The following is a 112,607-nucleotide window of genomic DNA, read 5'->3' on the forward strand; positions in this document are numbered from 1 at the left end:
ACGCTGCGTACATCGGGGGATGACCCCCGAACCCCCAGCCGGTCCGGGTACCGTCGGCTGCATGCCGATCACAGCCGTCGTCTGGGACGTGGACGACACCCTCTTCGACTACACGACCGCCGATCGCGAGGGCATGCGCAGCTATCTCATGGCGGAAGGCCTCCTCGACCGGTACGGCACCGCCGAGCGGGCGTTGGAGCGCTGGCGGGAGGCCACCGAACAGCAGTGGGCGCGCTTCTCCGCCGGCGGTCTGACCTTCGAGGAGCAGCGCCGCGACCGGGTCCGGGCCTTCCTGGAGCGGGAGATGACCGACGCCGAGGCAGAGGCCTGGTTCCAGCGCTACCTCGTGCACTACGAGACCGCCTGGGCCCTCTTCCCCGACGTGCTGCCCGTCCTGGACGCCCTCGCCGCCAGCCATCGGCACTCGGTGCTCTCCAACTCCAGCATCCACGTCCAGGACCACAAGCTCCGCGTCCTCGGCGTCCACGACCGCTTCGAGTCCATCCTGTGCGCGGCCGAGCTGGGCGTCTCCAAGCCCGAGGCCGGGGCCTTCCTCGCGGCCTGCGAGGCCCTCGGCCTGCCCCCGCACGAGGTGGCGTACGTCGGCGACCATCCGGAGATCGACGGCCGGGGCGCGGCGGAGGCCGGACTGCTCTCGGTGTGGATCGACCGCCACGGCGGCACGGCCACCGTCGATCTCCCGTCCGGACGGCACCGGATCGTCACCCTGGCCGAACTGCCCGCGCTCCTCGGCGCCGATACCCGTTTTGGAGCGCAGTCCACCTTCGGGTAATGTTCTTCCTGCGCCGCCGGGGAGCGGGCCGAAAGGCCGGGCCCCGGGGGAGCGAACTAGAACAAGATCCCCTCAGGGGCTTGCGTTCCAGTGGCCTATGGTGTAATTGGCAGCACGACTGATTCTGGTTCAGTTAGTCTTGGTTCGAGTCCAGGTAGGCCAGCTCGCAGATGCTTTGAGATCCAGCACAGTATCTGCGCCGCGGATGTCATCCGCAAAGCCCCCGTTGTGTAGCGGCCTAGCACGCTGCCCTCTCAAGGCAGTAGCGCCGGTTCGAATCCGGTCGGGGGTACAGATCCTTCCCGCGGGAACAGTCCGGGTCGCACCCGTTGTTGTCGATGCAGGATCGCTAGGGCCCCCGTTGTGTAGCGGCCTAGCACGCCGCCCTCTCAAGGCGGTAGCGCCGGTTCGAATCCGGTCGGGGGTACGAATTGGTCTAAACCATATTGGTCTATGGTGTAATTGGCAACACTACGGTTTCTGGTACCGTCATTCTTGGTTCGAGTCCAGGTAGACCAGCTCTGACCTGCGGAAACGCAGAGTCCAGGCCCCCGTTGTGTAGCGGCCTAGCACGCCGCCCTCTCAAGGCGGTAGCGCCGGTTCGAATCCGGTCGGGGGTACGCATCAGGGAAGGCCCTCCACTTCGGTGGAGGGCCTTCGCCGTTTCCCGACGCCGACGCGCATACGGCTCACTCGAAGCCGTACCGCCGTGCCGACTCCTCCTCCTGGGCCAGCCGGTGCAGTGCCTGGAGCATCGGCTCGACCAGGATCGTGCCCAGCACCGCCGTCTCGACCCGCTCCGCCTCCGTCTCCCGCGTCTCCACGAAGTCCAGGTCGAGGACGGCCGCGCGGTGCATCAACCGGGCGTAGGAAACGAGGAGTTCGGCGTCCCAGTCGTAGTCGAGCCGGCGCATCGCGGCCACCGCCACCACCAGCGAGCGGTAGGCGGGCGAGATGCTGGTGAGCAGTTCGGCGTTCCGCCAGCCCAGGGTCCGCAGGAGTTCGCTCGCCTCGCGCTGGGCGGCCCGGAGGTACTCGTCGTCCGTGTCCGGCTCGGGAACGTGCGGCAGGGCCCAGAGGGCCGCGCCGAGGCGGACCGTGCGGCCCAGGGAGTCGTCGTCGACGTGCCCGAGGACCTCCCGGACCGTGGCCACCGGCACCCTGCCCACCTGGATCATCGCCCGTACCAGCCGCAGCCGGCGCAGATGCTCCTCGTCGTACTCGGCGGTCGTCGCGTTGACCTGGCGACCGGGCCGCAGGAGTCCCTCGCGCAGGTAGTACTTGATCGTCGCGGTGGACACCCCGCTGCGTTTGCTCAGTTCGGCCAGTCGCATCCCTTGCGGCCCTCCTTGGTCAGCGGGACTATCCAAGCATGAGCGACTTGGAGAGCGCCGCTGACCGACCGGAGACCGACGAGGGGGAGAACATGTCCGGCAAGCCCGCCGCCAGCCGCACCACCGCCGACGCCCACGGTGACGTGGTCGTCCTGCTCATCGGGATGCGCGTCAACCACTTCTGGGCCGTGCACCAGTGGATGCCGGTCATGCTCGCGATGCTCCGCATGCTGGCCGAGCTGAAGAAGGACCCGAGCCGTGGGCTGCTCTCCCGCGTGCTGCTGACGGCCTCGCCGCGGACGTACTACGTCGTCCAGTACTGGGAGTCCGCGGACAAGCTGTACGCGTACGCGAGCGCGCCGGACGCCTTCCACCACGCCGTGTGGGCACGGGTGAACCGCATGGAGCGGGGCGGCAAGGTGCGGGGGCATGTGGGCATCTGGCACGAGGCGTACGTCGTGCCGGAGGGGCGCTACGAGGCGATCTACGGCGACATGCCGGCGTTCGGACTCGCGGCGGCGCACGGTCAGGTGCCGTTGGGAGAGCGGGGGCGGTCCGCGAAGGACCGGCTGGCCTGGCGCGCCCCGGCGTCGTAGGGACCGGATCCGGGGGGGGGGGGCAGAGCGTGCCGCGGCGTTGAGGCCCGCCCTGTTCCCTGGTTCCCGTCTCCTGCAGACGTCAGCCGGTGCGGCGCAAGGCCTCCGACAGGCGGCCCGCGGCGTCGATGACCGCCTGGGCGTGCATGCGGCCGGGGTGGCGGGTGAGGCGCTCGATGGGGCCGGAGACCGAGACGGCGGCCACCACCCGGTTCGACGGGCCGCGCACCGGTGCGGAGACGGACGCGACGCCCGGCTCCCGCTCGCCGATCGACTGGGCCCAGCCCCGGCGCCGTACGCCCGACAGGGCCGTCGCCGTGAAACGGGCGCCCTGGAGGCCGCGGTGGAGGCGCTCGGGCTCCTCCCAGGCCATCAGGATCTGCGCCGAGGAGCCCGCCTTCATCGTGAGCGTCGAGCCGACCGGGACCGTGTCCCGCAGACCCGACAGGCGCTCCGCCGCGGCGACGCAGATGCGCATGTCGCCCTGGCGGCGGTAGAGCTGGGCGCTCTCGCCCGTGATGTCACGGAGGTGGGTGAGCACCGGGCCGGCGGTCGCGAGGAGGCGGTCCTCGCCGGCCGCCGCGGCCAGTTCGGCCAGGCGCGGGCCGAGAATGAAACGGCCCTGCATGTCCCGCGCCACCATACGGTGGTGTTCCAGAGCCACGGCCAGACGGTGGGCCGTGGGTCGTGCGAGTCCGGTGGCAGCGACCAAGCCTGCGAGGGTGGCCGGACCGGACTCCAGGGCGCTCAGGACAAGGGCTGCCTTGTCCAGAACGCCTACGCCGCTACTGTTGTCCATGAAACGATATTCCCGTCTCACTCTGTGAAACGCAAGTTCAATTTTCCGTGAGACGCGCAACCCTTGGATGCACAGCGGCCCGAGGACCAACGGGCCTGGCGGCGGGTGCCCGGGAAGCAGGGGCGGCCGGTGAGCCGGAGGGGCGCGTTGCCGCCTCCACAAGATCTCTAGTTGGGCCGGCGCAGCTTGCCGGTCGGAGGGAAAGCGATGGGTAGGACACTCGCGGAGAAGGTCTGGGACGACCACGTCGTCCGGCGCGCCGAGGGCGAGCCCGATCTCCTCTTCATCGATCTGCACCTGCTGCACGAGGTGACCAGCCCGCAGGCCTTCGACGGCCTCCGCAAGGGCGGCCGACAGGTGCGCCGCCTCGACCTCACCATCGCGACCGAGGACCACAACACCCCGACCATCGACATCGACAAGCCGATCGCCGACCCGGTCTCGCGCATCCAGCTGGAGACGCTGCGCAAGAACTGCGCCGAGTTCGGCGTACGGCTGCACCCGCTGGGCGACGTCGAGCAGGGCGTCGTGCACGTCGTCGGCCCGCAGCTCGGACTGACCCAGCCCGGCATGACCGTCGTCTGCGGCGACTCCCACACCTCCACGCACGGCGCCTTCGGCGGCCTGGCCTTCGGCATCGGCACCTCGCAGGTCGAGCATGTGCTGGCCACCCAGACGCTGCCGATGGCCCGCCCGAAGACCATGGCGATCACCGTCGACGGCGAACTGCCCGACGGCGTCACCGCCAAGGACCTGATCCTGGCGATCATCGCGAGGATCGGCACCGGCGGCGGCCAGGGCTACGTCCTGGAGTACCGCGGCTCCGCCATCGAGAAGCTCTCGATGGAGGCCCGGATGACCATCTGCAACATGTCGATCGAGGCCGGCGCCCGCGCGGGCATGATCGCCCCCGACGAGACCACCTTCGAGTACCTCAAGGGCCGCCCGCACGCGCCCAAGGGCGAGGACTGGGACGCCGCGGTCGCGTACTGGAAGACGCTGAAGACGGACGCGGACGCCGAGTTCGACGCCGAGGTCGTCATCAAGGCCGGTGAACTGTCGCCGTTCGTCACCTGGGGCACCAACCCGGGCCAGGGCGCACCGCTTTCGGCAACCGTCCCCGACCCCGCTTCGTACGAAGACGCTTCGGAGCGCAACGCCGCCGAAAAGGCCCTGGAATACATGGGGTTGGAGGCCGGACAGCCGCTGCGCTCCATCAAGGTGGACACCGTCTTCGTAGGTTCCTGCACCAACGGGCGGATCGAGGACCTGCGCGCCGCCGCCGAGCTGGTGAAGGGCCGCAAAGTCGCCGACGGCGTACGGATGCTGGTCGTCCCCGGCTCCGCGCGGGTAGGTCTCCAGGCCGTCTCCGAGGGTCTGGACGTCGTCTTCAAGGAGGCCGGCGCCGAGTGGCGGCACGCGGGCTGCTCGATGTGTCTGGGCATGAACCCCGACCAGCTGGCGCCGGGTGAGCGCTCCGCGTCCACCTCCAACCGCAACTTCGAGGGCCGGCAGGGCAAGGGCGGTCGTACGCACCTGGTGTCCCCGCAGGTCGCGGCCGCCACGGCCGTCCTGGGCCACCTGGCCTCCCCGGCCGACCTGTCCGACGCCGAGACCCGTACGCCCGCTGGAGTCTGATCAGTCATGGAAGCATTCACCACGCACACCGGCCGGGCCGTCCCGCTGCGCCGCTCCAACGTCGACACCGACCAGATCATCCCTGCTCACTGGCTCAAGAAGGTCACGCGGGACGGGTTCGAGGACGGGCTGTTCGAGGCCTGGCGCAAGGACGGTTCGTTCATCCTCAACCAGCCCGAGCGCAAGGGTGCGACCGTCCTGGTGGCCGGCCCCGACTTCGGCACCGGGTCCTCCCGCGAGCACGCCGTCTGGGCACTCCAGAACTTCGGCTTCAAGGCCGTGATCTCGTCCCGTTTCGCCGACATCTTCCGCGGCAACTCGCTGAAGAACGGCCTGCTCACGGTGCTTCTGGAGCAGAAGATCGTGGACACGCTGTGGGAGCTGACCGAGCAGGATCCCACCGCCGAGATCACGGTCGACCTCGAGCGGCGCGAGGTGCGCGCCGAGGGCATCACCGCCGCCTTCGAACTCGACGAGAACGCCCGCTGGCGGCTGCTGAACGGGCTGGACGACATCTCCATCACGCTCCAGAACGAGCCCGACATCGCCGCGTACGAGGCCAAGCGGCCGTCGTACAAGCCGAGGACGCTCCAGAACTGATCCACAGCCGTTCCCGGCCTGACCCCGGCCTGACCCCGGCCTGATCCCGGTCTGATCCTGGTCTGACACCCGGCCTCACGCCTGGCCGAAGACGACCGGCTCTGGTCGAGTTTCGGCCACCGCGAATCCCCTCCGTACCCCCGATCGGCCCGATCGGGGGTACGGCCATGTCTGCACCCGTTCGGCCCCGCCGATCTTCGCCGTATCTCCCAACTTCCCACGTTACGACGGTGGTTGCCGGGGTACGCGCCCACCGAGGCGGCGTCCTCCCGAGGTCCCGGGGACCCCGCTCACGGCGCCAGTTGCCCCCTGGGCGGGCGACAACTCGCCCCAGATGGCACAATCTGTGCATGGAACACGACGGCCAACTCGAGCTCTATACGGCGGTCGCGAACCAACTCAAGGAAGCGCACGCAAGAGTGCGCGCACTGCAAGTCCCGGAGGGCGTACGGATGGCGCTGACCCGGAAGCTGCTGGTCATTACGGCCGCGGCCAAGCACGATCTCGCCGACGCGACAAGGCGGCTGGAGCGGTTCATGGCGGACCTCGACGCGGGACGCATCCCCGAAGAGGGGCGTTGATCGCCTCCGGAACAGCCGAGTTCGTTGCGGCACAAGGGTGATTAGCCCGTTTCGTGTTTGATTTGCGGTATATATCTGCCTAACGTGCGAAAACGCTTGAACACTTTCGTTCTGGCAATGTCTCCGAAGGGGAAGACGTGAACAAGGCGCAGCTCGTAGAAGCGATTGCCGACAAGGTGGGCGGCCGACAGCAGGCCGCCGACGCGGTCGACGCGGTCCTGGACGCCATCGTCCGCGCGACCGTCGCCGGGGACAGGGTCTCGGTCACCGGCTTCGGATCGTTCGAGAAGGTCGACCGTCCGGCCCGCTACGCCCGCAACCCCCAGACGGGCGAGCGGGTTCGGGTCAAGAAGACGTCCGTGCCGCGCTTCCGCGCGGGCCAGGGCTTCAAGGACCTGGTGAGCGGCTCGAAGAAGCTCCCGCGCGGCGGCGAGGTCGCCGTCAAGAAGGCCCCCAAGGGCAGCCTCTCCGGCCCGCCCCCCACCATCGCGAAGGCTGCCGGCAAGAAGGCCGCCGCCAAGAAGACCGCGACCGCTTCGAAGACGGCGGCGGCGAGGAAGACGGCGGCCAAGAAGACCACCGCGACGGCGAAGAAGACCGCCGCGAAGTCCACCGCCACGAAGTCCACCGCCACGAAGTCCACGGCCACGAAGTCCGCCGCCAAGAAGACGACGGGCGCCGCCGCGAAGAAGACCACGGCCCAGAAGGCCCCGGCGAAGAAGACGACGTCCAAGTCCGCCCCCGCCGCGAAGTCGACAGCGCGCAAGACCACCGCCAAGAAGACCACCGCCCGCAAGAAGTAGGGGCTCAGGTTCACTCACGCGCCGGGCCGGACTCCCTCTCGGAGTCCGGCCCGCGGCGTTTTCCGGACACCTGCCAGGTCAGAACGTCTGGAGGGTGACCAGCGTGATGCGCCGGGAGTCGCCCTCGCCCTCGGTCTCGATCCGCACCCGCTGTCCGGGGCGCAGCAGCCTCAGCCCGCCCGCGTCGAACGCCGGGGCGTCGAAGGGCACCGGGGTGCCGTCGTCCAACAGCACCTGCCCGCTGCGGGTGCCGGCGTCGTACGTGTATGCGGTGGCCTGCATGACCGGAAGCCTACTGCCCCGGAATCAGCAGGCGCGCGGCCGCGGCGGCCGTTCGTGGACCCACCCCGAGCGCCAGGGCCGCCCGCAGATCCTCGCCGGTGTCCACGTCCTGGCGTACGGAATCCACGGCCGTCGGCCGGAGTTCCACGGCTCCGGAGGCGCGGTGCCGGGCGCGGGAATCGGTGCCGAAAGCGGGAAGCAATTCACGGCCGGGGGCCACCGCGAGAAGAGTTGTACCGATTGCGGCCGCATCGGCGAGAAAAGAGCGGGGGAATTCCGCGGCGGCATCCAGGACGCGGGCCAATTCCGGCGGACGCAGTGCGGGAAGATCGGCGTTGAGTGCGGCCACCGCACCGTCGGGAAGTGTGGCGCGCACCGCGGTCGCCGCATGTGCCAGGGCGGCGTTCAGCCCAGCGCGCGGCTCGTCGGGGACGATGCGCGCGCCGAGCGCCGCGAGTTCGCGCCCGGCCAGCTCGTCGTTCGTGACCACGGCCACATCGCGCACCGCGGCACAGGCCAGCGCGGCCGTCACGGTGTCCACGGCGAAGGCCAGGGCGAGGCCCGGACGCAGCGCGTCGGCGGCGGTGTCCGCGAGCCTGCTCTTGGCCAGCGCCAAAGGCTTCAGGGGGATGACCAAGCTCCACTGCACCGGCGTACCGTCTCTCTCTCGTCGCGGACATTGTCCCCCGGTCCCTCCGGCGCGACCTCGGCCGGGGCGTACGGTGTTCTCGACAGACCGGCGGCCCGGGGCGACACTTGTCCGGCCCCAGGCTCGGAGGAAGTCAGGGAAGTCCTAGAGGAAGGTGTCCGCGTGCCCCGCCGCAGAATCGGCTTCTGGTACCGCTTCGCAGCGGTGCTCTGCAAACCGCCGCTGGTGATTCTGATCAAGCGGGACTGGCGCGGCACGGAGCACATTCCGGCCGAGGGCGGGTTTATCACCGCGGTCAACCACAATTCGCACCTCGACCCCTTCGCATACGCGCACTACCAGTACAACAGCGGACGGGTTCCGCGATTCCTGGCGAAGAGCGGGCTTTTCAGGAAGGGATTCGTCGGCGCCGCGATGCGCGGCACCGGACAGATCCCCGTCTACCGCGAGTCCACGGACGCGCTCAGCGCCTTCCGGGCCGCGATCGACGCGGTGGAGCGCGGCGAATGCGTCGCCTTCTATCCCGAGGGCACCCTGACCCGTGACCCCGACGGCTGGCCGATGACCGCCAAGACCGGGGCCGCGCGCGTCGCCCTCCAGACCAGGTGCCCGGTGATCCCGGTCGCGCAGTGGGGCGTCAACGAACTGCTGCCGCCCTACGCCAAGAAGCCCGACCTGCTTCCGCGCAAGACCCACCACGTCCTGGCGGGCCCGCCCGTGGATCTCTCCCGGTTCTACGACCGGGAGATGACTCCCGAACTGCTGAAGGAGGCGACGGAGGTCATCATGGCCGCCGTCACCCGCCAGCTGGAGGAGATCCGCGGCGAGAAGGCGCCCGACAGACCCTACGACCCGCGCCGTGAGCGGATCGAGCAGCGGCGCCGGACCCAGGCGCAGACCAGCCACGGCAGGTCCCAGGCGCGGACCGGCCACAAGGGGGAGAACAGCAAGTGAGCAAGCCCGTCAAGGCCGCCGTCTTCGGCACCGGTTCCTGGGGTACGGCCTTCGGCACGGTCCTCGCCGACGCGGGCTGCGAGGTGACGCTGTGGGCGCGCCGCGCCCGGCTCGCCGACACGGTCAACTCCACGCGGAGCAACCCGGACTACCTCCCCGGCGTCGAACTCCCGGAGAACCTCCGTGCCACCGCGGACCCCGCCGAGGCCGCCCGCGACGCCGACTTCACCGTCCTCGCCATCCCCTCGCAGACCCTGCGCGACAACCTCGCCGCCTGGCGCCCGCTGCTCGCCCCGGGCACCGTCCTCGTCTCGCTGATGAAGGGCGTCGAACTCGGTACGACCATGCGGATGAGCGAGGTGATCGAGGACGTCGCCGAGGTGGGCCGGGACCGGATCGCCGTGGTCACCGGGCCCAACCTCGCCAAGGAGATCGCCTCGCGCAGGCCGGCCGCGGCCGTGGTCGCCTGCACCGACGAGAGCGTCGCCCAGCGGCTCCAGGCGGCCTGCCACACGCCGTACTTCCGCCCGTACACCAACACCGACGTCGTCGGCTGCGAACTCGGCGGCGCGGTGAAGAACGTCATCGGGCTCGCCGTCGGCATCGCGGACGGCATGGGCCTCGGCGACAACGCCAAGGGCTCGCTGATCACGCGCGGACTCGCCGAGACCACCCGGCTGGGCCTGGCGATGGGCGCCGACCCGCTGACCTTCTCCGGACTCGCGGGCCTCGGCGACCTGGTGGCGACCTGCTCCTCGCCGCTCTCCCGCAACCACACATTCGGCACCAACCTCGGCAGGGGCATGACCCTCCAGGAGACCATCGCGGTCACCAAGCAGACCGCCGAGGGCGTCAAGTCCTGTGAGTCCGTGCTGGATCTGGCCCGCCGGCACGGCGTCGACATGCCCATCACGGAAACCGTCGTCGGGATCGTCCACGAGGGGAAGCCGCCGATGGTCGCCCTCAAGGAGCTGATGTCGCGCAGCGCGAAGCCCGAACGACGCTGAGCGACCCCCCTGAGTCGACGCTGTATCCGCGCCCTACCACCGGGTACTCTCATGCCGATATGAGCACCGAGAACCTTCCCCAGAGCCCTGAGCAGCCGTCTCGTAAGCCGCGTGTGGCCGTCGTGTTCGGCGGACGCAGCTCCGAGCACGGGATCTCCATGGTCACCGCCGGCGCAGTCCTCAAGGCCATCGACCGGACCAAGTACGAGGTCCTGCCGATCGGCATCACCCGGGAAGGCCGGTGGGTGCTCACCGCCGACGAGCCGGAGCGGATGGCGATCACCGAGCGCCGTACTCCGAGCGTCGAGGAACTCGCCGACTCGCAGGAGGGCGCCGTGGTGCTCTCCGTCGACCCCGCGAACCGCGAAGTCGTCTACAGCGAGCCCGGATCGGTGCCCAAGGCCCTCGGTGACGTCGACGTCGTCTTCCCGGTCCTGCACGGCCCCTACGGCGAGGACGGCACCCTCCAGGGACTGCTGGAGCTGTCCGGTGTGCCGTACGTGGGCTCGGGTGTGCTCGCCTCGGCCGTCGGCCAGGACAAGGAGTACATGAAGCGGGTGTTCACCTCCTTCGGGCTGAAGGTCGGCCCGTACGTGGTGATCCGGCCGCGCGAGTGGGAGCGGGACGAGTCTGCCGCCCGCAAGAGGATCGTCGACTTCGCCGGTGAGCACGGCTGGCCCCTGTTCGTGAAGCCCGCGCGCGCGGGTTCCTCGATCGGCATCACCAAGGTCGACGATCTGTCGGGGCTGGACGAGGCCGTCGCCGAGGCACAGCGCCACGACCCGAAGATCCTCGTCGAGGCGGCGCTGCGCGGCCGCGAGATCGAGTGCGGCGTCCTGGAGTTCGAGGACGGGCCGCGTGCCTCCGCGCCGGCCGAGATCCCGCCGCCGGACGCGCACGCGTACTACGACTTCGAGGCCAAGTACATCGACTCGACCCCCGGTCTCGTGCCGGCCCCGCTGACGCCGGAGGAGACCGCGGAGGTCCAGCGGCTCGCGGTGGACGCCTTCGATGCCGCCTCCTGCGAGGGGCTGGTCCGGGCGGACTTCTTCCTCACGGAGGACGGCGAGTTCGTCATCAACGAGATCAACACAATGCCGGGCTTCACGCCGATCTCGATGTACCCGCAGATGTGGCAGGCGAGCGGGATCAGCTATCCGGAACTGGTGGACAGGCTGGTGCAGGCGGCGCTGCGGCGGTCGACGGGCCTGCGCTGAGCCGGACAGTCCTAGTCGGCGATCCCTTCGGGGATCGCCTTCTTGACGGCAGGGGCGAGGTCGACCAGCACTCCGGTGCTGTCCTGTCCCTCAGGCACCGTCACCTCGACGTACGCGCTGCGATTGGCGGTGGTGAAGCGGTACGCTCCGTCGTCCTGCTTCTCCATCAGCCAGTCGACGCCGTTCACACCGCCGGCGACCGCGTCCGGGTCGCCGCCTTCGGCCACCTTGGGGTCGATCATCCTGGGCGGCCGTACGACACCGCAGCGCAGTATGATCGCCGGGCTTCCCCAGCCCGCCGTCAGTGCGGACGCGGGCTCGGGATCCTCGCGGTCCAGACCGTCCAGTTTCGTCGGCAGCGCCTTGTCCAGGTTCCGGCACAGCTTCGTGACCTTCGTACTCGGACCGGGAACCGCCGTCGACGCACTGTCGTCTGCTGAGGAGCAGCCCGCGACCGTGATCAGCACGGCAAGCGCGGGCGGCCCGACGAGGATGCGGTACCGGTGACGGAAGAAGTTCACCGGCCAAGGGTAGACGGGGGCTACAGATGCACCACCGGGCAGGTCAGGGTGCGGGTGATCCCGTCCACCTGCTGGACCTTGGCGACCACCATGCGACCGAGGTCGTCGACCGTGTCGGCCTGGGCCCGCACGATCACGTCGTAGGGACCTGTGACGTCCTCGGCCTGGACGATCCCAGGGATCTTGCTGATCGTCTCGGCGACGGTCGACGCTTTGCCGACCTCCGTCTGGATCAGGATGTACGCCTGTACCACGGAACCTCCAGGGCGGCCACGAGGATCATGTGGGGAAAAGGAACGCCACGGTATCGCGTCGCCGCTCGCCGCGGGGAGACCTGCGGGGACCGCGGCTCGCGCGCCGGGGTGCAGGCACGACCGAAGTTGACGGTTGTCTCGACCGTATCGAGGACACTGGTGACGCGCGACCGGGCACGGACAGGGACAGAAGGGGAGCTGGGGCGATGAAGGGCACTGTTGGTGAGCTCGGGGAGTTCGGGCTCATCAGGGAGCTCACCTCCCGTCTCACCACCACATCGGCGGTCCGGGTCGGACCCGGTGACGACGCCGCGGTGGTGGCCGCGCCCGACCGCCGGGTCGTGGCGAGCACCGACATCCTGCTGGAGGGCCGGCACTTCCGCCGGGACTGGTCCACCGCCTACGACGTCGGCCGCAAGGCCGCCGCCCAGAACCTCGCCGACATCGCCGCGATGGGCGCCGTGCCGACCGCACTGCTCCTCGGCCTCGTCGTGCCCGGCGAGCTGCCGGTCACCTGGCCCACCGAGCTGATGGACGGCCTGCGCGACGAGTGCCAGGTGGCCGGCGCCTCGGTGGTCGGCGGCGATGTCGTACGCGGCGACACGATCATGGTGTCGATCACCGCGCTCGGTGATCTGCGCAACCAGGAGCCGATCACCCGTTCCGGCGCCCAGCCGGGGGACATCGTCGCGGTGACCGGCTGGCTGGGCTGGTCCGCCGCCGGGTACGCGGTCCTCTCCCGCGGATTCCGCTCGCCCCGCGCCTTCGTCGAGGCCCACCGCCGCCCCGAGCCGCCGTACCACGCCGGTCCCGCGGCCGCCGCGTTGGGCGCGACCTCGATGTGCGACGTGAGCGACGGGCTGATCGCCGACCTGGGGCACATCGCCGAGGCCAGCAAGGTCCGCATCGACATCCGCTCCGGCGCGATCGACGTGCCCACCCAGATGTACGACATCGGGCAGGCCGTCGGCGTCGATCCCATCCAGTGGGTGCTGACCGGCGGAGAGGACCACGCGATCGTGGCGACCTTCCCGCCGGACGTGAAGCTCCCGGCCCGCTGGAAGGTGATCGGCGAGGTCCTCAACCCGTCCGCCCTGCCCCAGGTGACGGTCGACGGGGCGCCCTGGACCAGCAAGGGCGGCTGGGACCACTTCGGGGACGTGGAGTCGTGATACCCCCGAGGGTGCTGACGGTGGCCGGCTCCGACTCCGGCGGCGGCGCGGGTATCCAGGCCGACCTCAAGACGATGCTCGCGCTCGGCACGCACGGCATGAGCGTGATCACCGCCGTCACCGCGCAGAACTCCGTGGGCGTACAAGGCGCTTGGGAGCTGCCCGTGGAGGCGGTGCGCGCCCAGTACCGCAGCGTCGTCGACGACATCGGCGTCCAGGCCGTGAAGACCGGGATGCTGTCCTCCGCCGAACTCGTCGAAGCGGTCGCCGAGTTGATCGCCGACACGGACGCGCCGGTGGTCGTCGACCCGGTCGGCGTCTCCAAGCACGGCGACCCGCTGCTGGCCGCCTCGGCCCTCGACTCCGTCCGCACCAAGCTGCTGCCGGCCGCCACCGTCGCCACGCCCAACCTCGACGAGGTGGCCCAACTGACCGGCGTACGCGTCGAGTCGGAGCGCGAACTGGGGCGGGCCGCGGCGGCCGTCCTGGCGTACGGGCCGCGCTGGGTGCTGATCAAGGGCGGTCATCTGCCCGGCGACGCCGTCGATCTGCTCACCGACGGCTCCGAGGAGTACTGGCTGCGCGCGCCCCGGCACGACAACCGGCACACGCACGGCACGGGCTGCACCCTCGCGTCGGCGATCGCGGCACAGCTTGCGAAGGGGGAGACGGTGCCGGAGGCGGTGGCGGCGGCCAAGGAGTACGTCACCGGGGCGATCGCCGCCGGCTTCGCACTCGGCGGTGGGATCGGGCCCGTGGACCACGGCTGGAGGCTCGGGCGGGCGCGGGACCTCACGCCGCCGGGTACTCCCGGAGCCTGATGTCCGTCGCCGCCCGCTCCGTGAGCTTCTTGCAGAAGTCCGCCAGCAGGCGGGAGCTGAGCAGCCGGTACGTCCGGTCGTGGGTGCGGACGCGCCGCTCGGCCGGCGGGGTCGAACGGGTCCGCGTTGCCCGAGATCTGCTGGCAGTCCTGGCGAAGTCCCGGATCCGCGTCTCGTACTCGGCCAACGCCGTACGGTCGCCGCCCGCCGGCGCCGGCTCACCGGCCAGGGACGTACGCGCCCACGCCCCTCTCGCCGTGCCGCCCATCGTCGCGCCGTACCCGGTGTCCCCGAGGAGGGCCACCCGGCCCTTCGTGAGGCGTTCGACGTGGATCTGGGCGACCGCGTCGAAGTACCGGTCGTCCACGTCCCCAAGAGCCCTGTGGACGTTCGGCCTACCCGCCGGCCCTCGGTCGGACGGTCGGCGGAGACGCTGTGCCCGGCGGCGAGGGGGGTGCCGTCGTCCGTGCGGAGAGCGAGGGAGCCCAGGACGCCGACGCGCATGGGCCGGGTTCTGGCGGGTCGGGGCGGTCGTTCTGCGGGCATGGCAGAAAGCCGGCCCACCACAGGTGGACCGGCTTTGTGCAGCAACCAGCAGTGGCCGCGCGCGATGGAGGTCCCCCCGTCTCGAGCGAAGCCGAGAGGTGGGGGATATGCGTCAGCGCGAGACCTTGCCGGCCTTGATGCACGAGGTGCAAGCGTTCACGCGCTTCGGCGTCCCACCGACCACGGTACGCACGCGCTGGATGTTCGGGTTCCAGCGACGGGGCGTACGACGGTGGGAGTGCGAGATGCTATTGCCGAAGCCCGGCCCCTTGCCGCAGACGTCGCAGTTGGCAGCCACCGGTCACTCCAAAGACTTCAGATGCACTTACGGTTGATCCCGGCATGCCGGGATCAAGATCGTGGGATCGAAATCTGAGTGGCGCTGCCGGGGGGATGGCCCGATGGGATCGGGCAACCGGAGCAGCATACAACGGCTGCGCCAGTACAACGAAACTACCATGGCTGGTCAGGGCCCGGCCCCGGCCCTCTACCGGTGGAACCCCGCCCACGGTCTACGCTGCGTCCCAGTCCAGCAGCTCAGGGAGGCGCAGGTGCCGCAGGTGCCGCAGACATTCTTCGATGCTCTCGCGGTGCGCACCTGGTGTGGTCTCGCGCTCCGGGCGCTGGGACGCGCGCGTGAGGAGATCGACGCGATCAACGTGTATCCGGTCGCCGACGGGGACACCGGAACCAACCTCTACCTGACCGTGGAGTCCGCCGCTACCGCCGTCGAGGCGGTGTTCGCCGGCCACGCGGCAGGCTCCGGGCCCGACGGCACCCCTTCCCTCGCCGATGCCGCGCGCGCGATGGCGCACGGAGCGCTCATAGGCGCGCGCGGGAACTCCGGGACGATCCTGGCGCAGTTGCTGCGCGGCATGGCCCAGGTGCTCGCCGCCGAGGGGGAGAGCCCTCGCACCGACGCGGAGGGGCTGCGCCTGGCGCTGCGGCAAGCCGCCGACTCCGCCCGCCGGGCCGTGGCCCACCCGGTCGAGGGCACGGTCCTGTCGGTCGCCTCGGCCGCCGCCGACGCGGCGGGAGGGGCTGAGGGGGACTGCGGGACGGTCGCGAAGGCCGCCTACCGGGGCGCTTGCACGGCACTCGCCGCGACGCCGGGCCAGCTGGCCGTCCTGGCGCGTGCCGGGGTGGTGGACGCGGGCGGGCGGGGGCTGGTGGCGGTGCTCGCGGCGCTGGTGGAGACGTTCACGGGGGAGATGCCGGCCTCCGAGCAGGGTGGCCGTGCTTCCGTGGGCGGCTCGGTGGGCGCCTCCGTGGACGTCCACGCGGCCGGGCTCCCCGCGAGCGAGGAGGAGTGTGCCGACGACGGCCCCGGGAGCGGCGGGCCCGCCTTCGAGGTGATCTACCTGCTGGAGGCCGAGGACGCGGCCGTCGACCGGCTGCGGCAGCGGCTCGACGCGCTGGGGGACTCCCTCGTCGTGGTGGGCGGCGACGGGCTGTGGAACGTGCATGTGCACGTGGACGACGCCGGCGCCGCCGTGGAGGCGGGCGTCGAGGCCGGCCGGCCGTACCGGATCCGCGTCACGCACTTCGGAGCCGACGACGTGCACGCACGCGGGGGCGAGCGTCCGCCCCGCGAGCGCGTCCAGCGGGCGGTCGTCGCCGTCGTACCCGGCGAGGGACTGGCCGGTCTGTACACCGAGGCCGGCGCGACCACCGTGCTCGCGCGCCCCGGGGAGCCGCCCGCCAGCGGGGAGCTGGTCCAGGCCGTGCGGCGGGCCCACGCGCGCGAGGTCGTACTGCTGCCCAACGACGCCGACCTGCGTCACACCGCGGCCGCGGCGGCCGAGCAGGCCCGCGCGGAGGGCATCCGGGTGGCCCTGATCCCGACCCGTTCCGCGGTCCAGGGGATCGCCGCGCTCGCCGTGTACGAACCGGCCCGCCGCTTCGACGAGGACGTCGTCTCGATGACCTCGGCGGCCGGCGCCACCCGCTACGCCGAGGTCACCGTCGCCGAACGGCAGTCCTGGACCATGGCCGGCATCTGTCAGGCCGGCGACGTCCTCGGCCTCATCGACGGCGACGTGGCCGTCATCGGCGCCGACGTCACCGCCACCGCCGAGACCGTCCTGGACCGCATGCTGGCGGCCGGCGGCGAACTCGTCACCCTCGTACTCGGCGACGAGGCTCCCGAAGGCGTCGCCGAGCGCCTGGAGGCGCGGGTGCGGGAGGCGTACCTCGCCGTCGACACGGTGGTCTACCACGGGGGACGGCAAGGCGCGCTGCTGCTCATCGGGGTGGAGTGACGGTCGACCCCGGACGCGGTGATCGCCGCCCGGCACCTCCACCCCGGCCCCGCTACCCCAGTTCCGCCGTCGCCTCATCCGCCGCCTGAAGCAGCTGCTCCGCCTCCGCCCGCCGCGCCCGTACGGTCTCCTCGTCCCCGCCCTCGAAGTCGGGGTCGGTCTCCGCTTCCGCGTACGCCCTGAGCACCGCACGCGCGCGTGCCGCTGCCTGCGAGGGACGCCCCAGGTCGGCCTCCAGCCAGCCCGCGGCCAGCTCCGCGCCGGTGCGCGGCGGAAGGGCGGCGTCCTCGAGGGAGACGAACACCGCGACCGCCTCCGACATCTGGGACAGCGCCCCCTCCATGGCGGCACGGATCGAGTCGTCGTCGGCGTCCTCGGCGGCCGAGCGGGCCAGGAGATCGCCGAACTGTCGGTGCGTGTGGCCGAGTTCGAGGACCAGCCGCTGGCGCGTCTCCTCGTCGTCCGCCACCTCCAGCGCGTCCGCGCACTCCCCGACGGCGCCCGCCATCAGCTTGCGCGCCGGGTCCGCGCCGTCCTGCGTGCGCAACGCCAGCCACGCGCGGGCCCGCAAGGACCGCACCAGCCCGTGCACGTTGCCCAGGGAGCGCCACAGGTCGCCCGCGCGCGCGTACGCCCGGTCCGCTTCGGCGTGCAGCCCCGCCTGGCCGAGTGACTCGGCGGCGAGGTGCGCCAGCGTCGCGTGGTCGTGCTGCTCGGGCCAGTGCCGGGCGGTCTCGGCGGCCTGCAACCGGCGTTCGGCGGCGGCCCGGTGCTCGCCCAGCTCGCTCAGACAGTCGCCGAGCCACCACTGCGTCTGCACGACCGCCCCGTCGCCGTGCGCCTCGGCGGTCAGGTCGGCCAGCGCCGACTCCAGCACCTCCGCGGCCTCGGCCCACCGGCCCTGCCGCACCAGGAACCCGCCCAGCTGGTGCCGCGCCCACGCGCCGAACGTCGGGCCCTCGCCGGCCTCGTCGGCCCAGTGCGCCGCCTCCAGGGCGTGCTCGGCGGCCTCGTCCGCCGCCCCCCGGCCCCCGACGACCTCGGCGAGCTGGAGGTGCAGCTGCGCCCGGCCGACCGGCTCCAGGAACCGGCCACCGTGCTCCAGGGCCGCCCGCAGCGCCCGCTCCGTCTCCACCATGTCGCCCAGGTGGTGCGCGAGCCCCGCCAGCTTGGCCTCGTACTCCACGGCGAACCAGGGCAGCCCCGCCCCGACGAACTCCGCGGCGGCCCGCGCGAACAGCTCGGCGCCCGCCTCCGCGTCGCCCGTGCGCGCGGTCAGCTCGGCCAGCATCGCGTGCCCCTCGGCGACCCGCGCGACGAGCCGTACGTCGTCCCCTGCCCGCCCCTCGACGAGCGCGAGCAGCTCCCGTACGGCCGCCTCGGCCTCCGTCAGGGCCCGCTCGGCGACGGGGCCCTCGGCCTCGTGGACGCGCCGCATCAGGATCCGCGCCCGGCCCATGAGGACCCCCGCCGCCTGCCGCACCTCCGTGCCGCCCTCGGCGTACAGGGCGAGCACCCGGTCGTACGGCCCGGCGACCGCGGCGAGCGCCTCGTCGATCTCTCCGGCGAGCGCGCGGACGTAGGCCCCGCGCGCGCGTGCCGCCAGAGCCTCACCGGGGTCGCCCGCCTCCGCGTACAGCCCGGCGGCCTGCTCGAACGTTTCGGCGCCCTCCGGGCCCAGCTCCATCGCCTGATGGTCGGCGATCTCCGCGCGGTCACGCGCGTCCAGCTCGGCCCCCTGATCCCCCTCCGCGGCCAACGCCACCGCCGCCCACGCCTCCACGGCGTGCGGCTGCAACGTGTCCGACAGCCGCCGCGCCTCGGCGAGCAGCGCGGGCAGATCCGGCGCACCCGCATCCTCCGCCGCGGGCGGAGCCGGGGGAACGACCGCAGGAGCCGACGGACGTACCGCGCGCACGCCCAGCGGCAGCCGCTCCACCAGCGGCTCCTGCGCCATACGCGCGCGTGCCCGCTCACTGATGTGCGACGTGCCGTTGCGCTCGTCGAACCGCGCGGCCAGCGCGAGCGCCTCCCCGCGCGCGTGGACGGCCAGATCGGCCGCCGTCCACACCCGCCCGGCCGGCCCGGGGACCTGCTGTCCGCCCAGGCCCAGCGCGGACAGCCGCTCCATGAGCAGCACGACCACACTCAGGAAGTCCAGCCTGCTGCGCGGCTGCCCGTCGTCCGTGAAGTACGCCGGGCGCTCCGCGAGCAGCTCCAGGCCCCGCGCCTCGTTGCCGGTCAGCGCGCAGAACTCCACATGGTCGGCGTACGCGCCCCGCATGCTCTCCATCGCCCGCACCAGCCGGAAGCCGCGCAGGTGATGCGCGCGCGCCTCCTCCAGGCGGCCCAGCCGCAACAGTGGCACCAGGGACGACGCGAGCGCGTTGTGCGGCTCGTGCGCGCACGTGTACGCGCCCTCCAGCACGGGTGCCCACAGCTCCAGGGCCTCGGCGTCCCGGCCCTGCTCAGCCCGCCACCAGCCCTGCCCCTGCAACTCGCACGCGTGGCAGTCGGCCATGCTGTCGCGGTCCGCGGCCAGCCAGGCCGCGAACGCGCGCTCGGCCCGCTCCTCGTCCCCGACATGCGCGGCCACACTGAACTCGGCGCTGCGCACGGCCCGCTCGGAGTGCCCGGCGAGCCGGTAGCGGTGTTCCATCTCGCCGAGCCACTTCTCCACCGACGCCAGCGGAACGTGCGGCTGGTCGAGCATGCCGGCCGACATCCACTTGAAGACCCAGTGCAGTGAGTGTGTCTCGTGCGCGTCGAAGTCCTCGGGCCGTTCGTCCCACATGCGCAGCAGGCGCGCGAACGGGACGAACATCCTGTCCTTCTCGGAGCTGTAGTTGTAGACCTTCAGCTGGTGTCCGAGCGCCTCGATCACGGCGAGCGGGATGTTCAGCTTCTCGGCCTCCGCCAGCAGCAGTTCCGCGCGCGCGTTGCGGGCCGGGCCCTCCGGCTGCTCGCCGTTCTCCGCCATCGCCCGGCGCAGGGAGTCGAAGTCCGTGATCGCGGTCATCGCCGGCCGTCCTCCTCAGGTGTGGCTTCCCCGTGCGTGGCCCACTCCAGCAGGCCGATGAACGCCCGGTTCAGGAGCGCGGAGTCCGCCGGCCGCAGCGGCCGCTGCGCCATCAGCAGCGCCTGCCCGTACAGCGACTCCGTGGCGGTGCCGATCAGCTCGGCGTCCCGCAGGGAACTGATCCGCCGGATCAGTGGGTTGAGATGGTTGAGCACCAGACGCGCGCGCGGGGCGCTGCCGCGCAGCGAGCCCAGGATGCCCGCCCACAGGTCGTCGGCCTGCGACTCGGCGTCGGCCCGCGCCTGCTCGTGCCGGGCCGCCCGGTCGTCCAGGTGCAGCGCGGGCACCGACAGCGGGTGGAAGGCGCGCAGGACGACGTCACAGCCCAGCGGGTCGAGCCTCGCCCGCGCGGCCGCCAGGAAACCCGACAGCGCCAGCTCCTCCGCCGCGTCCACGGCGTCCAGGTGCGCGGTCACGGTGTCCGCGTCCAGCTCGGTGACCACCGTCCCCGGCCGCACCGACGGCAGCGCCTCGACCAGCTCGCTGTCGTACGTGTAACCGCCGTTGATCACGCCGACACCCTGGGCGGACGCGATCGGCGCGACCTGCCGGTACTCCTCCACGGTCCGGGTGAAGTGCACCACCGGATGCCGCTGCGCGAACTCCTCCAGCGACAGCCGCCCGTCGGTCGTCTCGAACGGCAGCCACGGCAGCATCGTCCGCAGCATCTCCCTGTCGTGCCGCGCCAGGGACTTCACCCCCAGGTGGTGCACGGCCAGGAACGCCCCCAGCCGCTCCGGATCCCCGGCCGCCAGCCCCGTCAGCCATGCCCGGATCCGCTCGCCCAGCGCCTCCCGTACGGCCGCCAGCGTCTCGTCCTCGTACAGCGACTCGCGCGAGGCCGTGGGCCGCAGGCTGTCGGTGTCCAGGACGCAGCGCACGAAGAACGCCCAGTCGGGCAGCAGCTGTTCGGCCCGGTCGGTCAGCAACATGCCCTTCAGATGCACCCGGTGACCCGCCCGCTGGGCGGGACTGACCGCGGCCGGCAGCACGTACGCCACCCCGCGGATCCCCGCCAGCGGAACGTTCAGCTCGACCGAGTCCAACGGCGTGAACCCGAACAGCTCATGACAGTGCCGGGCCAGCGCCACCCGCCGGTTCGCGGGAGAGGCGTACGGCCGGTCCCACGGCGCCGGCAGATCGGTGACCGCCTCCTCGCCGACCTTGACGTCGTACGGAAGCAGTGAGCCGAAGTCGCGCGCCAGTTGCAGGACCCGCTGCCCGGTGAGCCACTCCGCGGCACCGGCCCGCGCCACCAGATGCACGGTCGTGCCCGGCTCGGGGCGCTCGTCGTGGGGCAGCGTCCGCACGGTGTACGAACCGTCGTCGCGGGCCGTCCACTCCACCGGCGGCGCGCCGGGCGTACGGGAACTGCGGCTGACCACGCGGATGCGCTCGGCGACCACGAAGCAGGCCAGCAACCCGATGCCGAACTGCCCGAGGAAGTCGGAGCGGGCCTCCTGAAGCCCGTCCGCCCGCTTGGAACTGCGTCCGATGGTGGCCAGCAGGCTGTGCACGTCGGACTCGGTGAGCCCGACGCCGGAATCCTCCACCCGCAGCTCCCCGTCCGAGGCGAACAGCCGCACCCGCGCCGGGGCGCCGGGCTCCTCCGCCCGCCGGGCGGTGATGGCGTCCACGGCGTTCTGGAGCAGTTCGCGCAGATAGACCCTGGGACTGGAGTAGAGGTGATGGGACAGGAGGTCCACCAGGCCACGCAGGTCGACCTGGAACGTATGAGGTGACGGTGATGCCTGGGATGACGGTGAGGTCTGGGAGTCCATCGCTGCTGCGCCGCGGCTTGGGGAGATCGACGGCGCGGGGTCGGGCGGTCCCGGTGGGGCGGTGACCGCGGGGGATGGCCGGAGCGCGCCATCCTAGAGCCGGAACGAGCCGCCTGACCAGGGGTTTCGGGATATGTATACGGCAATGTCAGTGGGGTGGTGTGCAATGGATCTCGTGCCCGCGCTCGAAGAACCGCTCAAAAAGGTGCTTGGCCCACCGACCGCGAAGGTGATGGCCGAGCACCTCGGCCTGCACACCGTCGGCGACCTGCTGCACCACTACCCGCGCAGATACGAGGAGCGTGGCCAGCTCACGCACCTCGCCGACCTCCCGATGGACGAGCACGTCACCGTGGTCGCCCAGGTCGCCGACGCCCGCCTGCACACCTTCGCCTCGTCCAAAGCCCCCCGCGGCAAGGGCCAGCGCCTGGAGGTCACCATCACCGACGGCAGCGGCCGCCTCCAGCTGGTCTTCTTCGGCAACGGCGTGCACAAGCCCCACAAAGAACTCCTGCCGGGCACCCGCGCGATGTTCTCCGGCAAGGTGTCCCTCTTCAACCGCCGCCTCCAGCTGGCCCATCCGGCGTACGAGCTGCTGCGCAGCGACACCGACGAGACCGTCGAGACCTGGGCCGGCGCCCTCATCCCGATCTACCCGGCGACCGCCAAACTCGAGTCCTGGAAGATCGGCAAGGCGATCCAGACGGTCCTGCCCAGCGCCCAGGAAGCCGTCGACCCGCTTCCGGACTCCCTGCGCGAGGGCCGCGGCCTGCTCCCGCTGCCCGAGGCCCTCCTCAAGATCCACCGCCCGCAGACCAAGGCCGACATCGAGGACGCCCGCGCCCGCCTGAAGTGGGACGAGGCCTTCGTCCTCCAGGTCGCCCTGGCCCGCCGCCGCCACGCCGACGCCCAACTCCCGGCCGTCCCCCGCGAACCCGCCCCCGACGGCCTGCTCTCCGCCTTCGACGACCGGCTCCCCTTCACCCTCACCGAGGGCCAGCAGAAGGTCTCGAAGGAGATCTTCGACGACCTGGCGACGAACCACCCGATGCACCGGCTGCTCCAGGGCGAGGTCGGTTCGGGCAAGGCCCAGCCACTCGACTCCCTCGTGCTCACCCCTGCCGGTTTTCGCCGTATGGGGGATATGAAGGTGGGCGACGAGATCGTCGTGCCGGATGGCGAGATCGCGGTGATCGACGGCGTCTTCCCACAAGGGGAGCGCGATGTCTGGCGCCTCGTTCTGTCCGACGGCAGCTCCGTCGAATGCGACGACGAACATCTGTGGATCGTTGGCACGAGCTGCGGTTGGCACCGCGGACAGGCTCCCAAGGTCATGACGACCCGCGACATCCGGCTGGACACGCTCAAGGCCGACGGATCGTCCAAGTGGTACATCCCGGCGGCGACACCGGTCGATATCGGCGGCGACTCGGGACCGCCACTGGATCCCTACCTGTTCGGCCTGCTTCTGGGGGACGGCTCGTTCCGGCACAACCTGCGGCTGTCCACAGTCGACTCCGAGATTCGCGATGCCGTGACGGCGGCCGTGGCCCCCGAGTGCCGACTGGTACCCGTGATCGGCTCTGGCTGCGACTACACGATCCAACTGACGACGCGAGCGGGAGGCGTGCGGAATCCCGTGATCCAGACCTTGCGCGAGCTGAATCTGTGGGGCCTGACATCGCACGGAAAGTTCGTCCCGGACGAGTTCAAGAACACCTCGGTCAAGAACCGTCTCGCCCTGCTGCAAGGGCTCATGGACACTGACGGCACCGTCCACGCGGACGGCATGAGTGTCTCGCTCCGCTCGGCGTCACGAAGGCTCGCGGACGACGTCGCGTGGATCGCGCGCTCACTGGGCGGCCGAGCGAGGGTCCTGCCGAAGCGAGCCGCCTTCAACGTCCATGTGTCCCTGCCCGAGCAGTACCCACCGTTCCGGTTGACCCGCAAGGCGAACCGCGTAGGCCCCCGCCCGAAGTACGACACCTTCCGACGGGGAATCCGCGCTGTCGAGTACGTCGGACGCAAGCCGGTCCAGTGCATCAGCGTCGCCCACCCGAGCCGGGCCTACGTCACCGACAACTTCACGGTGACGCACAACACGATGGTGGCCCTGCGCGCCATGCTCGCCGTCGTCGACGCGGGCGGGCAGGCCGCCATGCTCGCGCCCACCGAGGTGCTCGCCCAGCAGCATCACCGCTCCGTCGTGGAGATGATGGGGAACCTGGCCGAGGGCGGGATGCTCGGCGGGGTCGAGGACGCCACCAAGGTCGTGCTGCTCACCGGGTCGATGGGAGCCGCCGGGCGGCGGCAGGCGCTGCTGGACCTCGTCACCGGCGAGGCCGGCATCGTCATCGGCACGCACGCGCTGATCGAGGACAAGGTGCAGTTCCACGACCTGGGGCTGGTCGTGGTCGACGAGCAGCACCGGTTCGGCGTCGAGCAGCGGGACGCCCTGCGCGGCAAGGGCAAGCAGCCTCCGCATCTCCTCGTCATGACCGCCACGCCCATTCCGCGCACGGTCGCCATGACGGTCTTCGGCGACCTGGAGACCTCCGTGCTGGACCAGCTCCCGGCCGGACGTTCCCCCATCGCCAGCCATGTCGTCCCCGCCGCCGACAAACCGCACTTCCTGGCCCGAGCCTGGGAGCGGGTCCGCGAGGAGGTCGAGGGCGGCCATCAGGCGTACGTGGTCTGCCCCCGCATCGGCGACGAGGAGGACGACCCCAGGAAGGCCAAGAAGAAGGCGCCGGAGGACGAGGCGGAGAAGCGCCCGCCGCTCGCGGTCCTGGAGGTGGCCGACCAGCTCGCCCGGGGCCCGCTCCAGGGGCTCAGGGTCGAGGTGCTGCACGGCCGTATGCCCCCCGACGACAAGGACGCCGTGATGCGGCGCTTCGCCGCGGGGGACACCGACGTCCTGGTCGCCACGACCGTCATCGAGGTCGGGGTCAACGTGCCGAACGCCACCGCGATGGTCATCATGGACGCCGACCGCTTCGGCGTCTCCCAGCTGCACCAGCTGCGTGGCCGGGTCGGCCGCGGCTCGGCCCCCGGACTCTGCCTCCTCGTCTCCGAGATGCCCGAGGCCAGCCCCGCCCGCCAGCGCCTCGACGCGGTCGCCGCCACCCTCGACGGCTTCGAGCTGTCCCGCATCGACCTCGAACAGCGCCGCGAGGGCGACGTCCTGGGCCAGGCCCAGTCCGGCGCCCGCTCCAGCCTGCGGGTACTCGCCGTCATCGAGGACGAGGAGATCATCGCGGAGGCGCGGGAAGAGGCGGCGGCGATCGTCGCCTCGGACCCGGAACTGACCGGACTTCCCGGCCTCCGGACGGCGCTGGACGCCCTGCTGGACGAGGAGAGGGAGCAGTATCTGGAGAAGGGGTGAGCCGGACGGCCTCGGGAGCGCGGGGCGGTAATCCTTATGCGGCTATCGCCGGGTGTGCGCGACCAGCCACAATGAACCCAAAGACGCCCACGACCAAGGACCGAAGATGACCCGCGTGATCGCCGGCAGCGCCGGCGGACGTCGCCTGGCCGTCCCGCCAGGGACCGGTACCCGCCCCACCTCCGACCGCGCACGCGAGGCCCTCTTCTCCACCTGGCAGTCCCTGCTGGGCGGCGCCCCCCTCGACGGCGAACGCGTCCTGGACCTGTACGCCGGCTCCGGCGCCGTGGGGCTGGAGGCCCTCTCCCGGGGGGCGAGCCACACCCTGCTCGTCGAGGCCGACGCGCGGGCGGCCCGCACGATCCGGGAGAACGTGAGGAGCCTCGGCCTGCCCGGCGCCGAGGTCCGGGCCGGCAAGGCCCGGCAGATCATCCAGACCCCGCCGGCGGAGCCGTACCACCTCGTCTTCCTCGATCCCCCGTACGCCGTCAGCGACGACGATCTTCGCGAGATCCTGCTCACACTCCGCTCGCAGGGGTGGCTCGCGGCGGAAGCCCTCGTCACCGTGGAGCGCAGCACCAGAGGCGGCATCTTCGACTGGCCGGACGGGTTCGAAGCGATCCGGTCCCGTCGTTACGGCGAGGGAACGTTTTGGTACGGTCGCGCCGCCTCTACGTGCGAAGACGCACGATGACCGGACCGGAGAGCGAGGGATCACAAGTGCGCCGCGCCGTCTGTCCCGGGTCGTTCGACCCGATCACCAACGGACATCTCGACATCATTTCCCGCGCCTCCCGTCTGTACGACGAGGTCTATGTCGCGGTGATGATCAACAAGTCCAAGAAGGGCCTGTTCGAGATCGAGGAGCGGATCGACCTGATCCGCGAGGTGACCGCCGAGTACGGAAACGTCCGCGTCGAGGCCTTCCACGGCCTCCTCGTCGACTTCTGCAAACAGCGCGACATCCCGGCCATCGTCAAGGGCCTGCGCGCGGTCAGCGACTTCGACTACGAGCTGCAGATGGCCCAGATGAACAACGGCCTCTCCGGTGTCGAGACGCTGTTCGTCCCCACCAACCCCACCTACAGCTTCCTGTCGTCCTCCCTGGTCAAAGAGGTCGCGACCTGGGGCGGCGACGTGTCCCACCTCGTCCCGCCGCTGGTCCTCGAAGCACTCGCCGAACGGCTGCGCAAGGACTGACCGCCTGACGGCCCGTCATCCGGTGTCCGCCGGACACCTCATGGCCGTACAGTCGTTCCGTCCGTCTCCAACACAGCTGTAGAGAGTGGCGAGCAACCGGTGGACGTGCAGAAGAAGCTCGACGAGATCGTCACGGCGGTCTCCAGTGCCCGGTCGATGCCGATGTCGGCTTCGTGCGTGGTCAACCGCGCCGAACTGCTCGCCCTGCTCGAAGAGGTGCGGGAGGCCCTGCCCGACTCCCTCGCCCAGGCGCGGGAGCTGATCGGCGGCCGCGAGCAGATGGTCGAGCAGGCCCGCCAGGAGGCCGACCGGATCATCTCGACCGCGCATGCCGAGCGTGGCTCCCTGATCTCCGACACCGAGATCGCCCGCCGCTCCCAGGCCGAGGCCGACCGCATCCTGGCCGAGGCCCGCAAGGAGGCCGAGGACATCCGCGCCGAGGCCGACGACTACGTCGACTCCAAGCTCGCCAACTTCGAGGTCGTCCTCACCAAGACCCTCGGCTCCGTCGGCCGCGGCCGCGAGAAGCTCCTCGGCACCGGTCCCGGCGTCGACGAGCAGGGCTACGCGGACGAGGACGCCCCCGAGCGCAGCCACGACCCCGAGACCCTGCGCCGCGACGCCGACGCCTACGTCGACGTCAAGCTCGGCGCCTTCGAGGCGGTCCTGGCCAAGACCCTGGACGCCGTCGGCCGCGGCCGGCAGAAGCTGCACGGCCGGATCGCCAGCGACGACCTCAGCTCCCTCGCCGACGACCACACGACGTTCCAGCACTCCTCCGACGCCGACTACCTCGCCGACCTCGCCACCCTCACGGAGCAGGAGACCCCGGCCGAGCAGCCCGCCCCGCGGTCGTACGAGCAGCCGCAGGAGGCGTATTCCCCCAGTCTCGACTTCGCTCGACCGGGAGGGGCCCCCTTCCAGCAGCAACAGCAGCAGCCGGACCCCTACGGCGGCGGCTACCAGCAGCAGGGCTACGGCCAGCAGCAGGACGCCTACGGCTACCAGCAGGCCGACCCGTACGCGTACCAGGGCTACGACACCCAGCAGCCGCCGTACGACCCGCAGCAGGCCGGGCAGCAGCAGCCCCATGCACCTCAGATGCCCCAGCAGGAGCAGCCGGGGTACGCCCTCGACGAGACCAGCCTGTTCGACACCGGCATGATCAGCGCCGAGCAGCTGCGCGCGTACGAACAGGGCCGAGGCCTGTAGGAGCCGGCCCCCAGAGGTGTCCGGAACGGGGTCCGGGGCGGGGTCCCGGACCCGGATTGGGCTGTGGGCGAATGCTCCAGTATCCTGGCCCTTCGGTCGTGTGTAGGTCCGCGATCGCCGCTGCCCGCAACACCTGAGGGCGGCGGCCCCCATAGCACGGAAGATCGAAAGCAGGAATGGCTCTGAACGCCCGCCTTGACCACCGCAACCCTCTCGTGTTCGACACGCACGAGCTGGGGCGGCGTCCTGGCGCGCTCCAGCGTCTGTCCCGTGAGATCGAAGCCCCCGCGGATCTCGGGATCCAAGGGGTCATCGGAGTGCCGGAAGGCGCCCCGGTGAAGCTGGAACTCCGACTCGAGTCGGTCATGGACGGAGTGCTTGTCACAGGCACCGCCCGTGCACAGGCCGAGGGGGAGTGCGTAAGGTGTCTGGAGCCGGTCGAGCTGGAGCTCGAAGCGGACTTCCAGGAGATGTTTTCGTACCCTGACGCCGACGACCGGGGCCGCGTGAAGGCGGAACCGGCCGACGACGCCGAGGAAGACGAGGACAGGCTCTTTCTCGAGGACGGCTTGTTCGACCTCGAGCCTGTGCTGCGTGATGCGGTGGTGCTCGCACTGCCGATGCAGCCGGTGTGCCAGGACGACTGTCCCGGTCTGTGCTCCGAATGCGGAGCGCGGCTGGCGGACGACCCGGACCACCACCATGACGCCGTCGACATCCGTTGGGCGGCACTGCAGGGACTCGCCGGTTCACCTGAAGACGGCGAGAAGGACGAGATGAGCGGCGACGCGCCTCGATCAGCACGCGCCGCCGAGAAGCAGGAGAAGTAGCCGTGGCTGTTCCGAAGCGGAAGATGTCGCGCAGCAACACGCGCCACCGCCGGTCGCAGTGGAAGGCTGCGGTCCCCAACCTGGTTGCGTGCGAGCGCTGCCACGAGCCCAAGCTGCAGCACATTGCGTGCCCGTCTTGCGGCACCTATAACAAGCGCCAGGTCCTCGAGGTCTGAGCGGCTGGTGAGAGGCTTCATGTCTGACGCCAAGGCGGATTCAGTCGCCAAGAAAAAGGCGGAGAACACGGCCTCGTCCCACACGCTTCTGGAAGGGCGGCTCGGCTATCAGCTCGAGTCCGCCCTTCTGGTGCGTGCGCTGACCCACCGTTCCTACGCATACGAGAACGGCGGTCTGCCGACGAACGAGCGGCTGGAGTTCCTCGGGGACTCCGTGCTCGGCCTCGTCGTCACGGACACGCTGTATCGCACCCACCCCGACCTGCCCGAAGGCCAACTGGCCAAGTTGCGGGCCGCGGTGGTCAACTCGCGTGCGCTGGCGGAGGTCGGTCGTGGACTCGACCTGGGCTCCTTCATCCGGCTCGGCCGGGGCGAAGAGGGCACGGGCGGCCGGGACAAGGCATCCATCCTCGCCGACACCCTGGAAGCGGTGATCGGTGCGGTCTATCTCGACCAGGGCCTCGAAGCGGCCTCCGAACTGGTGCACCGCCTGTTCGACCCGCTGATCGAGAAGTCCTCGAACCTCGGTGCCGGCCTGGACTGGAAGACCAGTCTCCAGGAACTCACCGCGACCGAAGGACTCGGCGTGCCCGAGTACCTGGTCACGGAGACCGGTCCCGATCACGAGAAGACCTTCACTGCTGCCGCCCGCGTCGGAGGCGTCTCGTACGGCACCGGCACCGGCCGCAGCAAGAAGGAGGCGGAGCAGCAGGCCGCCGAGTCCGCCTGGAGGTCCATCCGGGCCGAGGCGGACGAGCGTGCCAAGGCGGCTCAGGCCGTAGTGGCCGCTGACGGCCCCGCGGAGCAGGAGTCCGCCTCCGCCTGACAACAGCACTGCCGGTACCGACAGCGGCATCGCCGGTTCCGACAGCACTGACGTGCACCGAGCGCCCGCCCCGCAGCAGGGGCGGGCGCTCTGTCCGTACATGAGGGAGTGACGGGTTCCTATGCCCGAGTTGCCTGAGGTCGAGGTCGTCCGGCGCGGTCTGGAGCGGTGGGTCGCCCATCGCACGGTCGCCGAGGCCGAGGTCCTGCACCCGCGTGCCGTACGCCGTCATGTGGCCGGCGCCGACGACTTCACGCACCGCCTCAAGGGGCACCGGGTCGGTGTCCCGAGCCGACGCGGCAAATATCTGTGGCTGCCGCTGGAGGACACGGGGCAAGCGATTCTGGCGCACCTCGGCATGAGCGGTCAGCTCCTGGTGCAGCCGCAGGGGTCTCCGGACGAGAAGCACCTGCGCATCCGGGTCCGCTTCGCCGACGCGCTGACATCAGCCGCTGCCGCAGCGGGGGCCACCGAGCTGCGCTTCGTCGACCAGCGCACCTTCGGCGGTCTGTCGCTGCACGACACCACCCCCGACGGGCTGCCCGACGTCATCGCGCACATCGCCCGCGACCCCCTCGACCCGCTGTTCGACGACGAGGCCTTCCACCAGGCACTCCGCCGCAGGCGCACCACCATCAAGCGGGCCCTGCTCGACCAGTCGCTGATCAGCGGCGTCGGCAACATCTACGCCGACGAGGCGTTGTGGCGCTCCCGCCTCCACTACGACCGTCCCACGGCCGGCTTCACCCGCCCGCGCACCCTCGAACTGCTCGGCCATGTCCGGGACGTGATGCGCGAGGCCCTCGCCGTCGGCGGCACCAGCTTCGACAGCCTGTACGTCAACGTCAACGGGGAGTCGGGCTACTTCGACCGGTCGCTGGACGCCTACGGACGCGAGGGACTGCCCTGCAAGCGCTGCGGCACGCCGATGCGCCGACGGCCCTGGATGAACCGGTCCAGTTACTTCTGCCCGAAGTGTCAGAGGCCGCCGCGCGTCTCGTCGTAACGCCCGCGGGACGCCAGGACCTCGTCCATCCGCCCCTCCACCAGGTGGATCAGGCTCAGGAGCCGCTCGGCGACCTCGTGGCCCAGGGGGGTCAGTTCGTAGTCCACGCGGGGCGGGTTGGTCGACTGTGCCTCGCGGTGCACCAGGCCGTCGCGCTCCAGCGCGTGCAGCGTCTGGGACAGCATCTTCTCGCTGACGCCGTCGACGCGTCGGCGCAGCTCGTTGAAGCGCAGCGAACCCTCGTGCAGGGCTCCCAGGGTGAGAGCGCCCCAGCGTCCCGTGACGTGTTCCAGCGTGCCGCGCGAAGGGCAGGCCTTGGCGAACACGTCGTACGGGAGGTCCTGCGCCGGGGTGCGCTCCTGAATGCCGGTCATCCCACAAGCGTACTCGAACGCAGCGCTAACCGGCGGGTTGCACTAACTATAAGTTAGTGCTTTCCTTTCGTCATTGGTGGTGAGCTGCTGTCCCGCTCAGCCGACTCCCTTTCCCTGCCCCGAGGAGTACGCACGTGACCTCCCCCGTTGTCTCCATCGCCCACCACTCCGGCTACGGCCACACCGCCGTTCTCGCGGAGGCCGTCCGCTCCGGTGCCGTCCAGGCCGGTGCCGAGGCGCACCTGATCAAGGTCGACGAGATCACCGAGGAGCAGTGGGCGGTGCTCGACCGCTCGGACGCGATCGTGTTCGGCTCGCCCACCTACATGGGCACGGCATCGGCCGCCTTCCACGCGTTCGCCGAGGCGACCTCCGCCCGCTGGGCCACCCAGGACTGGAAGGACAAGCTGGCCGCCGGCTTCACCAACTCCGGTTCCAAGAGCGGCGACAAGCTGCACACCCTCCAGTACTTCCAGATCCTCGCCGCACAGCTCGGCATGCACTGGGTCAACCTGGGCCTGCTCCCCGGCTGGAACAGCAGCACGGGCTCCGACACCGACCTCAACCGCCTCGGCGTCTTCCTCGGAGCGGCCGCCCAGACCAACGTCGACGAGGGCCCCGACGCCGTCCACAAGGCGGACCTCGCCACGGCGGAACACCTGGGCCGCCGGGTCACGGAGACGGCGAAGGCCTTCGGCGCGGGCCGGACGGCCCCGGCCGCCTAGGGGCCGTCTTCGGGGCTGCGGGCCGGAATCCGGCCCGGGAGCGCTGCCTAGTAGCCGAAGTCCTGCGTCCACCAAGGGCCACCGGAGCCGAGGTGCACGCCGACGCCCAGGGTCTTGAAGTCGCAGTTCAGGATGTTGGCGCGGTGGCCGGGGCTGTTCATCCAGGCCTCCATGACGGCTGCCGCGTCGGCCTGGCCGCGGGCTATGTTCTCGCCGCCGAGGTCGGTTATGCCGGCCTTCTCGGCGCGGTCCCACGGGGTCGCGCCGTCCGGGTCGGTGTGGTCGAAGAAGCCCCTTGCCGCCATGTCCTCGCTGAAGTCCTGCGCGAGGTCGGCCAGCGAACTGTTCGCGGAGACGGCACTGCACCCGACCTTGGCGCGCTCCTCGTTGACGAGGTTCAGCACCTCGGCCGCGGCCTGGACCTCGGCCGAGACCGTCACCGGCGTCCTGGCCTTCTCCGGGGCCTTCTCGGGGGCCTTCGTCGGCGCCTTGGACGGGGTCTTCCTCGGCTCCTTCGTCGGCGTGGCCTTCGGCTTCTCGGTGGTCGCCGACGCGCTCGGCGACGCCGTGGAGGCCGACGGGGAGGGCGAGGCAGGGGTCGAGGCCGGAGCGGAGGCCGAGGGTGAGGTGGAACGGCCGGCGTCGCGGCTGGTCGGCGTACCGGCGCGGTCGGTCTCGGCCGAGCCGGAGGTGCCGCCCTGCTCGGAGGCCGAGTTGGTGGGCGAGTCGGCGGCCTGGACCCGGTCGCCCGCGCCGCCGCCCCCGCCCAGCCGGTAGTTGTCGAGGCCGGGCACCACGCCCGTGGCCACCGCGACCGTGCCGAGGGCGACCGCCGCGGACATCCCGAGCAGACCGGTCTTGACCGGCGTCACGGCCTTCCGCTTGCGGCGACGGCCCGCGCCGCCCCGGCCCCCGGCCGGAGTGAAGCCGTCGGACCCGAAGCCGTTCGACGCGAACTCGTCCGAGGCGAAGGCCGCGCTGTCCTCGGCGGTCCGTGCGCGCTCGTCGTCCGGGGCGAACAGGTACGCCTGGCTCCGGGCGACCGTGTCGGCGTACGCCTCAGGGTTCAGGTAGGGCGCGATGCCCATGGTGGGGTGGTCGCCGCCGTACCCGTCCCGCACGGCGCGGCCTTCCGGGTACGAGCCGTCGGTGTGGCCGGCCGCCGTGGCGCGGCCGGCGGCGGAGCGTCGGTGGCGTCCCATGTTCTGGCCTTCCTCGTCCAACTGGTCCGGGCGGAGTCCCCGTCGACTGATGTGTGTGGGGCCCCGTGGTCGACCGGCGCCGCTGCGGCGCATGACTCCTCATGGTCAACCTGACTCACTCGATCGAGTGAGTTTCATATGAGATTCACTGGGTCGGGACGGTACCGCATGCCGCTGGGGGAGGAAGTGGCCCGAGTGACATTGCCTGGTTAGGTTGCACCCATGAGCGAGGATGTACGGCTGGTCGCCTGGGTCCGCGGACACGTGCAGGGCGTGGGTTTCCGCTGGTTCACGCGGGCGAAGGCGCTGGAGATCGGCGGGCTGAGTGGCTTTGCTCTCAATCTGGCCGACGGCCGGGTCCAGGTGGTCGCCGAGGGCCCCCGAAAAGGCTGCGAGGGACTGCTCGAGTGGCTCGAGAGTGACGACACGCCCGGCCGCGTGGACGGAGTCACAGAGATATGGGACACACCCCGCGGCGGCTACGACGGCTTCGCGATCCGCTGACGATCGCGAGCGGAGCCGCCCCGCGGAAGCGCAAGGTCGTGCCGGCAGCACCCGTCTCCAGCAGAAAAGGGGCAGGTGGTTGCCGAGAATCGCTTGCGTCGGCAGGCTCCGCACGCAAGGATGATCGCCACGCCCCGAGGGTCCCGAAGGAGTCGCAGCGCCGCCGTTTGAGGCCGCGCGCACCAGGGTTGCCCGCCAATACGGGGCGTGATCGTGTTGACCGTCAAACTTTTTGGTGAGACGCTAAAAGCACCCCGCGCACCTAGCTGTTTGGCATGGATGAACGGCAAGAAGTACAAGATCCAGTCAACACCGCGGGTGCGAAATCCCTCACGACCCACACCGCTTCGGTCGGTCACTCAGTGTGGAGGACCATCCATCATGGCAAAGGCGCTTCTCGGTTACGTCGGCGGCTCCGACCCGCGACTCCTCTCCGAGATGCGACGGCTCCAGCAGCGCGTCCAGGACCTGGAAAACGAGCTCGGACGAATCCAGGCCGAGAACGACGCTCTGACGGCTGCCGCTTCTCACGACAGGTTCATGGAGAGCATCGACGCACACCAGGCGGAGCCTGCGCTCACCTGATCGCTGCACTGCTCCACAACAGCACACGCAGTGGTCGGGCGGCTCATGAAACCGCGTCGGACCGCTAAGTCTGCAGAGTTTGCAAGGGACGCTTCGGCGTCCCTTCTTTCTTTCCCCGTGCATCCTTTCACTGCCTTTAACGTCTGGTCTGCCCTGCGCGTTCGGGGGTGAAACCGCGGGTTCATGAAGTGAGACATCGACGCGCGGTAAAGTCCAGCGGCGTGCACCTCAAGGCCCTGACCCTCCGAGGGTTCAAGTCGTTCGCTTCCGCGACCACACTCCGGTTCGAGCCGGGCATCACGTGTGTCGTCGGACCCAACGGCTCGGGCAAGTCCAACGTCGTGGACGCCCTCAGCTGGGTCATGGGCGAGCAGGGCGCCAAGTCGCTGCGCGGCGGCAAGATGGAGGACGTCATCTTCGCCGGCACCACCGGCCGCCCCCCGCTGGGCCGCGCCGAGGTGTCCCTCACCATCGACAACTCCGACGGGGCCCTGCCCATCGAGTACGCCGAGGTCACCATCACGCGGATCATGTTCCGCAACGGCGGCAGCGAGTACCAGATCAACGGCGACACCTGCCGGCTCCTCGACATCCAGGACCTGCTGTCCGACTCCGGCATCGGCCGCGAGATGCACGTCATCGTCGGCCAGGGCCAGCTCGACTCCGTGCTGCACGCCGACCCCATGGGCCGCCGCGCGTTCATCGAGGAGGCCGCGGGCGTCCTCAAGCACCGCAAGCGCAAGGAGAAGGCGCTCAGGAAACTCGACGCGATGCAGGCCAACCTCGCGCGGGTGCAGGACCTGACGGACGAACTGCGCAGACAGCTGAAGCCGCTGGGCCGACAGGCAGCCGTCGCCCGCCGCGCCGCCGTCATCCAGGCCGACCTGCGCGACGCCCGCCTGCGCCTCCTCGCCGACGACCTCGTACGGCTGCGCGAGGCGCTCACCTCGGAGATCGCCGACGAGGCCGCCCTCAAGGAACGCAAGGAAGCCGCCGAGCAGGAGCTGCGCAAGGCACTCCAGCGCGAGGCCCTCCTGGAGGACGAGGTCCGCAGGCTCGCGCCCCGGCTCCAACGGGCCCAGCAGACCTGGTACGAGTTGTCCCAGCTCGCCGAACGCGTCCGCGGCACGGTCTCGCTGGCCGACGCCCGCGTGAAGAGCGCAACCTCCGCGCCTCCCGAGGAGCGGCGCGGCCGCGACCCCGAGGACCTGGAGCGCGAGGCCGCCCGCATCCGTGAGCAGGAGGCAGAACTGGAGGCCGCCCTCGAAGCGGCCCGGCACGCCCTCGACGACACCGTCTCCCACCGCGCCGACCTGGAGCGGGAACTGGCAGTCGAGGAGCGGCGGCTGAAGGACGTCGCCCGCGCGATCGCCGACCGGCGCGAGGGCCTCGCCCGGCTGCACGGCCAGGTCAACGCGGCCCGCTCACGCGCCGCCTCCGCCCAGGCCGAGATCGACCGGCTGGCCGCCGCCCGCGACGAGGCGCGGGAACGGGCGGTCACGGCCCAGGAGGAGTACGAGGCACTGAAGGCGGAGGTCGACGGGCTCGACGCCCACGATCAGGAGCTAGGCGAGCGGCACGACGAGGCCAAGCGGCGCCTCGCCGAGGCCGAGACCACCCTGACCGCCGCCCGCGAGGCGGTCACCGCGGCCGAACGCACACGCGCCGCCACCCAGGCCCGCCACGAGGCCCTCGCCCTGGGGCTACGCCGCAAGGACGGCACGGGCGCGCTCCTCGACGCGAAGGACCGCCTCACCGGCCTGCTCGGCCCGGCCGCGGAACTCCTCACCGTCACCCCCGGCCACGAGGTCCCGCTCGCCGCGGCCTTCGGGGCCGCCGCCGACGCCCTCGCCGTCACCACCCCGTCCGCCGCCGCCGAAGCCATCCGCCTCCTGCGCAAACAGGACGCGGGCCGGGCGGCACTCCTGCTGGCGGGAGCGCCGGAGGAGCCCGCGTCCGACAGCACCCCGGCCCTGGCGGGAGCCACGGGCGGCGATGCCGGAAACGGCGCGTCCGGAGCCGTAGGGCCGACCTTCGCCGCCGATCTGGTCCGTGCGCCTTCCGAGCTGATGCCCGCCGTGCGGCGGCTGCTGCGGGGCGTTGTCGTCGTCGGGACGCTGGAGGACGCCGAGGATCTGGTCTACGCGCGGCCCGAGCTGACCGCCGTCACCGCCGAAGGCGACCTGCTCGGGGCGCACTTCGCGCAGGGCGGATCCGCCGGGGCGCCCAGTCTGCTGGAGGTGCAGGCCTCCGTCGACCAGGCCGCCGCCGAGCTGGACGAGCTGGCCGTGCGGTGCGCCGAGCTGACCGAGGGGCAGCGTGCGGCGGGGGAGCGGCGCCGGGAGTGTGCCGCGTCGGTCGAGGAGCTGGGGGAGCGGCGGCGGGCCGCCGACCGGGAGAAGTCGGCCGTCGCCCAGCAGCTCGGGCGGCTCGCCGGGCAGGCGCGCGGTGCCGCCGGGGAGGCCGAGCGGTCCGCCGCCGCGGCCGCCCGTGCGCAGGAGGCGCTCGACAGGGCCGTCGAGGAGGCCGAGGAGCTGGCCGAGCGGTTGGCCGTCGTCGAGGAGATGCCGCTGGAGGAGGAGCCCGACACCTCCGTGCGGGACCGGCTGTCCGCCGACGGGGCGAACGCACGGCAGACCGAGATGGAGGCGCGGCTCCAGGTCCGTACGCACGAGGAGCGGGTCAGGGGGCTCGCCGGGCGGGCCGATGCGCTGGACCGGGCCGCGCGGACGGAACGTGAGGCACGCGCGCGTGCCGAGCAGCGCCGGGCGCGGCTGCGGCACGAGGCCGCTGTCGCGGAGGCCGTCGCCGCCGGTGCGCGGCAGTTGCTCGCGCACGTCGACGTGTCGCTCGGCCGGGCCGAGCGGGGGCGGGTCGCCGCCGATGCCGCCAAGGCGCGGCGGGAGCAGGAGCTGGCCGCCGCCCGGACCGCCGGGCGCGACCTCAAGGCGGAACTCGACAAGCTGACGGACTCGGTCCACCGGGGAGAGGTGCTCGGCGCCGAGAAGCGGCTGCGGATCGAGCAGCTGGAGACGAAGGCGCTGGAGGAACTGGGCGTCGAACCGGCGGGGCTGGTGTCCGAGTACGGTCCGCGCCAGTTGGTGCCACCGTCGCCCGCCGCCGAGGGCGAGGAGCTGCCGGAGGATCCCGAGGACCCGCGCAACCAGCCCCGGCCGTTCGTGCGGGCGGAGCAGGAGAAGCGGCTGAGGGCGGCGGAGCGGGCGTACCAGCAGCTCGGCAAGGTCAATCCGCTCGCCCTGGAGGAGTTCTCCGCGCTGGAGGAGCGCCACCAGTTCCTCAGCGAGCAGCTGGAGGACCTGAAGAAGACGCGCGCCGACCTGCTTCAGGTGGTGAAGGAGGTCGACGAGCGCGTCGAACAGGTCTTCACCGAGGCGTTCCGCGACACCGCCCGTGAGTTCGAGGGCGTGTTCGGCCGGCTGTTCCCGGGGGGCGAGGGGCGGCTGATCCTGACCGATCCCGACAACATGCTCACCACGGGGGTGGACGTCGAGGCCCGGCCGCCCGGCAAGAAGGTCAAGCGGCTCAGCCTGCTCTCGGGCGGCGAGCGCTCACTGACCGCCGTCGCGATGCTGGTGTCGATCTTCAAGGCCCGGCCGAGTCCGTTCTACGTCATGGACGAGGTCGAGGCCGCCCTCGACGACACCAACCTCCAGCGGCTGATCCGGATCATGGAGGAGCTTCAGGAGTCCTCGCAGCTGATCGTGATCACGCACCAGAAGCGCACGATGGAGGTCGCCGACGCGCTCTACGGTGTCTCGATGCAGGGCGACGGTGTGTCGAAGGTCATCTCGCAGCGTCTTCGCTGAATCCCCGTGCGCTCTACATCTAGTGTGACCAGCATCTTTTCAATCCTTCAAGAAGTGAACACGATCCCCTCACTGCTGGGCAGAAAGCTCACAGCTGTCGACCTATTGACTTCGTAACTTGAAGGCATAGTCTCTGCAACGTTGCTTTTACCTTCAGGTGTGAGCGGCGTTGATCAGTGCGCCACTTGAACCCTCACCTGACAGGGCTCGCCCCCCACCCCCGGCAGCGCTGCCGGGGGGCCCGAGGAGAACACGTGACCAGCACAGCGCAGGCACCTCAGTCAGGAGCCAGGACGGCTCATCCCGATCATCTCGGGCACGTCATCTTCATCGCGGCGGCGGCCGCGATGGGCGGCTTCCTCTTCGGCTACGACAGTTCCGTGATCAACGGCGCCGTCGAAGCCATCCGAGGCCGCTACGACGTCGGCTCGGCGGCCCTGGCCCAGGTCATCGCCATCGCCCTGATCGGCTGCGCCATCGGCGCCGCGACCGCCGGCCGCATGGCCGACCGCATCGGCCGCATCCGGTGCATGCAGATCTCCGCCGTGCTGTTCACAGTCAGCGCCGTCGGCTCGGCGCTGCCCTTCTCGCTGTGGGACCTCGCCTTCTGGCGGGTCGTCGGCGGCTTCGCCATCGGCATGGCCTCGGTCATCGGCCCGGCCTACATCGCGGAGGTCGCCCCGCCCGCCTACCGCGGCCGCCTCGGTTCCTTCCAGCAGGCCGCCATCGTCATCGGCATCGCCGTGTCGCAGCTGGTCAACTGGGGTCTGCTCAACGCCGCCGGCGGCGACCAGCGCGGCGAGATCATGGGCGTCGAGGCCTGGCAGGTCATGCTCGGCGTCATGGTCGTCCCGGCCGTCCTCTACGGTCTGCTCTCCTTCGCGATCCCCGAGTCGCCGCGCTTCCTGATCTCCGTCGGCAAGCACGAGCGCGCCCGCGAGATCCTCATGGAGGTCGAGGGCAAGGATGTCGACTTCGACGCCCGCATCGCCGAGATCGAGCACGCCATGAACAGCGAGCACAAGTCCGGCTTCAAGGACCTGCTCGGCGGCTCCTTCTTCTTCAAGCCGATCGTCTGGATCGGCATCGGCCTGTCGGTCTTCCAGCAGTTCGTCGGCATCAACGTCGCGTTCTACTACTCCTCGACGCTGTGGCAGTCGGTCGGCGTCGACCCGACGGACTCGTTCTTCTACTCGTTCACGACGTCGATCATCAACATCCTCGGCACCGTGATCGCGATGATCTTCGTGGACCGCGTCGGCCGCAAGCCGCTCGCCCTCATCGGCTCCGTCGGCATGGTGATCGGCCTGGCGCTGGAGGCCTGGGCGTTCTCCTTCGACCTGGTCGACGGCAAGCTGCCCGCCACCCAGGGCTGGGTCGCCCTGATCGCCGCCCACATCTTCGTCCTCTTCTTCGCCCTGTCCTGGGGTGTGGTCGTCTGGGTCTTCCTCGGCGAGATGTTCCCGAACAAGATCCGCGCCGCCGCCCTGGGCGTGGCCGCCTCCGCACAGTGGATCGCCAACTGGGCCATCACCGCGAGCTTCCCGTCGCTGGCCGACTGGAACCTCTCCGTGACCTACGTGATCTACACCGCCTTCGCCGCGCTCTCCGTCCCGTTCGTCCTCAAGTACGTCAAGGAGACGAAGGGCAAGACGCTGGAGGAGATGGGCTGAGCCTCCTGCCGAGGCCCCTGAACTCGAGGAGACGGGCCAAGTCCCCGCTGCCCTTCTCCTCGATACCCGTGAGGCGTGCCGCCCCGGTTCACACGGTGAGCCGGGGCAGCACGTTCTCGCAGAACAACCGCAGACTGCGCCACCCCTCCTCCACCGGCATCCCGCCCGCCAGCGGATGCAGGACGAGGCTGTCCAGCCCCTGCGCCACGCACTCGTCCGGCGTCAGGATCCGGTAGACCCCCTCGTCGCGCAGCTCCCGTACGTCCGTTGCCGCCGAGCGCACCGCCGAGCGGATCTCCGCCGACTGCCAGGAGGCGTAGGTGCGGGCCTCGTGCAGGAAGTGTTCGCCGTACGTCGCCCATGCGCGGTCCGGGTCCTCGGCGAGGTGCAGCAGCGCGGTCTCGGCGGCGGGCATCATCACCCAGCCCTCGGTGCCGTACTCCACCAGCCGTTCCTTGTAGTAGGCCTCCAGCTCCGGCAGGTGGGCGCTGGGGAAGAACGGCAGGCCCAGCCGCGCGGCCCGGCGGGCGGCGGCCGGGGAGGAGCCGCCGACCAGCAGCAGGGGGTGCGGCTCGGTGCACGGGCGCGGGGTGACCCGTACCGTACGGCCGCGGTAGGTGAAGTCCTCGCCGGTCCAGGCCTTCAGCAGGGTCTCCAGCAGCTCGTCCTGGAGCCGGCCGCGCCGCTTCCAGTCCACGCCCGCACGGGTGTACTCCTGCGGCCGGTACCCGATGCCGGCGACGGTCACCAGACGGCCGCCGCTCAGCAGGTCCAGCACCGCGATGTCCTCCGCCAGCCGCAGCGGGTCGTGCAGCGGGCCGATGACCGCCGAGACCGTGACCGCGAGCCGCCGGGTCGCCCCGAGGACGGCGCCCGCGAAGGCGAACGGCGAGGGCAGCCAGTTGTTCTCGGCGCCGTGGTGCTCCTCCGTCTGCACGGTGGTGATCCCGTGCGCGTCGGCGTGCACGGCCATCTCCAGGGCCGCCCGGTAGCGGGCGCCGAGCGCCGTGGGGGAGGCGCCGGGGGCGACGAGGTTGAAGCGGACGACGGTGACGGGCACGGTGGGCCCCCCTTCGGGTCTGGAGGGCGGACGCTAGCTGACGGGCCGTCAGATGGCTAGGGTGCGGCGTCCCCGTCTCCACGCTCGGACCATGGCCGAACCCGTCGTACCCACCGAACCGCGGGCGGAGGCCGCAGCGGGGCGGATCGCCCTCTGGCTCGCCCCCGACGACCCGCGCCGGCTCGCCGAGCACTGCTGCTGTCCCGAGAACGCGCCCGCCGAGGTCGCCGAGCGCTGCCCGCGCCTGCGCTTGCGGCCGTGAGCCGCGCTGCACAAGAGCGGGCGGATCGGCTGAGGAACGGGCGGGCCGTCACCCGCCCAGGCCGAGGGGGTCACGCATACTGGCGGTGTTATGGAAACCGTCATCCTTGCTGTAGTCATCGCCGTGGTCGTGCTCGCGGTGCTCGGCGGGCTCGTCGTCGGCAGCCGGCGGAAGAAGCCGCTGCCGCCGCCGCCCCCGGCCGCGCCCGACATCACCGCGCCTCCCGCCGAGCCGCACGTCGGCGACGAGGCCGAGACGCCGCGCGAAGAACCGCGCCGCACGATCGAGGAGGTGGACCTTCCGGGCGGCGGCGCACCCACCGCCGTCGAGGAGCCTCCCGTTGTCGAGGCTCCCGGGATCGAGATCCCGGAGCCCACCGCGGGGCGGCTGATCCGCCTCCGCGCCCGCCTCTCCCGCTCCCAGAACGCCCTCGGGCAGGGACTGCTCACCCTGCTCTCGCGCGAGCACCTCGACGAGGACACCTGGGAGGAGATCGAGGACACCCTCCTCACCGCCGACGTCGGCGTCATGCCCACCCAGGAACTTGTCGAACGCCTGCGCGAGCGTGTGAAGGTGCTCGGTACCCGCACGCCCGACGAACTGCGCTCCCTGCTGCGCGAGGAATTGCTCAAGCTGGTCGGCACCGAGGTCGACCGCGCCGTGAAGACCGAGCCCGAGGGCCGCAAGCCCGGCATCGTGATGGTCGTCGGCGTCAACGGCACCGGCAAGACCACCACCACCGGGAAGCTCGCGCGCGTGCTCGTGGCCGACGGCCGTACGGTCGTCCTGGGCGCCGCCGACACCTTCCGGGCCGCCGCCGCCGACCAGCTCCAGACCTGGGGCGAGCGCGTCGGCGCGCACACCGTGCGCGGGCCCGAGGCCGGTGATCCCGCCTCCGTCGCCTTCGACGCGGTCAAGGAGGGCAAGGAGATGGGGGTCGACGTGGTCCTCATCGACACCGCCGGCCGGCTGCACACCAAGACCGGGCTCATGGACGAGCTGGGCAAGGTCAAGCGGGTCGTGGAGAAGCACGCCCCGCTCGACGAGGTGCTGCTGGTCCTCGACGCCACCACCGGGCAGAACGGCCTCGTGCAGGCCCGGGTGTTCGCCGAGGTCGTCGACATCACCGGCATCGTGCTGACCAAGCTCGACGGCACGGCCAAGGGCGGCATCGTGGTCGCCGTCCAGCGCGAGCTGGGCGTACCGGTCAAGCTCATCGGGCTCGGTGAGGGCGCGGACGATCTCGCGCCGTTCGAGCCGGAGGCCTTCGTCGACGCCCTCATCGGAGAGTGACCGGGTACGGAATCCGGTAGCCGGCGACGAAGAAGCGCCCGCCCCCGAGGTGCAGTCGGGGGACGGGCGCTTCGCCGTGTACGACGTCAGCCGTGCCGCCCGGTCGGCGGGGCGTGGCTATGCACGTGACCGGTGCGCCACGTACGCCAGCGTGCCCAGCAGCAGCCGGGCCGCCGGAGGCTTGGTCGCCGAGTCCAGGGCCGGCGGGCGCAGCCAGCGCACCGGGCCGAGGCCGCCGCGGTCGGAGGGCGGCGCGGTGATGTACGTACCGGGGCCGAGGCCGTACAGGTCGAGGGAGACGGGGTCGTCCCAGCCCATGCGGTAGAGCAGGTCCGGGAGGTCGGCGGCGGCGCCGGGGGCGACCAGGAACTGGGCGCGGCCGTCGGGGGTGGCGGTCACCGGGCCGAGCGGGAGGCCCATGCGCTCCAGGCGCACCAGCGCGCGGCGCCCGGCCGGTTCTGCCACCTCGATCACGTCGAAGGCGCGGCCGACCGGGAGCATCACGGAGGCGCCGGGGAAGTCCGCCCAGGTTCTCGTCACGTCGTCGAGGGTGGCGCCGGCCCGGACCTGGGGCGCGAACTCCAGGGGATGCGCGCCGGGCCTGCGGCAGTCGGAGCGGCCGCAGGAGCAGGCGCCGGCCACGGCGCGCGCGCCCGGCACCGCGTCCCAGCCCCACAGTCCGGTGAACTCGGCGACCGCGGTGCACTCGGACGAGCGACCGCGCCTGCGCGTGCCGGAGCGGATCTCGCGGATGCCGCCGATCGTGAAGCCCATGCCCCCTCCAACGGGTCCGACGCGCGGATGGTTACGTAGCGGACGCATATGGTGACTGTGTGTTCTGACCCCTTCCCGCCACCGCCCGTTCCAGACGGCGCCCGGAAGCGTCCCGGGTCGTGTGGCGGATGGCGCGCGCCCCTGAGTGCACCGTTCCGCCCATCCCGGCCGTCCTATGTCAAGTGAATCGCCTGTGCGCCACCGTGAGTTCATTCGATGGGGTGGCGAATGGTGGCGTTTCCAGGATCGCCATGGCTGGACGGGTGATCGTAGGATTACTCTGAGTGTGCGAGGCCCGGGGGCACATGCCTCCCCGGGTATGCCGGGGGCAAGTCGGCTTTCCGTTCGAAGGGTGAGAACCGCCGGACGGCGGGCCGTATTTACCGGCATTCTGATAAGGCTTGGCGCATTAGAGCGACAAGTGGTCTCAGGGATGGGGGCGTTCCAGTGAGCGGCAACGGCGGAGGCGGGACGGGCGCTGGGAGCGCCGCGCACGCGGACAAGCGCCCGAACGACCTGCTCACCTCCTGGTTCGTGCGCAGCGGCTGGTCGAAGGGCGAACTCGCCCGTCAAGTCAACCGTAGGGCCCGTCAGTTGGGCGCCAACCACATCTCCACGGATACTTCACGTGTGCGCCGCTGGCTCGACGGCGAGAACCCCCGCGAGCCGATCCCCCGCATCCTGTCCGACCTGTTCTCCGAGCGGTTCGGCTGTGTCGTCTCCGTCGAGGACCTCGGTCTGCGCACCGCGCGCCAGGTACCCTCCGCGACCGGCGTGGACCTGCCCTGGACGGGCCCGCAGACGGTGGCCCTGCTCAGCGAGTTCTCGCGCAGCGACCTGATGCTGGCGCGGCGCGGCTTCCTCGGGACCTCGCTGGCCCTGGCCGCGGGCCCCACCCTCATCGAGCCCATGCAGCGCTGGCTCGTGCCCTCCCCGCCCGCCCCGCACGAGGACACGGACGCCCTTCCGACCAGCCGCGCCCGCGGCCGGCTCTCCAGGCCCGAACTGGAGCTGCTGGAGGCCACCACCGTCATGTTCCGCCAGTGGGACGCCCAGTGCGGCGGCGGACTGCGCCGCAAGGCGGTCGTGGGCCAGTTGCACGAAGTGACGGACCTCCTCCAGGAACCCCAGCCCGAGGCCACCGGCAGGAAGCTGTTCAAGGTCGCCGCCGAGCTGGCCGAACTGGCGGGCTGGATGTCGTACGACGTGGGGCTCCAGCCCACCGCGCAGAAGTACTTCGTCCTCGCGCTGCACGCCGCCAAAGAGGCCGGTGACCGGCCGCTCGGCTCGTACGTGCTGTCCAGCATGAGCCGTCAGATGATCCACCTCGGACGGCCAGAGGACGCCCTGGAGCTGATCCACCTCGCGCAGTACGGCAGCCGGGACTGCGCGAGCCCGCGCACCCAGTCGATGCTGTATGCGATGGAGGCCCGCGCCTACGCCAACATGGGCCAGCCCGGCCGGTGCAAGCGGGCCGTCAGGATGGCCGAGGACATCTTCGCCGACGCGGACGACTGGGACGAGCCCGACCCCGACTGGATCCGCTTCTTCTCCGAGGCCGAGCTGTACGGCGAGAACTCGCACTCCTTCCGCGATCTGGCCTATGTGGCCGGCCGCAGCCCCACGTACGCCTCGCTGGCCGAGCCGCTCATGCAGAAGGCGGTGGACCTGTTCGCGAAGGACGCCGAGCACCAGCGGTCCTACGCGCTGAACCTCATCGGCATGGCCACCGTGCACCTGCTGCGCCAGGAGCCCGAGCAGAGCGCCGTGCTGGCCGCGCAGGCCATGAAGGCGGCGAAGAAGATCCGCTCGGAGCGTGTCAACACTCGTATCCGAAAGACCGTCGACACGGCCGTACGCGACTTCGGGGACCTCGCCGAGGTCGTCGATCTCACCGACCGCCTCGCCGTGGAGCTGCCGGAGACCGCGGAGGCGGTCTGAGACCCGGCGAAACCCCAGAACCCCGGCCGCGGCCGGCCCTCCCGAACTGCCCGACTCGGCTCCCCCATGCCAGGTCATCGGAAGGCCGACCGCGGCCGGTTTGCGTTACTCCGACGAAGGTTGCGCCACGATAACGATCCACTCGCGGAACATCAGCCAGTTCATCGAGGCGTAACGCACAAGGTGCCTTCGTCACCGCGGCGAAACAACGAGGGGCGTCGACCGAAACGGCGCTGCGCCAATCTCATGGCGCATAACCGGCCCACCCCTCAAACCCGCTCTGGCTTCGCCCGCACGGGGCCGTACCAACGACGAGGAGACGCCGATGGCACCAGCCATCACGCTTGCGGCGGACGCACCCACGCTGTCGTCCGCGAACACAGGCTTCATGCTCATCTGTTCCGCCCTGGTGATGCTCATGACCCCGGGCCTGGCCTTCTTCTACGGAGGCATGGTCCGGGTCAAGAGCACCCTGAACATGCTGATGATGAGCTTCATCAGCCTGGGGATCGTCACGATCCTCTGGGTGCTCTACGGTTTCTCCCTCGCCTTCGGCACCGACTCCGGCTCGATCATCGGCTGGAACTCCGACTGGGTCGGCCTCAGCAACATCGGCCTGACGGAGCTGTGGGACGGGTACACGATCCCCGTCTTCGTCTTCCTGGTCTTCCAGCTGATGTTCGCCATCATCACGCCCGCCCTGATCAGCGGTGCGCTCGCGGACCGCGTGAAGTTCTCCGCCTGGGCACTGTTCATCACCCTGTGGGCCACGATCGTGTACTTCCCCGTCGCCCACTGGGTATGGGGCGCCGGCGGCTGGGCCTTCGAGCTCGGCGTGATCGACTTCGCCGGTGGTACGGCGGTGCACATCAACGCCGGTGCCGCGGCCCTCGGCGTGATCCTGGTAATCGGCAAGCGCGTCGGGTTCAAGAAGGACCCGATGCGCCCGCACAGCCTCCCGCTGGTCATGCTCGGCGCCGGTCTGCTGTGGTTCGGCTGGTTCGGCTTCAACGCCGGCTCGTGGCTCGGCAACGACGACGGCGTCGGCGCGCTGATGTTCGTCAACACGCAGGTCGCCACAGCCGCCGCCATGCTGTCCTGGCTGATCTACGAGAAGATCCGCCACGGCGCGTTCACCACGCTGGGCGCCGCCTCCGGCGCGGTCGCCGGTCTGGTCGCCATCACCCCCGCGGGCGGTGCGGTCTCCCCGCTCGGCGCGATCGCCGTCGGCGTCATCGCCGGTGTCCTGTGCGCCATGGCCGTCGGCCTGAAGTACAGGTTCGGCTACGACGACTCGCTCGACGTGGTCGGCGTTCACCTGGTCGGCGGAGTCGTCGGCTCCCTGCTGATCGGCTTCTTCGCCAGCGGCAAGGGCCAGTCCGACGTCCAGGGCCTCTTCTACGGCGGCGGCCTCGACCAGTTCTGGAAGCAGTGCGCCGGTGTCTTCGCGGTCCTCGGCTACTCGCTGGTGGTCTCCGCGATCCTCGCCTTCCTGCTCGACAAGACGATCGGCATGCGCGTCCCCGAGGACGACGAGGTGGCCGGCATCGACCAGGCCGAGCACGCCGAGACCGCATACGACTTCAGCGGTGCGGGTGGCGGTGCCGCCCGGACCAACGTCACGGGCCCGGTGGCCGACACTGCGAGCAAGAAGGTGGACGCATGAAGCTCATCACCGCCGTCGTGAAGCCCCACCGGCTCGACGAGATCAAGGAAGCCCTCCAGGCCTTCGGGGTCCACGGCCTCACGGTCACCGAGGCCAGCGGTTACGGTCGTCAGAGGGGACACACCGAGGTCTACCGCGGTGCCGAGTACACCGTCGACCTGGTCCCCAAGATCCGCATCGAGGTGCTGGCCGAGGACGACGACGCCGAGCAGTTGATCGACGTCATCGTCAAGGCGGCCCGCACCGGCAAGATCGGTGACGGCAAGGTCTGGTCCCTCCCGGTCGAGACCGCCGTACGGGTCCGCACCGGCGAGCGCGGCCCGGACGCGCTCTGACAGAAGAACAGAACAGGAGTCACTGGGTGACGAGTACGGACGTGCGCAAGGATGCAGAGGACTCGGGACCCAGCGGCTACGCGGCGGCCCGGCTGCGCCTCCTCACCGAGGGGGCGCGGTCCGGGCCGCCGCGCCGTTCCGCCCTCTCCGAACTGACCGACGACTGGCTGGCGGGCCTGTTCACCGCGGGCAGCGAGGAACTGAGGGGCGTCTCCCTGGTCGCCGTCGGCGGATACGGCCGCGGCGAGCTGTCCCCGCGCAGCGACCTCGACCTCCTGCTGCTGCACGACGGCAGCGACACCCAGGCCGTCGCCGCCCTCGCCGACCGCCTCTGGTACCCGGTCTGGGACCTCGGCCTCGCCCTCGACCACTCCGTCCGCACACCGGCGGAGGCCCGCAAGACCGCCGGCGAGGACCTGAAGGTCCAGCTCGGTCTGCTCGACGCCCGCCACCTCGCGGGCGACCTGGGGCTGACGGCGGGACTGCGGACGGCCGTACTGGCCGACTGGCGCAACCAGGCGCCCAAGCGGCTGCCCGAACTCCAGGAGCTGTGCGCCGAGCGCGCCGAACGCCAGGGCGAACTCCAGTACCTGCTGGAACCCGACCTCAAGGAGGCCCGCGGCGGACTGCGTGACGCCACCGCCCTGCGCGCCGTCGCCGCCTCCTGGCTGGCCGACGCCCCGCGCGAGGGCCTCGACGACGCCCGCCGCCGGCTCCTCGACGTCCGCGACGCCCTGCACCTGACGACCGGCCGTGCCACCGACCGGCTGGCCCTCCAGGAGCAGGACCAGGTCGCCGCCGAACTGGGCCTCCTCGACGCCGACACACTCCTGCGCCAGGTGTACGAGGCGGCCCGCGTCATCTCGTACGCCAGCGACGTCACCTGGCGTGAAGTGGGGCGCGTGCTCAGATCGCGCTCGGTGCGGCCCCGGCTGCGCGCCATGCTCGGGGGCGGCAAGCCCGTCGCCGAGCGCTCACCGCTGGCCGAGGGCGTCGTGGAGCAGGACGGCGAGGTGGTGCTCGCCCGCGCCGCGCGCCCCGAACGCGACCCCGTGCTGCCCCTGCGGGCCGCGGCCGCCGCCGCCCAGGCCGGCCTCCCCCTCTCCCTGCACGCCGTACGGCGTCTCGCCGCCACCGTGCGTCCCCTGCCCACGCCCTGGCCCGCCGAGGCCCGCGAGCAGCTCGTGACGCTGCTCGGCTCGGGGCAGCCCACCATCGAGGTCTGGGAGGCGCTGGAGGCCGAGGGGCTGATCACCCGGCTGCTGCCCGACTGGGAGCGGGTGCGCTGCCGGCCCCAGCGCAACGCCGTGCACATCTGGACCGTCGACCGGCACCTCATCGAGACCGCCGTGCGCGCCTCCGAGTTCACCCGCCGCGTCAGCCGCCCCGACCTGCTGCTGGTCGCCGCCCTGCTGCACGACATCGGCAAGGGCTGGCCGGGCGACCACTCCGTGGCGGGCGAGATCATCGCCAAGGACGTGGCCACCCGCATCGGCTTCGACCGCACCGAAGTGGCCGTCCTCTCCACTCTCGTACGGCATCACCTGCTGCTCATCGAGACGGCCACCCGGCGTGACCTGGAGGACCCGGCCACCGTCCGCTCGGTCGCCGAGGCGGTCGGCTCCCAGGGCACCCTGGAGCTGCTGCACGCGCTGACCGAGGCGGACGCGCTGGCCACCGGCCCGGCCGCCTGGTCGTCCTGGCGGGGTTCGCTCGTGGCGGACCTGGTCAAGCGTGTCTCGGCGGTGCTCGCCGGGGACGTTCCGGAGGAGCCCGAGGCCGCCGCGGCCACCGCCGAGCAGGAACGGCTCGCCATCGAGGCCGTCGCCACCGGCAGCCCCGTCCTGTCGCTGCGCGCCCAGACCGAACCCCCGGCCGACCCCGCGGACCAGCCCGCCGGCGATCCGGAGCCGCTCGGCGTGGAGCTGCTCATCGCCGTACCCGACCAGCCGCGCGTGCTGCCCGCCGTGGCCGGCGTGCTCGCCATGCACCGGCTGACCGTGCGCACGGCGGAGCTGCGGGCCCTGGAGCTGCCGTCCGGCGTCGAGGGCTCGGTGCTGCTGCTGAACTGGCGCGTCGCCGCGGAGTACGGCTCGCTGCCCCAGGCCGCCCGGCTCCGCGCCGACCTGGTGCGTGCCCTGGACGGTTCCCTGGACATCGCGGGCCGGCTCGCGGAACGCGACGCGGCCTACCCCCGGCGCCGGGGCCAGGTCGCGCCCCCGCCGCGGGTGACCGTCGCCTCGGCGGCCTCCCACCTGGCCACCGTGATCGAGGTACGCGCGCAGGACGCGCCGGGCCTGCTGTTCCGGATCGGGCGGGCGCTGGAGGACGCGGGCGTGCGGATGCGCAGCGCGCACGTGAGCACGCTGGGCGCGAACGCGGTGGACGCGTTCTATGTCACGGGGCGCTCGGGCAGCCCGTTGCCGGGCGACGAGGCGGCCGCGGTGGCGCGGAAGCTGGAGGAGATGCTGCGGGGGTGACCTGGGCGTCCCGGGCGCTGGACAGGGTGCCCCCGCCGACGCGGGGGTGGTCCGGGACGCATGTGCGAGGCAGGTATGGACGCCACGCCGTCCCCCGAGGCGCGTCGGGTGGTCCCCGTCCGCTGAATGCAGCGGGTGGGGACGACTGTCTTGCGCGGCCGGATACCCTGGAAGACGCTCACACTGCCCCCGACTCCGAGGACCGACGCCGCCGTGTTCGATACTCTCTCCGATCGCCTCTCAGCGACCTTCAAGAATCTGCGCGGCAAGGGGCGTCTGAGCGAGGCGGACATCGACGCCACCGCACGCGAGATCCGCATCGCACTCCTCGAGGCCGACGTGGCGCTGCCGGTCGTGCGGACGTTCATCAAGAACGTCAAGGAGCGTGCCCTCGGCGTCGAGGTCTCCAAGGCCCTGAACCCGGCCCAGCAGGTCTTGAAGATCGTCAACGACGAACTCGTCACGATCCTGGGCGGCGAGACCCGGCGCCTGCGCTTCGCCAAGAACCCGCCCACCGTGATCATGCTGGCCGGTCTCCAGGGCGCCGGTAAGACCACCCTGGCGGGCAAGCTCGGCCGCTGGCTGAAGGAGCAGGGCCACTCGCCGCTGCTCGTCGCCGCCGACCTTCAGCGCCCCAACGCCGTGAACCAGCTCAGCGTCGTCGCCGAGCGGGCCGGCGTGGCCGTCTACGCCCCGCAGCCGGGCAACGGCGTCGGTGACCCGGTCCAGGTCGCCAAGGACTCCATCGACTACGCGAAGTCCAAGGTCCACGACATCGTGATCGTGGACACCGCCGGCCGGCTCGGCATCGACGCCGAGCTGATGCAGCAGGCCGCGGACATTCGCGACGCCGTCTCGCCCGACGAGATCCTCTTCGTCGTCGACGCGATGATCGGCCAGGACGCCGTCAACACCGCCGAGTCCTTCCGGGACGGCGTCGGCTTCGACGGCGTGGTGCTCTCCAAGCTCGACGGTGACGCCCGCGGTGGTGCCGCACTGTCGATCCGGCAGATCACCGGCAAGCCGATCATGTTCGCGTCGAACGGCGAGAAGCTCGACGACTTCGACGCCTTCCACCCTGACCGGATGGCCTCCCGCATCCTCGACATGGGTGACCTGCTCACCCTGATCGAGCAGGCGGAGAAGACGTTCAGCCAGGAAGAGGCCGAGAAAATGGCCTCCAAGCTGGCGTCGAAGAAGGGCCAGGACTTCACCCTGGACGACTTCCTGTCCCAGATGGAACAGGTCAGGAAGATGGGGTCGATCTCCAAGCTGCTCGGCATGCTGCCGGGCATGGGCCAGATCAAGGACCAGATCCAGAACATCGACGAGCGCGACATCGACCGCATGGCCGCGATCATCAAGTCGATGACCCCGGCCGAGCGCCAGGACCCGACGATCATCAACGGCTCGCGCCGCGCCCGTGTCGCCAAGGGTTCCGGTGTCGAGGTCAGCGCGGTGAAGGGCCTGGTCGAGCGGTTCTTCGAGGCCCGCAAGATGATGTCCCGCATGGCCCAGGGCGGCGGCATGCCGGGCATGCCCGGGATGCCGGGCATGGGCGGCGGCCCCGGCCGCGCCAAGAAGCAGCCCAAGAAGGCCAAGGGCAAGCAGCGCTCCGGAAACCCGATGAAGCGCAGGCAGCAGGAGCAGGAGGAGGCCGAGCGCAGGGCCGCCGGGGCCCAGGGCGGCGCCCTCGGCCTGCCGGGCCAGCAGAGCGGCCAGGACTTCGAGCTTCCCGACGAGTTCAAGAAGTTCATGGGCTGATCACGGCCGTACGGTGTCGGGGGCGCCCCTCCTCAAAGGGGTGCCCCCGTTGCGTTCCCGCAGGTGCTCACGGCTGCGGTGTGTCGTAACGTCCCGATATGACCAATGCTGCGCCGCCACGGAAGTCGCCCGACCAGCCCTGGCGCACCGAGGGTGCCCCGGAGGAGCCGCCCAAGCCGCCGCCGGGCGGGCGGCGGGTGCGTGGCGGCTGGTGGAGCCTGATCCTCGCCTCGCTGGTCGTGTTCCTGATCGCGCTGCTGGTGCTGTCCTTCTTCAACGAGGGCGACGAGCCGACGATCTCGTACACCGAGTTCAGCAAGCAGGTCGACGAGGGCAACGTCAGCAAGATCTACGCCAAGGGCGACGCGATCCAGGGGCAGCTGAGGAAGGAGCGGGACAACCCCCAGGGGGACGGGACGTACACCAAGTTCCGCACCGAGCGGCCGACCTTCGCGGACGACCGGCTCTGGGACGAACTGACCGAGCACGACGTCACCGTCACCGCCGAGCCGGTCGTCCGGCAGCGCAGCTTTCTCGCCAATCTGCTGATCTCCCTGGCACCGATGGTGCTGCTCGTCGCCGTGTGGGTGTTCATCGCCCGGCGGATGCGCTCGGGGGGTCTGGGCGGGGCGGGCGGCATGCTCGGCCGCAAGGCGCCGCCCAAGCCGGTCGAGCTGGAGCCGGGGCAGGAGCGGACGACGTTCGAGGACGTGGCCGGCATCGACGAGGTCGAGGGCGAGCTGAGTGATGTCGTCGACTTCCTGAAGAACCCCGACGCCTACCGCAGGATGGGCGCCAAGATGCCCCGCGGAGTGCTGCTCTCCGGCCCGCCCGGCACCGGCAAGACGCTGCTCGCGCGGGCGGTGGCCGGGGAGGCGGGGGTGCCGTTCTTCTCCGCGTCGGCGTCCGAGTTCATCGAGATGATCGTGGGCGTCGGCGCCTCCCGGGTGCGGGAGCTGTTCGCGGAGGCCCGCAAGGTGGCCCCGTCGATCATCTTCATCGACGAGATCGACACCATCGGGCGGGCCCGCGGCGGCGGCTCGGCCATGGGCGGTCACGACGAGCGCGAGCAGACCCTCAACCAGATCCTGACCGAGATGGACGGCTTCTCCGGCTCCGAGGGCGTGATCGTCCTCGCCGCCACCAACCGCGCGGACATCCTGGACCCGGCCCTGACCCGGCCGGGCCGCTTCGACCGGATCGTCAGCGTCTCGCCCCCGGACCGCGGCGGCCGCGAGGCGATCCTCGCGATCCACACCCGCGAGATCCCGCTCGCCCCGGACGTCGACCTCGCCCAGGTGGCCCGTACGACCCCGGGCATGACCGGCGCCGAGCTGGCCAACCTCGCCAACGAGGCGGCCCTGCTCGCCGTCAAGCGGGGCAAGGAGCAGGTGACCCGGGGCGACCTGTCCGAGGCCCTGGAGAAGGTGCAGCTCGGTGCGGAACGTTCCCTGGTGATGCCCGAGGAGGAGCGGCGCAGGACGGCGTACCACGAGAGCGGGCACGCGCTGCTGGGGATGCTCCAGCCGGGCGCCGACCCGGTCCGCAAGATCACCATCGTGCCGCGCGGCCGGGCACTCGGCGTGACGCTGTCGACGCCGGACGCGGACCGGTACGCGTACACGGAGGAGTACCTGCGCGGCCGGATCATCGGCGCGCTCGGCGGCATGGCGGCCGAGCACGTCGTCTACGACATGATCACGACCGGCTCCGAGAACGACCTGGAGCAGGTCACCACCATCGTGCGCGGCATGGTCGCCCGCTGGGGCATGAGCGAACGCGTGGGCCGCATGTCGGCCCTGCCCGGCGACGCCCAGCAGGCCTACGGGCTCTCCGCCGCCCCGCAGACCCTCGACGCCATCGACCACGAGATGCGGCGCGTCGTCGACGAGTGCTACGAGGAGGCCTGCCGCAAACTCCGCGACCACCGCGGCCAGTTGGACGCCCTCGCCCAGGCACTCCTGGAGAACGAGACACTGGACGAGGCGGACGCGTACCGCATCGCGGGGGTCACCAGGCTGACCAAGGACGCCGAGAGCTAGGTGCTCTCAGGGGCACGAGGTGTCAGGGGACCCTGGCGATCAGGTACCGGAAGACGTTCGGCATCCACACCGTGCCGTCCGCGCGCCGGTACGGGTGGAGCGCCTCGGTCACCTCCTTGTCCACCTGTGCCTGGTCCGTCGCGGAGATCGCCGCGTCGAACAGGCCCGTGGACACCAGGCCCTTGAGGGCGCTGTCCACCCCCGCGTACCCGAACGGGCAGGCCACCCGCCCGGAGCCGTCGGGCCTGAGCCCGGCTCGCTGGGCCACTTCCTCCAGGTCGTCGCGCAGCGCGGGGCGCCAACTGCCCGCGGACCGCAGCGGATCGGCCAGCCTGGTGGCGACCCGCAGCACGGACGAGGTCGCGCAGCGCTCCGGCGGGCCCCAGCCCACGAGCACCACGGGCGTCCCGCGCTCGGCCAGCGGCGTGGCGGCCGCGAGCAGTTCGCCGAGCCCGTCCGAGTCGCCGGCCAGGCAGCCGATCGGCTCGAAGGCCGTCACCAGGTTGTACGCGGGCGTCTCCGCGTCGGCCGCGTCCCTGGGTGAGCCGTCGACGAGGCGCGTGCCGCCCGGCGCGCGCGTGCCCCAGGCCTCCGGGGCCAGTCGCTGCCTGGCGAGGGCCAGCCGCTCCGGGGCCAGTGCCTCGACACCGGTGAGGGCCGCGCCTCTGGAGGCCGCCATCAGCAGGGCCAGCCCGGAGCCGCAGCCGAGGCCCAGGAGCCGGGTGCCGGACCCCACTTCCAGTCGCTCGTAGACGGCCTCGTAGAGCGGGACCAGCATCCGCTCCTGGATCTCGGACCAGTCACGCGCGCGTGCACCGAGGTCCACGCGGAGCGCCGGCCCCGCATGAGGAAGGTGCTCCCGCACGAGCGTAGGTGTCATGGATAAGCGCCCCAATCCGCCGAGAGTTTGCCGCAGTACCCGTTCAGGTGGCCCCCGTCAGTGCGCCCGCACTCCCTCCCGTATGCCAGGTAACTCCCCACTCGACCCCGCGTCCAGGGGTTGCGGAGGCCTGCTTGCGCGCCGCCCGCGCGTGTGGCGAGATTTCACATCCCGGCAACCTGGACCCGTACCATCGCGCCATGGCAAAGGCACCCGTGCTCACCCCGCGGTCGGAGGACTTCCCCCGCTGGTACCAGGATCTGATCGCCAAGGCGGAACTGGCCGACAACGGACCGGTGCGCGGCACCATGGTGATCCGACCGTACGGGTACGGACTGTGGGAGCGGATGCAGGCGGAGATGGACGCCCGCATCAAGGAGACGGGCACCCAGAACGCGTACTTCCCGCTGCTGATCCCGCAGTCCTACCTCGCGCGCGAGGCGGACCACGTGGAGGGCTTCGCGCCCGAGCTGGCCGTGGTGACCCACGGCGGCGGCAAGGAGCTGGAGGAGCCCGCGGTCGTCCGGCCCACCTCCGAGATGATCGTCAACGAGTACTTCGCGAAGTGGGTGCAGAGCTACCGCGACCTGCCGCTGCTCATCAACCAGTGGGCCAACGTGGTCCGTTGGGAACTGCGGCCCCGCCTGTTCCTGCGCACCACGGAGTTCCTGTGGCAGGAGGGCCACACCGCGCACGCCACCTACGAGGACGCCCGCGACTTCGCCGCGCGCATCCACCGCCGGGTCTACGAGGACTTCATGGTGAACGTCCTCGCCATGGACGTCGTGCCCGGCCGCAAGACCGTCAAGGAGCGGTTCGCCGGTGCCGTCAACACCCTCACGCTCGAAGGCATGATGGGCGACGGCAAGGCCCTCCAGATGGCCACCAGCCATGAACTGGGCCAGAACTTCGCGAGGGCCTTCAACACCTCGTACCTGTCGAAGGACGGCACGCAGGAACTGGTCTGGCAGACCTCCTGGGGCTCGACGACCCGCATGATCGGCGCCCTGGTGATGATGCACGGCGACGACAGCGGGCTGCGCGTCCCGCCCCGGCTGGCGCAGATCCAGGCCGTCGTCCTCGCGATCAAGGGCGACGAGGCGGTTCTGGCCAAGGTCCACGAGGTCGGCGACCGGCTGAGGAAGGCCGGCATCCGTGTCCATGTCGACGACCGGACCGACACCCCGTTCGGCCGGCGCGCGGTCGACTGGGAGCTGAAGGGCGTCCCGGTCCGCGTCGAGATCGGCCCGCGCGATCTGGAGAACGGCACGGGGATGCTCGCCCGGCGCATCCCCGGGGGCAAGGAGCCGGTCGCCCTGGACGCGCTGGCCGCCCTGCTGCCCGCGATCCTCGAGGAGGACCAGGCGCTGCTGCTCAGGCAGGCCCGTGAGCGCCGCGAGTCCCGGACGGCGGACGTGTCCACGCTCGGCGAGGCCGTCGAGGTGGCCACCGCCGGCGGCTGGGCCCGGATCCCCTGGGCCGCCCTCGGCCCGGACGGCGAGAACGCGCTCGCCGAGCACGCGGCGACCGTACGGTGTCTGGTCGCCGAGGACGGGGCGGTGCCCGAGGACGAGGACGCGCCCGGTAACGTCGCGGTCGTCGCGCGCGCCTACTGAGTCGACGGCCTCCGCGCGCAGAGCGACCGAAACGCCCCTTGCGCCTCAGCGGAACATTCCTCCCCCCGGCGCGTGGACATGCTCTACGCGCCGGGACGTATGTGGGGCTACGCACCGGCTTGGTATGAGCTGTGAGACTTCTCCGCAGATCAGCGCACCCGCCCTCGTCAGGACGCATCAGCGGCAACTGACGGGTACGTGCAAATTATTTGGGATGCCCCGGAATAGGAACACAGCGGTACCCCCGCTCGTTGTCATTACGTGAGCACGACACAGACACCACCTGTTCTCGCCGCAGAGCTGGCACAGGCGTGGGCCGACATTCAGCGGTACCACCCCGAGCTGCCGGACCTTGCCGCGCCAGAGTCACTGATCGGGGAGTCGTCGTCCGCCTGCGGTCACGAGCTCTCCTTCGAGCGACTGCTCCACGAGGCAGTCCACGGCATCGCCGCCGCCCGCGGTGTCCGCGACACCTCCCGCGCCGGCCGCTACCACAACCGCAGATTCCTCGCGATCGCCGAGGAGCTGGGTCTGGACCACCCCGAGGAGCCGCATCCCAGCAGCGGCTTCTCGCTGGTCACGCTCAACCCCGAGGCCAAGCGCCGCTACCGCCCGACGATCGAGCGCCTCCAGCGGGCCCTCAAGGCCCATGTGGCCGCCACCACCGCCGAGACGACCCGTGCCTTCCGCGGCCCGGCCGCCCGGCACGGCTCCTCCGGTGGCGGCGTCCGGGTCAAGGCCGTCTGCGACTGCGGGCGCAACGTCCGGGTCGTTCCGTCGGTCCTGGCCCAGGCTCCGATCGTGTGCGGCGGCTGCGGCAAGCCGTTCCGCATCCCGGAGGTCATGGGCGCGGCGTAACCCGCGGACGCGGACGCACCGGCATCTCGTGGCTGCCGGTTCGACAGCCGGCGCGGGGAGCCGTCACCGACGGCACCCCGCGACCCGGCGAGCGCGCACCCGACGTACGGCCGCCGTGGGGCGATCGTGGTGCCGGGTGCCGCTGCCGCATGCCCCGCAAACCCCACGGCTCAATGGGACCCGCGGGGTGTGGCAGAATGGTCAGCTGTACTCGACAGCCGCATAGGACCCCTCTCTCCTCCGGCTGACGCGTCCATCGGGCACTCGGGTACCGCAACCCCACGCGGCAATCTCGCCGTGCCCAAACACGTCAATTCAGGAGAACTCACTCCAGTGGCAGTCAAGATCAAGCTGAAGCGTCTGGGCAAGATCCGTGCGCCTCACTACCGCATCGTCGTCGCCGACTCCCGCACCCGTCGTGACGGTCGTGCGATCGAGGAGATCGGCAAGTACCACCCGACGTACAACCCGTCGGTCATGGAGGTCGACGCCGACCGCGTGGCCTACTGGCTGGGTGTCGGCGCGCAGCCGACCGAGCCCGTCCTCGCCATCCTGAAGAAGACCGGCGACTGGCAGAAGTTCAAGGGCGAGCCCGCCCCGGCTCCGCTGCTCGTCGCCGAGCCGAAGAAGGCGCGCCCGCTGTTCGAGGCCCTCGGTGGCGACGACGCGGGCAAGGGTGAGGCCATCACCCAGAAGAAGAAGGCTGAGAAGAAGGACGAGGCCCCGGCTGAGTCCGAGTCGACCGAGGCCTGAGCAGCATGCTCGAAGAGGCGCTTGAGCACCTCGTGAAGGGCATCGTCGACAACCCTGACGACGTACAGGTCGCCTCGCGCGACCTGCGCCGTGGTCGCGTGCTCGAGGTCCGGGTCCACCCGGACGACCTCGGCAAGGTGATCGGCCGCAACGGCCGCACCGCACGCGCTCTGCGCACCGTCGTGGGCGCCATCGGCGGCCGCGGTGTCCGTGTCGACCTCGTCGACGTGGACCACGTCCGCTGACGCATGTGCAGCACCGGCTCGGGCCGGGGAGGGCCACTGGGCCGTCCCCGGCCCGCAGTCGTTACGGCAACACGTACGACAGGCATGACAGGTACGACAGGAGATCTTCGACAGTGCAGCTCGTAGTCGCACGGATCGGCCGCGCCCACGGCATCAAGGGCGAGGTCACCGTGGAGGTCCGCACCGACGAGCCGGAACTGCGGCTCGCCCCCGGTGCCGTACTGGCCACGGACCCCGCCGCCAAGGGTCCGCTCACGATCGAGACCGGCCGGGTGCACAGTGGCCGTCTCCTCCTGCGCTTCGAGGGGGTCACCGACCGCACGGGGGCCGAGGCCCTGCGCAACATCCTCCTGATCGCCGACGTGGACCCGGAGGAGCTCCCCGAGGAGGAGGACGAGTACTACGACCACCAGCTCATGGACCTGGACGTGGTGACGAAGGACGGCGTCGAGGTCGGCCGGATCACGGAGATCTCGCACCTGCCCTCGCAGGACCTCTTCATCGTCGAGCGGGCCGACGGGAGCGAGGTGATGATCCCCTTCGTCGAGGCGATCGTCACGGAGATCGACCTGGAGGAGCAGCGGGCGGTCATCGACCCGCCGCCCGGCCTGATCGACGACCGCGCCGAGATCGCCTCCGCACGGGACGAGGCGGCGGCGGAGCAGGCGGACGAGAAGGCGGACGACGAGACCGGGGACGGCTCCTGATGCGCCTCGACGTCGTCACGATCTTCCCCGAGTACCTCGACCCGCTGAACGTCTCCCTGGTCGGCAAGGCACGCGCGCGTGGGCAGCTGAACGTCCAGGTGCACGACCTGCGGCAGTGGACGTACGACCGGCACAACACCGTCGACGACACCCCGTACGGCGGCGGGCCCGGCATGGTCATGAAGACCGACCCGTGGGGCGACGCCCTCGACACCGTCCTCGCCGACGGCTACGAGAGCGGCGCGCACGCCCCCGCGCTCGTCGTCCCCACCCCCAGCGGCAGGCCCTTCACCCAGGAACTCGCCGTCGAACTCTCCGAGCGGCCCTGGCTGATCTTCACCCCGGCCCGCTACGAGGGCATCGACCGGCGCGTCATCGACGAGTACGCCACCCGGATCCCCGTCTACGAGGTCTCCATCGGCGACTACGTCCTGGCCGGCGGCGAGGCGGCCGTCCTGGTCGTCACGGAGGCCGTGGCGCGCCTGCTTCCCGGCGTGCTCGGCAACGCGGAGTCGCACCGCGACGACTCCTTCGCGCCCGGTGCCATGGCCAGCCTCCTCGAAGGCCCCGTCTACACCAAGCCGCCCGCCTGGCGCGGCCGGGAGATCCCCGAGGTGCTGCTCAGCGGCCACCACGGGAAGATCGCCCGCTGGCGCCGCGACGAGGCCCTGCGCCGTACGACGGCCAACCGGCCCGACCTGATCGAGCGCTGCGACCCCAAGGCCTTCGACAAGAAGGACCGCGAGATGCTCTCCATCCTCGGCTGGTCCCCGGATCCCGAGGGTGAGCCGTACGGCCGATTTTGGCGCAGGACCGACGGCGTGGAACAATAGGCCGCTGTTGTGCGCCGTCCGGCGTGCGCCCCTGCCACGGGGGGACACGACGCCCGCCCCGACAGCACGACTCTCCTTCAGAACTCCTAGTTTCCGTTGATGACCTGTGGCATCAGCGAGGAAAGCAGACGAAATGTCTCACCTGCTCGACACAGTCGACTCCGCGTCGCTGCGCACCGACGTCCCGGCCTTCCGCCCGGGTGACACCGTCAACGTCCACGTCCGCGTCATCGAGGGCAACCGCTCCCGTGTGCAGCAGTTCAAGGGCGTAGTCATCCGCCGCCAGGGCGCCGGTGTCCGCGAGACCTTCACGGTCCGCAAGGTCTCCTTCTCCGTCGGCGTCGAGCGCACCTTCCCGGTGCACACCCCGATCGTCGAGAAGATCGAGCTGGTCACCCGCGGTGACGTGCGTCGCGCCAAGCTCTACTACCTCCGTGAGCTGCGCGGCAAGGCCGCGAAGATCAAGGAGAAGCGCGACAACTGAGCGCCCTTCAGGAGTTCATGGCGGGGCCGGATAGCATCTGGCCCCGATGGACACCGAAGCTCAGCCGACGGAGCGCGACCGCTCCTCCAGCCCTTCCGATCCCGGAGCGATCCCGGACCCGGAGGGACCGGAGGACCGGTCGCGTTTCGCGTTGGTGGCGCGGATCACGCAGTGGCTGCCGGGCGGCCGGATCAGTCTCACACTGTTGATCGGCCTGCTCTTTTCGCTGCTCCTCAACCTCTTCGTGGTGAAACCGTTCCAGATTCCCAGCGGATCCATGGAGAACGGATTGAGGATCGGCGACCGCGTTCTCGTAAATAGGTTGGCGTACCGTTTCGGTGCCGAGCCGCGGCGCGGCGATGTCGTCGTGTTCGACGGCACCGGGTATTTCGGGAACGCCGACTACATCAAGCGCGTCGTGGGTGTGGGGGGAGACCACGTGGTCTGCTGCGACAAGGACGGGAGGATCCAGGTGAACGGCCGGCCGGTCGACGAGTCGACGTTCCTGTATCCGGGCGACAGTCCGTCCACGGTGCCCTTCGACGTGGCCGTGCCCGACGGCACCCTGTTCGTCCTCGGCGACCACCGCAGCGACTCCAGCGACTCCCGCGACCACCTCGGCTCGCCGGGCGGCGGCATGATCCCCGTCGACACCGTGATCGGCCGCGCCGACTGGATCGCCTGGCCCTTCGCCCACCTCACCCGCCTGCACCGCCCGAGCGGCTACGCGCGCGTGCCGGAGGCGAGCACCGCCTCGGACCCGGCGGGCGCCCATGGGTAATCGCGGAAAGCCCCGCGGCGTGTCCGACAGCGCCGCGGACAACCTCCTGCCCACCGGCGTCCGGCGCGCCGCCGGCTCGTCCGGTGGCCGCACGCGCGCGGAGCGACGCAAACTCCAGCGCAAGGTCAAGCGCAAGCGCAGGCGCAGCGCCGTCCGGGAGATCCCCCTCCTCGTCGGGGTCGCCGTCCTGATAGCGCTCGTCCTGAAGACCTTCCTGGTGCAGGCCTTCGTGATCCCGTCCGGCTCCATGGAGCAGACGATCCAGATCGGCGACCGGGTCCTGGTGGACAAGTTCACCCCGTGGTTCGGCTCCAAGCCGCAACGCGGGGACGTCGTCGTCTTCAAGGACCCCGGCGGCTGGCTCCAGGACGAGCAGCCCACCACGAAGAAGGACGACCCCATCGTCGTCAAGCAGATCAAGGAAGGGCTCACCTTCATCGGTCTGCTGCCGTCCGACAACGAGAAGGACCTCATCAAGCGGGTCGTCGGCGTGGGCGGCGACCACGTCCAGTGCTGTGACACGCAGGGGCGAGTCACCGTCAACGGCGTTCCCCTGAACGAGGCGGACTATCTGTACCCCGCCAACGCCCCCTCGCTCACGCCCTTCGACATCACCGTTCCCCAGGGGCGCCTGTGGGTGATGGGCGACCACCGGGAGAACTCCGCGGACTCCCGAGCCCACCAGGACACGGACTACGGCGGCACGGTGTCCGAGGACGGGGTGGTGGGGCGCGCCATGGTCATCGCGTGGCCGCTGGGCCACTGGAACTCCCTCAAGGAACCGCAAACCTTTTCCTCAGTGACCGACTCGGTGTCCGGGGCGACCGCGCGATCCGACGGGTCGCATAGGGTTGCCCCCGACGATCCGAACGGAACGATCCGACTCCCGAGCCCTGCGGAACTCCCGCTCGTTATGGGAGTGGTGGGCCTGCGCCGTATGTGGGGCAGGCAGCGGCACAGAGTAAGGAGTTGGCGTGGGGGATGTGGCGGTTGGCGCACGGTCCGGGCACGACGGCGAGGAGCACCGCGGACACCCCGTGGACGAGGCCGGCCCGGCCCAGGACAGCGCTGTGACCTCCGGGAATGATTCCCCGGCGGCAGGAGACGACGGGCCCGGCGACGGGCAGCCCCCCGTGACGGGACAGGGCTCCGGTGACGGGGCCCCCAAGGCCAAGAAGCCGCGCTCCTTCTGGAAGGAGCTGCCGATCCTGATCGGCATCGCGCTCGTTCTCGCGCTGCTCATCAAGACGTTCCTGGTGCAGGCGTTCTCGATCCCCTCCGACTCGATGCAGAACACCCTCCAGGAGGGTGACCGGGTCCTGGTGGACAAGCTCACCCCGTGGTTCGGCTCCGAGCCCGAGCGCGGCGAGGTCGTCGTCTTCCACGATCCGGACGCCTGGCTCGCGGGCGAGCCCACCGCCGAGCCGAACGCGATCCAGACCTTCCTCAGCTGGATCGGCCTGATGCCGTCGGTCGAGGAGAAAGACCTGATCAAGCGGGTGATCGGGGTCGGCGGCGACACCGTCTCCTGCAACAAGACCGGCCCGCTCAGGGTCAACGGCAAGGCGCTGAACGAGCCGTATGTGTACCCGGGCAACACCCCGTGCAGCATGGACGACCAGGGTGGCCAGTTCACGGTGAAGGTGCCCAAGGGCTTCATCTGGGTGATGGGCGACCACCGCCAGAACTCGCGCGACTCCCGCTACAACCAGTCCGACAAGAACCACGGCATGGTCCCGGTCGACGAGGTCGTCGGCCGAGCCATCGTCAAGGCCTGGCCGATCAACCGCTGGGGCACGCTGCCGGTGCCGGACACCTTCGACCAGGACGGTCTCAAGGCCCAGTCGGCGGCTTCGGCCGCCCTCACGGTCGCACCGCAGGGCGCCGCCCTCGTCGGTGTCGTCCCGGTGGTCCTGTGGCGCCGTCGGCGCGCGCAGGCGGCCGAGACTCGCTGATCCGCTGGGTAAACGCTTGCTCAAGCTTGCGGGCCCGGCCGGGGAAGAGGGGCTGCCCCGGCTCGGTACCGCCGGGTAGGGTGCGGATCCATGGGTGGCGAGAGCACGACACGTACGGCCCCGCACGGCGGCGGTGGCACCAGTGGTGGCCCGGTGGGCAGCCGGACCGGACACGTTCTGTCCGGTGTGGCCGTCGCGCTGGGCCTCGCGCTGTTTCTCGGCGGATTCGGCTGGGCGGCGCTCATCTACCGGCCGTACACCGTGCCCACCAGCTCGATGACCCCGACGATCGACGCCGGTGACCGGGTCCTCGCCCAGGTCGTGGACGGTGGCGAGGTGCGCCGCGGGGACGTCGTCGTCTTCACCGACAAGACCTGGGCGAGCAATGCGCCGGTGGTCAAGCGGGTGGTCGCGGTCGGCGGCGACACCGTCGCCTGCTGCACCGACGGGAAGCTGACCGTCAACGGCAAGCAGATCGAGGAGCCGTATCTGCCCGAGGGCAGCCTCGCCGAGATCACGGACTTCCCGACCGTGAAGGTCCCCGACGGCCGCCTCTTCCTGCTCGGCGACGAACGCGAGGGCTCCCTCGACTCCACCGCCCACCTCACCGACGCCGCCAGCGGCACGGTCGCGCGCAGCTCGGTCAAGGCCCGTGTCGACGCCGTCGTATGGCCCATGAACGGCATGCTCAAGCGCCCCACCGGCTTCGAGTCGCTGGGCACGCTCTCCGAACCGGGTCCGCTGCGCACGATCGGCTGGCTGATCGTGGCCGGTGCGGGGCTCGTCCTCGGCGGCGGCGCGTACAGCCCCATCGCCAAATTCGCCGCCCGCGGCCGCGCCGGCACCCGCCCGGAGCGATCCGGTGCCCGCTGAGACGACGGACGCGGGCGTCGACTCGTACGAGGGCGGGTTGCGCAGGGTCGCCCGGGTGGTACTGCTCGACCCCGAGGACCGCATCCTGCTGCTGCACGGCCATGAGCCGGACGACCCGGCCGACGACTGGTGGTTCACGCCCGGCGGCGGTGTGGAGGGCGACGAGACCCGTGAACAGGCCGCGAGGCGGGAACTCGCCGAGGAGACCGGCATCACCGACGTCGATCTGGGGCCGGTGCTGTGGCGGCGGAGGTGCTCCTTCCCGTTCGCCGGCCGCCGCTGGGACCAGGACGAGTGGTACTACCTGGCCCGGACGGCCGATACGTCCGGGGTGGATCCCCGGGCGACGGCCCTGACCGAGCTGGAGCGGCGCAGCGTCTCCGGAGCGCGCTGGTGGACGTGTCGGGAACTGACCCAGGCACATGAGACGGTGTATCCGACCAGACTCGCCGGGCTGCTGCGCAGGCTGCTCGACGAAGGTCCTCCGGCCCGGCCCGTAACCCTTGACACGGAAATCGTCTAGCGGCTCACGGGACTGGCGCACAATGGGGGGATCGCACGGCTGAAGGGGAACATGCCATGAGCGCCGAGGACCTCGAGAAGTACGAGACCGAGATGGAGCTGAAGCTCTACCGGGAGTACCGCGACGTCGTCGGTCTGTTCAAATACGTGATCGAGACCGAGCGGCGTTTCTACCTGACCAACGACTACGAGATGCAGGTGCACTCGGTCCAGGGTGAGGTGTTCTTCGAGGTGTCGATGGCGGATGCCTGGGTGTGGGACATGTACCGGCCGGCCCGGTTCGTGAAGCAGGTGCGGGTGCTCACGTTTAAGGACGTGAACATCGAGGAGCTGAACAAGAGCGACCTGGAGCTGCCGGGCGGATGACCGTCCTTCCTGTGGGTGACGAAGTTGTCCACAGCCGCTGAGTTGTGCACCAAGATCCTTTTTGGTGCGGCGGATGCGTGAACGTTGGCGCCGGAGGTGGTGCCGACATGAACACGGATCTGGCCCGAGGAGCACTGGGCAGGTACGGCGAGGAGCTGGCCGCACGGCGGCTGGCCGACGCCGGGATGACGGTCCTGGAGCGCAACTGGCGCTCCGGCAGGACCGGAGAGATCGACATCGTCGCGCGGGACGGTGACGTGCTGGTCGTCTGCGAGGTCAAGACCCGCAGGGACGGCGGCTTCCAGCACCCGATGGCGGGCGTGAGGCCCGAGAAGGCCGAGCGGCTGCGCGACCTCGCCCAGCGGTGGATCCAGGCCCACGGGGGAGCACCGCCGGGCGGTGTCCGCATCGACCTGGTCGGCGTCCTCCTGCCCCGGCGCGGGGCCGCCCTCGTCGAGCATGTGCGGGGGGTGGCCTGAGATGGGGTTCGCACGCACCTGCTCGGTGGCGCTGGTCGGCGTCGAAGGCGTGGTGGTCGAGGTCCAGGCCGACCTGGAGCCCGGAGTGGCGGCGTTCACGCTGGTGGGGCTGCCCGACAAGAGCCTGAGCGAGAGCCGGGACCGGGTGCGGGCCGCGGTGGTGAACTCCGGCGGTGAATGGCCGCAGAAGAAACTCACCGTCGGCCTCAGCCCCGCCTCCGTGCCCAAGGCCGGCAGTGGCTTCGACCTCGCCATCGCCAGCGCCGTGCTCGGCGCGGCCGAGCGGATCGACCCGCGAGTGCTCGCCGACATCGTGATGATCGGGGAGCTGGGCCTCGACGGACGGGTCCGCCCCGTCCGCGGGATCCTCCCCGCGGTGCTGGCCGCGGCGGACGCCGGCTACGAACAGGTCGTCGTGCCGGAGTGCGCCGCGGCCGAGGCCTCGCTGGTCCCGGGCATCTCCGTGCTCGGGGTGCGCAGCCTGCGGCAGCTGATCGCCGTACTCGCCGACGAGCCGGTGCCCCATGAGGAACCGGACGAGCCGGGCCGGCCCGACCCGCTCATGGCCGGCCTGCGGATGCCCGGCACCGGCGCCGCCACCGGCGTGCACGGTCTCGGCACCGCCCCGCACGACCAGGGGCACGACCTGGCGGACGTCGTGGGGCAGCGGTCGGCACGTACGGCGGTCGAGGTGTCCGCGGCGGGCGGACATCACCTGTTCCTGGAAGGCCCACCGGGCGCCGGCAAGACCATGCTCGCGGAGCGCATGCCGGCCGTCCTGCCTCGGCTCAGCCGGGAGGAGTCCCTGGAGGTCACGGCCGTCCACTCGGTCGCGGGGCTGCTGCCGCCGGGCAGGCCGCTGATCGACGTTCCCCCGTACTGCGCCCCGCACCACTCGGCCACGATGCAGGCGCTCGTCGGCGGCGGGCCCCACATCGCGCGGCCCGGGGCCGTTTCGATGGCTCACCGCGGAATCCTCTTTCTCGACGAAACCCCCGAGTTCAGCACCCATGCCCTCGACGCTCTCCGGCAGCCCCTGGAGGCCGGGCACGTGGTGATCGCGCGCAGTGCCGGGGTGGTGCGGTTTCCCGCGCGGTTCCTCATGGTGCTGGCGGCGAATCCCTGCCCGTGCGGCAGGTTCTCGCAGCGCGACACCCTGTGCGAGTGCCCGCCCTCGGCGATCCGCCGCTACCAGGCCCGGCTCTCCGGGCCGCTGCTCGACCGGGTGGACCTGCGGGTCGAGATCGATCCGGTCAGCCGGGCCGAGCTGACCCACCGCGGTCCCGGTGGCGACTCCACGGCCACGGTCGCCGACCGGGTCCGCGCCGCGAGGGAGCGTGCCGGGGCCCGGCTGACGGGCACTCCCTGGCGGACCAACAGCGAGGTACCGGGACGGGAGCTGCGCAGTCGCTGGCATCCCGTGACCGGCGCGATGGAGGAGGCCGAGCGGAGTTTGGAGCGCGGGGTGCTCACCGCCCGCGGGCTGGACCGCGTCCTGCGGGTCGCCTGGACCGTCGCCGACCTCGTCGGACACGACCGGCCCGACGCGGGGGACGTCGCCCTGGCCCTGCAACTGCGTACGGGGGTCCCACGCGGTGTGCCAATGGCGCTCGGAGCCCTGACATGACCGGCACCGTCGAGCCGGACGGGGAGCGGCTCGCGCGGGCCTTCCTCACCCGGGTCCTCGAACCCGGCGACGAGGTCGGCGGCGTCTGGGTGCGCGAGCGCGGTGCCGAGGAGGTGGTCCGGCGGCTGCGCGGCGGCGGGGAAGCCCTGCCCGGGGCGACCGAACAGCGGTGGGGCGGGCTCCTGGCACGGGCAGCGCGGGCCGAGCCGGAGCGGGACCTCGCCGTCGCCCGGGAGGCCGGAGTGCGGTTCGTCTGCCCGGGGGACGTCGAGTGGCCGGGTCCGCTGGACGATCTCGGGGACGCCCGGCCGCTGGGCCTGTGGGTCCGGGGCCGGCCCAGCCTGCGGATGTGGGCGCTCAGGTCGGTCGCGCTGGTCGGTGCCCGCGCCTGCACCGAGTACGGCGCGCACATGGCGGCCACCCTCGCCGCCGGCCTCGCCGAGCGCGGCTGGGTGGTGGTCTCCGGCGGCGCCTACGGCGTCGACGGCGCCGCTCACCGGGGCGCGCTCGCCGCGGGCGGCGCCACCGTCGCCGTGCTCGCCTGCGGGGTCGACCGGCCCTACCCACGCGGACACACGGGGTTGATCAACAGAATCGCGGACCAGGGCCTGGTGGTGGGGGAGCTACCGCCGGGGGACCATCCCACGCCGAGCAGGTTCATCCTGCGCAACCGGGTCATCGCCGCGCTCACCGGCGGCACCGTGGTCGTCGAGGCGGCCTACCGCAGCGGCTCCCTCGTCACCGCGCGGGCGGCGCAGCGGCTGGGCCGGCACACCATGGGTGTCCCCGGACCCGCCACCAGCGGACTCTCGGCGGGGGTGCACGAACTCCTGCGCGGGGAGGCCGTGCTCGTCACCGACGCCGCGGAGGTCGTCGAACTCGTCGGCGGCATCGGAGAGCTGGCCCCGGAGCGGCGTGGCCCGGTCCTGCCCCGCGATCTGCTGGAGCCGGACGCCCGGCGCGTCCTGGCCGCGCTTCCCGGCCGTCGGGCGGCGACGGTCGACGAGATCGCCCGCGAGGGCGGCACCACCAAGGACGACGCGATCGCGAGACTGTACGAACTCAGGGCACTTGGTTACGTCGAACGACACGGCGACGACTGGAAGTTGACACGCCAGGCGATGGTCTCCCTCCGAGCCGGGCGAGGCCCGTGTTGACCGAGGGGGTTCGGCCGTCCGGGGGAACGTCGAACCCCTTGAGAATTCCCGCAGTTGACGCGCCCCGCCGGTAACCCAGGGCGACCGGCGTGCCCCGCCGGGGCGCCCAGCGGAACGTATCTGCGTACAGCTCCGGGCAAGGAGTTCGCACACCGCGACACTCCAGTCACGCTACGCTCACGTGGATTCCGGCACAGACCGGCCACTCGGCACCACCCGACACCAGACCGACAGCTCACTCCAGGCACCCCCATCGCACGCACATCACGGCAGAACGACACAAGGCGACGAATGCCCCAGCACACCTCCGGGTCCGACCGGGCGGCGATCCCCCCAGCCGCCCGGGACGGTGGCAGCGTGCGGCCGCCCGCTCCCTCGACGCTCGACGAGCTGTGGCGGTCGTACAAGGCGACGGGGGACGAGCGGCTGCGGGAGCAGCTGATCCTGCACTACTCGCCGCTCGTGAAATACGTGGCGGGACGGGTGAGCGTGGGGCTCCCGCCCAATGTGGAGCAGGCGGACTTCGTGTCCTCGGGGGTGTTCGGGCTGATCGACGCGATCGAGAAGTTCGACATCGAGCGGGAGATCAAGTTCGAGACGTACGCGATCACCCGGATCCGCGGCGCGATGATCGACGAGCTGCGGGCGCTGGACTGGATCCCCCGGTCCGTACGGCAGAAGGCACGCAACGTCGAGCGGGCCTACGCCACGCTGGAGGCGCGGCTCAGGCGGACTCCCTCGGAGGTCGAGGTGGCCGCCGAGCTGGGCATCGCGGTGGACGACCTGCACTCCGTGTTCAGTCAGTTGTCGCTGGCCAACGTGGTGGCCCTGGAGGAGCTGCTGCATGTCGGCGGCGAGGGCGGCCTCAGCGTCATGGACACGCTGGAGGACACCGCCGCGGACAACCCCGTGGAGGTGGCCGAGGACCGGGAGCTGCGGCGGTTCCTGGCGCGGGCCATCAACACGCTGCCCGAGCGCGAGAAGACGGTCGTGACGCTGTACTACTACGAGGGGCTGACCCTCGCCGAGATCGGCAACGTGCTGGGGGTCACCGAGAGCCGGGTCAGTCAGATCCACACCAAATCCGTGCTGCAATTGCGCGCGAAACTGGCGAGCTTCGGCCGTTGAGCCCGTCGGAGGACGGTCGTGAGGCCGGAGCCACTCCCCATGCGGGTGCGGCGTCCGTAGAGTGGTTGACGTGCCAAGGATTCGAGCGGCCTCCGTGGCCGAGCACCGGTCGATGCAGCGAGCCGCCCTGCTGGACGCGGCTCGTTCGCTGCTGTCCGAGGGCGGCACGGAGGCGCTGACCTTCCCCGCCCTCGCCGAGCGGACGGGGCTCGCGCGCTCCTCCGTGTACGAGTACTTCCGGTCGCGGGCGGCCGTGGTCGAGGAGCTGTGCGAGGTCGACTTCCCCGTCTGGGCTGCGGAGGTCGAGGCGGCGATGGCCGCGGCGGAGGGACCGGAGGCCAAGGTCGAGGCATATGTGCGGCGGCAGCTGACGCTGGTCGGGGACCGGCGGCACCGGGCCGTGGTGGCGATCTCGGCGAGCGAGCTGGACGCGGGGGCGCGGGAGAAGATCCGGGCCGCGCACGGAGGGCTCGTGGCGATGATCGTCGAGGCGGTGGGGGAGTTGGGGCACGCGGAGCCGCGGCTGGCGGCGATGCTGGTGCAGGGGGTGGTGGACGCGGCTGTGCGGAGGATCGAGCTGGGGGTGGAGGAGCCGTCCGTGGTGACGGAAGCGGCGGTGGGGATGGTCGTGCGGGGGGTTCGGGGATAGGCGGGTGGAGGGCGCAGCCCTGGCGGCGCGGCGTGCGGCTCCGGCCACCGCCGGTCACGTGATCACGGCAGCGGTACCCCCAATACCGGTAGCAGCCGCGATGGGGCCCTTCTGCCGAGCCATGCGGGGAGCAGGGACAAAGGGTTCAGGTAGGTCTCGTCTCTGCGCAGACCCCAGTGGAGGCAGGTGGTGGGGCAGTGGGAGGCCGTGGGGGAGAGGGTGCCGATCGGCTGGGCCGGGGTGATCTCGTCGCCCTTGGTGACCGAGGGGTCCACCGGCTCGTAGGTCGTGCGCAGGGACGGGGTGCCTGTTCCGGTCAGTTCGAGTGAGACCACGCCCCGTCCCGCCACCTGGCCCGCGAACAGGACCCGGCCCGCCGCGACGGCCCGGACCGGGGTGCCGGCGGGCGCCGCCAGGTCGACACCGCGGTGGCCGCGGGCGTACGGGGTGGCCGGGGGTTCCCAGCCGCGCACCACCGCGGGGCGGGTGCCCACCGGCCAGGACCGGGCGATCGCCGGAACCGGGGGCGGAACCAGGGACGGAACCGGGGACGGAACCAGGGACGGGGACGGAACCGGGGACGGGGACGGAACCGGGGACGGGGCAGCGGCGGAGGGCGGGGACGGCGAGGGCGTCGCGCCGGACGCCGAGGCCGTCGCCGTGAGCAGGAGGCCCAGCGGCAGGGCCAGGAATCGGTTGACGTGCATGGGAGAACCGTCCCGCCCGCGGACCCGGCGCCGCCCGGACCTGTGGACTACTCCCCGGTTGTGGACAGCGGCGTCACCCGGTACCCCGCGGGTCCCGTACACTTCTTCTGGCGATCCGGGTCACCGGGTCGACTTCGCACGCCCCGGTATCAGGGCCCCGACCTCGGTCGGATCCCCGGTATCTGCGCCCCTCGGTCCTTCGTGGCTCGGCGCACAGCGGGCGTCAGGAGCGGGAGCCGTCCGGTTCCCGCGGCACAACCGAGAAAATCAAGGAGAGCGGCCATGGCCGTCGTCACGATGCGGGAGCTGCTGGAGAGCGGCGTCCACTTCGGTCACCAGACCCGTCGTTGGAACCCGAAGATGAAGCGCTTCATCTTCACGGAGCGCAACGGCATCTACATCATCGACCTGCTCCAGTCGCTGTCGTACATCGACCGCGCCTACGAGTTCGTCAAGGAGACCGTCGCCCACGGCGGCACGGTCATGTTCGTCGGCACGAAGAAGCAGGCGCAGGAGGCCATCGCCGAGCAGGCCACCCGCGTCGGCATGCCCTACGTCAACCAGCGCTGGCTGGGCGGCATGCTCACCAACTTCTCGACCGTCTACAAGCGTCTGCAGCGCCTCAAGGAGCTCGAGCAGATCGACTTCGAGGACGTCGCCGCGTCGGGTCTGACGAAGAAGGAGCTCCTGGTCCTCTCGCGCGAGAAGATCAAGCTCGAGAAGACCCTCGGTGGTATCCGCGAGATGTCCAAGGTCCCCAGCGCCGTCTGGATCGTGGACACCAAGAAGGAGCACATCGCGGTCGGTGAGGCCCGGAAGCTCAACATTCCGGTGGTCGCCATCCTCGACACCAACTGCGACCCCGACGAGGTCGACTACAAGATCCCGGGCAACGACGACGCGATCCGCTCCGTCACGCTGCTCACCCGCGTGATCGCCGACGCCGTGGCCGAGGGCCTCATCTCCCGCTCCGGTGTCGCCACCGAGGGCAAGGGCGACAAGGCCGCCGGCGAGCCGCTGGCCGCGTGGGAGCGCGACCTGCTCGAGGGCGAGAAGAAGGCGGACGCCGAGAACGCGGACGACGCCGCCGAGAAGCCGGCCGAGGCCGCTGCCGAGGCGCCCGCCGCCGAGGCCGCCGCCGAGGCGCCGGCTGCCGAGGAGGCCCCGGCTGCGGAGGCTCCGGCCGCCGAGGCCGAGGCTCCGGCCGCCGAGGCCGAGCAGGCCTGACCCGTCGGGACGTGCGACGGCGGGAGCGGTGACATCGAGTCCGCTCCCGCCGTTCACCCGTAGGTCAGCGGTGGGTCACAGGCCTACAGCTCCATGTAGGCCGCAGACCCCGTAGATCTTCGATCTTCCAGACTTCGAGAAAGACTCACAGACTCATGGCGAACTACACCGCCGCCGACGTCAAGAAGCTCCGCGAGCTCACCGGCGCCGGCATGATGGACTGCAAGAAGGCGCTGGACGAGGCCGAGGGCAACGTCGACAAGGCCGTCGAGGCGCTCCGTATCAAGGGCCAGAAGGGCGTCGCCAAGCGCGAGGGCCGCTCCGCCGAGAACGGCGCCGTGGTCTCGGTCATCGCCGACGACAACTCGGCCGGCACCATCGTCGAGCTGAAGTGCGAGACGGACTTCGTCGCCAAGGGCGAGAAGTTCCAGGCCGTCGCCAACGCGATCGTCGAGCACGTCGCCAAGACCTCCCCGGCCGACCTCGAGGCGCTCCTCGCCTCCGAGATCGAGCCCGGCAAGACCGTCCAGGCGTACGTGGACGAGGCCAACGCCAACCTGGGCGAGAAGATCGTCCTGGACCGCTTCGCGCAGTTCGCGGACGGCTACGTCTCCGCGTACATGCACCGCACGATGCCCGACCTGCCCCCGCAGATCGGTGTCCTCGTCGAGCTGGACAAGCCCAACGCCGACGTCGCCAAGGGCATCGCCCAGCACATCGCCGCCTTCGCGCCGAAGTACCTCTCCAAGGAGGACGTGCCGGCCGAGGTCGTCGAGTCGGAGCGTCGTATCGCCGAGGAGACCACCCGCGCCGAGGGCAAGCCCGAGGCCGCGATCGCCAAGATCGTCGAGGGTCGTCTCAACGGCTTCTTCAAGGACGCCACGGTCCTCGGTCAGCCCTACGCCCTGGACAACAAGAAGTCCGTGCAGAAGGTCCTGGACGAGGCCGGTGTCAGCCTGAAGCGCTTCGCGCGCATCAAGGTCGGCATCTGAGTCCGTACCGCGACGGACGCCCGGCCCCGATAGGGTCGGCAGCAGTCGTCCGTGGACGCCGTCACCTGGCGTGTGACGGACGACAGCAGATCTGACGAGGAGGCCATTGCCGCGCACGGGTTGCGAACACCCCACCGGCAGTGGCCTTCTTCGTATGTGCACCACGTGAAAGAGGCGGGATCTCCCATGACCACCACCAAGGCCCAGAAGAGCGACGACGGCAAAGTGAGCGGCCGGTTTCTGCTGAAGCTGTCCGGAGAGGCTTTCGCCGGTGGCGGCAGCCTGGGTGTCGATCCCGACGTGGTGCACAAGATCGCCCGGGAGATCGCGGCCGTCGTGCGTGACGGGGCGGAGATCGCGGTGGTCATCGGCGGCGGCAACTTCTTCCGCGGCGCCGAACTCCAGGTACGAGGCATGGACCGGGCCCGCTCGGACTACATGGGCATGCTCGGCACCGTCATGAACTGCCTCGCCCTCCAGGACTTCCTGGAGAAGGAAGGCATCGACAGCCGGGTCCAGACCGCCATCACCATGGGCCAGGTCGCCGAGCCGTACATCCCGCTGCGCGCCGTGCGCCACCTGGAGAAGGGCCGCGTCGTCATCTTCGGCGCCGGTATGGGCATGCCGTACTTCTCCACCGACACCACCGCCGCCCAGCGCGCCCTGGAGATCGACGCCGAGGCGCTCCTGATGGGCAAGAACGGCGTGGACGGCGTCTACGACTCCGACCCGAAGACCAACCCGGAGGCCGTCAAGTTCGACGCCCTCGGCTACGGCGAGGTCATCACGCGCGAGCTGAAGGTCGCCGACGCCACCGCCATCACGCTGTGCCGCGACAACAAGCTCCCGATCCTCGTCTTCGAGCTTCTGGTGGAGGGCAATATCGCTCGGGCCGTCAAGGGTGAGAAGATCGGCACGCTGGTGAGTGAGCAGGGCAGCCGGGCCTGACCGGCGGAACTCCCCGGTCCGGTCCGTGGGAACCCCGGTTCCCACGACAACACCTGACCGGGCGACGGACCCTGGTCGGGGGATGGACAATGTCCTGCCGGTCGGGAACCGTGCAGGAAGAAGACGCGACGCAGCCGGCCGCCGCCTCCGCAAGGAACCGGAGCCGGGCCTACTCAAGACACGCAGGAGCAAGTGGTGATCGAAGAGACCCTCCTCGAGGCCGAGGAGAAGATGGAGAAGGCCGTCCTGGTCGCCAAGGAGGACTTCGCCGCGATCCGCACCGGCCGTGCGCACCCGGCGATGTTCAACAAGATCGTGGCCGACTACTACGGCGCGCCGACGCCGATCAACCAGCTGGCTTCGTTCTCCGTGCCGGAGCCGCGCATGGCGGTCGTGACCCCGTTCGACAAGAGCGCGCTGCGCAACATCGAGCAGGCGATCCGTGACTCGGACCTGGGCGTCAACCCGAGCAACGACGGCAACATCATCCGGGTGGTGTTCCCCGAGCTGACGGAGGAGCGCCGCCGCGACTACATCAAGGTCGCCAAGAGCAAGGGCGAGGACGCCAAGGTGTCCATCCGCGCCGTGCGCCGCAAGGCCAAGGACGCGATCGACAAGCTCATCAAGGACGGCGAGGTCGGCGAGGACGAGGGCCGCCGTGCCGAGAAGGAACTCGACGACACCACCGCGAAGTACGTCGCCCAGGTGGACGAGCTCCTCAAGCACAAGGAAGCGGAGCTGCTCGAGGTCTGATGAACGACTCTTCCTGGGGCGCTCCGCCACGAGCCGGTTCACAGGCCGGGTACTGGGGGCCCAACGATCACGGGGCCGTCCCGCACGGACCTGTCCAGGGGGCTGCCCCGGCGGGTCCCGCGTACGATGCGCCTGAGGCGCAGCAGACTCGCCCCATGCCCATCGTCCCCGACGTACCCGCTCATGGCGGAAACCAGGATGACGACCGGGGGGCCGCTCGGCTGGGCGGCCCCTTGTTCCGAGACGAGACGTTCCGCGACGGGACGTCCCACGGCGGGACGTTCCGAAACGAGACGTCCCCCGCGGGGACGTTCCGTGACGAGACCCCGTCGGCACAGCCCCCTGCGGCGGTGCCGCAGAATCCGGAGCCCATGCCCGACGCACCACAGCCGGCATCCGCCCCGCAGAAGAAGAGCGCGGGCCGTGACCTGACTGCGGCCATAGGGGTCGGTGTCGGACTCGGTGCGGTGATCATCGCGTCGCTGTTCGTCGTCAAGGCCGTCTTCGTCGGCGTGATCGCGGTCGCCGTCGTCGTCGGCCTGTGGGAGCTGACCAGTCGGCTCCAGGAGCGCAAGGGCATCAAGGCTCCGCTGGTGCCGCTCGCGGTCGGCGGCGCGGCCATGGTCGTCGCCGGATACGTCCGGGGTGCCGAGGGCGCCTGGGTTGCCATGGCCCTGACCGCGCTCGCGGTCCTGGTCTGGCGGATGACGGAACCGCCGGAAGGTTACCTCAAGGACGTCACTGCCGGAGTCTTCGCGGCCTTCTACGTCCCGTTCCTGGCCACGTTCGTCGCGATGATGCTCACCGCGGACGACGGGGCGCTCCGCGTCATGACGTTCCTGCTGCTGACGGTCGTCAGCGACACCGGGGCGTACGCCGTCGGCTGGCGCTTCGGCAAGCACAAGCTCGCTCCGCGGATCAGCCCCGGCAAGACCCGCGAGGGCCTGCTCGGCGCGGTGTCGTTCGCGATGGTCGTCGGTGCACTGTGCATGGAGTTCGTGATCGAGGACGGCACCTGGTGGCAGGGTCTGCTGCTCGGCCTGGCGGTCGCGGCCAGCGCCACCCTCGGTGACCTCGGCGAGTCCATGATCAAGCGGGACCTCGGCATCAAGGACATGGGCACCCTGCTCCCCGGTCACGGCGGCATCATGGACCGCCTGGACTCGCTCCTGCCCACCGCGCCGGTGGTGTGGCTGTTGCTGGTGCTGTTCGTGGGGTCCGGCTGATCGGTACTCAGCCCGGTCGAAACGAGCCCCCGTCCCCCGCGGACGGGGGCTCGTCCCGTGATCAACCGCTCCGACAGGGTCCCGCGCATGGGGACGGCGAGACGGGGCGAGGACGGCCGGTACCACGGTGATCTGCCGTGCCGATGGTGCGAGGCGCTCCTCGCGCAGAACGGACGGCGCAGGCCGAAGCTCTACTGCGGCGGATGGCACCGGACGACGACGTACGCCGCCCGGTGCGTCACACCGCGACCGGCGGGCTGTTCTGAGCCGACCGGGGCACCCGAATGGATCTGCGACACTGGTAGAGCCATGCCTAAGCCCGGAGAACTCACTTTCGTCGCCCCCCGCGGAGCCAAGAAGCCGCCGCGGCACCTCGCCGACCTCTCGCCCGCCGAGCGGAAGGAGGTGGTGGCGGAGATCGGTGAGAAGCCGTTCCGTGCGAAACAGCTGTCGCAGCACTACTTCGCGCGGTTCGCGCACGACCCGGCCGAGTGGACCGACATCCCCGCCGGTGCCCGTGAGAAGCTGCGCGAGGCGCTGCTGCCCGATCTGATGACGGTCGTACGGCATCTGTCGACGGACCAGGGGACCACCCGCAAGACGCTCTGGCGGCTGTTCGACGGCACGCTCGTGGAGTCGGTGCTGATGCGGTACCCGGACCGGGTGACCATGTGCATCAGTTCGCAGGCCGGCTGCGGGATGAACTGCCCGTTCTGCGCGACCGGGCAGGCGGGGCTCGACCGGAACCTGTCCACCGCCGAGATCGTCCACCAGATCGTGGACGGGATGCGGGCGCTGCGCGACGGAGAGGTTCCCGGCGGACCGGCCCGGCTGTCCAACATCGTGTTCATGGGCATGGGTGAGCCGCTCGCCAACTACAAGCGGGTCGTCGGCTCCATCCGCGCGCTCACCGACCCCGCGCCCGACGGGCTGGGGCTCTCGCAGCGCGGGATCACCGTGTCGACCGTGGGGCTGGTGCCGGCCATCAACCGGTTCTCCGACGAAGGCTTCAAGTGCCGGCTGGCCATCTCGCTGCACGCCCCCGACGACGAGCTGCGCGACACCCTCGTCCCCGTGAACACGCGGTGGAAGGTGCGCGAGGTGCTCGACGCCGGATTCGAGTACGCCGAGAGGTCCGGGCGCCGGCTGTCCATCGAGTACGCGCTGATCCGCGACATCAACGACCAGGCCTGGCGTGGTGACCGTCTCGGGCGCATGCTCAAGGGCCGGCCCGTACATGTGAACCTGATCCCGCTCAACCCGACGCCGGGTTCCAAGTGGACCGCCTCCCGGCCCGAGGACGAGAAGGCGTTCGTCGAGGCCATCGCGGCGCACGGGGTGCCCGTCACCGTCCGGGACACGCGTGGTCAGGAGATCGACGGGGCGTGTGGTCAGCTCGCCGCCACCGAGCGGTAGTCTGACCGACGTAAGTACTGTCCTGTTTTCAGACAGTGCGGTAAATCAGACATCTTCATATTCCGACAGGGGAGCGCCACAGCGCTGAGAGTGCGGCACCGGGCCGCAGACCCTCTGAACCTCGCCCAGGTCATTCTGGGTAGGAAGTTCGGTCATCACTCGAGCTGTTGCGCCCTGCCCGGACACCCTCGCGGGTTCCGGGCGGGGCCGCGTCTCTTCCTGGTCACCTCCAGGAGGAATTCCAGTGCACACCAGGACGTTCGTGGCCGCGGCCGTAGGCCTCGGTCTCGGTCTCGTCACGCTGTCCGCCTGCGGATCGTCGGACGACGGCGGTTCCTCGCAGAGCGAGAGCAAGACCGTCACCCTCGTCAGCCATGACTCGTGGGCCGTCTCCGAGAACGTGCTCGCCGACTTCGAGAAGAAGTCCGGCTACCAGGTGAAGGTCCTCAAGGACGGCGACGCCGGGCAGGCCGTCAACAAGGCGATCCTCACCAAGGACAACCCGCAGGGCGACGTCTTCTTCGGCGTCGACAACACCCTGCTCTCCCGCGCGCTCGACAACGGCGTCTTCCAGCCGTACGAGGCGCAGGGGCTGGACCAGGTCGACGGGCAGTACCAGCTGGACGCCGGAAAGCACCGGGTCACGCCCGTCGACTACGGCGACATCTGCGTCAACTACGACAAGAAGTACTTCACCGATCACAAGCTGGCCCCGCCGGCCACCTTCGACGACCTGGCGAAGCCGGCGTACAAGAACCTGCTCGTCACCGAGAACGCCTCCACCTCCTCGCCCGGCCTCGGCTTCCTGCTCGGCACGGCCGCCAAGTACGGGGACGGGGGAGGCTGGGAGGGTTACTGGAAGAAGCTCAAGGCCAACGGTGTGAAGGTCGTCGACGGCTGGGAGCAGGCCTACAACGAGGAGTTCTCCGGCTCGGCCGGCGGCAGGAAGGCCGGCGGGGACCGGCCGCTCGTCGTCTCCTACGCCTCCTCGCCGCCCGCCGAGGTGATCTACGGCGACCCGAAGCCGACGACCGCGCCGACCGGTGTCGCGACCGGCACCTGCTTCCGGCAGGTCGAGTTCGCCGGACTGCTGAGCAACGCCGAGAACAGCGAGGGCGGCAAGGCGCTGATCGACTTCCTGATCTCGAAGACGTTCCAGGAGGACATGCCGCTCAACATGTTCGTCTACCCGGTGGCCAAGGGCGCGGCCGTGCCCGCCGAGTTCACCGAGTACGGCCCGGCCGCCGAGGATCCCGAGACGATGGACCCGGCGAAGATCGCCGCGGACCGCGACCAGTGGGTCAAGTCGTGGACCTCGCTCGTACTGAAGTAGACCGGCGGGCGGCCCCGCGCCGCGGGCGTACCGGGAGCGCGGCGCGGCTGGGGCTCATGGCCCTGCCCGTCGCGTTCTTCGGGATGTTCTTCGCCTACCCGGTCGCCGCGATCCTCTCGCGCGGACTGTACTCCGGCGGCGGCTGGCACTTCGGGCGCCTGTTCGACGTGCTCGGGCAGTCCGACATCCGGCACGTCCTGTGGTTCACCACCTGGCAGGCACTCGCCTCCACCGCGCTCACCCTGCTGATCGCCCTGCCCGCCGCCTACGTCTTCGCCCGGTTCTCCTTCCCCGGCAAGCAGGTCCTGCGGGCCGTCGTGACCGTCCCGTTCGTGCTGCCGACCGTCGTCGTCGGTACGGCGTTCCTCGCGCTGGTCGGCCGCGGTGGTCTCCTCGACGAGCTGTGGGGCGTACGGCTGGACACCACCGTGTGGGCGATCCTGCTCGCCCACGTCTTCTTCAACTACGCCGTCGTCGTGCGGACGGTCGGCGGACTGTGGGCGCAGCTCGACCCGCGGCAGGAGGAGGCCGCGCGGATGCTCGGCGCCTCGCCCTTCCGGGCCTGGCGGCAGGTGACCCTCCCGGCCCTCGCGCCGGCCGTGGCCGCCGCCGCGCTCATGGTGTTCCTCTTCACCTTCACCTCCTTCGGCGTGGTGCAGATCCTCGGCGGCCCGACCTTCTCCACGCTGGAGGTCGAGATCTACCGGCAGACCTCCGAGATCTTCGACCTGTCGACGGCCGCCGTCCTCACGATCGTCCAGTTCCTCGCCGTCGGCGCGATCCTCGCCGTGCACGCCTGGACCGTACGGCGGCGGGAGAGCGCGCTGCGGCTGGTGGACGCGGCCGGGACGGCACGGCGGCCGCGTGGGGCGGGGCAGTGGGCGCTGCTCGCCGGAGTGCTCGGCACGGTAGCGCTGCTGCTCGTGCTGCCGTTGGCGGTGCTGGTGCAACGCTCCCTCGACGCCCCCGACTTCGCCTACTACCGGGCGCTGACCAGCGACGACGGCAATGTGTTCCTGGTCCCGCCGATCGAGGCCATCGGCAACTCGCTGGAGTACGCCCTCGTCGCCACCGTGATCGCGGTGACGGTCGGCGGGCTGGCGGCGGCGGCCCTGACCCGACGGGACGCCGGGCGGCTGGTCCGCGGGTTCGACGCGCTGCTGATGCTGCCGCTGGGCGTCTCCGCGGTGACCGTCGGCTTCGGCTTCCTGATCGCGCTCGACGAACCTCCGCTGGACCTGCGGGCCACCTGGATCCTGGTGCCGCTCGCGCAGGCGCTGGTCGGCGTGCCCTTCGTCGTACGGACCATGCTGCCGGTGCTGCGCGCGGTGGACGAGCGGCTGCGGGAGGCGGCGGCCGTGCTCGGGGCGTCGCCGTGGCGGGTGTGGCGGGAGGTGGACCTGCCGATGGTGCGGCGGGCGCTGCTGGTCGCCGCCGGGTTCGCCTTCGCCGTGTCGCTGGGCGAGTTCGGGGCGACGGTGTTCATCGCACGGCCCGACAACCCGACCCTGCCGGTCGCCGTGGCGCGGCTGCTGGGGCGTGCCGGGGAGCTGAACTACGGGCAGGCGATGGCCCTTTCGACGATTCTGATGCTGGTGTGCGCGATCGCCCTGCTGGTGCTGGAGCGGCTGCGCACCGACCGTACGGGGGAGTTCTGATGCTGCGGCTCGAAGGCGCGACCGTGCGGTTCGCAGGGCGGGCGGTGCTGGACGCCGTCGATCTCGACGTCGTCGAGCACGAGGTGGTGTGTGTGCTCGGGCCCAGCGGCAGCGGCAAGTCGACGCTGCTGCGGGTGGTGGCCGGGCTGCAACCCCTGGACGCCGGGCGGGTGGTGCTCGACGGACGTGACCAGGCGGGAGTGCCCGCGCACCGGCGGGGGCTGGGGCTGATGTTCCAGGACCATCAGCTGTTCCCGCAGCGGGACGTGGGCGGCAACGTCGCCTTCGGTCTGCGCATGCGCGGCACCGACCGGCGACGACGACAGGAACGGGTGGGGGAGCTGCTCGATCTGGTCGGGCTGCCGGATGCCGGCCGCCGGTCCGTCGCCGCGCTGTCCGGCGGTGAGCAGCAGCGGGTGGCGCTGGCCCGTGCGCTCGCGCCGAGCCCACGGCTGCTGATGCTGGACGAGCCGCTCGGGCAGCTCGACCGGTCGCTGCGGGAGCGGCTGGTCGTGGAACTGCGGGAGCTGTTCGGGCGGTTGGGCACCACGGTGCTCGCGGTCACGCACGACCAGGGCGAGGCGTTCGCGCTGGCCGACCGGGTCGTGGTGATGCGGGACGGGCGGATCGCCCAGTCCGGTACGCCGCTGGAGGTGTGGCAGCGGCCGGCGGACGCGTTCGTGGCCCGCTTCCTCGGCTTCGACAACGTGGTGGAGGCCGGCGTCGCCGAGGAGGCCGCGGACACGCCGTGGGGCAAGGTGCCGGTGCCGGCCGGCTCCCCGCAGGGCGTCCGCACGCTGCTGGTGCGGCCGGCCGGGGTACGGCTGGTGGACGCGGAACAGGGCCTGCCCTGCACGGTCGCCGCCCGCACCTTCAAGGGCACCCATGTCGCCCTCCACCTCCAGCCGGAGAACGCGCCGCGCCTGGAGGCAGCGTGTGCGCTGCGGCTGGCGCCGGAGGTCGGGGACACGGTCGGGGTGGAGTTCGACGCGGCCGAAATCGTGGTGCTCGACTGATCGTCCCGCCCGTACGGTGTCGCGTATGACCCTTCTCGCACATGAGCGGTACTGCGACGAAATCGCCCACCAGGTAGGTCTGTTGCGGTCGGTGGTGACCTCCGGAGCCGATCTGTCGGCCACCGTTCCGACCTGCCCCGACTGGTCTCTGGAGCAGCTCGTCCGGCACACGGGCGGGGCCCTGCGCTGGGTCGAGCTGCTGGTGCGGACGCGGGCGCAGGAGAACGTCGCGGAGGAACAGGTCCCGTCGCACGGCGGGCCGGAGGCCCAGGGCGACCCGGCCGCGCTGGACGCCTGGCTCGCGGAGACCGGTGAGGCGGTCGTGGCCGCGCTGCGGGAGGCCGGGCCCGACACGAGGGTGTGGGGCTGGGCCGGGGGCGGTGACGCCCGGTTCTGGGCCCGCCGGATGACCCACGAGATCACCGTGCACCGCGCCGACGCCGCTCTCACCGCCGGGCTGCCCTACGACGTGGCGCCCGAGGTCGCCGCCGACGCGCTGGACGAGTGGCTGTACCTGGTGGAGTGGGTGCAGCGGAACCTGCCGCACCGGGCGTCCGACGAGCTGCGCGCCGAGGAACACCGGGGCCGCAGCATCCATCTGCACGCCACCGACGCGCCCGCCGGACTGGACGCCGAGTGGCTGGTGGAACTGACCGAGCAGGGGATCGCCTGGGATCGCGGACACGAGAAGGCGACGGTGGCGCTGCGCGGCCCGCTCACCTCGGTCCTGCTCGCCTTCTATCATCGACTGCCGCTGGACTCACCGGAGTTGGAGGTCGTCGGCGAGCGGGAGCTGCTGGAGTTCTGGCTGGCGAAGACGAGCTTCGGCTGAACCGGAGAGTGGCCCGACCCTTCCTGGACGCGTTCTCGGGGCGGGCCACTCGGCTGGTCAGCGGTTGCCGGTGCCCTTGCGGCGCATGCCGAAGAAGACCGCTCCGCCGCCGACGAGGACCAGGACGGCCGCGATGCCGACGATCAGGCCGGTGCGCGAACTGGCGCCGGTCTCGGCGAGGTTGGACTCCTGGGCGGCGGGCGACGGCGCGTTGCTCGCGGAGGCCGCGGGCACGGTGCTGTCGCTCTCGGAGGCCGACCGGGTCGGCGTTCCCGACCCGGCCGGGGTCGAGGCGGTGTCGGAGGGGGTCGTGGACGGGGCCGAGGGCGTCGACGGGGTGGTGGGGGTGTCGTCGGCACCGGTACAGGCCTTGGCGGGGGCCTCCAGGATCGGTATGTCGGCGTCGAGCTTGCTGCCGGACTTGATGTGGACCCGGTACTTCGCGCCCGGTGCCCAGTCCTCGGCGAAGGTGACGGCGACGCCCTCGGCCGAGCCCTTGATCGGCGTGGGCTCGCCGATCCGCCTCAGGTCGGCGTTGTTGTTCTGGAGGAAGACCGTGACGACCGCGGGGGTGGCCGTCGCGTCGGTGGCGGTGACGGTGATGACGCCCTTCGAGCCGTCGCAGGAGGCTGCCGCGGAGAATTGCCCGATACCGAGGGGGTCGGTGGCCAGCGCGGAGCCGGATGTGCCGAGGACAAGAGCGGCAGAGGCGCCGACGAGACCGAACATGCGCACCGAACGAGCGGCGGTACGGCGGGATGGGGACACGTTTGTCCTTTACGTGATGTGCAACTGCGGGGGGCGGAGGGGGAGATGCCGCCCCCGATGCGGCGGCGACAGCCTCCCCAGGGGTCCCACAGGTCTATAAGCGTTCCATAAGAAGTGTCAATGCGTCGATGGTTCCGGCCGCTCGGCTTTGCCCGCTCATTAACCGCCGAGACGTTTCAGCGCCTCAGGAGCCTCCTCGATCCGGTCGACCAGGGCGATACGGGCCCCCATCGACCGTTCCCCGGCGAGCTTCCGCAGCAGCGGCCAGGCCGGCAGCCACTCCGTCCAGTGCGCCCGGTCCACGAGCACCATCGGCGTCGGCTCGCCCCGTGACTCGTAGTAGTTGGGTGTCGCGTTGTCGAAGATCTCCTGTACGGTCCCGGCGGCGCCCGGCAGGAACACGACGCCGGCGGTGCAGCGGGCCAGCAGGCCGTCCTCGCGGGTGGCGTTGGAGAAGTACTTGGCGAGGTGCGCGGCGAAGGGGTTCGGCGGCTCGTGGCCGTAGAACCAGGTGGGGACGCCGACCGAGGTGCCGCCTCCGGGCCAGCGGGTGCGGACCGCGAAGGCGGCCGACGCCCAGTCGGTGACCGAGGGCGTGAACTTCGGCGCCTTGGCGAGCAGCTGAAGCGCCTCGGGGAGCATGGCGTCGGGGAAGGGGGCCGCGTAGGCGCCGAGGTTCGCCGCCTCCATCGCGCCCGGACCGCCACCGGTCGCCACCGTCAGTCCGGCGCGGGCGAGTTCGCGGCCGAGGCGCGCGGCACCGGCGTACGCGTCCGTCCCGCGTGCCATGGCGTGGCCGCCCATCACCCCCACCACCCGGGAGCCGACGAGGAGTTCGTCGAGCGCGTCCGAGACGGCGTCGTCGTGGATCGCGCGCAGCATGGAGGCGAATATGTCGCCGTCCGCCTTCGTCTGCTGGAACCAGCGGTAGGTCCGGGCGTCCGGGGTCGACTCGTAGCCCTCGTCGAGCGAGGCGAACAACTCGTCCGGCGTGTAGACGAAGGCGCGGTACGGGTCGAAGGAGAGGCCGGGTATCGGCGGGAAGACCAGGGCACCGCGGGTGCGGGCCATGGTCGCCGCGGCCGGGTCCATCGGGCAGCCGAGGAAGACGGCGCCCGCGGTGTCCACGGCGAGCAGGACGTCCGTACGGTCCGTCAGGTCGACCGCCTGGACGCGGAAGTGGGCCAGGGTGCCCCGGGTGGAGACGACCTCGTCGAACTCGGCGAGGGACTCGATCTCGCGGTCGTGGGTGCCGTCGTACGGCTGGGCGGGTGTCGGATGCACCCGCCCATGCTAGGCGTGCCGTGTCACCGGCGGATCAGCCCTGGATCGCCGCCGGGTCCATCCAGACGACCTCCCAGGTGTGGCCGTCGAGGTCGTCGAAGGAGCGGCCGTACATGAAGCCGTGGTCCTGCGTCTCGTTGGCCGGCGAACCGCCCGCCGCCAGGGCGCGGTCGACCAGTTCGTCGACCTTCTCGCGGCTCTCGGCGCTCAGCGCGATCATGACCTGGCTGGTCTTCGTGGCGTCCGCGATCTCCTTCTTGGTGAAGGTCGCGTAGAACGGCTTGGTGAGCAGCATCGCGATGATGTTGTCGCTGATCACCACGGAGGCCGCGTTCTCGTCGCTGAACTGGGGGTTGATCGAGTAGCCCAGCTCCGTGAAGAACTTCTTGGAGGCGTCCAGGTCGTTCACGGGCAGGTTGACGAAGACCATCTGCTGGTAGGCCGGAGTGCTCATCGGGGTGTCTCCCATCGGGTCGTACGGCAGGTGCGCGGTGCGCGTGTTCTTCGGTGGGGTAGACCCGGGGCCCGCGCGGAAGTCATCGGTGGTCGAAGATTTTTCTCGCTCGGATTTTCGTACGGCGGTCGGCGGCTCCCGTACCCGGCTCAGGGGGTCAGCGGCAGAGCCGCGAGGGCGGCCACGGTCAGGGTGAGCGGGACGAACAGCGCGGCGAGGGCGCCCGCCCGGAGCGCTGCCGCGCTGCGCAGCGCCGTGGACGGGGCGCCGAGGCGGAGGAGGGCGGCCGTCGTGTCGGCGCGGGCCTGGCGGGCCTCGACCGCGGCGGTCAGGAGCGTGGCGAGGGCGCAGCCGGCGACCAGGGTCGCGCCGAGGGTGGTCAGCGGGCCGAAGGACGAGTCGGCGGGGTCGTACAGGACGGCCATCGTGTACGCGCCGGAGGCCACCGCGCACAGGATGCCCAGGGGGCCGCCGATGCGGGACGCCTCCTCCATCAGGCCGCGGCCCGCGAGGAGGCGGAGGGCGCCGGGGCGGGCGGCCTGGAGGAGTCGTCCGCAGAGGTGGGTGAGGCTGGGGCCGGCCACGGCCAGGCCGATCGCCGTGAGGGTCCAGCCGAGGAGGACGGCGGCGGGACCGGTCGGGCCGCCGGGGAGGGTGAGGTGCTGGCCGGGGGTGCGGCTCGCGTACGCCTCCACGGCCAGGCCGGCGGCGAGGAGCGCCGCGCCCCAGGGGAGGGTGGTGGGGTTGGGGCGGGGAGGGCTGGGGGGCGCGCCGTGCGGGATGGGGTTGTGGGCCGGGGTTTCCTGGGGGCCGTCGGCTGGGGCCGGGGGGTGGGTCGCGCTGCTCGGCGCCGGCGGGGTGCCTCCCCCGGAGGGGGGACCCCCAGCACCCACCTGTGCCACCCCGGCGGCATGGATGCCCGCAGCCTGAGGGGACGGCTGGGGGCCGCCTTCTCCGGATGTCTCGGCGGCACTGTGGCGGGACTGTCTTGCGCCGAATCGTCCGTAGGCGCCGAATGTTTCCTGGAGCTTCGCCGTGGGGGTGAAGCGGCGGAGGGCGAGGCCGGTGCCTCGGGAGTTCGCCGCCAGGTGGGTGTCCCGCGGGCGCAGGGTCAGGGCCACCGCCAGCGAGGCTGCCGCCGGGGTGAGGGCCAGCAGGGTGAGGGCCGCGGGGAGGGGCAGGGGGACGTCCGCCGCCAGGAACGACGCCGCTGCTCCGTCGAAGGGCATGCCCGTGAGGTCGCCGCGGAGGTGGAGGAAGAGGAGCAGGGCCAGCATCGAGCCGACGGCGGTGGACAGGGCCGTCGTGGTCGCCGAGATCGCCATCAGGCGGGCGGGGCCCAGGCCGATCGCCGCCAGGCCGGGGCGGGGCCGGGTGCCCGGGTCGGTGCGGGCGACCGCCAGGGCGAAGTGGACGGTGGCGGCCAGCGGGACCGTGCACCAGGCCAGCCGGAGCGTGGAGCCCGCCGGGGTGCCGGGGTGGCTCAGGGCGTGGCCGAGGGTGCACAGCAGGAGGAAGCCGGTTCCGGCCGAGGCCGTCGCGACGAGCAGACGGCGCAGTTGGACGGCCGGACGGGCGCTGCGGGTCAGGCGGAGAGCGAGCACGCCGCCCGGCCTTCCGACTCGGTGACCGGCGGCAGATGGACGGTGCGCACCCGGCGTCCGTCCAGGAGGGAGATCGTGCGGTCGGCGAGGGCAGCGGTGTCGGTGTCGTGGGTGGCCAGGACGACGGTGATGCCGTGCGAGCGGGCCGCCGTGGTCAGGGTGCGCAGCACGTGGCCGCGGTCCGCGTGGTGCAGGGGGGCCGTCGGCTCGTCCGCGAACAGGACCGACGGGGCCGGGGCCAGGGCGCGGGTGATGCAGACGCGCTGGCGTTCCGACTGGGTGAGTTCGTAGGGCCGCAGGCGGGACTTGTCGCCGATGTCGAGGCGTTCCAGCCACTCCAGGGCGGCGACCTTGGCGCGGCGGCGGCTGGTGCCGCGCAGCATGAGGGGGAGGGCCGCGTTCTCCCAGACGTTCAGCTCGGGGACGAGCACCGGGGCCGGGTCGATCCAGCCGAAGCGGTCGCGGCGGAGCCGTTCGCGGGCCATCGGTCCCATGGTGTGCACGGGGACGCTGTTGAACCAGACCTCGCCACGCTGGCCGCGGGCCAGCCCGGACAGGCAGTGCAGCAGGGTCGTCTTGCCGCTGCCGCGCGGCCCGGTGACGGCGAGGATCTCGCCCTCCCGCACGCCGAGGGACACGCCGCCCAGCGCGGGGGAGCCGTCGGGGTGCGTGTAGTGCAGGGAGCGTGCCCACAGCACGTCGTTGTCCGGCGGGGCCTCCATGGGCGTACACCTTCGTTTCAGATCCGTAGTTCCCGTGTCGTTCCCCCGTCCGGGGGAACGAAGGCAGGGCCGATCGGTCACTGGCACGCTAGGCAGCCCGGCTCGGGCATCCGGACAGCACACGGCCCCGGGCCGCCGTTTCTCACTCGAACGGACGGCACCGGGGCCGGTGTTGATCACCTGAGAGGAAGATCCCCAAACATCATCAGGGCTTCGTCCTCATCAGAGCTTCGTCCACGCCTCCGTCAGTGTGGCGCGCAGGATCTGCTCGATCTCGTCGAAGGTCTGCTGGTTGGAGATCAGCGGCGGGGCGAGCTGGATGACCGGGTCGCCGCGGTCGTCGGCACGGCAGTACAGGCCGTTGTCGAAGAGGGCCTTGGACAGGAAGCCGTACAGGACGCGCTCGGTCTCCTCGTCGGTGAACGACTCCTTCGTCACCTTGTCCTTGACCAGCTCGATGCCGTAGAAGAAGCCGTTGCCGCGGACGTCGCCGACGATCGGCAGGTCGTACAGCTTCTCCAGGGTGGCCCGGAAGGCGCCCTCGTTGTCGAGGACGTGCTGGTTGAGGTTCTCGCGCTCGAACAGGTCGAGGTTGGCGATGCCGACGGCCGCCGAGACCGGGTGGCCGCCGAAGGTGTAGCCGTGCAGGAAGGTGTTGTCGCCCTTGTAGAACGGCTCGGCCAGGCGGTCGGAGATGATGCAGGCGCCGATCGGGGAGTAGCCCGAGGTCATGCCCTTGGCGCAGGTGATCATGTCCGGCACGTAGTCGAACTTGTCGCAGGCGAACATCGTGCCCAGGCGGCCGAAGGCGCAGATGACCTCGTCCGACACGAGCAGGACGTCGTACTGGTCGCAGATCTCGCGCACCCGCCGGAAGTAGCCGGGCGGGGGCGGGAAGCAGCCGCCCGCGTTCTGGACCGGCTCCAGGAAGACGGCGGCGACCGTCTCGGGGCCCTCCATGAGGATCTGCTGCTCGATCTGGTCGGCGGCCCAGCGGCCGAAGGCCTCCGGGTCGTCGCCGAAGAGCGAGGCGCGGTAGATGTTCGTGTTCGGGACCTTGTGCGCGCCCGGGACGAGCGGCTCGAAAGGGGCCTTCAGGGCCGGCAGGCCGGTGATGGACAGGGCGCCCTGCGGGGTGCCGTGGTAGGCGACCGCACGCGAGATGACCTTGTACTTGGTGGGCTTGCCGGTCAGCTTGAAGTACTGCTTGGCGAGCTTCCAGGCGGTCTCGACCGCCTCGCCGCCGCCGGTGGTGAAGAAGACCTTGTTCAGGTCACCGGGCGCGTGGTGGGCGAGGCGTTCCGCCAGCTCCACGGCCTTGGGGTGGGCGTAGGACCACACCGGGAAGAACGCCAGCTCCTGCGCCTGCTTGAAGGCGGTCTCGGCCAGTTCCGTGCGGCCGTGACCGGCCTGCACCACGAACAGGCCCGCGAGACCGTCGAGGTAGCGCTTGCCCTTGTCGTCGTAGATGTAGGTGCCCTCGCCCCGGACGATCGTCGGGACGGGCGCGTTCTCGTACGAGGACATGCGGGTGAAGTGCATCCACAGGTGGTCGTACGCGGTGCGGCTGAGGTCCTTGGTGCTCACGGTTATCGGGTCCTCACGGTTATCGGGTTCCCCACATGTATGTCTGTTTCTTGAGCTTCAGATAGACGAAGCTCTCGGTGGAGCGCACGCCGGGCAGGGCACGGATGCGTTTGTTGATGACGTCGAGCAGGTGGTCGTCGTCCTCGCAGACGATCTCGGCGAGGACGTCGAACGAGCCCGCGGTCATCACCACGTACTCGACCTCCGCCATGTCGGTGAGCGCGTCGGCGATCGCCTCGGTGTCGCCCTCGACGTTGATCCCGACCATCGCCTGCCTGCGGAAGCCCACGGTGAGAGGGTCCGTGACGGCGACGATCTGCATCACGCCCTGGTCGAGCAGCTTCTGGACGCGCTGGCGCACGGCCGCCTCCGACAGGCCGACGGCCTTGCCGATCGCGGCGTACGGCCGGCGGCCGTCCTCCTGGAGCTGCTCGATGATGCCGAGGCTGACGGCATCCAGGTGAGGGGTGCCGTTCTTTGACTCGCGGGAGTCCCGGTGCTCTGCGCTTCGACTGGCCACGACGTCACTCTGCACGACGTCTCGATAGTTGCGCAAGGCGTGGGCGATGAAATTCGTTGTTTACGTCGCTGAGACTTGCGGATTTCGCAGGAGTGGCGCGATCGGGGGTGTTGAAAACGTCGGTCGGCCGATTAGGGTGGGTGTCTCAGTGATTGGACAGTTCGACCCTGACACAGGAGGCCGGCAGTGAGCACCGAGCCGCGTGGGCTGCGCACCCTACGGAATTACATCGCCGGTGAGTTCCGGGACGCCGCCGACGGACGGACCACCGAGGTGGTCAACCCCGTGACCGGCGAGGCGTATGCGACCGCACCGTTGTCCGGCCCGGCGGACGTGGACGCCGCCATGAAGGCCGCCGCGGCCGCCTTCCCGGCCTGGCGCGACACCACCCCGGCCGAGCGGCAGAAGGCCCTGCTGAAGATCGCGGACGCGTTCGAGGAGCGCGCCGAGGAGCTGATCGCCGCCGAGGTGGAGAACACCGGCAAGCCGATCGGGCTCACGCGGTCCGAGGAGATCCCGCCCATGGTCGACCAGATCCGCTTCTTCGCGGGCGCGGCCCGGATGCTGGAGGGGCGCTCGGCGGGCGAGTACATGGACGGCCTGACCTCGATCGTGCGCCGCGAGCCGGTCGGCGTCTGCGCGCAGGTCGCGCCGTGGAACTACCCGATGATGATGGCCGTGTGGAAGTTCGCCCCGGCGATCGCGGCCGGCAACACGGTGGTGCTCAAGCCGTCCGACACCACGCCGGCCTCCACCGTCCTGATCGCCGAGATCGTCGGCTCGATCCTGCCCAAGGGCGTCTTCAACGTCGTCACCGGCGACCGCGACACCGGCCGCCTGATGGTCGAGCACCCGGTCCCGGCGATGGCGTCCATCACCGGCTCCGTCCGCGCCGGCATGTCCGTCGCCGAGTCCGCGTCCAAGGACCTCAAGCGCGTCCACCTGGAGCTGGGCGGCAAGGCGCCGGTCGTCGTGTTCGAGGACACCGACATCGCCAAGGCCGTCGAGGACATCTCCGTGGCGGGCTTCTTCAACGCCGGCCAGGACTGTACGGCCGCCACCCGCGTCCTCGTCCAGGAGGCCATCCACGACGAGTTCGTGGCGGCGCTGGCGAAGGCCGCGTCCGAGACGAAGACGGGGCAGCCGGACGACGAGGACGTGCTCTTCGGCCCGCTGAACAACCCCAACCAGCTCCAGCAGGTCACCGGCTTCATCGAGCGTCTCCCCGCCCACGCCAAGGTCGAGGCGGGCGGCCACCGGGTCGGCGACAAGGGCTACTTCTACGCCCCGACCGTCGTCTCCGGTCTGAAGCAGGACGACGAGATCGTCCAGAACGAGGTCTTCGGCCCGGTCATCACCGTCCAGACCTTCACCGACGAGGACCAGGCCGTCGAGTACGCCAACGGTGTCGAGTACGCCCTCGCCTCCTCGGTGTGGACCAAGGACCACGGCCGCGCGATGCGCATGTCCAAGAAGCTCGACTTCGGCTGCGTGTGGATCAACACCCACATCCCGCTCGTCGCCGAGATGCCCCACGGCGGCTTCAAGAAGTCCGGCTACGGCAAGGACCTGTCGGGGTACGGCTTCGAGGACTACACGCGCATCAAGCACGTGATGACGTCGCTCGACGGGTAGACCTGCGGCGGTTCTGCCGCCCCGCCCCACCGCGCCGCCCCGGACGGGAGTTCTCCGTCCGGGGCGGCGCTGTGCGGAGTTCACCGCCATCCGGCTTTGCCATCTCTTTACAACCTGTGGCCACGCTGTCTCGTCTCTCCGCTCGATCCGTCACGCAGCCCGTGCGGACCGACGAAGGAGAACGACTCATGCGATTCATCCGCCGAACCGGCTTCACCGCCCTGGCCGTCGCGGGCACCGCCCTGCTGATCGGGGCGGGGCCCGCGTTCGCCGACGGGGGGACGCCGACTGCCGTCCCGTCCACCCCCGCGACGGCACCCACGCCGGCTCCCGCCCCCAGCGAGGCGACCCCGGTGCCCGCGCCCACCGTGGCACCGGGCTCCGACGACCAGGTCCCTGTCGTCCCCCGTGGGGCCGCCGACACCGGTGAGGCCACGACGGCCGCGCCGTCGTCGGGCGACGGCACGCTGATCGGCGGCGGTCTCGCGGCGGCCTTCGCCGCGGGCGGCGCCGGGGTGTACGTCCTGCGTCGCCGGAGGACGACCGGCGCATGAGCCCGTACTCCAGGCGCGCCTTCCTCACCGTGGCCGGCGCCGGCCTGCTCGCGGGCTGCGCCGGCGGCCACCCGGCCGACCGGGCCGCGAGCAGCCCGCCCGCGTCACCGGCGCCCTCCGCGGATCCCCCGGCGGGGACCGCGCGGCCGCTCGGGCGCTCGGCCCCCGTCGCCCTGCGGATTCCGGCCATCGGGGTCGACACCCCGGTCGTACGGCTGGGTCTGCAGGCCGACGGCAGCGTGGAGGTGCCCGCCGTCACCGCCGACGACCGGGCCGGCTGGTACCGGTACTCGCCGACGCCCGGCCAGACCGGGCCGTCGGTGCTCCTCGGCCATGTCACGGTCGGGAAGTACGGGGACGGCGTCTTCCGCCGGCTCGACCGGCTGCGGCCGGGCGACGCGATCACGGCACGCCTGGAGAACGGGACCACCGCGGAGTTCACCGTCACCGCCGTACGGACCGTCGGCAAGAAGGACTTCCCCACCACCGACGTCTACGGGAACGTGGACCGGCCCGAACTGCGTCTCATCACCTGCGGCGGGCCGCTCACCGGCGACGAGTACCGCGACAACGTGATCGTGTTCGCGGTCCTGACCCCTGCGGGAGAGCGGTGAAACGATCCCGCGAGAGGGCGGCGGCCGAACTGTTCGCCGCCCTCTACCCGCGCCTGGCCGGCTGGTGCCGCCGGCTTGTCGACGACGACGAGACCGCCCACGAGATCGCCTCGGAGGCCTTCACCCGGCTCTGGGCCCGCTGGACGGCGGTCGCCGAGCCGCAGGGCTTCCTCTACGTCACCGCCGCCAACCTGGTCCGCGACCACTGGCGCAAGCTCGAACGCGAACGCCGGGCCGTGCGCCGGGCGACCGTCGAGGCCGCGGTCAACCCGCCCGCCCAGCCCGCCGACCCGTCGGTCCGGCTGCTCGTGCAGTCCCTGCCCGACCGGCTGCGGGTGCCGATCCTGCTGCACTACTACGCTGACATGCCGATCCGGGAGGTGTCCGCGCTCACCGGGCGCAAGGAAGGAACCGTCAAGGCCGATCTGCACGCGGCCCGCGAACTGCTCCGCGCACACCTGGGGAGAAGCCTTGATCACGCACGCTGACGACGCGGGCGACGGCACGGACCGAACGCCCGACGACCCGCTCACCGTCATCCTGCGGCCCCCGTCCGGCCACCTGGCCCCGCCACCCGGCCACTACGAGGCCGTCCGTCGCGGCGCCGTCCGCCGTCGGCTGCTGCGGACCACCGTCGGAGTGGGCGTGACCTGCGCGGTCGCCACCCTGGCCGTGCTGCCGCTGCGCCTGGGCGGATCGGAGGCACCGGCCGCACCCACGGTCCCGATGGCCCCGCCGCCCGCGAGCAGCCCGTCGGCCGTGCCGACTCCGTCGGCGTCACCCGTCCCCTCCGTCCCGGACCCCACCGAGGGCAGCCGGACCCCGGAGCCCGGCACCGACACCGAAATGCCCACACCCGGCCCGGCCCCTACGGAGTCGCCGTCGGAGGCTACGTCCGCGCCGTCCGCCGGGTCGGGTACGCCCTCGATCGCGCCCTCCCAGACCGGTACGCGCCGTTGAGGACGATTCACGCACCGTAGCCGCGGACGGCTCCTTGCTCCTACTCTGGAGGTCACCGTCGGGGGAGGGTGGGAACGTGACGCGCAGTACGCCGCAGCAGCCGTCCGGGGGCAGACTCGAGCACTCGATCGCGTGGGCGGTCAGAAACGCGGACGGGGTCGTCGCCATCGGCGTCGCCCTGGTCGTCGGCCTGATGGACATCCTGGACAAGGACTTCGACGACAACATCGTCACCGGCTCCATCCTGCTGGTCCTGGCGGCGCTGGTGTACGGCTCGCTGACCGAACGCCGGCGCCGGCTGGCCGACATCCGGGGCGCGACCGAGGGCACCAGCCGGGCGATCGAGGACCTGGCCATGGTCCGTACGCTCGCCGGTCCCGAGGTCGGCCTGGCGCACGAGCAGGCCCGGCGCGCCACCGCCCGCTGGGTGTTCAAGGGCGGCACCGGCACCTACCTGCGGGCCGTCACCCTCCCGGAGTGCGTCCTGGAGGCACAGCGGCGGCGGCGCTCCCTCAGCATGAAGATCGACATCGTGAACCCGGCGGACGACCGGGCGTGCGAGGCCTACGCGCGCTTCCGCCGCACCTTCGGGCACCGGCAGGAGAGCGGCGCGTTCACCGAGTGGACCACCGAGCGCACCCGCAAGGAGTCGTACGCCACGGTGGTCGCCGCCGCCTGGCACCGGCAGCGGCTGGACACCCTGGAGATCGACGTGCACCTGTCGTCGGTGGCCCCGACCCTGCGCTTCGACCTCTCCGACACCTGCCTGATCATCACCCAGGACGATCCGCGCCGGGTGAGCCTGTACGTGGAGCGGGGCCGGCCGCTCTACGACTACTACGTCACCGAGCTGCACCAGAGCCGCGAGCAGGCGGTCAAGCTCGACCTGCGGGAGGCGACCGGGCTGAGCGACGAACCGACCGTCGACGAGGTGCGCCGCCTGCTGGACCGGCTCGGCCTGCCGCTGCCGGCCGGCTTCACGGACCGGGACGTCGGCGACATCATCGACAGGGCGCTGCACGCGGAGGATCCGTACCGGAGGTAGGTCTCAAGGGGGGCGACGATGGACTACCCGGCCCTGGAGCGGGCGGCACGGCGGGGGGCCGTCGGCGAGGTGCTGCGGCAGGCCGCGGCGGAGCTGGAGGAGGTCGTCAGCGGCCGGAGGGCACTGCGGGCGGTGCGGCATCCGCTGGGATTCGTGTGCCTGCCCGTGCTGCGGGACGGGCCGCGGGGGGTGTGCGTGCACGTCTTCGGTCCCACCGACCCCGGTCTGACCGGGCATCAGGTCCACTCGCACAGCTGGGACCTGACCAGCACCGTGCTGTACGGGCGGCTCGGCAACCGGCGGGTGGGCGTCCACGAGGAACCCGAGACACCCACCCACCGCGTGTTCGAGGTGCACAGCGACCCCTCGGGCGTGGACGAACTGCGGCCCACCCGGCGGCTGGTGCGCTGCCTGCCGGGTGCCGAGCAGACCAGCTCCCGCGGCCAGACCTACGCCCTGCCGGCCGGGGAGTTCCACACCACCGTGGTGCCGGACGGCAGCCCGGCCGCCACCCTGGTGCTGGGGCGCACCCTGCCCGGCCGGGCGGACCTCTCCCTGGGCCCCGTACGGGCTCCGGGCCGCCGGGTGGTCCGCAGGACGTGCGACGCGGCCCAGACCGTCCGGATCGCGCGGGCCGCCCTCAGGAGGATCCATGAGCCCGAACCCCTTTCCTGACCTCACGGCCCGTTTCAGCTCCGAGTGCGCCACGGCGGTCGCCGCCGCCGAGGAGGCCGGGGCGCTGCTGCGGTCCCGTTTCCCCGACGGCTTCACCGCCCGGCCCAAAGGGGAACTCGGCGACGTCGTCACCGACCTCGACCTGATGGCCGAGCGGCTCGTGGTGGACCGGATCCACGCGCGCCACCCGCACGACCTGATCCTCGCCGAGGAATCGGGCGAGTCGGGCGGCGACGGCAGCGGGCGCACCTGGCTGGTGGACCCCCTCGACGGCAGCAACAACGTGGTGATCGGCCTGGCCGTGTACGTCGTGGGCATCGCGCTGTGCGTCGACGGCGCCCCGGTGGTGGGGGTGGTGCACGACCCGGTGAGCGGACGGACCTGGTCGGCGCGGCGCGGCTGCGGCGCGTACGGTCCGGGCGGGCGGCTCACCCCGCCCGCCGGCCGGGACCGTCCGGCCCCGCCCGCCGGGCCGCTGCTGGCCTGGACCCAGGGGCACGGCGTGCGCCGCGACGACCCGGCCGCCCGCGCGCTGCGGCACACGGTCGAACTCGGCTCCCGGCGGCTGCTCCAGCTGTGGGCGCCGCTGCTGGCCTGGGCGATGCTCGCCCGCGGCGACATCGACGGGTTCGTCGGCTACCGCGCGGAGGCCATCGACCTGCCCGCCGGAGCGCTGCTGGCCCGCGAGGCCGGGGTGGCCGTCCGGCACCTGGACGGCCGGGAGTTCGGCGGCGGCTTCACCGGCCCGGACACCGAACGCTCCTTCGTCGCGGGCCGTCCGGGGGTACTGCCGCAGTTGCTGGAGCTGGCGGCGCGGGCGGAGGCAGGGCCCGTGACGGAGGCGCACGCGGGTCTGCCGGAGCCGACCCAGTCGTAGCGCCGCGCCTCAGCCCGTGATCGCCAGCACGCCCACCGACGCCGTCACCGCCGCGACCGCGAGCACCGCGCCGGTTCCCATCAGGCGGGCCAGCGGGACCCGTACGCCGTACGCGTGGCAGCGTTCGTACCAGAGGAGGGTCGCCAGGGAGGCCCAGGGGGTGATCACCGGGCCGGCGTTGGTGCCGACCAGCAGGGCGAGCAACTGGTCGTGGTTGGCGAGGGGGACGGCCGCCTCGCCGGCGAGGTAGACGGGGAGGTTGTTGAGGGCGTTGGACAGGCCCGCGCCGACCGCCGCCGCGCGGAACATGCCCCCGACGCCGCCGTCGTGGCCGACCGCGGAGGCCAGCAGGTCGTGCAGGCCGTTGGCGTTGACGGTCTCCACGACCAGGAACATGCCGGGGACCATCACCAGCAGCCGCCAGGGGACCAGGGACAGCCGCAGGGCCGCGCGGTCGCGTGCCGCGAAGGCGGCGACGGCGACCGCGGCGGCGACCGCGGAGGCCACCCACAGCTCCACGTCCGCGACCAGGGTCGCCAGCAGGAACCCGCCACAGGCCAGTCCGCAGACGCGGAACAGCACCGGGTCGGCGGGCCGGTGCGGTCCCGGCGGCACATAACGGTCGCCGTTCCGTACCGGTGGAGGAGCCTCCACCCGTACGTCCTCCACGCGCGCCGCGCCCGGCCCCGCGCCCGGAGCCGTCCCGCCCGGACCCGCCGAACCCCGCCGTCCGCGCCGCCAGTAGAACCCCCACAGGCAGGCCATGGTCACCGCGATCGCCGCGAGCTGCGGGGCCCACATCCGGCCCGCCAGGCCCAGCGGGGACAGCGCGACCCGGTCCGCCGCCAGCAGGTTCGTCAGGTTGGAGACCGGCAGCAGCAGGCTCGCCGTGTTGGCGAGCCAGACCGTGGTCATCGCCAGCGGGACGGCCGCGATGCCGACCCGGGTGGCCAGGGCAAGCATCACGGGGGTGAGGAGGACCGCCGTGGTGTCCAGGTTGAGGGCGATGGTGGTGACGGAGGCGAAGGCGACACAGAGCAGGAAGAGGAGCGGGTACCGGCCCCGCCCGGCGCGGGCGACCCGGGCCGCGACCACGTCGAAGACCTCGGCGCGGCTGGTGAGGTCGGCGAGCACGATCACCGTGCCGAGGAACGCCAGCAGCGGGGCGATGCGGGTCATCGCGTCCGAGGCCGAGCCGGTGGGGAGCAGCCCGGTGGCCACGCAGACGAGTCCGGTCACGAGGAGACCGATCGCCACCTGGTCCAGTGCATGAAGACGCCGCAAACCACCCACGCCCGGCAGGATCGCACATCTGTGCCCCGCTGTAACCAGGGGGTACTTGCGTGCGGCGGTTTCGCGACGGGGGTCCCCGGGCCGGGAAAGTGGCTGCGAAACCGGTGCATTTCGGTGCTCGCTCATAGCATCATGAATACATGGGGGACCGTCAGCTCACCGCAGGCACAGGCCCGTTGGACTTCTTCGTCAGCTATTCGCCGGCCGACGAGCGCTGGGCGTCGTGGATCGCCTGGATCCTGGAGGAGGCCGGGTACCGCACCGTCCTCCAGGCCTGGGACTTCGTGCCCGGCACCAACTTCGTGGACTTCATGGACCGGGGGGTGAGCGAGTCCGCTGCGGTCATCGCCGTGCTGTCGCGCAACTACGAACGCTCCCGGTACGGCCGTATGGAGTGGCAGGCCGCCCTGCGCGCCGATCCGGACGCCCCGGACCGCCGGCTGATCACGGTCCGGGTCGAGGACATCCCGGTGGAGGGACTGCTCGCCACCATCACCTACGTCGACCTGGTCCCCGTCGCCGACCCCGCCGCCGCCCGCGACCTGCTCCTCACCCGGGTCCGCCAGGCCCTCGACGGCCGCGCCCGGCCCACTCTGCGCCCCGACTACCCGGGCGACGGCCACCCGGCGCCGCCGGCCCCGCCGGTGCCGGCCGCGCCCCCGCCCGGACGATCCCTCGGGCGGCCCGGCTGGGCCGGCCGGCGCAGGCCCGCGGCGCCGCCGGCGTACCCGCGGGTCGCCGGGGACGCGCCGGGGCGCGAGACGGTCACCGTGCTCCAACTGGCCGGGCCCGCCTTCGGACGCGGCCAGGACCCCGCCGAACTGCAGGCGGCGATCTGGGGAGACCTGGTCGAACTCACCGACGCCGGCGTCCCGGCGCCCGACCTGCTGGTGGTCACCGGTGACCTGACCGCCTCCGGCAGCCCCCGCGAGTTCGACCAGGCACTCGCCTTCCTCACCGGGCTGCGCGCCCTGCTCGGCCTCGAACCGCACCGGGTCGCCCTCGTCCCCGGCGGCGGGGACGTCAACCAGGCCGCCTGCCGGGCCTACTTCAGCACCTGCGAGGCCGACGAGATGCCGCCCCGGCCGCCGTACTGGCCCAAGTGGCGGCACTTCGCCCGGCTGTTCCAGGAGCTGTACCAGGGCCTCGACGTCGTCTTCGACAGCGATCAGCCGTGGTCGCTGTTTCCCGTGCCCGAACTGCGCACGGTCGTCGCGGGCCTCAACTCCTCCATGGCGTACAGCCACCGGCTCGACGACCAGTACGGTCTGGTCGGACCCGAGCAGGCCGCCTGGTTCGCGCAGGCGCTGCGGCCGTACGAGGAGGAGGGGTGGCTGCGGATCGGGGCGCTGCGGCATCCGCCCGGCCGGGGCGGGGGCGCCGGCCGGGACGGGGCGGGACCGTTGCGCGACACCGACGTCCTCGGCAGGCTCACCGCGCCCCGCCTGCACCTGCTGCTGCACGGCCCGGCCGGACCGGGCGCCCACCCCGTCCTGACCACCGCCTCCGGAGAGCTGCCGCTGCTCGGCGCCGCCGGACCCGGCGGGCACCGGCTGCTGCACCTCGGCGGCGACGGGCTCACCGCCTGGCAGGGGCCGGGCGACCCGGAACGGCGGCCGGTGGAGTGGCGGCGCGCCCACCGCGCGTTCGGACCCGGCCCGGCCGACCCCGAGGCCGACGAGCCCACCCCGGACCCCGGCGACCCGGCGGAGCCCGGACCGCGCACCGTCCAGTCCCCGGCCGAGGCGCTGCTCGCCCGGGTCGCCGAGGTCTGCCGGACGCGGCACGAGGGCGCCCAGATCCGGCCGGTCGCCGGTCCGGTGCCGCAACTGCTCGTCACCTGGAACCAGTCGGGCTTCATCCGCCAGCAGCGGGTCGCCGTGCACACCGGCACCCCGACCGCCGAGGACGTCGAACGGGTCGTGGCGCTGGTGCACGCGGCGGACGCCGAGACCGAGGCCGAACTCGTCCACGACGGGCCGCCGCCCGCCCGCGACCTGCGCGACCAGGCCCGCCGCAGAGGCGTCCGGGTCCGCAGCTTCACCGAGTTCCAGGGCCTGCTCGACCTGCGCGCGTACGTCGCCGCGCAGAGCGAGCGGCTGCGCACCGACCCCCGCTATCCGCCGGGCATGTACCTGCCGCAGCGGTACCGTGAGGTGGAGCGTCTCGGCGCCGAGGACCGCGACGGCCTGGTCGACGACATGCTCCGCCTCCTCGACGCCGACCAGGGCCGCTTCCTGCTGCTGCTCGGCGACTTCGGGCACGGCAAGACGTTCGCGCTGCGCGAGCTGGCCCGCCGCATCCCGGCCGAACTCCCGCACCTCGTCCCGCTGTTCGTGGAACTGAACGCACTCGACCGGGCCTACTCCTTCGAGGGCCTGGTCGCCGCCCACCTCGCCGCGCACGGCGTCGACACCATCGACCTGCGCGCCTTCCGGTACATGCTCCGGCAGGGCCGGATCGTGCTGCTCTTCGACGGCTTCGACGAACTCGTCAGCCAGGTCACCTACGACCGCGCCGCCGAACGCCTCCAGGTGCTGCTGGACTCCGCCGTCGACAACGCCAAGATCGTCGTCAGCAGCCGCACCCAGCACTTCCGCTCGCAAGGACAGGTGCTGACCGCCCTCGGCGAACGCGTCGGACTGCTCCCGCACCGCCGGGTCCTGGCCGTCCAGGAGTTCACCCCCGCCCAGATCCGTGCCTACCTGGTCAACCGCTACCACGGCGACGACCGTGCCGCCGACCGCCGGCTGCGCCTCCTCGACGCCATCCCCGATCTGCTCGCCCTGTGCCGCAACCCCCGGCTGCTCGGCTTCGTCGCCGACCTCGACGACGACCAGCTGCGCGCGGTCGCCGGCGCGGGCCGCGCCCTCAGCCCCGCCGGGCTCTACCGCGAGGTGCTCACCGCCTGGCTCCGCTTCGAGGAACAGCGGGCCGGCGGCGGCCCCGGCCGCACCCCGGGCCTCAGCCTGGACCAGCTGTGGAACGCGGTCACCGCACTCGCCCTGCGGCTGTGCGAGAGCGGCCGCGACGCCCTGCGGCTCGACGAGCTGACCGACGTCGCCGAGACCCTCACGGGGCTCGCCGACAGCCGGCTGACCGTGCCGCAGGCCGCGCACGCGGTCGGCTCCGGCACCCTGCTGGTGCGCGACGACGACGGCGTCTTCCGGTTCATCCACGGCTCGGTCGTGGAGTGGCTCGTCGCCCGCGCGTGCGCCCTGCGGCTGGCCGCCGGGAACACCTCGCTGCTCGACCGGCTCGCCCTGAGCCGCCTCACCGTCGAGTTCCTCTGCGACCTCGCCGACCACCGCACCTGCCAGGCCTGGGCCGAACGCACCCTGGGGGACGGCGCCGGGGGCGGCGAGACCGCCCGCGCCAACGCCGTGAAGATCCTCTCCCGGCTGCGGGTGCCCGCCCACACCGACCTGCGCGGCGCCGCCCTCGCCGGGGAGGACCTCTCCTACCGTGACTTCTCCGGCGTCGACCTCACGCGCGCCGACCTCACCGACGCCCGGCTCGTCGGCGCCGACCTCTCCGGGGCCGTGCTGCGCGACGCCCGCCTCACCGGGGCCCGCCTCGACGGCGCCGATCTCACCGGCGCCGACCTGCGCGGGGCGGATCTGCGGCGGGCCCGGCTGATCCGCACCGACCTGACCGGTGCCCGTGTCGAGGGCGGGAGATGGCGGCGGGCGGCCCTGGTGTCGGCGACCGCCGGACCCGGACTGACGGACACCCCGGAACTCGCCGCCGCCGCACTCGCCCCCGGCATGGCCGTCGACTCCGGCTTCCGGCCCTCCGCGGTCGGCGTGCCGTACGGCTACGACATGCGGACCAGCCGACTGCCCGAGCCGATCTCCTACAGCCCGGACGGCGAACTCCTCGCCGTGGGCAGCGAGGACGGCGGGGTGCTGGTCTGCGACGCCGTCACCGGGACCGCCCTGCGCACCCTGGAGGGCCACACCGACCGTGTGTACGGCGTCAAGTTCCGGGAGCGGGTGCTGGCCACCGGCAGCGCGGACGGGACCGTACGGTTGTGGGACCCGGTGTCCGGGAGCTGCCGCCATGTGCTGCGGATCCACGACAGCGGCGTCTGGCCCGTCGTCCTCGACGCCGACGGCTCACTGCTGGCGACCGGGGACGCCGACGGCGTGGTCACCGTGTGGGACACGGCCACCGGAGCGCCCCTGCACCGGCTGGCCGGTCACTCCGCGCCCGTCTACACCGTCGCCTTCGGACCGGGCAACGCCACCCTGGTCACCGGGGACGCCGCCGCCGGCGTACGGCTGTGGGACCTGGCCGGCGGGCGGCCGCTCGGGGAGTTGCCGGGGCACCGGGGCGCGGTGTTCCGGGCCCGGTTCAGTCCCGACGGGACGCTGCTGGCCACCGGAGACATGGGCGAGGGCCGGGCCGGCACGGTCCGGGTGTGGGACGTCGCCGGACGGCGGGTGCTGCACACGTTCACCGGGCACGCGGGGCGCGTCTACACGCTCGACTTCCACCCCGGGGGACGGTTCCTGGTCAGCGGCGACACCGAGGGCGAGGTCCGCCTGTGGGACCTCGCCGCCGGGACCGGAGCCGGGCTGCTCGGCGGCTGCCGCGGCGCGGTGTACCAGGTCCTGTTCGATCCGGACGGGACGCTGCTCGCCGCCGGGGACAGCCAGGGCGTGGTCCGGCTGTGGCGGATCACACCCGACGCCGACGCGGTGGCCGTCCCGCTGACCCGCCAGCCCACCGACCACCGCGGCTCGGTCTGGGTGTGCAAGTTCCGTCCGCACGGAGACTCGCCCGCCCCCGAGACCGGCGCCCTCCTGGTGACCGGCGCGAACGACGGTGTCGTACGGCTCTGGGACCCGGCCACCGGACAGGGGCGGCGGATCCTGCGCGGTCACGGGCGGCGGATCGGGACGCTGTCGTTCAGCGCCGACGGCTCGATGCTCGCGGCCGGCGGCAACGACGGGATCGTCCGGCTGTGGCACGCCGGTTCGGGGCGGCGGCTGCGCGAGCTGGCCGGGCGGAGCGACCGGCTGGTCTCGGCGGTGTTCGGCCCCGACGGCCCGCTGCTGGCCACCGCGGGCAGCGACGGCGACATGTATCTGTGGAACGCCGGCACGGGCGAGTACCAGCGAGAGATGGACGTGGAGACCGACCACGTCTGGGCCGAGGCGTTCAGCCCCGACGGCCGACTCCTCGCCACCGCCAACGACGACGACACCGTACGGCTCTGGTACCGGGCCACCGGCGCCCATGTCACCACCATCGGGGAGCACTCGGGCCGGGTCCGCTCCATCGCCTTCCGGCCCGACGGACGGGCCCTGGCCACCGGCTGCGACGACCGGAAGGTGCGCGTCTGGGACCGCGACGACCGCCGGATCACCGCCGTCCTCGACGGGCACACCGACCGCGTCTACGCCGTGGCGTTCGCGCCCGACGGGTCTTGGCTGGCCAGCGCCTCCTGGGACGGGCGTGCGGTGATCTGGCGGGACGGGGTGATCGCGCACCGGCTGACCGGGCACACCGGCAAGCTGTGGACCGCGGCCGCACATCCCGGCAGGCCGCTCCTCGCCACCGCGGGCGACGACCGCACGATCCGGCTCTGGGACCCGCGCACCGGCGAACAGAGCGCCGTCCTGACCGGGCACACCGGACGCGTGCTGGCGGTCGCCTTCCACCCCGACGGCTCACTGCTCGCCAGTGGCGGCGAGGACGGGACCGTACGGCTGTGGGACCTGCCCGAGGACGGGCCGGCCGCCCTGCGCGCCACCCTGGTCGGGCTGCCGGGCGGCTGGGCCGCGCTGTCGCCGTCCGGCGCCTACAAGTTCGAGGGCGATGTCACCGGCGAGTTCTGGCACGCGGTCGGCATGTGCCGGTTCGAGCCGGGCGAGCTGGACGGGCACCTGCCGGGGGTACGGCACGTGCCGCTGGACGGGGAACTGCGCTGAGGCGCCTCAGTGGCCGTGCGAGGTCTCCTCGTGCGTACCGGGGCTGGTCCCGGGTGCCGCCTGCGTGCCCGTCCGCACCGTGAACGCCGCCGTGCGGACCGTCCCGTCGACCTTGAAGTCCAGGAACAGCCGGTAGGTGCCGGCGCTGGGCGCGGTGGCGGCGAAGGACACCTCGGGCCCGGACGTCCTGTCGCCCTCGGCTTCCTCGTGCGGGTGGACGTGCAGGTAGGCCAGGTCGCCGGAGCGCAGGGCGACCAGGTGGCCGTAGGCGCCGAGGTAGGGCTCCAGGCCGGTGACCGGCCGCCCGTCCCGGCGGACGGTGAAGGCCAGGTCGCTCTCGCCGCCCGCGGTGAGGGTGCCTTCGAGGGCGACGGTGTAGCCGTCGACGGTGGTGGTGGCCGCGGGCGCGGGCGGTTCGGCCGCCCGGTACGGCCCGGTGACCGTCAGGTCGGAGCCGAGGGTGAGGCCCTCGCTCTCACCGGCCGGCAGGAAGTCCGCGAAGACGCGGTAGCCACCCGCGGCCGGCAGGTCCACCGAGGTGCTCCAGGTGCCGTCGGCGGCCCGGACGGGATGGAGATGGCGGTACGTCGTCAGCTCGCGTGAGGCGAGGATCAGGTGGAGCTGCTTGCCGTGGGCGGTCCGGTAGCGGGTCACGGGGTCGCCGTCGGCGTCCCGGACGACGAAGCGCAGGGTGCTCCTGTGCCCGGCCGGGACGGCGGTGGTCTCCAGGTCCAGGGAGTAGCCGTCCTGGGAGACCTGGAGGCCGGCCGGGAGGAGATCCCCGGCCGGGGGCTTCTTCGCCGGCTCCGGGCTGTGGCTCCCGGTGTGTCCGGCGGCCGTGGTCTCCTGGTCGATCGGGCCGAACGCCGTACCGACCCCGTAGGCGGTGCCGAAGGCCGTGGCCAGCGCCGCCGTGAACGCGCCGATCTTCTGCAAGGGGTTCATACCGGGCTCCCGACTCTTCTCTCTCTTCGTCTGCCGCCATGGATACCCGTGGGGGGTATCCATGGCAGTACCTTATACCCCCTCGGGGTATGAAGGAAAGAGGAAAGGGGAGGGCAGGTCGTCGGCGCGGCGGGGTTCGGGAATGGTTTTGAACATGTTCAACTCGCTGGCGTACGCTGCCGCCATGAGCGACAGAGCCGCCCTCCTCAAGGGCATCCGAGCCTGGCTTGTCTTCTTCGTCGTCTGCCTGGTGCTCAGCGGCGCCACGGCCTTCCCGCTCGTGCACGAACTGCGCTGGACCGAGGACCTGTTGCGGGCCCTGTCCGTGCCGGAGCACCTCCCCGCCCTCATGGACTGGATCGTGCGGGTCCGGCAGGGGCTCGACGTCGTCGACGCCGAATACCCCTTCATGCTCTACGGCACCGACTGGCTGGCCTTCGCGCACCTCGTCATCGCGGTCGCCTTCTACGGCCCCTACCGCGACCCGGTCCGCAACATCTGGGTCGTCGAGTTCGCGATGATCGCCTGCGCCGGGATCATCCCGCTCGCCCTGATCTGCGGGCCGGTCCGCGGCATCCCCTTCTGGTGGAGCGTGCTCGACATGTCCTTCGGTGTGTTCGGCGTGATCCCGCTGTACGTCGTCCGACGGAAGATCAAGCGGCTGGAGGCGCTTACCGCCCCCAACGCCTGGGCCGTCGCCGCTACTTGAGTGCGGCGAGGGCGATGCGCTCGGCCACCGGGTTCATCCCCTCGCCCTTGGCGTCCGTCGCGTTGACCGAGTAGACCAGGGTCCGGCTCAGATCCCGGGTCCCGGCGATCAGCGCGTTGTAGCCGTACCGGCCGCCCGACTTGAGCCAGTAGACCCGGCCGCCGTACTCGAACCGCTGGAGCCCCGCGCTGTAGGTGGCCCCTTCGATGTGCGCCGGGACCGTGAACATCTCCCGCAGTCGGGGCCGCGGCACGATCCGTCCCTCGAACAGCGAGCCGAGCAGTCGCTCCAGGTCCGCGGTGGTGGAGATCATGTCCCCGGCCGCGAACCGGTCGGCCTGGTTCCACTCGGTGACGTCGACCAACTCCGTCGTCCCGTCGGCCTTCTCCACGGCCTGGTAGCCGTGGTTGTGCGGGCCGAGGATGCGCGGGTCGGTGCCGGGGAAGTACGTGTCGCGCATCCCGGCGGGCGCCAGCACCAGCTCAGTGGCCGCGGCGGCGTACGGCCGGCCGGTCACCTTCTCGATCAGCAGGCCGAGGACCGTGTAGTTGATGTTGAGGTAGTGCTGCTTCCGGCCGGGGCGGAACTCCGGCCCCTTCGCCGACGCCGACGCCACGACCGCCTGGGGTGTGAGCGTGTCGTAGCGGTGGGCGTACACCTCCTCGAAGGTTTCGCCGAGACCGTCGCCCGCCGGGATACCGCTGGTGTGGTTCAGCAACTGCCGTACGGTGACCGGCCGGAAGTCCTTGCCGAGCAGGCCCGGCAGATAGCGCTGGACCGGCCGGTCCAGGTCGATCTCGCCGCGCGCCGCGAGCTTCAGCACCGCCGCCGCGGTCACCACCTTCGTCACCGAGCCGGCCCGGAACCGGGCGTCCGGGTCGGCGGGACGGCCGCTCGCCAGGTCGTGCACGCCGGCGCTGCCCCGCCAGGTGCCGTCGGTGCCGCCCACCCGGACCAGGGCCGCCGTCGCGTCCCCGTCCGGGAGTCCGGCGACCGCCTCGCACAGGGCCCGCGCGTTCAAGCCGTCGGGACACGTCTCGGCGGCGGCCGGGGTGGTGGGCGAGGCGAAGGCGGGGACGGCCAGCGGACCCGCCCCGAGGGCGAGCACCAGGGAGGCGGCGAGGGCGAGGGTACGGCGGCGAGCGCGCATACGGGAGGACTCCTGGGAGTTCGGCGACGGGATGCGTGATCATCCTGCGGCCGTCCGGCGGCGACCGGATCGTCACCGGGGAGGGCGTGCGACCCCGGTCTGTCCCGGAGCAAGTGCCGCACCGGTCAGGGGTGTTGTCGGGGATCGGCCCCTAGGGGCTCCCGGCCGGTTCTCCCGTGACCCGAAAAACTGTTATCGCGCGGGCCCGCCACCCGTCTCCAGGATGTGATCTCCGACATTGCCAAGCGCACACCCCCTGCTGACAAGGTGCGGGCATGAGCACGAACGCGGACCACGGAGACGGGCGGCAATGGCATGCCACGATCGCCGCCGCGCAGGCCGGTGACCGACAGGCACTGGACGACCTGGTCGCGGGCTGGCTGCCGCTCGTCTACAACGTCGTCGGCCGCGCCCTGAACGGCCACGCCGACGTCGACGACGTCGTCCAGGAGACCATGCTGCGCGCCGTCGACCACCTCGGCTCACTGCGCGATCCCGACAGCTTCCGCTCCTGGCTGGTGGCGATCGCCATGCGGCAGATCCGCGACCGGGCCCGCCGCCGCACGACCCAGCGCCTCGACGACAGCCTGCCGGCCGACGGCGCCGCAGACTTCGCCGAACTCACCGTCCTGAAACTCCAGTTGGAGGGCGAGCGGCGTGAGGTCGCGGAGGCGGTGCGCTGGCTCGACGACGAGGACCGCCAACTGCTGTCCCTGTGGTGGCTGGAGGTCGCCGGTGACCTCAGCCGCCGCGAACTGGCCGCGGCCGTCGGCATCAGCAGGCAGCACGCCGCCGTCCGCGTCCAGCGGATGAAGGAACGCCTGGAGACCTCCCGGAGCATCGTGCGCGCACTCGACGGCGCCTGCCCCGCCCTGCGCGACCTCACCGCCCGCTGGAACGGCCGCCCCGACTCCGTGTGGCGCAAGCGGCTGGCCCGGCACATCCGGGGCTGCGGCTACTGCGGCGACACCCGCACCTCCGTCGTCCCGGCCGAGCGGCTCCTCGTCGGGATCGCCCTGGTGCCCGTCCCCGTCGGCTTCACACTGTCCCTCGCCCTCGGCGGCAAGACCGCCGCGGCCGCCACCACCGCCGGCTGGTCCGCGAAGCTCCTCACCGCGCTGACCAAACCGGCCGTCGCGGTCACCGCGGGCGCGACGATCGCGGCGGGCGGCGCCTACGTCGTCGTCCAGACCCCCGACGGCCCGCCGCCCCGCGCGGCCGTCGCCCCCACGGCGGCCCGCACCCCCGGCCCGCCCTCCCCGGCACCCTCGGCCACCGCCACACCCACGCCGTCCCCCTCACGGTCGGCCACCGAGCAGAAGGCCGCCGCCCGGTACGGCAGCGTCGTCGACGCCGTCGACAGCGCGCCCGGCCGGAACACCCGCCCGACCGAGCTGCCGCACCGCCCCGAGGAGGGGATCACCAGTACGGGCGGGCGCCAGGCCGTCATGCAGCACCGCGGCGACAGCGTCACCCTCAGCGGGCAGGGCTATGTCCTCGTGCGCTGGCAGATCTCCCCGCACAGCCGCCCCGGCGCGCTGGTCATGCCGTCCTGGACCGGCCTCGACGGCAGGCTGTTCCACGTGGCCTCCGGCGGCGGCCGCCGCATGGACGACCCGCTCGACGGCAGCTCCGAGGGCCCCACCACCGGCATGGGCGGCCCGGACACCGGCTACACGGTCCTGCCGGCCGGCACCCAGCAGATGTGGCAGAACGAGTACTTCTACGTCGACGGCACGGTCACCCTCACCCAGAACGAACGCGGCGCCGACTACGGCGTCACCGTCTTCCCCACCACCTGGCAGGCGGCCGACGAGGACGTCCGCCGGGGCCCCGACCAGGGCGCCATCCGCTACGGCCTCGTCCGCGACACCGGCGACGACGGCACCCCCGTCCCGCAGTACGTCACCCGGGCCACCCCGGCCGACCCCGCGACCGTGCCTCAGCGCTCCCGCGTGTAACGGTCCTGCGCGGCCAGCACGTCGTCCCCGTGCTCGAACGCCCACGCGCCGAAGGCGTCGATCGGCGCGAGCAACGTCCGCCCCAGCTCGGTCAGTTCATAGTCCACGCGGGGCGGCGCACCGGGGTGCGCCCGGCGGGCCACCAGGCCGTTGAACTCCAGCCGCCGCAGGGTCTCGGTCAGCACCTTCTGACTGATGCCGCCGATCCGCTCCCGCAGCTCCCCGTGGCGGACCGGACCGCCCCGCAGCGCCCACAGCACCACGGCGTTCCAGGTGTTCGCGAGCAGGTCGAAGGCGAGCCGGGCCCGGCAGTCGGCGAGGAAGTCCGAGTCGGTGGTCACGTACCGAATGGTGCCCGAGCGGCCTCCTACCGTCAGGCGTATGCGGATAGGAATTCTCGGAACCGGACAGATGGCGGACGCGCTCGGCACCCAGTGGCGGCGCGCGGGACACGAGGTGCGGGCCGGCGGACGCTCCGGCGGCCTGCGGGAAGCGGCGGAGTCCGGCACCGACGCGGTGCTGCTGGCACTGCCGTACGCGGCCGTCGCCGAAGTGGCCGGCGGGCTCGGGGAGACGCTGCGCGGGCGAGTGCTGATCGACTGCACCAACCCGGTCGGCCCCGGCTTCCGGCTGCTCACGGCGGGCGGACCGGCGGGCGCCGAACGCATCGCCGCCGCCGCGCCGGGCGCCCACGTCGTCAAGGCCTTCAACCTCTGCCACGTCGACGTCTGGCGGCTCACCCCGCCGGTCTTCGACGGCCGCCCCCTCGCGGTCCCGCTCTGCGGCGACGACCCGGCAGCCCTGGACGTCGTACGACAACTCGTGCGCGACCTCGGCTGCGAGCCGCTGAACGCCGGCGGACTGGACCGGGCCGGCCTGGTCGAGGCGACGGCGGCCCTGCTGATCGGCCTGTGGGTGGGCGAGGGCGCCGACGCCCAGGCGATCGCCCCGCCGCTCGCCCACGCGGCCGGTTAACCGCCGTCGCGGAGGGAGCGCAGGGCGCACAGGACGTCGATGCGGTTGGTGGTGATCGAGTCGACGCCCAGGTCGATGAGCCGGCGCATGGAGCGGCGGGTGTCCGGGGTCCACACGGACAGCAGCCGGCCGTCCCGGTGGATCCGGGCGGCCAGGTCTCGGTCGACGAGGGAGAAGCGGTAGTTGAGCCAGCGGGGCTCGACCGCCGCCAGCAGCACGGGCCGCGGCGGTGCCAGGCTCGTCCAGGTCATGGCGATCTCGGCGGACGGGTCGGCGGCGCGGACGGCGAGCATCGCGGAGGCGTCGGCGCAGTAGTAGACGCGCTCCGCCGCCCCGGCCTCGCGGACGGCGTCCACCACCCGGCGCGCCGTCCGCACCTCCCGGGTGCCCGGCAGGTCCAGCATCACCCGGCTGCCCTCCGTCGCCGCCAGCGCCTCCGCCAGCGTCGGCACCCCGCCCTCCGTCAGCCCGCGCACCTCGGCCGCCGACAGCGACAGCAGCGGCCGGTCCCGCTCCCACAGCCGCTTCAACGTGTCGTCGTGCAGCAGCACCGGCACACCGTCCCTGGTGAGCCGTACGTCGATCTCGACGGCGTCCGCGCCCTGGTCGAGCGCGGAACGCAGCGAGTCGAGGGTGTTCTCACGGACGCGGTAGGGGTCGCCGCGGTGGGCCACGGCAGTCACGGTCTGCATGGGCCCATTGTGCTGGTGACCGGGGCGCGGGGCGGCCGTCAGGGGGCGAGCCACTCCGTGGTGTAGGTGTCGATCTCGGCGGCGATCCGCGCCTTGCCGGGCGCGTCGAGGAAGGACGCCTCGACGGCGTTCTTCGCGAGGTCGGCCAGGCCGCGCTCGTCCAGGTCGAGGAGGCGGGCGGCGACGCCGTACTCGCTGTTCAGGTCGGTGCCGAACATGGGCGGGTCGTCGGAGTTGATCGTCACCAGGACGCCCGCCGCGACGAACTCCCGGAGCGGGTGCTCGTCCAGCGTGCGGACCGCGCGGGTGGCGATGTTGGACGTCGGGCACACCTCGAGCGCGACGCGGTGCTCGGCGAGGTGGGCGAGGAGCTTCTCGTCCCGCGCGGAACTGGTGCCGTGGCCGATGCGCTCGGCACGCAGATGGGTCAGGGCGTCCCACACCGTCTCCGGTCCGGTGGTCTCGCCGGCGTGCGGCACGGACCGCAGCCCGGCGGCGATCGCCCGGTCGAAGTACGGCTTGAACTGCGGGCGCGGTACGCCGATCTCCGGCCCGCCGAGGCCGAAGGAGACCAGTCCCTCGGGGCGCAGCCGGTCGTCGGTGGCGAGTCTCGTCGTCTCCTCGGCGGATTCCAGGCCGGCCTCGCCGGGGATGTCGAAGCACCACCGCAGGACCGTGCCGAAGTCCGCCTCGGCCGCCTTGCGGGCGTCCTCGATCGCGTCCATGAAGGCGCGCTCGTCGATGCCGCGCCGGGTGGAGGAGAAGGGGGTGATGGTCAGCTCGGCGTACCGCACCTGCTGGCGGGCCAGGTCGCGGGCGACCTCGTAGGTCAGCAGCCGGACGTCCTCCGCGGTGCGGATGAGGTCCACGACCGACAGGTACACGTCGATGAAGTGCGCGAAGTCGGTGAACGTGAAGTAGTCGGCCAGCGCCTCGGGGTCGGTGGGCACCTTGGAGTCGGGGTGGCGGGCGGCGAGTTCGGAGACGATCCGCGGGGAGGCCGATCCGACGTGATGGACGTGCAGTTCGGCCTTGGGCAGGCCGGCGATGAAGGCGTTCAGGGTCAAGGGGTCCTCCCCGGGACGGCACCCCGGGCCGCGCGGGCCGACGGGGTGCGGGTGATCGGCTGATCGATGAGACGGGCTCATCGTAGGCGGACGGGGCAGGGGAGGGGCGAGGGGTTTTGCGGGTGGGGTTCCCGACCGGTCCGGGGCGGCCCTCCGCCGTCCGGGCCTGGGCCTGGGCCTTAGCATTGCGGGACGCATGACAGAGGGGGTCCCGCGCATGTCCGACGACGCACCCACCGATTCGGCCCGCCACCCGTGGGCCGCGCCCGGCTCCGCGCCCGAGGGAACGGAAGGGCCGCAGTACGCCCACGTGCCTCTGGAGAAGAGGGATGCGTCCGGCGGACCCGCCGCGCGGGACTCGCGGGCAGCCGGTGACTCCGCCCCCGCGGCCGACCCCTGGCCCGCGCCCGCCCCCGTCCCGGACCACGGCTCCGGAGTCACCATCACCTCCGGCGAGGTGCCCACTGCGCAGGACCATGCGCCGCCGTCCGTCCATGACCAGCAGACGGTGACCTCCCTGCCCGGCGTGACCCCGACGCCCACGGTCGGCACCCCGCGGGCCGACGCCCCGTTCGCGTCCTTCCCGCCGCCCCACCCCGCCACGGCGTCCGGGCCGGCGGGCCCCCACCCCTTCGCCCCGCCCGCCGACGGAGCGGTCCCGCCGCCGCCGATCTCCCCCGACGGACCCGGACAGATGCCGTACGGCTACCCCGGCGGCCACGGCTACCCGGGCGGGCCCGGTTACGGCGGCACCCCCGGCTACGGCGGCACCCCCAGCTACGGCGGCGCCCCCGGCTACTACGGGTGGGCCGCCCCGCACCCCGGCCCGAGCAACGGCATGGGGATGGCGGCCATGGTCCTCGGCATCGTGGCCGCCGTGGGCTTCTGCCTGTGGCCGCTCGCGATCATCACCGGCATCCTCGCCCTCATCTTCGGACTGATCGGCCGGAGCAAGGCCAACCGGGGCGAGGCCGCCAACCCGGGCCAGGCCCTGGCCGGCATCATCTGCGGGGCCGTCGGGATCGTCCTCGGCGTGGGCCTGGCCGTACTGATCATGGTGGCGCCGTAGGGCCCCGCCCCCGGCTCCCTCACGCGGCCCGCAGTGTCCGCCTCGCCTCCATGAGCGCGAAGCCCAGCAGGTTGGGGCCTCTCCAGCGCTCCGGGTCCGTCGCCGCGTCGTCGTCCGCGGTGAGGCCGATGCCCCAGACGCGGTCCACGGGGCTCGCCTCCACCAGTACACGCTCGCCCGTGCCCAGCAGGTACCGGCGAAGCCCGGGGTCCGCGGCGAACTTGTGGACGCTGCCCTCGACCACGATCCGGAACCGCTCCCGCTCCCAGGCCGCCTCGTCGAAGCCGCGCACCAGACGCCCGGCCTTCTTCGCCTCGGAGGGGTGACCGGCGGCCAGCGCCCGCCGCTCCGCCTCCGCGTCGCCGAACAGACGGGCCTTGCCGGCCATCATCCAGTGCTCGGCCGTCGCGTACTCCACGCCGTCCACGGTGAACGGGGACGGCCACCACTGACTCAGGCAGCTCGGGCCGACCTGTCCGTCGGGCCTCGGGCGGTGGCCCCAGAAGTGCAGATACTTGATTCGCGCCCCCGACCGGACCTCCCTGAGCAGGGCTTCCCGGGAATCGATCTTCTCCATGCATTCCACTGTGGCACGCACCACTGACAGTACGTCTGTCCTTTTCCGGGTCGACTCGACACCTGGTCGACAGATTCCGTCGCGTAACCAAAAGGCAACAACGGAATCACTTGTTGGAGTCCCATTGCTCTGCCAGGATCGGCACTCAAATCAGGCTGGAGCTACGCCACCCGCTCCCGTGGACAGTGGGGCGAAGGCGGAGGAGAGCGACATGCAGAACCCGGGAAGCACCACCCCGGACCGAGTCGGCCGGTTTCCCGCGCAGGCGCGTTTCGCGGACGGCGCCCAGTACATCGCGGGCCGCCTCCGCAAGGGCACGTCCGGGCGGACGCACGCCGTGATCGACCCGGCCACCGGGGAAGAGGTCCTCACCTACGAACTCGCCGGGGCGGACGACGTCGACGCGGCCGTCGCCGCCGCCCGGGCCGCCTTCCCGGCGTGGGCGGCCGCCACCCCCGGCGAGCGCTCCGACGCCCTGCACCGCTTCGCCGCCGTCCTCGCCGAGCGCGCCGAGGACCTCGCTCGGGCCGAGTCCCTCCAGTGCGGCAAGCCGCTGAAGCTGACCCGCGAGTTCGACGTGCCCGGCACGATCGACAACACCGCCTTCTTCGCGGGGGCCGCCCGGCACCTCCAGGGCCAGTCGGCCGGGGAGTACTCCGGCGACCACACCTCGTACGTACGGCGCGAACCCATCGGCGTCGTCGGCTCCATCGCCCCCTGGAACTACCCCCTCCAGATGGCCGCCTGGAAGATCCTCCCGGCGATCGCCGCAGGCAACACGATCGTGCTCAAGCCCGCCGAACTCACCCCGCTCACCTCGCTCCTCTTCGCCCAGGCGGCCACCGAGGCGGGCATCCCCGACGGTGTGATCAACATCGTCAACGGGACCGGGAGGGAAGCGGGTGAGCACCTCGTCGGCCATCCCGACGTGGTCATGACCTCCTTCACCGGCTCCACCGCCGTGGGCATGCGGGTCGCGGAGATCGCCACCGCCACCGTGAAGCGGCTGCACCTGGAACTGGGCGGCAAGGCGCCCTTCGTCGTCTTCGACGATGCCGACCTGGACGCCGCCGTGCAGGGCGCGGTCGCCGGCTCGCTCATCAACACCGGGCAGGACTGCACGGCCGCCACGCGCGCTTACGTGCAGCGGCCTCTCTACGAGGCGTTCGTCGAGCGGACGGCCGCCCTCATGGAGACCGTCCGGCTCGGGGACCCCTTCGCCCCGGGCACCGACCTCGGGCCGCTGATCTCGCACGTCCAGCGCGACCGGGTCGCCGCCTTCGTCGACCGGGCGCGTGCCTACGCGCGCGTGGTGACCGGCGGCGAGGCCCCTCACGGGGATCTCGAGAACGGCGCGTACTACCTGCCCACCCTGGTCGCGGGCGCCGCGCAGGACAGCGAGATCGTCCAGTCCGAGATCTTCGGGCCGGTCCTCGTGGTCCTCCCCTTCGACAGCGACGACGAAGGGATCGCGCTCGCCAACGACACCCCGTACGGGCTGGCCGCCTCCGCGTGGAGCCGGGACGTCTACCGGGCGAACCGGGCGACACGCGAGATCAAGGCCGGATGCGTGTGGGTCAACGACCACATCCCGATCATCAGCGAGATGCCGCACGGCGGATACAAGGCGTCCGGCTTCGGCAAGGACATGTCCGCGTACTCGTTCGAGGAGTACACCCAGATCAAGCACGTCATGTTCGACAACACCGCGGTGGTCCGCAAGGAGTGGCACCGCACCGTCTTCGGGGACCGTTAGTCACGAATCCGGCCGCCGACCAGGCCGAATCCTCCCGAAAGGGCACCACGCGCATGGAGCAGTACGAGCCAGACCGCCTGACCCCGCCCCAAGCGGCCGCCATGCGGCGCAGTCTGCGCAACGGCAGGGCAGCCATGACCCGCAGGTCGCTGCTGCGCGCCTCGGCGGGCGGCGCCCTGACACTGGGCGGCCTCGGGGCGCTGAGCGCCTGCGGGATCCCCGCGGCCGGCAAGACCGAGGGCGGCACGTCCGCCGATGACCACTCGGCGAAGGAGAAGACCGTCAGCTTCTCCAACTGGACCGAGTACATGGACGTCGACGAGG

General features: G+C 71.6%; 105 protein-coding genes, 5 tRNA genes, 1 pseudogene and 1 riboswitch (1 of these 112 running past the window's edge). Of the genes and pseudogenes, 81 read left to right on the forward strand and 30 right to left on the reverse strand.

Going from position 1 to position 112,607, the window contains the following annotated elements:
* Positions 1-61: 61 nt before the first annotated feature.
* The 6 genes from ACFWJX_RS07070 to ACFWJX_RS07095 all read left to right on the forward strand — a co-directional run bounded on the left by ACFWJX_RS07070 (position 62) and on the right by ACFWJX_RS07095 (position 1,413).
* Positions 62-793: an HAD family hydrolase gene (locus tag ACFWJX_RS07070; protein WP_383238016.1), complete on the forward strand. Its 732-nt coding sequence runs from the start codon at positions 62-64 to the stop codon at positions 791-793.
* Positions 794-884: 91 nt separating this feature from the next.
* Positions 885-956: transfer RNA gene (locus tag ACFWJX_RS07075), tRNA-Gln, on the forward strand.
* Between the two features lie 56 nt (positions 957-1,012).
* Positions 1,013-1,085, forward strand: a tRNA-Glu gene (locus ACFWJX_RS07080).
* Positions 1,086-1,147: 62 nt separating this feature from the next.
* Positions 1,148-1,220 (forward strand) — tRNA-Glu (locus ACFWJX_RS07085).
* Positions 1,221-1,240: 20 nt separating this feature from the next.
* Positions 1,241-1,312, forward strand: a tRNA-Gln gene (locus ACFWJX_RS07090).
* 28 nt (positions 1,313-1,340) lie between these two features.
* Positions 1,341-1,413, forward strand: a tRNA-Glu gene (locus tag ACFWJX_RS07095).
* Positions 1,414-1,482: 69 nt separating this feature from the next.
* On the opposite strand, the gene ACFWJX_RS07100 is transcribed toward ACFWJX_RS07095, so the two are convergent.
* Positions 1,483-2,127, reverse strand: a complete 645-nt coding sequence (locus ACFWJX_RS07100; RefSeq protein ID WP_383238019.1) for a MerR family transcriptional regulator — start codon at positions 2,125-2,127, stop codon at positions 1,483-1,485.
* Between the two features lie 92 nt (positions 2,128-2,219).
* Between ACFWJX_RS07100 and ACFWJX_RS07105 the strand changes: the two genes are divergently transcribed.
* Positions 2,220-2,723, forward strand: a complete 504-nt coding sequence (locus tag ACFWJX_RS07105; protein WP_383238474.1) for a DUF4188 domain-containing protein — start codon at positions 2,220-2,222, stop codon at positions 2,721-2,723.
* Between the two features lie 82 nt (positions 2,724-2,805).
* On the opposite strand, the gene ndgR is transcribed toward ACFWJX_RS07105, so the two are convergent.
* Positions 2,806-3,522 carry an IclR family transcriptional regulator NdgR gene (gene ndgR / locus ACFWJX_RS07110; protein ID WP_028806673.1) on the reverse strand — a complete coding sequence of 239 codons (717 nt, stop codon included), beginning with the start codon at positions 3,520-3,522 and terminating at the stop codon, positions 2,806-2,808.
* 207 nt (positions 3,523-3,729) lie between these two features.
* Between ndgR and leuC the strand changes: the two genes are divergently transcribed.
* From leuC to ACFWJX_RS07130, 4 genes are all read left to right on the forward strand, one after another.
* On the forward strand, positions 3,730-5,160 hold the full coding sequence (gene leuC / locus ACFWJX_RS07115) for a 3-isopropylmalate dehydratase large subunit (RefSeq protein ID WP_383238022.1): 1,431 nt from the start codon (positions 3,730-3,732) through the stop codon (positions 5,158-5,160).
* A gap of 6 nt (positions 5,161-5,166) precedes the next feature.
* Positions 5,167-5,760, forward strand: a complete 594-nt coding sequence (leuD, locus tag ACFWJX_RS07120; RefSeq protein WP_383238025.1) for a 3-isopropylmalate dehydratase small subunit — start codon at positions 5,167-5,169, stop codon at positions 5,758-5,760.
* Between the two features lie 350 nt (positions 5,761-6,110).
* Positions 6,111-6,341: a hypothetical protein gene (locus ACFWJX_RS07125; protein ID WP_383238028.1), complete on the forward strand. Its 231-nt coding sequence runs from the start codon at positions 6,111-6,113 to the stop codon at positions 6,339-6,341.
* A 137-nt stretch (positions 6,342-6,478) separates the two neighbouring features.
* On the forward strand, positions 6,479-7,144 hold the full coding sequence (locus ACFWJX_RS07130; RefSeq protein WP_383238031.1) for an HU family DNA-binding protein: 666 nt from the start codon (positions 6,479-6,481) through the stop codon (positions 7,142-7,144).
* A gap of 78 nt (positions 7,145-7,222) precedes the next feature.
* Here the strand turns inward: ACFWJX_RS07130 and ACFWJX_RS07135 are convergent, their stop codons facing one another.
* The gene (locus tag ACFWJX_RS07135; RefSeq protein ID WP_383238034.1) at positions 7,223-7,426 is read right to left on the reverse strand and encodes a hypothetical protein; all 204 of its coding nucleotides are present in this window, start codon (positions 7,424-7,426) and stop codon (positions 7,223-7,225) included.
* A 10-nt stretch (positions 7,427-7,436) separates the two neighbouring features.
* Entirely contained in the window at positions 7,437-8,075 is a 639-nt protein-coding gene (gene cofC / locus ACFWJX_RS07140) for a 2-phospho-L-lactate guanylyltransferase (protein ID WP_383238037.1), read from the reverse strand.
* Between the two features lie 162 nt (positions 8,076-8,237).
* Between cofC and ACFWJX_RS07145 the strand changes: the two genes are divergently transcribed.
* Genes ACFWJX_RS07145 through ACFWJX_RS07155 form a run of 3 tightly spaced genes read left to right on the forward strand, consistent with a single transcriptional unit; the run spans position 8,238 to position 11,253 of the window.
* On the forward strand, positions 8,238-9,029 hold the full coding sequence (locus ACFWJX_RS07145; RefSeq protein WP_383238040.1) for a lysophospholipid acyltransferase family protein: 792 nt from the start codon (positions 8,238-8,240) through the stop codon (positions 9,027-9,029).
* Positions 9,026-10,036 carry an NAD(P)H-dependent glycerol-3-phosphate dehydrogenase gene (locus ACFWJX_RS07150; protein WP_383238043.1) on the forward strand — a complete coding sequence of 337 codons (1,011 nt, stop codon included), beginning with the start codon at positions 9,026-9,028 and terminating at the stop codon, positions 10,034-10,036. Before ACFWJX_RS07145 ends, ACFWJX_RS07150 begins: the two co-directional genes overlap by 4 nt.
* A 59-nt stretch (positions 10,037-10,095) precedes the next feature.
* The gene (locus tag ACFWJX_RS07155; protein ID WP_383238045.1) at positions 10,096-11,253 is read left to right on the forward strand and encodes a D-alanine--D-alanine ligase family protein; all 1,158 of its coding nucleotides are present in this window, start codon (positions 10,096-10,098) and stop codon (positions 11,251-11,253) included.
* A gap of 11 nt (positions 11,254-11,264) precedes the next feature.
* Here the strand turns inward: ACFWJX_RS07155 and ACFWJX_RS07160 are convergent, their stop codons facing one another.
* Positions 11,265-11,774, reverse strand: coding sequence for a DUF3515 domain-containing protein (locus ACFWJX_RS07160; protein ID WP_383238047.1), 510 nt, complete (start codon positions 11,772-11,774; stop codon positions 11,265-11,267).
* 20 nt (positions 11,775-11,794) lie between these two features.
* Positions 11,795-12,028 (reverse strand): Lrp/AsnC family transcriptional regulator, encoded by a 234-nt coding sequence (locus tag ACFWJX_RS07165; RefSeq protein WP_073491184.1) that lies wholly within the window; start codon positions 12,026-12,028, stop codon positions 11,795-11,797.
* 206 nt (positions 12,029-12,234) lie between these two features.
* Here ACFWJX_RS07165 and ACFWJX_RS07170 point away from each other — a divergent pair, with 206 nt between their 5' ends.
* A complete protein-coding gene (locus ACFWJX_RS07170) occupies positions 12,235-13,200 on the forward strand; it encodes a thiamine-phosphate kinase (protein ID WP_383238050.1) in 966 nt (321 codons plus the stop codon).
* The gene (gene thiD / locus ACFWJX_RS07175; RefSeq protein WP_383238477.1) at positions 13,170-14,021 is read left to right on the forward strand and encodes a bifunctional hydroxymethylpyrimidine kinase/phosphomethylpyrimidine kinase; all 852 of its coding nucleotides are present in this window, start codon (positions 13,170-13,172) and stop codon (positions 14,019-14,021) included. Before ACFWJX_RS07170 ends, thiD begins: the two co-directional genes overlap by 31 nt.
* Here the strand turns inward: thiD and ACFWJX_RS07180 are convergent.
* Both ACFWJX_RS07180 and rpmB read right to left on the reverse strand, forming a co-directional pair.
* Complete coding sequence (locus ACFWJX_RS07180) at positions 13,993-14,388, reverse strand: hypothetical protein (RefSeq protein ID WP_383238053.1); 396 nt, start codon at positions 14,386-14,388, stop codon at positions 13,993-13,995. The two genes, thiD and ACFWJX_RS07180, sit on opposite strands and share 29 nt — an antisense overlap.
* A gap of 291 nt (positions 14,389-14,679) precedes the next feature.
* Complete coding sequence (rpmB, locus tag ACFWJX_RS07185) at positions 14,680-14,865, reverse strand: 50S ribosomal protein L28 (RefSeq protein WP_073491182.1); 186 nt, start codon at positions 14,863-14,865, stop codon at positions 14,680-14,682.
* A gap of 253 nt (positions 14,866-15,118) precedes the next feature.
* Here rpmB and ACFWJX_RS07190 point away from each other — a divergent pair, with 253 nt between their 5' ends.
* Positions 15,119-16,828, forward strand: coding sequence for a DAK2 domain-containing protein (locus ACFWJX_RS07190; RefSeq protein WP_383238480.1), 1,710 nt, complete (start codon positions 15,119-15,121; stop codon positions 16,826-16,828).
* Positions 16,829-16,880: 52 nt separating this feature from the next.
* Here ACFWJX_RS07190 and ACFWJX_RS07195 read toward each other — a convergent pair whose 3' ends face one another.
* Both ACFWJX_RS07195 and ACFWJX_RS07200 read right to left on the reverse strand, forming a co-directional pair.
* On the reverse strand, positions 16,881-19,847 hold the full coding sequence (locus ACFWJX_RS07195) for a tetratricopeptide repeat protein (RefSeq protein WP_383238058.1): 2,967 nt from the start codon (positions 19,845-19,847) through the stop codon (positions 16,881-16,883).
* On the reverse strand, positions 19,844-21,688 hold the full coding sequence (locus ACFWJX_RS07200) for an HSP90 family protein (protein ID WP_383238061.1): 1,845 nt from the start codon (positions 21,686-21,688) through the stop codon (positions 19,844-19,846). The genes ACFWJX_RS07195 and ACFWJX_RS07200 overlap by 4 nt, the downstream gene beginning before the upstream one ends.
* 166 nt (positions 21,689-21,854) lie before the next feature.
* Here ACFWJX_RS07200 and ACFWJX_RS07205 point away from each other — a divergent pair, with 166 nt between their 5' ends.
* The 8 genes from ACFWJX_RS07205 (at position 21,855) to mutM (ending at position 30,323) form a co-directional block, all read left to right on the forward strand.
* Positions 21,855-25,073 carry a helicase-related protein gene (locus tag ACFWJX_RS07205; protein ID WP_383238063.1) on the forward strand — a complete coding sequence of 1,073 codons (3,219 nt, stop codon included), beginning with the start codon at positions 21,855-21,857 and terminating at the stop codon, positions 25,071-25,073.
* A gap of 106 nt (positions 25,074-25,179) precedes the next feature.
* Positions 25,180-25,767 (forward strand): 16S rRNA (guanine(966)-N(2))-methyltransferase RsmD, encoded by a 588-nt coding sequence (rsmD, locus tag ACFWJX_RS07210; protein WP_383238065.1) that lies wholly within the window; start codon positions 25,180-25,182, stop codon positions 25,765-25,767.
* A gap of 26 nt (positions 25,768-25,793) precedes the next feature.
* Positions 25,794-26,273: a pantetheine-phosphate adenylyltransferase gene (gene coaD, locus ACFWJX_RS07215; RefSeq protein WP_383238483.1), complete on the forward strand. Its 480-nt coding sequence runs from the start codon at positions 25,794-25,796 to the stop codon at positions 26,271-26,273.
* A gap of 99 nt (positions 26,274-26,372) precedes the next feature.
* Positions 26,373-27,485, forward strand: coding sequence for an ATP synthase F0 subunit B (locus ACFWJX_RS07220; protein WP_383238068.1), 1,113 nt, complete (start codon positions 26,373-26,375; stop codon positions 27,483-27,485).
* Positions 27,486-27,661: 176 nt separating this feature from the next.
* Positions 27,662-28,315, forward strand: coding sequence for a YceD family protein (locus ACFWJX_RS07225; protein WP_383238071.1), 654 nt, complete (start codon positions 27,662-27,664; stop codon positions 28,313-28,315).
* A 2-nt stretch (positions 28,316-28,317) separates the two neighbouring features.
* Positions 28,318-28,491: a 50S ribosomal protein L32 gene (rpmF, locus tag ACFWJX_RS07230; protein ID WP_073491177.1), complete on the forward strand. Its 174-nt coding sequence runs from the start codon at positions 28,318-28,320 to the stop codon at positions 28,489-28,491.
* Positions 28,492-28,498: 7 nt separating this feature from the next.
* Entirely contained in the window at positions 28,499-29,317 is an 819-nt protein-coding gene (gene rnc, locus ACFWJX_RS07235) for a ribonuclease III (protein ID WP_383238074.1), read from the forward strand.
* A 121-nt stretch (positions 29,318-29,438) separates the two neighbouring features.
* Complete coding sequence (mutM, locus tag ACFWJX_RS07240) at positions 29,439-30,323, forward strand: bifunctional DNA-formamidopyrimidine glycosylase/DNA-(apurinic or apyrimidinic site) lyase (RefSeq protein WP_383238076.1); 885 nt, start codon at positions 29,439-29,441, stop codon at positions 30,321-30,323.
* On the opposite strand, the gene ACFWJX_RS07245 is transcribed toward mutM, so the two are convergent.
* Positions 30,296-30,697: a winged helix-turn-helix transcriptional regulator gene (locus ACFWJX_RS07245; protein ID WP_383238079.1), complete on the reverse strand. Its 402-nt coding sequence runs from the start codon at positions 30,695-30,697 to the stop codon at positions 30,296-30,298. The two genes, mutM and ACFWJX_RS07245, sit on opposite strands and share 28 nt — an antisense overlap.
* A 134-nt stretch (positions 30,698-30,831) precedes the next feature.
* On the opposite strand from ACFWJX_RS07245, the gene ACFWJX_RS07250 reads away from it, so the two are divergent.
* On the forward strand, positions 30,832-31,422 hold the full coding sequence (locus tag ACFWJX_RS07250; RefSeq protein WP_383238082.1) for a flavodoxin family protein: 591 nt from the start codon (positions 30,832-30,834) through the stop codon (positions 31,420-31,422).
* A gap of 47 nt (positions 31,423-31,469) precedes the next feature.
* Here the strand turns inward: ACFWJX_RS07250 and ACFWJX_RS07255 are convergent, their stop codons facing one another.
* The gene (locus ACFWJX_RS07255; protein ID WP_383238084.1) at positions 31,470-32,624 is read right to left on the reverse strand and encodes a CAP domain-containing protein; all 1,155 of its coding nucleotides are present in this window, start codon (positions 32,622-32,624) and stop codon (positions 31,470-31,472) included.
* A 222-nt stretch (positions 32,625-32,846) separates the two neighbouring features.
* Here ACFWJX_RS07255 and ACFWJX_RS07260 point away from each other — a divergent pair, with 222 nt between their 5' ends.
* From ACFWJX_RS07260 to ACFWJX_RS07275, 4 genes are all read left to right on the forward strand, one after another.
* The gene (locus tag ACFWJX_RS07260; RefSeq protein WP_383238087.1) at positions 32,847-33,128 is read left to right on the forward strand and encodes an acylphosphatase; all 282 of its coding nucleotides are present in this window, start codon (positions 32,847-32,849) and stop codon (positions 33,126-33,128) included.
* A gap of 381 nt (positions 33,129-33,509) precedes the next feature.
* Positions 33,510-33,713, forward strand: coding sequence for a hypothetical protein (locus ACFWJX_RS07265; protein ID WP_383238090.1), 204 nt, complete (start codon positions 33,510-33,512; stop codon positions 33,711-33,713).
* 221 nt (positions 33,714-33,934) lie between these two features.
* Positions 33,935-37,540 (forward strand): chromosome segregation protein SMC, encoded by a 3,606-nt coding sequence (gene smc, locus ACFWJX_RS07270; RefSeq protein WP_383238092.1) that lies wholly within the window; start codon positions 33,935-33,937, stop codon positions 37,538-37,540.
* Positions 37,541-37,794: 254 nt separating this feature from the next.
* Complete coding sequence (locus tag ACFWJX_RS07275; protein WP_383238094.1) at positions 37,795-39,213, forward strand: sugar porter family MFS transporter; 1,419 nt, start codon at positions 37,795-37,797, stop codon at positions 39,211-39,213.
* Positions 39,214-39,301: 88 nt separating this feature from the next.
* Here ACFWJX_RS07275 and ACFWJX_RS07280 read toward each other — a convergent pair whose 3' ends face one another.
* Positions 39,302-40,273 (reverse strand): LLM class flavin-dependent oxidoreductase, encoded by a 972-nt coding sequence (locus ACFWJX_RS07280; RefSeq protein ID WP_383238097.1) that lies wholly within the window; start codon positions 40,271-40,273, stop codon positions 39,302-39,304.
* Between the two features lie 91 nt (positions 40,274-40,364).
* Here ACFWJX_RS07280 and ACFWJX_RS07285 point away from each other — a divergent pair, with 91 nt between their 5' ends.
* The gene (locus tag ACFWJX_RS07285) at positions 40,365-40,535 is read left to right on the forward strand and encodes a hypothetical protein (RefSeq protein WP_383238100.1); all 171 of its coding nucleotides are present in this window, start codon (positions 40,365-40,367) and stop codon (positions 40,533-40,535) included.
* Positions 40,536-40,625: 90 nt separating this feature from the next.
* Entirely contained in the window at positions 40,626-41,828 is a 1,203-nt protein-coding gene (gene ftsY, locus ACFWJX_RS07290; protein WP_383238103.1) for a signal recognition particle-docking protein FtsY, read from the forward strand.
* 117 nt (positions 41,829-41,945) lie between these two features.
* Here the strand turns inward: ftsY and ACFWJX_RS07295 are convergent, their stop codons facing one another.
* Entirely contained in the window at positions 41,946-42,602 is a 657-nt protein-coding gene (locus ACFWJX_RS07295; protein WP_383238105.1) for a bifunctional DNA primase/polymerase, read from the reverse strand.
* Between the two features lie 447 nt (positions 42,603-43,049).
* Between ACFWJX_RS07295 and ACFWJX_RS07300 the strand changes: the two genes are divergently transcribed.
* The 6 genes from ACFWJX_RS07300 to ftsH all read left to right on the forward strand — a co-directional run bounded on the left by ACFWJX_RS07300 (position 43,050) and on the right by ftsH (position 52,830).
* Positions 43,050-44,543: a hypothetical protein gene (locus ACFWJX_RS07300; RefSeq protein ID WP_383238108.1), complete on the forward strand. Its 1,494-nt coding sequence runs from the start codon at positions 43,050-43,052 to the stop codon at positions 44,541-44,543.
* 325 nt (positions 44,544-44,868) lie between these two features.
* Positions 44,869-46,209: an ammonium transporter gene (locus ACFWJX_RS07305; RefSeq protein ID WP_383238111.1), complete on the forward strand. Its 1,341-nt coding sequence runs from the start codon at positions 44,869-44,871 to the stop codon at positions 46,207-46,209.
* Positions 46,206-46,544 carry a P-II family nitrogen regulator gene (locus ACFWJX_RS07310; protein WP_003997576.1) on the forward strand — a complete coding sequence of 113 codons (339 nt, stop codon included), beginning with the start codon at positions 46,206-46,208 and terminating at the stop codon, positions 46,542-46,544. Before ACFWJX_RS07305 ends, ACFWJX_RS07310 begins: the two co-directional genes overlap by 4 nt.
* A 26-nt stretch (positions 46,545-46,570) precedes the next feature.
* A complete protein-coding gene (locus ACFWJX_RS07315; RefSeq protein WP_383238114.1) occupies positions 46,571-49,024 on the forward strand; it encodes a [protein-PII] uridylyltransferase in 2,454 nt (817 codons plus the stop codon).
* A gap of 213 nt (positions 49,025-49,237) precedes the next feature.
* Positions 49,238-50,788, forward strand: a complete 1,551-nt coding sequence (gene ffh / locus ACFWJX_RS07320) for a signal recognition particle protein (RefSeq protein ID WP_383238117.1) — start codon at positions 49,238-49,240, stop codon at positions 50,786-50,788.
* Positions 50,789-50,886: 98 nt separating this feature from the next.
* Entirely contained in the window at positions 50,887-52,830 is a 1,944-nt protein-coding gene (gene ftsH, locus ACFWJX_RS07325) for an ATP-dependent zinc metalloprotease FtsH (RefSeq protein WP_383238119.1), read from the forward strand.
* Positions 52,831-52,852: 22 nt separating this feature from the next.
* Here ftsH and ACFWJX_RS07330 read toward each other — a convergent pair whose 3' ends face one another.
* Entirely contained in the window at positions 52,853-53,710 is an 858-nt protein-coding gene (locus tag ACFWJX_RS07330) for an SAM-dependent methyltransferase (protein WP_383238122.1), read from the reverse strand.
* Positions 53,711-53,910: 200 nt separating this feature from the next.
* Here ACFWJX_RS07330 and proS point away from each other — a divergent pair, with 200 nt between their 5' ends.
* The 18 genes from proS to ACFWJX_RS07420 all read left to right on the forward strand — a co-directional run bounded on the left by proS (position 53,911) and on the right by ACFWJX_RS07420 (position 68,743).
* Complete coding sequence (proS, locus tag ACFWJX_RS07335; RefSeq protein WP_383238124.1) at positions 53,911-55,326, forward strand: proline--tRNA ligase; 1,416 nt, start codon at positions 53,911-53,913, stop codon at positions 55,324-55,326.
* Positions 55,327-55,587: 261 nt separating this feature from the next.
* Positions 55,588-56,184: a hypothetical protein gene (locus ACFWJX_RS07340; protein ID WP_086769908.1), complete on the forward strand. Its 597-nt coding sequence runs from the start codon at positions 55,588-55,590 to the stop codon at positions 56,182-56,184.
* A 333-nt stretch (positions 56,185-56,517) separates the two neighbouring features.
* Positions 56,518-56,937: a 30S ribosomal protein S16 gene (gene rpsP, locus ACFWJX_RS07345; protein WP_383238127.1), complete on the forward strand. Its 420-nt coding sequence runs from the start codon at positions 56,518-56,520 to the stop codon at positions 56,935-56,937.
* Between the two features lie 5 nt (positions 56,938-56,942).
* Entirely contained in the window at positions 56,943-57,182 is a 240-nt protein-coding gene (locus ACFWJX_RS07350) for an RNA-binding protein (RefSeq protein WP_005479813.1), read from the forward strand.
* 113 nt (positions 57,183-57,295) lie between these two features.
* Positions 57,296-57,889, forward strand: a complete 594-nt coding sequence (gene rimM, locus ACFWJX_RS07355) for a ribosome maturation factor RimM (protein ID WP_383238130.1) — start codon at positions 57,296-57,298, stop codon at positions 57,887-57,889.
* On the forward strand, positions 57,889-58,722 hold the full coding sequence (trmD, locus tag ACFWJX_RS07360; RefSeq protein ID WP_383238132.1) for a tRNA (guanosine(37)-N1)-methyltransferase TrmD: 834 nt from the start codon (positions 57,889-57,891) through the stop codon (positions 58,720-58,722). Before rimM ends, trmD begins: the two co-directional genes overlap by 1 nt.
* A 133-nt stretch (positions 58,723-58,855) precedes the next feature.
* Positions 58,856-59,206 (forward strand): 50S ribosomal protein L19, encoded by a 351-nt coding sequence (gene rplS, locus ACFWJX_RS07365; RefSeq protein ID WP_007493339.1) that lies wholly within the window; start codon positions 58,856-58,858, stop codon positions 59,204-59,206.
* A gap of 46 nt (positions 59,207-59,252) precedes the next feature.
* Positions 59,253-59,987, forward strand: a complete 735-nt coding sequence (gene lepB / locus ACFWJX_RS07370; protein ID WP_383238135.1) for a signal peptidase I — start codon at positions 59,253-59,255, stop codon at positions 59,985-59,987.
* Complete coding sequence (gene lepB, locus ACFWJX_RS07375) at positions 59,980-61,074, forward strand: signal peptidase I (RefSeq protein ID WP_383238137.1); 1,095 nt, start codon at positions 59,980-59,982, stop codon at positions 61,072-61,074. The genes lepB (ACFWJX_RS07370) and lepB (ACFWJX_RS07375) overlap by 8 nt, the downstream gene beginning before the upstream one ends.
* Positions 60,962-61,942 carry a signal peptidase I gene (gene lepB, locus ACFWJX_RS07380; RefSeq protein ID WP_383238140.1) on the forward strand — a complete coding sequence of 327 codons (981 nt, stop codon included), beginning with the start codon at positions 60,962-60,964 and terminating at the stop codon, positions 61,940-61,942. Before lepB (ACFWJX_RS07375) ends, lepB (ACFWJX_RS07380) begins: the two co-directional genes overlap by 113 nt.
* Before the next feature lie 90 nt (positions 61,943-62,032).
* The gene (gene lepB / locus ACFWJX_RS07385) at positions 62,033-62,815 is read left to right on the forward strand and encodes a signal peptidase I (RefSeq protein ID WP_383238143.1); all 783 of its coding nucleotides are present in this window, start codon (positions 62,033-62,035) and stop codon (positions 62,813-62,815) included.
* The gene (locus tag ACFWJX_RS07390) at positions 62,805-63,338 is read left to right on the forward strand and encodes an NUDIX hydrolase (RefSeq protein WP_383238145.1); all 534 of its coding nucleotides are present in this window, start codon (positions 62,805-62,807) and stop codon (positions 63,336-63,338) included. Before lepB (ACFWJX_RS07385) ends, ACFWJX_RS07390 begins: the two co-directional genes overlap by 11 nt.
* 56 nt (positions 63,339-63,394) lie before the next feature.
* A complete protein-coding gene (locus tag ACFWJX_RS07395) occupies positions 63,395-63,703 on the forward strand; it encodes a DUF2469 domain-containing protein (RefSeq protein WP_003965949.1) in 309 nt (102 codons plus the stop codon).
* 77 nt (positions 63,704-63,780) lie between these two features.
* Positions 63,781-64,182, forward strand: a complete 402-nt coding sequence (locus ACFWJX_RS07400; protein ID WP_383238148.1) for a YraN family protein — start codon at positions 63,781-63,783, stop codon at positions 64,180-64,182.
* 1 nt (position 64,183) lies between these two features.
* The gene (locus ACFWJX_RS07405) at positions 64,184-65,809 is read left to right on the forward strand and encodes a YifB family Mg chelatase-like AAA ATPase (protein WP_383238151.1); all 1,626 of its coding nucleotides are present in this window, start codon (positions 64,184-64,186) and stop codon (positions 65,807-65,809) included.
* Positions 65,806-66,966, forward strand: a complete 1,161-nt coding sequence (gene dprA, locus ACFWJX_RS07410) for a DNA-processing protein DprA (protein WP_383238154.1) — start codon at positions 65,806-65,808, stop codon at positions 66,964-66,966. The genes ACFWJX_RS07405 and dprA overlap by 4 nt, the downstream gene beginning before the upstream one ends.
* A 291-nt stretch (positions 66,967-67,257) precedes the next feature.
* The gene (gene whiG, locus ACFWJX_RS07415; RefSeq protein ID WP_383238157.1) at positions 67,258-68,094 is read left to right on the forward strand and encodes an RNA polymerase sigma factor WhiG; all 837 of its coding nucleotides are present in this window, start codon (positions 67,258-67,260) and stop codon (positions 68,092-68,094) included.
* A 94-nt stretch (positions 68,095-68,188) separates the two neighbouring features.
* Positions 68,189-68,743: a TetR/AcrR family transcriptional regulator gene (locus tag ACFWJX_RS07420; protein WP_383238486.1), complete on the forward strand. Its 555-nt coding sequence runs from the start codon at positions 68,189-68,191 to the stop codon at positions 68,741-68,743.
* 62 nt (positions 68,744-68,805) lie between these two features.
* Here the strand turns inward: ACFWJX_RS07420 and ACFWJX_RS07425 are convergent, their stop codons facing one another.
* Entirely contained in the window at positions 68,806-69,450 is a 645-nt protein-coding gene (locus tag ACFWJX_RS07425) for a murein hydrolase activator EnvC family protein (RefSeq protein WP_383238160.1), read from the reverse strand.
* A 282-nt stretch (positions 69,451-69,732) separates the two neighbouring features.
* On the opposite strand from ACFWJX_RS07425, the gene rpsB reads away from it, so the two are divergent.
* The 10 genes from rpsB to ACFWJX_RS07475 all read left to right on the forward strand — a co-directional run bounded on the left by rpsB (position 69,733) and on the right by ACFWJX_RS07475 (position 80,851).
* Positions 69,733-70,677, forward strand: coding sequence for a 30S ribosomal protein S2 (gene rpsB, locus ACFWJX_RS07430; RefSeq protein ID WP_383238163.1), 945 nt, complete (start codon positions 69,733-69,735; stop codon positions 70,675-70,677).
* A 155-nt stretch (positions 70,678-70,832) separates the two neighbouring features.
* Positions 70,833-71,669: a translation elongation factor Ts gene (gene tsf / locus ACFWJX_RS07435; protein WP_383238166.1), complete on the forward strand. Its 837-nt coding sequence runs from the start codon at positions 70,833-70,835 to the stop codon at positions 71,667-71,669.
* Between the two features lie 186 nt (positions 71,670-71,855).
* Positions 71,856-72,617: a UMP kinase gene (gene pyrH, locus ACFWJX_RS07440; RefSeq protein WP_073499090.1), complete on the forward strand. Its 762-nt coding sequence runs from the start codon at positions 71,856-71,858 to the stop codon at positions 72,615-72,617.
* Between the two features lie 195 nt (positions 72,618-72,812).
* Positions 72,813-73,370: a ribosome recycling factor gene (gene frr, locus ACFWJX_RS07445; RefSeq protein ID WP_383238169.1), complete on the forward strand. Its 558-nt coding sequence runs from the start codon at positions 72,813-72,815 to the stop codon at positions 73,368-73,370.
* Positions 73,370-74,596 (forward strand): phosphatidate cytidylyltransferase, encoded by a 1,227-nt coding sequence (locus tag ACFWJX_RS07450; protein WP_383238172.1) that lies wholly within the window; start codon positions 73,370-73,372, stop codon positions 74,594-74,596. Before frr ends, ACFWJX_RS07450 begins: the two co-directional genes overlap by 1 nt.
* Before the next feature lie 309 nt (positions 74,597-74,905).
* Positions 74,906-76,012 (forward strand): 23S rRNA (adenine(2503)-C(2))-methyltransferase RlmN, encoded by a 1,107-nt coding sequence (gene rlmN, locus ACFWJX_RS07455; RefSeq protein WP_355978550.1) that lies wholly within the window; start codon positions 74,906-74,908, stop codon positions 76,010-76,012.
* Positions 76,013-76,069: 57 nt separating this feature from the next.
* Positions 76,070-76,176, forward strand: a riboswitch (TPP riboswitch).
* Positions 76,177-76,256: 80 nt separating this feature from the next.
* Positions 76,257-77,345 (forward strand): thiamine ABC transporter substrate binding subunit, encoded by a 1,089-nt coding sequence (locus tag ACFWJX_RS07460; protein WP_383238175.1) that lies wholly within the window; start codon positions 76,257-76,259, stop codon positions 77,343-77,345.
* Between the two features lie 56 nt (positions 77,346-77,401).
* Positions 77,402-79,003, forward strand: coding sequence for an ABC transporter permease (locus tag ACFWJX_RS07465; RefSeq protein ID WP_383238178.1), 1,602 nt, complete (start codon positions 77,402-77,404; stop codon positions 79,001-79,003).
* A complete protein-coding gene (locus tag ACFWJX_RS07470; RefSeq protein WP_383238181.1) occupies positions 79,003-80,019 on the forward strand; it encodes an ABC transporter ATP-binding protein in 1,017 nt (338 codons plus the stop codon). Before ACFWJX_RS07465 ends, ACFWJX_RS07470 begins: the two co-directional genes overlap by 1 nt.
* Before the next feature lie 25 nt (positions 80,020-80,044).
* Positions 80,045-80,851 (forward strand): maleylpyruvate isomerase family mycothiol-dependent enzyme, encoded by an 807-nt coding sequence (locus ACFWJX_RS07475; protein WP_383238184.1) that lies wholly within the window; start codon positions 80,045-80,047, stop codon positions 80,849-80,851.
* Positions 80,852-80,908: 57 nt separating this feature from the next.
* Here ACFWJX_RS07475 and ACFWJX_RS07480 read toward each other — a convergent pair whose 3' ends face one another.
* The 7 genes from ACFWJX_RS07480 to ACFWJX_RS07510 form a co-directional block, all read right to left on the reverse strand.
* A complete protein-coding gene (locus tag ACFWJX_RS07480) occupies positions 80,909-81,619 on the reverse strand; it encodes an LAETG motif-containing sortase-dependent surface protein (protein ID WP_383238187.1) in 711 nt (236 codons plus the stop codon).
* A gap of 159 nt (positions 81,620-81,778) precedes the next feature.
* Positions 81,779-82,903, reverse strand: a complete 1,125-nt coding sequence (locus tag ACFWJX_RS07485) for an LOG family protein (protein WP_383238190.1) — start codon at positions 82,901-82,903, stop codon at positions 81,779-81,781.
* 34 nt (positions 82,904-82,937) lie between these two features.
* The gene (locus tag ACFWJX_RS07490; RefSeq protein ID WP_383238193.1) at positions 82,938-83,357 is read right to left on the reverse strand and encodes a VOC family protein; all 420 of its coding nucleotides are present in this window, start codon (positions 83,355-83,357) and stop codon (positions 82,938-82,940) included.
* A gap of 149 nt (positions 83,358-83,506) precedes the next feature.
* Positions 83,507-84,961 carry a hypothetical protein gene (locus tag ACFWJX_RS07495; RefSeq protein ID WP_383238197.1) on the reverse strand — a complete coding sequence of 485 codons (1,455 nt, stop codon included), beginning with the start codon at positions 84,959-84,961 and terminating at the stop codon, positions 83,507-83,509.
* Entirely contained in the window at positions 84,943-85,683 is a 741-nt protein-coding gene (locus ACFWJX_RS07500) for an ABC transporter ATP-binding protein (protein ID WP_383238200.1), read from the reverse strand. Before ACFWJX_RS07500 ends, ACFWJX_RS07495 begins: the two co-directional genes overlap by 19 nt.
* Before the next feature lie 222 nt (positions 85,684-85,905).
* Positions 85,906-87,270, reverse strand: coding sequence for an aspartate aminotransferase family protein (locus tag ACFWJX_RS07505; protein ID WP_383238202.1), 1,365 nt, complete (start codon positions 87,268-87,270; stop codon positions 85,906-85,908).
* A gap of 19 nt (positions 87,271-87,289) precedes the next feature.
* Positions 87,290-87,805 (reverse strand): Lrp/AsnC family transcriptional regulator, encoded by a 516-nt coding sequence (locus ACFWJX_RS07510; protein ID WP_383238205.1) that lies wholly within the window; start codon positions 87,803-87,805, stop codon positions 87,290-87,292.
* A 171-nt stretch (positions 87,806-87,976) separates the two neighbouring features.
* Between ACFWJX_RS07510 and ACFWJX_RS07515 the strand changes: the two genes are divergently transcribed.
* The 8 genes from ACFWJX_RS07515 (at position 87,977) to ACFWJX_RS07550 (ending at position 94,150) form a co-directional block, all read left to right on the forward strand.
* A complete protein-coding gene (locus ACFWJX_RS07515; protein WP_383238208.1) occupies positions 87,977-89,425 on the forward strand; it encodes a gamma-aminobutyraldehyde dehydrogenase in 1,449 nt (482 codons plus the stop codon).
* A gap of 188 nt (positions 89,426-89,613) precedes the next feature.
* A complete protein-coding gene (locus tag ACFWJX_RS07520; protein ID WP_383238211.1) occupies positions 89,614-89,979 on the forward strand; it encodes a sortase-dependent protein in 366 nt (121 codons plus the stop codon).
* Positions 89,976-90,593 (forward strand): class F sortase, encoded by a 618-nt coding sequence (locus tag ACFWJX_RS07525; RefSeq protein ID WP_383238214.1) that lies wholly within the window; start codon positions 89,976-89,978, stop codon positions 90,591-90,593. Before ACFWJX_RS07520 ends, ACFWJX_RS07525 begins: the two co-directional genes overlap by 4 nt.
* Positions 90,590-91,081 carry an RNA polymerase sigma factor gene (locus ACFWJX_RS07530; RefSeq protein ID WP_383238217.1) on the forward strand — a complete coding sequence of 164 codons (492 nt, stop codon included), beginning with the start codon at positions 90,590-90,592 and terminating at the stop codon, positions 91,079-91,081. The genes ACFWJX_RS07525 and ACFWJX_RS07530 overlap by 4 nt, the downstream gene beginning before the upstream one ends.
* Positions 91,065-91,553 (forward strand): hypothetical protein, encoded by a 489-nt coding sequence (locus tag ACFWJX_RS07535; RefSeq protein WP_383238220.1) that lies wholly within the window; start codon positions 91,065-91,067, stop codon positions 91,551-91,553. Before ACFWJX_RS07530 ends, ACFWJX_RS07535 begins: the two co-directional genes overlap by 17 nt.
* Positions 91,554-91,629: 76 nt before the next feature.
* Entirely contained in the window at positions 91,630-92,598 is a 969-nt protein-coding gene (locus ACFWJX_RS07540; protein ID WP_383238222.1) for a hypothetical protein, read from the forward strand.
* Positions 92,599-92,616: 18 nt separating this feature from the next.
* Positions 92,617-93,273 carry a hypothetical protein gene (locus tag ACFWJX_RS07545; protein ID WP_383238225.1) on the forward strand — a complete coding sequence of 219 codons (657 nt, stop codon included), beginning with the start codon at positions 92,617-92,619 and terminating at the stop codon, positions 93,271-93,273.
* Complete coding sequence (locus ACFWJX_RS07550) at positions 93,251-94,150, forward strand: inositol monophosphatase family protein (protein ID WP_383238228.1); 900 nt, start codon at positions 93,251-93,253, stop codon at positions 94,148-94,150. The genes ACFWJX_RS07545 and ACFWJX_RS07550 overlap by 23 nt, the downstream gene beginning before the upstream one ends.
* Before the next feature lie 9 nt (positions 94,151-94,159).
* Here the strand turns inward: ACFWJX_RS07550 and ACFWJX_RS07555 are convergent, their stop codons facing one another.
* On the reverse strand, positions 94,160-95,416 hold the full coding sequence (locus ACFWJX_RS07555) for an SLC13 family permease (protein WP_383238489.1): 1,257 nt from the start codon (positions 95,414-95,416) through the stop codon (positions 94,160-94,162).
* Positions 95,417-95,583: 167 nt separating this feature from the next.
* On the opposite strand from ACFWJX_RS07555, the gene ACFWJX_RS07560 reads away from it, so the two are divergent.
* Positions 95,584-101,382 carry a TIR domain-containing protein gene (locus ACFWJX_RS07560; protein ID WP_383238231.1) on the forward strand — a complete coding sequence of 1,933 codons (5,799 nt, stop codon included), beginning with the start codon at positions 95,584-95,586 and terminating at the stop codon, positions 101,380-101,382.
* Between the two features lie 6 nt (positions 101,383-101,388).
* On the opposite strand, the gene ACFWJX_RS07565 is transcribed toward ACFWJX_RS07560, so the two are convergent.
* Positions 101,389-102,327, reverse strand: a complete 939-nt coding sequence (locus ACFWJX_RS07565) for a hypothetical protein (RefSeq protein WP_383238233.1) — start codon at positions 102,325-102,327, stop codon at positions 101,389-101,391.
* Between the two features lie 184 nt (positions 102,328-102,511).
* On the opposite strand from ACFWJX_RS07565, the gene ACFWJX_RS07570 reads away from it, so the two are divergent.
* On the forward strand, positions 102,512-103,036 hold the full coding sequence (locus tag ACFWJX_RS07570) for a hypothetical protein (RefSeq protein WP_383238236.1): 525 nt from the start codon (positions 102,512-102,514) through the stop codon (positions 103,034-103,036).
* Here the strand turns inward: ACFWJX_RS07570 and ACFWJX_RS07575 are convergent.
* Complete coding sequence (locus ACFWJX_RS07575; protein ID WP_383238239.1) at positions 103,029-104,186, reverse strand: serine hydrolase domain-containing protein; 1,158 nt, start codon at positions 104,184-104,186, stop codon at positions 103,029-103,031. The genes ACFWJX_RS07570 and ACFWJX_RS07575 overlap by 8 nt on opposite strands.
* A gap of 275 nt (positions 104,187-104,461) precedes the next feature.
* Here ACFWJX_RS07575 and ACFWJX_RS07580 point away from each other — a divergent pair, with 275 nt between their 5' ends.
* Positions 104,462-106,147 carry an RNA polymerase sigma factor gene (locus tag ACFWJX_RS07580; protein ID WP_383238242.1) on the forward strand — a complete coding sequence of 562 codons (1,686 nt, stop codon included), beginning with the start codon at positions 104,462-104,464 and terminating at the stop codon, positions 106,145-106,147.
* On the opposite strand, the gene ACFWJX_RS07585 is transcribed toward ACFWJX_RS07580, so the two are convergent.
* Complete coding sequence (locus tag ACFWJX_RS07585; protein WP_383238245.1) at positions 106,129-106,488, reverse strand: winged helix-turn-helix transcriptional regulator; 360 nt, start codon at positions 106,486-106,488, stop codon at positions 106,129-106,131. The two genes, ACFWJX_RS07580 and ACFWJX_RS07585, sit on opposite strands and share 19 nt — an antisense overlap.
* 40 nt (positions 106,489-106,528) lie before the next feature.
* On the opposite strand from ACFWJX_RS07585, the gene ACFWJX_RS07590 reads away from it, so the two are divergent.
* Positions 106,529-107,122, forward strand: a complete 594-nt coding sequence (locus ACFWJX_RS07590; RefSeq protein ID WP_383238248.1) for an NADPH-dependent F420 reductase — start codon at positions 106,529-106,531, stop codon at positions 107,120-107,122.
* Here the strand turns inward: ACFWJX_RS07590 and ACFWJX_RS07595 are convergent.
* The gene (locus ACFWJX_RS07595; protein WP_383238251.1) at positions 107,119-107,814 is read right to left on the reverse strand and encodes a glycerophosphodiester phosphodiesterase; all 696 of its coding nucleotides are present in this window, start codon (positions 107,812-107,814) and stop codon (positions 107,119-107,121) included. The two genes, ACFWJX_RS07590 and ACFWJX_RS07595, sit on opposite strands and share 4 nt — an antisense overlap.
* A 38-nt stretch (positions 107,815-107,852) precedes the next feature.
* A pseudogene (locus tag ACFWJX_RS07600) lies at positions 107,853-108,937 on the reverse strand (adenosine deaminase).
* Between the two features lie 161 nt (positions 108,938-109,098).
* Here ACFWJX_RS07600 and ACFWJX_RS07605 point away from each other — a divergent pair.
* A complete protein-coding gene (locus tag ACFWJX_RS07605) occupies positions 109,099-109,950 on the forward strand; it encodes a DUF4190 domain-containing protein (RefSeq protein ID WP_383238254.1) in 852 nt (283 codons plus the stop codon).
* A gap of 19 nt (positions 109,951-109,969) precedes the next feature.
* On the opposite strand, the gene ACFWJX_RS07610 is transcribed toward ACFWJX_RS07605, so the two are convergent.
* Positions 109,970-110,527 carry an NADAR family protein gene (locus ACFWJX_RS07610; protein WP_383238256.1) on the reverse strand — a complete coding sequence of 186 codons (558 nt, stop codon included), beginning with the start codon at positions 110,525-110,527 and terminating at the stop codon, positions 109,970-109,972.
* 211 nt (positions 110,528-110,738) lie between these two features.
* Between ACFWJX_RS07610 and ACFWJX_RS07615 the strand changes: the two genes are divergently transcribed.
* On the forward strand, positions 110,739-112,283 hold the full coding sequence (locus ACFWJX_RS07615; RefSeq protein WP_383238259.1) for a gamma-aminobutyraldehyde dehydrogenase: 1,545 nt from the start codon (positions 110,739-110,741) through the stop codon (positions 112,281-112,283).
* A gap of 53 nt (positions 112,284-112,336) precedes the next feature.
* On the forward strand, positions 112,337-112,607 hold the 5' end (the start) of the coding sequence (locus ACFWJX_RS07620) for a spermidine/putrescine ABC transporter substrate-binding protein (protein ID WP_383238262.1). It continues 977 nt past the right edge of the window; 271 of the gene's 1,248 nt are visible here — the first part of the coding sequence; the start codon lies at positions 112,337-112,339; its stop codon lies off the right edge, out of view.

It is taken from the genome of Streptomyces sp. NPDC058335 (genome assembly GCF_042723915.1).
GTDB lineage: Bacteria > Actinomycetota > Actinomycetes > Streptomycetales > Streptomycetaceae > Streptomyces.

What these genes read in the sequence shown, in the direction of transcription:
- ACFWJX_RS07570 (WP_383238236.1), top strand. Translation starts at nt 102,512, where the DNA reads ATGAGCGACAGAGCCGCCCTCCTCAAGGGCATCCGAGCCTGGCTTGTC.
- ACFWJX_RS07125 (WP_383238028.1), top strand. Translation starts at nt 6,111, where the DNA reads ATGGAACACGACGGCCAACTCGAGCTCTATACGGCGGTCGCGAACCAA.
- ACFWJX_RS07330 (WP_383238122.1), bottom strand. Translation starts at nt 53,710, where the DNA reads ATGACACCTACGCTCGTGCGGGAGCACCTTCCTCATGCGGGGCCGGCG.
- ACFWJX_RS07560 (WP_383238231.1), top strand. Translation starts at nt 95,584, where the DNA reads ATGGGGGACCGTCAGCTCACCGCAGGCACAGGCCCGTTGGACTTCTTC.
- trmD (WP_383238132.1), top strand. Translation starts at nt 57,889, where the DNA reads ATGCGCCTCGACGTCGTCACGATCTTCCCCGAGTACCTCGACCCGCTG.
- lepB (WP_383238135.1), top strand. Translation starts at nt 59,253, where the DNA reads ATGGACACCGAAGCTCAGCCGACGGAGCGCGACCGCTCCTCCAGCCCT.
- proS (WP_383238124.1), top strand. Translation starts at nt 53,911, where the DNA reads ATGGCAAAGGCACCCGTGCTCACCCCGCGGTCGGAGGACTTCCCCCGC.
- ACFWJX_RS07525 (WP_383238214.1), top strand. Translation starts at nt 89,976, where the DNA reads ATGAGCCCGTACTCCAGGCGCGCCTTCCTCACCGTGGCCGGCGCCGGC.
- ACFWJX_RS07295 (WP_383238105.1), bottom strand. Translation starts at nt 42,602, where the DNA reads ATGGGCTTCACGATCGGCGGCATCCGCGAGATCCGCTCCGGCACGCGC.
- ACFWJX_RS07475 (WP_383238184.1), top strand. Translation starts at nt 80,045, where the DNA reads ATGACCCTTCTCGCACATGAGCGGTACTGCGACGAAATCGCCCACCAG.
- ACFWJX_RS07070 (WP_383238016.1), top strand. Translation starts at nt 62, where the DNA reads ATGCCGATCACAGCCGTCGTCTGGGACGTGGACGACACCCTCTTCGAC.
- ACFWJX_RS07225 (WP_383238071.1), top strand. Translation starts at nt 27,662, where the DNA reads ATGGCTCTGAACGCCCGCCTTGACCACCGCAACCCTCTCGTGTTCGAC.
- ACFWJX_RS07520 (WP_383238211.1), top strand. Translation starts at nt 89,614, where the DNA reads ATGCGATTCATCCGCCGAACCGGCTTCACCGCCCTGGCCGTCGCGGGC.
- rlmN (WP_355978550.1), top strand. Translation starts at nt 74,906, where the DNA reads ATGCCTAAGCCCGGAGAACTCACTTTCGTCGCCCCCCGCGGAGCCAAG.
- pyrH (WP_073499090.1), top strand. Translation starts at nt 71,856, where the DNA reads ATGACCACCACCAAGGCCCAGAAGAGCGACGACGGCAAAGTGAGCGGC.
- ftsY (WP_383238103.1), top strand. Translation starts at nt 40,626, where the DNA reads ATGGAAACCGTCATCCTTGCTGTAGTCATCGCCGTGGTCGTGCTCGCG.
- ndgR (WP_028806673.1), bottom strand. Translation starts at nt 3,522, where the DNA reads ATGGACAACAGTAGCGGCGTAGGCGTTCTGGACAAGGCAGCCCTTGTC.
- ACFWJX_RS07170 (WP_383238050.1), top strand. Translation starts at nt 12,235, where the DNA reads ATGAAGGGCACTGTTGGTGAGCTCGGGGAGTTCGGGCTCATCAGGGAG.
- ACFWJX_RS07135 (WP_383238034.1), bottom strand. Translation starts at nt 7,426, where the DNA reads ATGCAGGCCACCGCATACACGTACGACGCCGGCACCCGCAGCGGGCAG.
- ACFWJX_RS07550 (WP_383238228.1), top strand. Translation starts at nt 93,251, where the DNA reads ATGAGCCCGAACCCCTTTCCTGACCTCACGGCCCGTTTCAGCTCCGAG.
- whiG (WP_383238157.1), top strand. Translation starts at nt 67,258, where the DNA reads ATGCCCCAGCACACCTCCGGGTCCGACCGGGCGGCGATCCCCCCAGCC.
- rplS (WP_007493339.1), top strand. Translation starts at nt 58,856, where the DNA reads ATGTCTCACCTGCTCGACACAGTCGACTCCGCGTCGCTGCGCACCGAC.
- ftsH (WP_383238119.1), top strand. Translation starts at nt 50,887, where the DNA reads ATGACCAATGCTGCGCCGCCACGGAAGTCGCCCGACCAGCCCTGGCGC.
- ACFWJX_RS07595 (WP_383238251.1), bottom strand. Translation starts at nt 107,814, where the DNA reads ATGCAGACCGTGACTGCCGTGGCCCACCGCGGCGACCCCTACCGCGTC.
- ACFWJX_RS07580 (WP_383238242.1), top strand. Translation starts at nt 104,462, where the DNA reads ATGAGCACGAACGCGGACCACGGAGACGGGCGGCAATGGCATGCCACG.
- ACFWJX_RS07310 (WP_003997576.1), top strand. Translation starts at nt 46,206, where the DNA reads ATGAAGCTCATCACCGCCGTCGTGAAGCCCCACCGGCTCGACGAGATC.
- ACFWJX_RS07605 (WP_383238254.1), top strand. Translation starts at nt 109,099, where the DNA reads ATGTCCGACGACGCACCCACCGATTCGGCCCGCCACCCGTGGGCCGCG.
- ACFWJX_RS07285 (WP_383238100.1), top strand. Translation starts at nt 40,365, where the DNA reads ATGGCCGAACCCGTCGTACCCACCGAACCGCGGGCGGAGGCCGCAGCG.
- ACFWJX_RS07245 (WP_383238079.1), bottom strand. Translation starts at nt 30,697, where the DNA reads ATGACCGGCATTCAGGAGCGCACCCCGGCGCAGGACCTCCCGTACGAC.
- ACFWJX_RS07425 (WP_383238160.1), bottom strand. Translation starts at nt 69,450, where the DNA reads ATGCACGTCAACCGATTCCTGGCCCTGCCGCTGGGCCTCCTGCTCACG.
- ACFWJX_RS07265 (WP_383238090.1), top strand. Translation starts at nt 33,510, where the DNA reads ATGGCAAAGGCGCTTCTCGGTTACGTCGGCGGCTCCGACCCGCGACTC.
- leuD (WP_383238025.1), top strand. Translation starts at nt 5,167, where the DNA reads ATGGAAGCATTCACCACGCACACCGGCCGGGCCGTCCCGCTGCGCCGC.
- dprA (WP_383238154.1), top strand. Translation starts at nt 65,806, where the DNA reads ATGACCGGCACCGTCGAGCCGGACGGGGAGCGGCTCGCGCGGGCCTTC.
- ACFWJX_RS07260 (WP_383238087.1), top strand. Translation starts at nt 32,847, where the DNA reads ATGAGCGAGGATGTACGGCTGGTCGCCTGGGTCCGCGGACACGTGCAG.
- ACFWJX_RS07470 (WP_383238181.1), top strand. Translation starts at nt 79,003, where the DNA reads ATGCTGCGGCTCGAAGGCGCGACCGTGCGGTTCGCAGGGCGGGCGGTG.
- ACFWJX_RS07255 (WP_383238084.1), bottom strand. Translation starts at nt 32,624, where the DNA reads ATGGGACGCCACCGACGCTCCGCCGCCGGCCGCGCCACGGCGGCCGGC.
- ACFWJX_RS07575 (WP_383238239.1), bottom strand. Translation starts at nt 104,186, where the DNA reads ATGCGCGCTCGCCGCCGTACCCTCGCCCTCGCCGCCTCCCTGGTGCTC.
- rsmD (WP_383238065.1), top strand. Translation starts at nt 25,180, where the DNA reads ATGACCCGCGTGATCGCCGGCAGCGCCGGCGGACGTCGCCTGGCCGTC.
- ACFWJX_RS07200 (WP_383238061.1), bottom strand. Translation starts at nt 21,688, where the DNA reads ATGGACTCCCAGACCTCACCGTCATCCCAGGCATCACCGTCACCTCAT.
- ACFWJX_RS07615 (WP_383238259.1), top strand. Translation starts at nt 110,739, where the DNA reads ATGCAGAACCCGGGAAGCACCACCCCGGACCGAGTCGGCCGGTTTCCC.
- leuC (WP_383238022.1), top strand. Translation starts at nt 3,730, where the DNA reads ATGGGTAGGACACTCGCGGAGAAGGTCTGGGACGACCACGTCGTCCGG.
- ACFWJX_RS07590 (WP_383238248.1), top strand. Translation starts at nt 106,529, where the DNA reads ATGCGGATAGGAATTCTCGGAACCGGACAGATGGCGGACGCGCTCGGC.
- tsf (WP_383238166.1), top strand. Translation starts at nt 70,833, where the DNA reads ATGGCGAACTACACCGCCGCCGACGTCAAGAAGCTCCGCGAGCTCACC.
- ACFWJX_RS07545 (WP_383238225.1), top strand. Translation starts at nt 92,617, where the DNA reads ATGGACTACCCGGCCCTGGAGCGGGCGGCACGGCGGGGGGCCGTCGGC.
- mutM (WP_383238076.1), top strand. Translation starts at nt 29,439, where the DNA reads ATGCCCGAGTTGCCTGAGGTCGAGGTCGTCCGGCGCGGTCTGGAGCGG.
- ACFWJX_RS07350 (WP_005479813.1), top strand. Translation starts at nt 56,943, where the DNA reads ATGCTCGAAGAGGCGCTTGAGCACCTCGTGAAGGGCATCGTCGACAAC.
- lepB (WP_383238143.1), top strand. Translation starts at nt 62,033, where the DNA reads ATGGGTGGCGAGAGCACGACACGTACGGCCCCGCACGGCGGCGGTGGC.
- ACFWJX_RS07500 (WP_383238200.1), bottom strand. Translation starts at nt 85,683, where the DNA reads ATGGAGGCCCCGCCGGACAACGACGTGCTGTGGGCACGCTCCCTGCAC.
- ACFWJX_RS07105 (WP_383238474.1), top strand. Translation starts at nt 2,220, where the DNA reads ATGTCCGGCAAGCCCGCCGCCAGCCGCACCACCGCCGACGCCCACGGT.
- ACFWJX_RS07395 (WP_003965949.1), top strand. Translation starts at nt 63,395, where the DNA reads ATGAGCGCCGAGGACCTCGAGAAGTACGAGACCGAGATGGAGCTGAAG.
- ACFWJX_RS07155 (WP_383238045.1), top strand. Translation starts at nt 10,096, where the DNA reads ATGAGCACCGAGAACCTTCCCCAGAGCCCTGAGCAGCCGTCTCGTAAG.
- ACFWJX_RS07100 (WP_383238019.1), bottom strand. Translation starts at nt 2,127, where the DNA reads ATGCGACTGGCCGAACTGAGCAAACGCAGCGGGGTGTCCACCGCGACG.
- ACFWJX_RS07305 (WP_383238111.1), top strand. Translation starts at nt 44,869, where the DNA reads ATGGCACCAGCCATCACGCTTGCGGCGGACGCACCCACGCTGTCGTCC.
- ACFWJX_RS07450 (WP_383238172.1), top strand. Translation starts at nt 73,370, where the DNA reads ATGAACGACTCTTCCTGGGGCGCTCCGCCACGAGCCGGTTCACAGGCC.
- ACFWJX_RS07610 (WP_383238256.1), bottom strand. Translation starts at nt 110,527, where the DNA reads ATGGAGAAGATCGATTCCCGGGAAGCCCTGCTCAGGGAGGTCCGGTCG.
- ACFWJX_RS07405 (WP_383238151.1), top strand. Translation starts at nt 64,184, where the DNA reads ATGGGGTTCGCACGCACCTGCTCGGTGGCGCTGGTCGGCGTCGAAGGC.
- ACFWJX_RS07195 (WP_383238058.1), bottom strand. Translation starts at nt 19,847, where the DNA reads ATGACCGCGATCACGGACTTCGACTCCCTGCGCCGGGCGATGGCGGAG.
- ACFWJX_RS07465 (WP_383238178.1), top strand. Translation starts at nt 77,402, where the DNA reads ATGGCCCTGCCCGTCGCGTTCTTCGGGATGTTCTTCGCCTACCCGGTC.
- ACFWJX_RS07205 (WP_383238063.1), top strand. Translation starts at nt 21,855, where the DNA reads ATGGATCTCGTGCCCGCGCTCGAAGAACCGCTCAAAAAGGTGCTTGGC.
- ACFWJX_RS07490 (WP_383238193.1), bottom strand. Translation starts at nt 83,357, where the DNA reads ATGAGCACTCCGGCCTACCAGCAGATGGTCTTCGTCAACCTGCCCGTG.
- ACFWJX_RS07565 (WP_383238233.1), bottom strand. Translation starts at nt 102,327, where the DNA reads ATGAACCCCTTGCAGAAGATCGGCGCGTTCACGGCGGCGCTGGCCACG.
- lepB (WP_383238137.1), top strand. Translation starts at nt 59,980, where the DNA reads ATGGGTAATCGCGGAAAGCCCCGCGGCGTGTCCGACAGCGCCGCGGAC.
- rpsB (WP_383238163.1), top strand. Translation starts at nt 69,733, where the DNA reads ATGGCCGTCGTCACGATGCGGGAGCTGCTGGAGAGCGGCGTCCACTTC.